Annotated in this window: 102 protein-coding genes and 8 pseudogenes (2 of these 110 cut by a window edge); 76 read left to right on the forward strand and 34 right to left on the reverse strand. The window is 63.5% G+C overall.

Translation table 11 applies throughout. The features are described from left to right. A protein-coding gene (locus U9J23_RS24665; protein ID WP_024103582.1) for a GntR family transcriptional regulator crosses the window boundary here: on the reverse strand, window positions 1-442 show its 5' portion. The gene continues 245 nt to the left of window position 1, outside the view; 442 of the gene's 687 nt are visible here — the first part of the coding sequence; its start codon is at window positions 440-442; the stop codon falls past the left edge of the window. A gap of 420 nt (window positions 443-862) precedes the next feature. Between U9J23_RS24665 and U9J23_RS24670 the strand changes: the two genes are divergently transcribed. The 6 genes and pseudogenes from U9J23_RS24670 to U9J23_RS24695 all read left to right on the forward strand — a co-directional run. Then, on the forward strand, window positions 863-1,834 hold the full coding sequence (locus U9J23_RS24670) for a thiolase family protein (RefSeq protein ID WP_226949936.1): 972 nt from the start codon (window positions 863-865) through the stop codon (window positions 1,832-1,834). A gap of 1 nt (window position 1,835) precedes the next feature. Continuing rightward, window positions 1,836-2,273, forward strand: coding sequence for a Zn-ribbon domain-containing OB-fold protein (locus U9J23_RS24675; RefSeq protein WP_226949937.1), 438 nt, complete (start codon window positions 1,836-1,838; stop codon window positions 2,271-2,273). After that, entirely contained in the window at window positions 2,273-3,169 is an 897-nt protein-coding gene (locus tag U9J23_RS24680; RefSeq protein WP_106201782.1) for an SMP-30/gluconolactonase/LRE family protein, read from the forward strand. The genes U9J23_RS24675 and U9J23_RS24680 overlap by 1 nt, the downstream gene beginning before the upstream one ends. After that, window positions 3,166-3,906 (forward strand): carboxymuconolactone decarboxylase family protein, encoded by a 741-nt coding sequence (locus U9J23_RS24685; protein ID WP_106201783.1) that lies wholly within the window; start codon window positions 3,166-3,168, stop codon window positions 3,904-3,906. The genes U9J23_RS24680 and U9J23_RS24685 overlap by 4 nt, the downstream gene beginning before the upstream one ends. 180 nt (window positions 3,907-4,086) lie before the next feature. Beyond that, window positions 4,087-5,241 carry an acyl-CoA dehydrogenase family protein gene (locus tag U9J23_RS24690; protein ID WP_326603090.1) on the forward strand — a complete coding sequence of 385 codons (1,155 nt, stop codon included), beginning with the start codon at window positions 4,087-4,089 and terminating at the stop codon, window positions 5,239-5,241. A 1,084-nt stretch (window positions 5,242-6,325) separates the two neighbouring features. Continuing rightward, window positions 6,326-6,672 (forward strand): annotated as a pseudogene (locus tag U9J23_RS24695) (transposase); the annotation flags it as partial. A gap of 20 nt (window positions 6,673-6,692) precedes the next feature. On the opposite strand, the pseudogene U9J23_RS24700 reads toward U9J23_RS24695, so the two are convergent. Continuing rightward, window positions 6,693-7,912, reverse strand: a pseudogene (locus U9J23_RS24700) (IS110 family transposase). A 249-nt stretch (window positions 7,913-8,161) separates the two neighbouring features. Here U9J23_RS24700 and U9J23_RS24705 point away from each other — a divergent pair. The 8 genes and pseudogenes from U9J23_RS24705 to U9J23_RS24740 form a co-directional block, all read left to right on the forward strand. Continuing rightward, window positions 8,162-8,620: pseudogene (locus U9J23_RS24705) on the forward strand (IS5 family transposase); the annotation flags it as partial. Between the two features lie 31 nt (window positions 8,621-8,651). Continuing rightward, window positions 8,652-8,891: a hypothetical protein gene (locus tag U9J23_RS24710; protein WP_145964758.1), complete on the forward strand. Its 240-nt coding sequence runs from the start codon at window positions 8,652-8,654 to the stop codon at window positions 8,889-8,891. Window positions 8,892-9,112: 221 nt separating this feature from the next. Further along, a pseudogene (locus tag U9J23_RS24715) lies at window positions 9,113-9,274 on the forward strand (S-(hydroxymethyl)mycothiol dehydrogenase); the annotation flags it as partial. Window positions 9,275-9,342: 68 nt separating this feature from the next. After that, window positions 9,343-9,750, forward strand: a pseudogene (locus tag U9J23_RS24720) (MBL fold metallo-hydrolase); the annotation flags it as partial. Between the two features lie 25 nt (window positions 9,751-9,775). Then, entirely contained in the window at window positions 9,776-10,441 is a 666-nt protein-coding gene (locus tag U9J23_RS24725) for an MBL fold metallo-hydrolase (RefSeq protein WP_272269838.1), read from the forward strand. A 728-nt stretch (window positions 10,442-11,169) separates the two neighbouring features. Then, window positions 11,170-11,484 carry a WhiB family transcriptional regulator gene (locus U9J23_RS24730; RefSeq protein WP_106201915.1) on the forward strand — a complete coding sequence of 105 codons (315 nt, stop codon included), beginning with the start codon at window positions 11,170-11,172 and terminating at the stop codon, window positions 11,482-11,484. A 1,162-nt stretch (window positions 11,485-12,646) separates the two neighbouring features. After that, on the forward strand, window positions 12,647-13,861 hold the full coding sequence (locus tag U9J23_RS24735; RefSeq protein ID WP_106201787.1) for a cytochrome P450: 1,215 nt from the start codon (window positions 12,647-12,649) through the stop codon (window positions 13,859-13,861). Between the two features lie 97 nt (window positions 13,862-13,958). Then, complete coding sequence (locus tag U9J23_RS24740) at window positions 13,959-14,999, forward strand: NADH:ubiquinone reductase (Na(+)-transporting) subunit F (RefSeq protein WP_272269840.1); 1,041 nt, start codon at window positions 13,959-13,961, stop codon at window positions 14,997-14,999. Window positions 15,000-15,603: 604 nt separating this feature from the next. On the opposite strand, the gene U9J23_RS24745 is transcribed toward U9J23_RS24740, so the two are convergent. Next, the gene (locus U9J23_RS24745; protein ID WP_271048048.1) at window positions 15,604-15,786 is read right to left on the reverse strand and encodes a hypothetical protein; all 183 of its coding nucleotides are present in this window, start codon (window positions 15,784-15,786) and stop codon (window positions 15,604-15,606) included. Between the two features lie 513 nt (window positions 15,787-16,299). Then, window positions 16,300-17,394 (reverse strand): VOC family protein, encoded by a 1,095-nt coding sequence (locus U9J23_RS24750; protein WP_272269860.1) that lies wholly within the window; start codon window positions 17,392-17,394, stop codon window positions 16,300-16,302. A 221-nt stretch (window positions 17,395-17,615) separates the two neighbouring features. On the opposite strand from U9J23_RS24750, the gene U9J23_RS24755 reads away from it, so the two are divergent. From U9J23_RS24755 to U9J23_RS24775, 5 genes are all read left to right on the forward strand, one after another. Further along, complete coding sequence (locus U9J23_RS24755; protein WP_106201790.1) at window positions 17,616-18,494, forward strand: acetaldehyde dehydrogenase (acetylating); 879 nt, start codon at window positions 17,616-17,618, stop codon at window positions 18,492-18,494. Next, window positions 18,491-19,546, forward strand: a complete 1,056-nt coding sequence (dmpG, locus tag U9J23_RS24760) for a 4-hydroxy-2-oxovalerate aldolase (RefSeq protein ID WP_106201791.1) — start codon at window positions 18,491-18,493, stop codon at window positions 19,544-19,546. Before U9J23_RS24755 ends, dmpG begins: the two co-directional genes overlap by 4 nt. Before the next feature lie 14 nt (window positions 19,547-19,560). After that, complete coding sequence (locus tag U9J23_RS24765; protein ID WP_033098446.1) at window positions 19,561-21,039, forward strand: aldehyde dehydrogenase; 1,479 nt, start codon at window positions 19,561-19,563, stop codon at window positions 21,037-21,039. Between the two features lie 87 nt (window positions 21,040-21,126). Then, complete coding sequence (locus U9J23_RS24770) at window positions 21,127-21,879, forward strand: SDR family oxidoreductase (RefSeq protein ID WP_106201792.1); 753 nt, start codon at window positions 21,127-21,129, stop codon at window positions 21,877-21,879. 25 nt (window positions 21,880-21,904) lie between these two features. Next, a complete protein-coding gene (locus U9J23_RS24775; RefSeq protein ID WP_106201793.1) occupies window positions 21,905-22,330 on the forward strand; it encodes a tautomerase family protein in 426 nt (141 codons plus the stop codon). Between the two features lie 67 nt (window positions 22,331-22,397). Here U9J23_RS24775 and nphA read toward each other — a convergent pair whose 3' ends face one another. Next, window positions 22,398-22,925 (reverse strand): NADH-dependent flavin reductase, encoded by a 528-nt coding sequence (gene nphA, locus U9J23_RS24780; RefSeq protein WP_272269862.1) that lies wholly within the window; start codon window positions 22,923-22,925, stop codon window positions 22,398-22,400. Window positions 22,926-22,953: 28 nt separating this feature from the next. Continuing rightward, window positions 22,954-24,459 carry a 4-hydroxyphenylacetate 3-hydroxylase family protein gene (locus U9J23_RS24785; RefSeq protein ID WP_272269863.1) on the reverse strand — a complete coding sequence of 502 codons (1,506 nt, stop codon included), beginning with the start codon at window positions 24,457-24,459 and terminating at the stop codon, window positions 22,954-22,956. A 208-nt stretch (window positions 24,460-24,667) separates the two neighbouring features. Between U9J23_RS24785 and U9J23_RS24790 the strand changes: the two genes are divergently transcribed. Both U9J23_RS24790 and U9J23_RS24795 read left to right on the forward strand, forming a co-directional pair. Beyond that, window positions 24,668-25,666 (forward strand): AraC family transcriptional regulator, encoded by a 999-nt coding sequence (locus tag U9J23_RS24790; RefSeq protein WP_326603100.1) that lies wholly within the window; start codon window positions 24,668-24,670, stop codon window positions 25,664-25,666. 366 nt (window positions 25,667-26,032) lie between these two features. Next, the gene (locus tag U9J23_RS24795) at window positions 26,033-27,058 is read left to right on the forward strand and encodes an AraC family transcriptional regulator (RefSeq protein ID WP_106201917.1); all 1,026 of its coding nucleotides are present in this window, start codon (window positions 26,033-26,035) and stop codon (window positions 27,056-27,058) included. 416 nt (window positions 27,059-27,474) lie between these two features. On the opposite strand, the gene U9J23_RS24800 is transcribed toward U9J23_RS24795, so the two are convergent. From U9J23_RS24800 to U9J23_RS24815, 4 genes are read right to left on the reverse strand one after another with little or no spacing between them, the layout of a single operon-like run. After that, on the reverse strand, window positions 27,475-27,672 hold the full coding sequence (locus U9J23_RS24800) for a tautomerase family protein (protein WP_106201918.1): 198 nt from the start codon (window positions 27,670-27,672) through the stop codon (window positions 27,475-27,477). Window positions 27,673-27,674: 2 nt separating this feature from the next. Further along, the gene (locus U9J23_RS24805; protein ID WP_106201796.1) at window positions 27,675-28,463 is read right to left on the reverse strand and encodes a 2-keto-4-pentenoate hydratase; all 789 of its coding nucleotides are present in this window, start codon (window positions 28,461-28,463) and stop codon (window positions 27,675-27,677) included. Then, window positions 28,460-29,254, reverse strand: coding sequence for a 2-keto-4-pentenoate hydratase (locus U9J23_RS24810; RefSeq protein WP_024102200.1), 795 nt, complete (start codon window positions 29,252-29,254; stop codon window positions 28,460-28,462). Before U9J23_RS24810 ends, U9J23_RS24805 begins: the two co-directional genes overlap by 4 nt. Window positions 29,255-29,289: 35 nt before the next feature. Further along, window positions 29,290-30,114 carry an IclR family transcriptional regulator gene (locus U9J23_RS24815; RefSeq protein ID WP_106201919.1) on the reverse strand — a complete coding sequence of 275 codons (825 nt, stop codon included), beginning with the start codon at window positions 30,112-30,114 and terminating at the stop codon, window positions 29,290-29,292. Between the two features lie 624 nt (window positions 30,115-30,738). Here U9J23_RS24815 and U9J23_RS24820 point away from each other — a divergent pair. From U9J23_RS24820 to U9J23_RS24830, 3 genes are all read left to right on the forward strand, one after another. After that, on the forward strand, window positions 30,739-31,227 hold the full coding sequence (locus tag U9J23_RS24820; RefSeq protein ID WP_145964760.1) for a hypothetical protein: 489 nt from the start codon (window positions 30,739-30,741) through the stop codon (window positions 31,225-31,227). A gap of 26 nt (window positions 31,228-31,253) precedes the next feature. Beyond that, window positions 31,254-31,409 (forward strand): transcriptional regulator, encoded by a 156-nt coding sequence (locus tag U9J23_RS24825; RefSeq protein WP_326603309.1) that lies wholly within the window; start codon window positions 31,254-31,256, stop codon window positions 31,407-31,409. Between the two features lie 337 nt (window positions 31,410-31,746). Then, window positions 31,747-32,997: an IS256 family transposase gene (locus U9J23_RS24830; RefSeq protein ID WP_106201760.1), complete on the forward strand. Its 1,251-nt coding sequence runs from the start codon at window positions 31,747-31,749 to the stop codon at window positions 32,995-32,997. Here U9J23_RS24830 and U9J23_RS24835 read toward each other — a convergent pair. Continuing rightward, complete coding sequence (locus tag U9J23_RS24835; protein ID WP_326603108.1) at window positions 32,990-33,550, reverse strand: ClbS/DfsB family four-helix bundle protein; 561 nt, start codon at window positions 33,548-33,550, stop codon at window positions 32,990-32,992. The two genes, U9J23_RS24830 and U9J23_RS24835, sit on opposite strands and share 8 nt — an antisense overlap. 73 nt (window positions 33,551-33,623) lie before the next feature. On the opposite strand from U9J23_RS24835, the gene U9J23_RS24840 reads away from it, so the two are divergent. Then, window positions 33,624-34,190, forward strand: a complete 567-nt coding sequence (locus U9J23_RS24840; RefSeq protein WP_106201798.1) for a signal peptidase II — start codon at window positions 33,624-33,626, stop codon at window positions 34,188-34,190. Window positions 34,191-34,327: 137 nt separating this feature from the next. Here the strand turns inward: U9J23_RS24840 and U9J23_RS24845 are convergent, their stop codons facing one another. Then, window positions 34,328-34,678 (reverse strand): S41 family peptidase, encoded by a 351-nt coding sequence (locus U9J23_RS24845; RefSeq protein WP_326603111.1) that lies wholly within the window; start codon window positions 34,676-34,678, stop codon window positions 34,328-34,330. On the opposite strand from U9J23_RS24845, the gene U9J23_RS24850 reads away from it, so the two are divergent. Further along, window positions 34,672-36,288 (forward strand): IS1634 family transposase, encoded by a 1,617-nt coding sequence (locus tag U9J23_RS24850; protein ID WP_272268806.1) that lies wholly within the window; start codon window positions 34,672-34,674, stop codon window positions 36,286-36,288. The two genes, U9J23_RS24845 and U9J23_RS24850, sit on opposite strands and share 7 nt — an antisense overlap. Here U9J23_RS24850 and U9J23_RS27800 read toward each other — a convergent pair. After that, window positions 36,172-36,849 (reverse strand): S41 family peptidase, encoded by a 678-nt coding sequence (locus U9J23_RS27800; protein WP_106201800.1) that lies wholly within the window; start codon window positions 36,847-36,849, stop codon window positions 36,172-36,174. The genes U9J23_RS24850 and U9J23_RS27800 overlap by 117 nt on opposite strands. Window positions 36,850-37,224: 375 nt before the next feature. After that, window positions 37,225-37,746, reverse strand: coding sequence for an FBP domain-containing protein (locus tag U9J23_RS24855; RefSeq protein WP_106201801.1), 522 nt, complete (start codon window positions 37,744-37,746; stop codon window positions 37,225-37,227). A gap of 34 nt (window positions 37,747-37,780) precedes the next feature. Between U9J23_RS24855 and U9J23_RS24860 the strand changes: the two genes are divergently transcribed. Continuing rightward, on the forward strand, window positions 37,781-38,401 hold the full coding sequence (locus tag U9J23_RS24860) for a TetR/AcrR family transcriptional regulator (protein WP_106201802.1): 621 nt from the start codon (window positions 37,781-37,783) through the stop codon (window positions 38,399-38,401). Between the two features lie 565 nt (window positions 38,402-38,966). Here U9J23_RS24860 and U9J23_RS24865 read toward each other — a convergent pair. Then, window positions 38,967-40,019 (reverse strand): 2,3-butanediol dehydrogenase, encoded by a 1,053-nt coding sequence (locus U9J23_RS24865; RefSeq protein ID WP_272268808.1) that lies wholly within the window; start codon window positions 40,017-40,019, stop codon window positions 38,967-38,969. Window positions 40,020-41,098: 1,079 nt separating this feature from the next. Here U9J23_RS24865 and U9J23_RS24870 point away from each other — a divergent pair. From U9J23_RS24870 to istB, 9 genes are all read left to right on the forward strand, one after another. Then, window positions 41,099-41,866 carry an acetoin reductase gene (locus tag U9J23_RS24870; RefSeq protein ID WP_106201804.1) on the forward strand — a complete coding sequence of 256 codons (768 nt, stop codon included), beginning with the start codon at window positions 41,099-41,101 and terminating at the stop codon, window positions 41,864-41,866. 207 nt (window positions 41,867-42,073) lie between these two features. Next, on the forward strand, window positions 42,074-43,270 hold the full coding sequence (locus U9J23_RS24875; RefSeq protein WP_080678506.1) for a GAF domain-containing protein: 1,197 nt from the start codon (window positions 42,074-42,076) through the stop codon (window positions 43,268-43,270). Window positions 43,271-44,541: 1,271 nt separating this feature from the next. Beyond that, a complete protein-coding gene (locus tag U9J23_RS24880) occupies window positions 44,542-45,507 on the forward strand; it encodes a thiamine pyrophosphate-dependent dehydrogenase E1 component subunit alpha (protein WP_272268896.1) in 966 nt (321 codons plus the stop codon). Window positions 45,508-45,526: 19 nt separating this feature from the next. After that, the gene (locus U9J23_RS24885) at window positions 45,527-46,552 is read left to right on the forward strand and encodes an alpha-ketoacid dehydrogenase subunit beta (RefSeq protein ID WP_085470724.1); all 1,026 of its coding nucleotides are present in this window, start codon (window positions 45,527-45,529) and stop codon (window positions 46,550-46,552) included. A 1-nt stretch (window position 46,553) separates the two neighbouring features. Beyond that, the gene (locus U9J23_RS24890; RefSeq protein ID WP_106201805.1) at window positions 46,554-48,110 is read left to right on the forward strand and encodes a 2-oxo acid dehydrogenase subunit E2; all 1,557 of its coding nucleotides are present in this window, start codon (window positions 46,554-46,556) and stop codon (window positions 48,108-48,110) included. 10 nt (window positions 48,111-48,120) lie between these two features. After that, window positions 48,121-49,521, forward strand: coding sequence for a dihydrolipoyl dehydrogenase (lpdA, locus tag U9J23_RS24895; protein ID WP_272268816.1), 1,401 nt, complete (start codon window positions 48,121-48,123; stop codon window positions 49,519-49,521). Window positions 49,522-49,582: 61 nt separating this feature from the next. Beyond that, window positions 49,583-50,698, forward strand: a complete 1,116-nt coding sequence (gene lipA, locus U9J23_RS24900; RefSeq protein ID WP_145709065.1) for a lipoyl synthase — start codon at window positions 49,583-49,585, stop codon at window positions 50,696-50,698. Between the two features lie 687 nt (window positions 50,699-51,385). Continuing rightward, window positions 51,386-52,927 carry an IS21 family transposase gene (gene istA / locus U9J23_RS24905; RefSeq protein WP_272268817.1) on the forward strand — a complete coding sequence of 514 codons (1,542 nt, stop codon included), beginning with the start codon at window positions 51,386-51,388 and terminating at the stop codon, window positions 52,925-52,927. 66 nt (window positions 52,928-52,993) lie between these two features. Beyond that, window positions 52,994-53,758: an IS21-like element helper ATPase IstB gene (istB, locus tag U9J23_RS24910; RefSeq protein ID WP_326603115.1), complete on the forward strand. Its 765-nt coding sequence runs from the start codon at window positions 52,994-52,996 to the stop codon at window positions 53,756-53,758. A gap of 92 nt (window positions 53,759-53,850) precedes the next feature. On the opposite strand, the pseudogene U9J23_RS27805 reads toward istB, so the two are convergent. Further along, window positions 53,851-54,015 (reverse strand): annotated as a pseudogene (locus U9J23_RS27805) (IS701 family transposase); the annotation flags it as partial. A gap of 214 nt (window positions 54,016-54,229) precedes the next feature. Next, window positions 54,230-54,433, reverse strand: a complete 204-nt coding sequence (locus U9J23_RS24920) for a hypothetical protein (protein WP_272268822.1) — start codon at window positions 54,431-54,433, stop codon at window positions 54,230-54,232. Between the two features lie 132 nt (window positions 54,434-54,565). Here U9J23_RS24920 and U9J23_RS24925 point away from each other — a divergent pair. The 4 genes and pseudogenes from U9J23_RS24925 (at window position 54,566) to U9J23_RS24940 (ending at window position 61,041) form a co-directional block, all read left to right on the forward strand. Further along, window positions 54,566-55,915, forward strand: a pseudogene (locus U9J23_RS24925) (ISL3 family transposase). Window positions 55,916-56,659: 744 nt separating this feature from the next. Beyond that, complete coding sequence (locus tag U9J23_RS24930) at window positions 56,660-58,297, forward strand: sigma-54-dependent Fis family transcriptional regulator (protein ID WP_085470713.1); 1,638 nt, start codon at window positions 56,660-56,662, stop codon at window positions 58,295-58,297. Between the two features lie 96 nt (window positions 58,298-58,393). Next, window positions 58,394-59,893 (forward strand): aldehyde dehydrogenase family protein, encoded by a 1,500-nt coding sequence (locus U9J23_RS24935; protein ID WP_085470712.1) that lies wholly within the window; start codon window positions 58,394-58,396, stop codon window positions 59,891-59,893. Window positions 59,894-59,928: 35 nt separating this feature from the next. After that, entirely contained in the window at window positions 59,929-61,041 is a 1,113-nt protein-coding gene (locus U9J23_RS24940; RefSeq protein WP_024100298.1) for an NDMA-dependent alcohol dehydrogenase, read from the forward strand. Window positions 61,042-61,184: 143 nt separating this feature from the next. On the opposite strand, the gene U9J23_RS24945 is transcribed toward U9J23_RS24940, so the two are convergent. Beyond that, on the reverse strand, window positions 61,185-61,892 hold the full coding sequence (locus U9J23_RS24945) for a siderophore-interacting protein (protein ID WP_085470711.1): 708 nt from the start codon (window positions 61,890-61,892) through the stop codon (window positions 61,185-61,187). A gap of 477 nt (window positions 61,893-62,369) precedes the next feature. On the opposite strand from U9J23_RS24945, the gene U9J23_RS24950 reads away from it, so the two are divergent. Genes U9J23_RS24950 through U9J23_RS24965 form a run of 4 tightly spaced genes read left to right on the forward strand, consistent with a single transcriptional unit; the run spans window position 62,370 to window position 65,995 of the window. Next, a complete protein-coding gene (locus tag U9J23_RS24950; protein WP_106201810.1) occupies window positions 62,370-63,380 on the forward strand; it encodes an ABC transporter substrate-binding protein in 1,011 nt (336 codons plus the stop codon). Next, window positions 63,377-64,492 (forward strand): FecCD family ABC transporter permease, encoded by a 1,116-nt coding sequence (locus U9J23_RS24955; protein ID WP_085470709.1) that lies wholly within the window; start codon window positions 63,377-63,379, stop codon window positions 64,490-64,492. The genes U9J23_RS24950 and U9J23_RS24955 overlap by 4 nt, the downstream gene beginning before the upstream one ends. After that, entirely contained in the window at window positions 64,489-65,268 is a 780-nt protein-coding gene (locus tag U9J23_RS24960) for an ABC transporter ATP-binding protein (protein ID WP_272268824.1), read from the forward strand. The genes U9J23_RS24955 and U9J23_RS24960 overlap by 4 nt, the downstream gene beginning before the upstream one ends. Next, a complete protein-coding gene (locus U9J23_RS24965; RefSeq protein ID WP_085470707.1) occupies window positions 65,261-65,995 on the forward strand; it encodes a (2Fe-2S)-binding protein in 735 nt (244 codons plus the stop codon). The genes U9J23_RS24960 and U9J23_RS24965 overlap by 8 nt, the downstream gene beginning before the upstream one ends. A 50-nt stretch (window positions 65,996-66,045) precedes the next feature. Here the strand turns inward: U9J23_RS24965 and U9J23_RS24970 are convergent, their stop codons facing one another. From U9J23_RS24970 to U9J23_RS25005, 8 genes are all read right to left on the reverse strand, one after another. Next, entirely contained in the window at window positions 66,046-66,864 is an 819-nt protein-coding gene (locus tag U9J23_RS24970; protein WP_085470706.1) for a sugar phosphate isomerase/epimerase family protein, read from the reverse strand. Beyond that, on the reverse strand, window positions 66,861-68,585 hold the full coding sequence (locus U9J23_RS24975) for an FAD-dependent oxidoreductase (protein ID WP_106201812.1): 1,725 nt from the start codon (window positions 68,583-68,585) through the stop codon (window positions 66,861-66,863). The genes U9J23_RS24970 and U9J23_RS24975 overlap by 4 nt, the downstream gene beginning before the upstream one ends. Next, on the reverse strand, window positions 68,582-69,673 hold the full coding sequence (locus U9J23_RS24980; RefSeq protein WP_272268825.1) for a Gfo/Idh/MocA family protein: 1,092 nt from the start codon (window positions 69,671-69,673) through the stop codon (window positions 68,582-68,584). The genes U9J23_RS24975 and U9J23_RS24980 overlap by 4 nt, the downstream gene beginning before the upstream one ends. Next, window positions 69,673-70,512 (reverse strand): aldo/keto reductase, encoded by an 840-nt coding sequence (locus tag U9J23_RS24985; protein WP_272268826.1) that lies wholly within the window; start codon window positions 70,510-70,512, stop codon window positions 69,673-69,675. Before U9J23_RS24985 ends, U9J23_RS24980 begins: the two co-directional genes overlap by 1 nt. Next, window positions 70,509-72,458: an FAD-dependent oxidoreductase gene (locus U9J23_RS24990; RefSeq protein WP_272268827.1), complete on the reverse strand. Its 1,950-nt coding sequence runs from the start codon at window positions 72,456-72,458 to the stop codon at window positions 70,509-70,511. The genes U9J23_RS24985 and U9J23_RS24990 overlap by 4 nt, the downstream gene beginning before the upstream one ends. Next, window positions 72,455-73,366, reverse strand: a complete 912-nt coding sequence (locus U9J23_RS24995; RefSeq protein WP_085470702.1) for a shikimate dehydrogenase — start codon at window positions 73,364-73,366, stop codon at window positions 72,455-72,457. Before U9J23_RS24995 ends, U9J23_RS24990 begins: the two co-directional genes overlap by 4 nt. Window positions 73,367-73,427: 61 nt before the next feature. Next, window positions 73,428-74,792 carry an MFS transporter gene (locus U9J23_RS25000; RefSeq protein ID WP_085470701.1) on the reverse strand — a complete coding sequence of 455 codons (1,365 nt, stop codon included), beginning with the start codon at window positions 74,790-74,792 and terminating at the stop codon, window positions 73,428-73,430. A gap of 140 nt (window positions 74,793-74,932) precedes the next feature. Next, window positions 74,933-75,832: a LysR family transcriptional regulator gene (locus tag U9J23_RS25005; protein WP_064257555.1), complete on the reverse strand. Its 900-nt coding sequence runs from the start codon at window positions 75,830-75,832 to the stop codon at window positions 74,933-74,935. A gap of 132 nt (window positions 75,833-75,964) precedes the next feature. Between U9J23_RS25005 and U9J23_RS25010 the strand changes: the two genes are divergently transcribed. From U9J23_RS25010 to U9J23_RS25030, 5 genes and pseudogenes are all read left to right on the forward strand, one after another. Further along, a complete protein-coding gene (locus U9J23_RS25010) occupies window positions 75,965-76,657 on the forward strand; it encodes an SDR family NAD(P)-dependent oxidoreductase (protein ID WP_064257554.1) in 693 nt (230 codons plus the stop codon). 435 nt (window positions 76,658-77,092) lie between these two features. After that, entirely contained in the window at window positions 77,093-77,482 is a 390-nt protein-coding gene (locus tag U9J23_RS25015; RefSeq protein WP_272268828.1) for a YidH family protein, read from the forward strand. Beyond that, window positions 77,479-77,790 carry a DUF202 domain-containing protein gene (locus tag U9J23_RS25020; protein WP_085470699.1) on the forward strand — a complete coding sequence of 104 codons (312 nt, stop codon included), beginning with the start codon at window positions 77,479-77,481 and terminating at the stop codon, window positions 77,788-77,790. The genes U9J23_RS25015 and U9J23_RS25020 overlap by 4 nt, the downstream gene beginning before the upstream one ends. 193 nt (window positions 77,791-77,983) lie before the next feature. Then, window positions 77,984-78,103 (forward strand): annotated as a pseudogene (locus U9J23_RS25025) (SDR family mycofactocin-dependent oxidoreductase); the annotation flags it as partial. Then, window positions 78,048-78,281, forward strand: coding sequence for a hypothetical protein (locus U9J23_RS25030; RefSeq protein WP_370684080.1), 234 nt, complete (start codon window positions 78,048-78,050; stop codon window positions 78,279-78,281). The pseudogene U9J23_RS25025 and the gene U9J23_RS25030, both read left to right, overlap by 56 nt. A 701-nt stretch (window positions 78,282-78,982) precedes the next feature. On the opposite strand, the gene U9J23_RS25035 is transcribed toward U9J23_RS25030, so the two are convergent. Further along, the gene (locus U9J23_RS25035; RefSeq protein WP_229583507.1) at window positions 78,983-79,711 is read right to left on the reverse strand and encodes a GntR family transcriptional regulator; all 729 of its coding nucleotides are present in this window, start codon (window positions 79,709-79,711) and stop codon (window positions 78,983-78,985) included. 347 nt (window positions 79,712-80,058) lie between these two features. Between U9J23_RS25035 and U9J23_RS25040 the strand changes: the two genes are divergently transcribed. From U9J23_RS25040 to U9J23_RS25100, 13 genes are all read left to right on the forward strand, one after another. Then, complete coding sequence (locus tag U9J23_RS25040) at window positions 80,059-80,583, forward strand: NADPH-dependent FMN reductase (protein WP_229583505.1); 525 nt, start codon at window positions 80,059-80,061, stop codon at window positions 80,581-80,583. A 6-nt stretch (window positions 80,584-80,589) separates the two neighbouring features. Further along, complete coding sequence (locus U9J23_RS25045) at window positions 80,590-81,159, forward strand: flavin reductase family protein (protein WP_272268829.1); 570 nt, start codon at window positions 80,590-80,592, stop codon at window positions 81,157-81,159. Further along, entirely contained in the window at window positions 81,156-82,424 is a 1,269-nt protein-coding gene (locus U9J23_RS25050; protein WP_229583503.1) for an amidohydrolase family protein, read from the forward strand. Before U9J23_RS25045 ends, U9J23_RS25050 begins: the two co-directional genes overlap by 4 nt. A 1-nt stretch (window position 82,425) precedes the next feature. Next, a complete protein-coding gene (locus tag U9J23_RS25055; protein WP_272268830.1) occupies window positions 82,426-83,499 on the forward strand; it encodes an ABC transporter permease in 1,074 nt (357 codons plus the stop codon). After that, window positions 83,496-84,377, forward strand: coding sequence for an ABC transporter permease (locus tag U9J23_RS25060; protein WP_272268831.1), 882 nt, complete (start codon window positions 83,496-83,498; stop codon window positions 84,375-84,377). The genes U9J23_RS25055 and U9J23_RS25060 overlap by 4 nt, the downstream gene beginning before the upstream one ends. Next, complete coding sequence (locus U9J23_RS25065; protein WP_272268832.1) at window positions 84,374-85,192, forward strand: ABC transporter ATP-binding protein; 819 nt, start codon at window positions 84,374-84,376, stop codon at window positions 85,190-85,192. Before U9J23_RS25060 ends, U9J23_RS25065 begins: the two co-directional genes overlap by 4 nt. Further along, window positions 85,192-86,172 (forward strand): ABC transporter ATP-binding protein, encoded by a 981-nt coding sequence (locus tag U9J23_RS25070; protein WP_272268833.1) that lies wholly within the window; start codon window positions 85,192-85,194, stop codon window positions 86,170-86,172. The genes U9J23_RS25065 and U9J23_RS25070 overlap by 1 nt, the downstream gene beginning before the upstream one ends. Window positions 86,173-86,252: 80 nt before the next feature. Further along, window positions 86,253-87,860 (forward strand): ABC transporter substrate-binding protein, encoded by a 1,608-nt coding sequence (locus U9J23_RS25075; protein ID WP_272268834.1) that lies wholly within the window; start codon window positions 86,253-86,255, stop codon window positions 87,858-87,860. Between the two features lie 87 nt (window positions 87,861-87,947). Then, window positions 87,948-89,009, forward strand: a complete 1,062-nt coding sequence (locus U9J23_RS25080; RefSeq protein ID WP_229583490.1) for an LLM class flavin-dependent oxidoreductase — start codon at window positions 87,948-87,950, stop codon at window positions 89,007-89,009. A 53-nt stretch (window positions 89,010-89,062) separates the two neighbouring features. Then, complete coding sequence (locus U9J23_RS25085) at window positions 89,063-90,391, forward strand: MFS transporter (protein WP_272268897.1); 1,329 nt, start codon at window positions 89,063-89,065, stop codon at window positions 90,389-90,391. Beyond that, window positions 90,363-91,358: an acetamidase/formamidase family protein gene (locus U9J23_RS25090; RefSeq protein ID WP_229583489.1), complete on the forward strand. Its 996-nt coding sequence runs from the start codon at window positions 90,363-90,365 to the stop codon at window positions 91,356-91,358. The genes U9J23_RS25085 and U9J23_RS25090 overlap by 29 nt, the downstream gene beginning before the upstream one ends. Beyond that, a complete protein-coding gene (locus tag U9J23_RS25095; protein ID WP_229583487.1) occupies window positions 91,355-92,899 on the forward strand; it encodes an amidase in 1,545 nt (514 codons plus the stop codon). Before U9J23_RS25090 ends, U9J23_RS25095 begins: the two co-directional genes overlap by 4 nt. Window positions 92,900-92,909: 10 nt before the next feature. After that, window positions 92,910-93,404: a hypothetical protein gene (locus U9J23_RS25100; protein ID WP_229583486.1), complete on the forward strand. Its 495-nt coding sequence runs from the start codon at window positions 92,910-92,912 to the stop codon at window positions 93,402-93,404. A 143-nt stretch (window positions 93,405-93,547) separates the two neighbouring features. Here U9J23_RS25100 and U9J23_RS25105 read toward each other — a convergent pair whose 3' ends face one another. Continuing rightward, complete coding sequence (locus tag U9J23_RS25105) at window positions 93,548-94,309, reverse strand: SDR family NAD(P)-dependent oxidoreductase (protein WP_272268835.1); 762 nt, start codon at window positions 94,307-94,309, stop codon at window positions 93,548-93,550. A gap of 158 nt (window positions 94,310-94,467) precedes the next feature. Between U9J23_RS25105 and U9J23_RS25110 the strand changes: the two genes are divergently transcribed. The 10 genes from U9J23_RS25110 to U9J23_RS25155 all read left to right on the forward strand — a co-directional run bounded on the left by U9J23_RS25110 (window position 94,468) and on the right by U9J23_RS25155 (window position 106,239). Further along, on the forward strand, window positions 94,468-95,358 hold the full coding sequence (locus U9J23_RS25110; RefSeq protein WP_265572831.1) for an NAD-dependent epimerase/dehydratase family protein: 891 nt from the start codon (window positions 94,468-94,470) through the stop codon (window positions 95,356-95,358). A gap of 111 nt (window positions 95,359-95,469) precedes the next feature. Next, the gene (locus U9J23_RS25115) at window positions 95,470-96,795 is read left to right on the forward strand and encodes an LLM class flavin-dependent oxidoreductase (protein WP_229583092.1); all 1,326 of its coding nucleotides are present in this window, start codon (window positions 95,470-95,472) and stop codon (window positions 96,793-96,795) included. A gap of 67 nt (window positions 96,796-96,862) precedes the next feature. Further along, window positions 96,863-97,792, forward strand: coding sequence for an ABC transporter permease (locus U9J23_RS25120; protein ID WP_272268836.1), 930 nt, complete (start codon window positions 96,863-96,865; stop codon window positions 97,790-97,792). Continuing rightward, window positions 97,789-98,748, forward strand: coding sequence for an ABC transporter permease (locus tag U9J23_RS25125; protein WP_326603120.1), 960 nt, complete (start codon window positions 97,789-97,791; stop codon window positions 98,746-98,748). The genes U9J23_RS25120 and U9J23_RS25125 overlap by 4 nt, the downstream gene beginning before the upstream one ends. A 2-nt stretch (window positions 98,749-98,750) precedes the next feature. Then, window positions 98,751-99,782 carry an ABC transporter ATP-binding protein gene (locus tag U9J23_RS25130; RefSeq protein WP_272268837.1) on the forward strand — a complete coding sequence of 344 codons (1,032 nt, stop codon included), beginning with the start codon at window positions 98,751-98,753 and terminating at the stop codon, window positions 99,780-99,782. After that, entirely contained in the window at window positions 99,775-100,758 is a 984-nt protein-coding gene (locus U9J23_RS25135; protein ID WP_326603123.1) for an ABC transporter ATP-binding protein, read from the forward strand. Before U9J23_RS25130 ends, U9J23_RS25135 begins: the two co-directional genes overlap by 8 nt. Further along, window positions 100,755-102,323: an ABC transporter substrate-binding protein gene (locus U9J23_RS25140; protein WP_272268839.1), complete on the forward strand. Its 1,569-nt coding sequence runs from the start codon at window positions 100,755-100,757 to the stop codon at window positions 102,321-102,323. The genes U9J23_RS25135 and U9J23_RS25140 overlap by 4 nt, the downstream gene beginning before the upstream one ends. Window positions 102,324-103,370: 1,047 nt before the next feature. Then, on the forward strand, window positions 103,371-104,351 hold the full coding sequence (locus tag U9J23_RS25145; RefSeq protein WP_442802295.1) for an ABC transporter substrate-binding protein: 981 nt from the start codon (window positions 103,371-103,373) through the stop codon (window positions 104,349-104,351). After that, window positions 104,348-105,463, forward strand: coding sequence for a FecCD family ABC transporter permease (locus U9J23_RS25150; protein ID WP_229583099.1), 1,116 nt, complete (start codon window positions 104,348-104,350; stop codon window positions 105,461-105,463). Before U9J23_RS25145 ends, U9J23_RS25150 begins: the two co-directional genes overlap by 4 nt. After that, window positions 105,460-106,239, forward strand: a complete 780-nt coding sequence (locus U9J23_RS25155) for an ABC transporter ATP-binding protein (RefSeq protein WP_272268841.1) — start codon at window positions 105,460-105,462, stop codon at window positions 106,237-106,239. Before U9J23_RS25150 ends, U9J23_RS25155 begins: the two co-directional genes overlap by 4 nt. 185 nt (window positions 106,240-106,424) lie before the next feature. Here U9J23_RS25155 and U9J23_RS25160 read toward each other — a convergent pair whose 3' ends face one another. The 6 genes from U9J23_RS25160 to U9J23_RS25190 all read right to left on the reverse strand — a co-directional run bounded on the left by U9J23_RS25160 (window position 106,425) and on the right by U9J23_RS25190 (window position 109,957). Then, the gene (locus tag U9J23_RS25160; RefSeq protein ID WP_229581069.1) at window positions 106,425-106,904 is read right to left on the reverse strand and encodes a carboxymuconolactone decarboxylase family protein; all 480 of its coding nucleotides are present in this window, start codon (window positions 106,902-106,904) and stop codon (window positions 106,425-106,427) included. Continuing rightward, a complete protein-coding gene (locus tag U9J23_RS25165) occupies window positions 106,901-107,236 on the reverse strand; it encodes a GNAT family N-acetyltransferase (RefSeq protein WP_120285133.1) in 336 nt (111 codons plus the stop codon). Before U9J23_RS25165 ends, U9J23_RS25160 begins: the two co-directional genes overlap by 4 nt. A gap of 858 nt (window positions 107,237-108,094) precedes the next feature. Further along, the gene (locus U9J23_RS25175; RefSeq protein WP_222430832.1) at window positions 108,095-108,373 is read right to left on the reverse strand and encodes a hypothetical protein; all 279 of its coding nucleotides are present in this window, start codon (window positions 108,371-108,373) and stop codon (window positions 108,095-108,097) included. Between the two features lie 284 nt (window positions 108,374-108,657). Then, window positions 108,658-109,014: a type II toxin-antitoxin system PemK/MazF family toxin gene (locus U9J23_RS25180; RefSeq protein ID WP_145709041.1), complete on the reverse strand. Its 357-nt coding sequence runs from the start codon at window positions 109,012-109,014 to the stop codon at window positions 108,658-108,660. Continuing rightward, window positions 109,011-109,226 (reverse strand): ribbon-helix-helix domain-containing protein, encoded by a 216-nt coding sequence (locus tag U9J23_RS25185; protein ID WP_145709042.1) that lies wholly within the window; start codon window positions 109,224-109,226, stop codon window positions 109,011-109,013. The genes U9J23_RS25180 and U9J23_RS25185 overlap by 4 nt, the downstream gene beginning before the upstream one ends. A 374-nt stretch (window positions 109,227-109,600) precedes the next feature. Further along, entirely contained in the window at window positions 109,601-109,957 is a 357-nt protein-coding gene (locus U9J23_RS25190; RefSeq protein ID WP_272268904.1) for a hypothetical protein, read from the reverse strand. Window positions 109,958-111,701: 1,744 nt separating this feature from the next. Between U9J23_RS25190 and dnaK the strand changes: the two genes are divergently transcribed. The 4 genes in view from dnaK to U9J23_RS25215 are tightly spaced (at most 8 nt apart) and all read left to right on the forward strand, a layout consistent with a single transcriptional unit that may run on beyond the window. After that, window positions 111,702-113,582 (forward strand): molecular chaperone DnaK, encoded by a 1,881-nt coding sequence (dnaK, locus tag U9J23_RS25200; protein ID WP_145709043.1) that lies wholly within the window; start codon window positions 111,702-111,704, stop codon window positions 113,580-113,582. A gap of 8 nt (window positions 113,583-113,590) precedes the next feature. Continuing rightward, complete coding sequence (locus U9J23_RS25205; protein WP_120285125.1) at window positions 113,591-114,115, forward strand: nucleotide exchange factor GrpE; 525 nt, start codon at window positions 113,591-113,593, stop codon at window positions 114,113-114,115. 5 nt (window positions 114,116-114,120) lie between these two features. After that, window positions 114,121-115,041, forward strand: coding sequence for a J domain-containing protein (locus U9J23_RS25210; RefSeq protein ID WP_272268842.1), 921 nt, complete (start codon window positions 114,121-114,123; stop codon window positions 115,039-115,041). Next, window positions 115,038-115,343, forward strand: partial view of a chaperone modulator CbpM gene (locus U9J23_RS25215; protein WP_145709045.1) — the 5' portion only. It continues 24 nt past the right edge of the window; the window shows 306 of its 330 coding nt (coding positions 1-306); it begins with the start codon at window positions 115,038-115,040; the stop codon falls past the right edge of the window. Before U9J23_RS25210 ends, U9J23_RS25215 begins: the two co-directional genes overlap by 4 nt.

The following is a 115,343-nucleotide window of genomic DNA, read 5'->3' on the forward strand; positions in this document are numbered from 1 at the left end:
GACGATGAAAGTCGCTGTTGAGACTTTGAACCAAGGCAGCGTCGTCTTCGTCGACGGCGACGATCAGGTCCTCGTGGATCCGCGCCAATTCGTTGACTTGCTCCCAGCTCAACCGAGTCGCGGCACGGCGCGCGAGTTCGGCCGACAGATGAGCTTGGACGCCGAAAACGTCCTCGATGTCGGACCGGCGCAGCTCGAGGACTCTGAATCCGCGCCGCGGTTCGAGCCTGAGGAACCCCTGACCGCGCAGGGCTTGAAGCCCTTCACGGACGGGGGTTTGACTGACTCCCATCTGCGCTGCGAGCGTCTCTGTCCGAATATACTGTCCGGCTTTGAATTTTCCGGTCATGATCTCTTCGCGAACGTACGCTTCGACCTCGGCGGACAGTTGCTTTCTGCCTCCTGATGACAAAGTGTCGGACCGCGGACTGACGGACTCCACCGACTTCCTCCTACAACCACTGCTGCACATCTCGGGCGGTTCGTGTCCAACGACTGAACACTGGTCGTATTATATACAAGACAGGCCGAGTTCCATGGGGTTGGGCACCGAATAGGCCAGAGAATCCCAGCACCAACACGGTTGAACCGAATTATTCTATAGAATATAGTTGGGGCAGGCGGTGCCGCCGATTCCTTCTCCCGTTGAACAAGACCACGGGCCCCTCAGAAAAGGACGTGACAGACAATGCCTCCCATCGACGCTCTGAGGGGGTCGACCGCCGTCGTCGGTGTCGGTACGACTCCCTTTGGTAAACTGCCTGGATATTCTGCCGACGATCTGGGTAATTGGGCTCTGCGCGAAGCGCTTCGAGACTCTGCGCTCACAGTCCGGGACATCGATGGACTCATCGTCAACAGAGTGAGTTCGTACGAGACGATTGCCTCCACCCTCGGTATTCAGCCGCAATGGATGGCCCAACTGCCGTCGGAAGGACGGATGAGCGGCACTTCGATCGAGATGGCCGCGATGGCGATCACGACCGGACTCTGCCGGCGTGTCGCACTGGTGTACGGAAACAACGGCCGCTCGGCCGGCGCAACGTACGGCGGCGTCGTAGGCGAGGCGTACGGCACTTCCGCCGACCTCACCGCCCCTTACGGCTTCACGTCGCCCGGCGCCTTCTACTCCATGATGTACCAGCGTCACAAGCACCTGTTCGGTACGACCGACGATCAGCTGGCCACGATCGCAACGACGTTCCGTCACAATGCGTCCTTGAACGAAAATGCCGTGATGAGAACGCCTCTCAGCCGCGAGGACTACCACAACTCACGGTACATCGTCGAACCCTTGCATGTGATGGACTACTGCTTGATCAACGACGGCGGTGTCGCGCTGATCATGTGTGCTGCCGACGAAGCTCGCGACTACCCGCAGCCACCCGCTTACCTGCTCGGATTCGCACAACAGGGCCAGTTGGTCGATTCCGACTTTCCCCCCGAGGACTTCTGGTGCGGTGCCACCGCCGCAGTCGGTGACCGCGCATATCGCATGGCCGACGTAAAGCGCGAGGACATAGACGCTTTGATGGTGTACGACAACTTCAGTCCGAACGTCCTCTTCGCACTCGAAGGCCTCGGATTCTGCGAACAGGGACAGGCGGGTGACTTCATTCAGGACGGACGGATCGGTATCGGAGGAGAACTTCCTCTCAATACGAGCGGCGGCCACCTCTCCGAGAGCTACATGCAGGGATGGGGATTGACCGTCGAAGCCGTACGTCAGATCAGAGGCACATGCGGCGACAGACAACTGGAACGTACATCACTGGTTCAGTACGTGTGCCCTTCTCCAGTCGTCTCATCAATCATCTACGGGTCGGAGAATTGAAATGCACAGCCAAAACGCATCTTTCACCACATCCTCTAGCTTGCTGACGCCCTATTTCGATGCACTCGATCGACACGAACTGACCACCACTCGGTGCACTTGCTGCGGAGTGGGACAGTTTCCTCCTCGGACAGCATGTTCCTTCTGCGGCACCTTCGACGCCTTTGAATGGCTGACCACCGCCGGGAAGGGCACTATCTGGACGTTCGGCGTGTTCCACAAGATGTACTTTCCGGACTTCGGTCCTGACCCGTACAACGTGGCGGTCATCGAACTCGACGAAGGCACCAAACTCATCAGCAACGTCGTCGATGTCGACAACTCGGAACTCGAGATCGGTATGCGGGTACGCGCAGTATTCGTCGACGCCGGCGACCACAGTGCGGTCCGATTCGAACTCGACCCCGATGCGCAGACCGCACACGAAAAGGAATCTTGATGTCCACTCAGGAGAAGTCCAAGTCCTCGTTGTCGCTGCCCGCCGGCGCCACATTGATCGCCGAGGGGATCGGATTCACCGAGGGCCCGGCAAAGATCAGCGATACGTCCGTGGCCGTCACCAGCATCAACCGCGGAAAGATCTACGAGGTCCCCCTCGATGGATCGGGTCCAATCGCGTTGTGCGAGACCGGAGGCGGTCCCAATGGAATCGCCCTTGGACAGGACGGCGAATTGTGGATCACCCAGAACGGTGGCACCGCAATGCCCTCCCGCTCATCACTTCATACCACCCCCTCACTGCAGCGATGGAAAAACGGGACACTGACCACCGAGTTGACGGACACCGTCACCGCCCCGAGCGACTGCGTCATCGGACCGGACGGACGCCTGTGGTTCACCGACACCGCGGAGCACGCCGTCGGTGAAGCGGTCAAGCCGGGCCGCCTGCACGCCTACGATCCGACAACTCGCCGCTGCGAGACGCAACTGGACGGCCTGATGTTCCCCAACGGACTGGCATTCGACGGCAACCGTGAACGACTGTATGTCGCCGAAACGGCAACGGACACCGTCCGCCGGTACAAAATCTCGTCGAGCGGCTGCGAACCCGACGGGTGGGCAGTGACGCTGGGCAACGGCAGGCCTGATGGCATGGCAATCGACAGTGCCGGATGGCTCTGGATCGCCGGCAGCTCGGGCGACAATGTCGTCGCCGTCGACAGCGACGGAGAAATTCGGCACGAACTCACCTTCGGAACACGGGTTCTTGTGACCAGCGTGTGTTTCGCCGGAGCCGACCTCGACACGTTGATCGTCACCATCGCCAAGGGCGGCAGCGTCGTGTCGCTTCCTGCAGTTCACCCTGGCCTTCCCCTCCCGGTCACGACACTGTGAGCGCCGACGAAATCCGCGCCAAGATCGAGCGGGTGTACGGAACGATCAGCGATCAATGGGAAACGCTGATAGAGCTCGACATCGAGTTCGCGGAGGCCTTCTCCGAGTACATCGAGGCCGCCTACGCGGCCGAATGCCTCGAACCGCACATCCGCGAGTTGCTGCTCCTGGCGCACGACGCATCGATGACCGTTCTCGAACCTCATGGCGTCCACCAGCGGATTCGCCGCGCACTGGAGCTCGGTGCGCGTCAGCGCGAGGTCCTCGACGTACTCGAGCTGCTGTCGATGATCTCCACGCACAGCCTCGCCGTCGGACTCCCCCTCGTGTTCGACTCCGACGACTACCGCGTGCCGGACTCCACTCGAGGCGGGTACTGGGACGCATTCGAGGTGCCCTTCCCAGGAGTTCACGGGATGATGGCCGAGCACACTCCGCGCTTGTTCTCCGCCTACCGCTCCATGGGCCGCGTGCTGTGGAGAAAAGACGGCCTCGCCCCCAAATGGCGGGAACTAGCCCTGGTCGTAGCCGACCTTTCCACGACCCACCTGTACAGCAGCGGCGCCAAACTGCACATCGACAACGCACGACACTACGGAGCAACCGACGCGGAAATCGTAGCCGCATTAGGGCTCACTGTGCCCTTCTCCGCCACCACCATCGAAGTCGGCTTGAGCGCGCTCACCGGCCTCCTGAGTCAGGACCGTTCACTGTCGAGCGACCTGTCTCCCGAATAACAAACGAACCGCTTCCCACAGCGAGTGGCCGACACCCTTTGGACGGTCCGCCCCCGGGTGAGGTCGTCAGGCGACAGAGAAGACGACACCGAACCCCGACCTCGGCACAACCCGAGCTCACCTCCGATCGGCCCATACGAATGCGTGGTGCTTCCAGCATCCGAACATGGAAGAAGTCCCATGAGCTACAACCTGAACGACGAAGAGGCATTTCTGGTCAAGACCGTCCGCGACTTCATCGATCGGGAGGTCAAGCCGTCGGTGCAGGAGGTCGAGCACGCCAACGAGTACCCCGAGAAGTGGATCGAGCAGATGAAGCAGATCGGCATCTACGGGCTCGCCGTGCCCGAGGAGTACGGCGGATCGCCGGTGTCGATGCCCTGCTACGTCCAGGTCACCGAGGAACTCGCCCGCGGATGGATGTCGCTCTCGGGTGCGATGGGCGGGCACACCGTCGTCGCCAAGCTGCTGACCCTGTTCGGCACCGAGGAGCAGAAGAGCAAGTATCTGCCCAAGCTCGCCACCGGTGAGATCCGCGCGACGATGGCGCTGACCGAGCCCGGCGGCGGCTCCGACCTGCAGGCGATGACCACGACCGCCAAGCGTGACGGCGACGAGCTGGTCATCAACGGTGCCAAGACGTGGATCACCAACGCCCGTCGGGCCGGCTTGATCGCCCTGCTGTGCAAGACCGATCCTACCGCGCAGCCGCGCCACAAGGGCATCTCCGTGGTGCTCGTCGAGCACGGCCCGGGCCTGACCGTCTCGCGCGACCTGCCCAAGCTGGGTTACAAGGGCGTCGAGTCGTGCGAACTGAGTTTCGACAACTACCGCATCTCCGCCGACGCGATCCTCGGCGGCGAGCCCGGCAAGGGCTTCGCCCACATGATGAAGGGCCTCGAGACCGGCCGCCTGCAGGTCGCCTCCCGCGCCCTCGGTGTCGCGACCGCCGCACTCGAGGATTCGCTCGCCTACGCGCAGCAGCGCGAGAGCTTCGGCCAGCCGATCTGGAAGCACCAGTCCATCGGCAACTACCTGGCGGAGATGGCCACCAAGCTCACCGCCGCGCGGCAGCTGGCGCGCTACGCGGCGGAGAAGTACGACAGCGGCGAGCGCTGCGACATGGAGGCCGGCATGGCCAAGCTGTACTGCTCGGAGATCGCGATGGAGATCGCCCTGAACGCGGTGCGTATCCACGGCGGCTACGGTTACTCCACCGAGTACGACGTCGAGCGCTACTTCCGCGACGCGCCGCTGATGATCGTCGGTGAGGGCACCAACGAGATCCAGCGCAACGTCATCGCCGGCCAGCTCGTAGCACGCGGCGGACTGTGACGACCGGCTCGAGCAACCGGGACTACTACACGAGCGGGTAACGCTGGCGACAGGACCTTCGGCGCTGCTACGCGTGACTCTGCAGGTGACTGGCGGCCACAGGGCTTGTGCTGGACCTGATCCGTCCGCGCGCCAGCGGCGCAAGCACTGGCCGACGCGTATCGATCAGCGGTAAGCGCGGCTTCATGAGAGCTTGGTCAGTCCCCGTCCACGTCAGCTCTGCCTGACCTGTGGCCGACGTGCCCCGTGGTCATGGAAGGTGCAGTCTCATGTGTGAACACCGCCCGTCGAAATCATAGATTCCCACCCGATAGGGAGATCATTGCTGGAGTCGATACGCTCTCCGACACACCCCATCGCAGTGCTCGGCATCATCGGTGTCCAACTTGGGGACCTTTAGGTCCCCGCAACCTTTGCAGGTTAGGCACAATCCGGTCGACGCCTACGCCACCGCGCAGCAGGCTCGATGCGGTGAATGATGTACCGCTTGGTCCACGATCCGAAGCGTCACGACGAGACTGTTTGCGTTGCCGTAGCAAAGATCTTCCTTACGCAAGGTCCCCGCACAAGCACGCTTATGGGGCGTTCCAGGTTGGAGCCTACGCAGCCACCGCCTACGTAGGCCATTTTCCCCGACCGGGGTCAGTCACTACGTGTAGGTGGTGGTACCCTAAAGCCCCAAATCCGATTGAATGTTGGTGTTGCAAAACAAAATTGAGTAGTATCGATGGCGACATTGGAGGTGGTCGCCGACGAGATCACCACACCTGTCGATGACTCGTCCCGCAAGCATCTACCGCAGATTACATTTCCACCCAGCGGTGTGCGTGCAGCGTGGGCGAGGCGGCGTGCCCCCATCTCCGGGCACGGGCAGACGCCGATACCCCCGCATCGGCTTGCCAGGGCCCTGCTTTGATGATCAAGGGATCGGCGAAGCAGGCCTTCCGTCTTATGCAGGGCGCAACCTGGGGCGAGCAGGCACCGAGGATTCGACCTCAAAGCTCACCACCTCACGGGGCTCTATCCCTATGGTTAAGAGCACGTCTCTTATGGCCGGATCTTCTGTACGGCATAATGCACTGCCGTGGTCGATGCGTTGTCTTCCCGGTTGGTGCCGGATGCGTTGTGGGAGATCGTCGAACCGCTACTACCTGGCTTCTCGCCCCGGCCACAGGGTGGCGGAGGGCAGCGATCGATGATCGGGCCGTGTTCACCGCTATCGTCTACGTGCTCACCAGCGGCTGTGCCTGGCGGCACCTGCCGCCGTCGTTCGGGGTCAGCGTTCCGACCGCGCACCGCCGCTTCACCGCCTGGGTTCGGGCCGGGGTGTTCGACGAACTGCACCGCCGGGTCCTCGATCGGCTCGGTGCCGGCGGGGACCTGGACTGGTCCGCCGCCATCCTCGACGCTGCGCACGTGCGGGCGAAAAAGACATCCCAGGGGCTCGAGAGTCAAGCAGCGGCCTTCGGGGCGTGATGCGACCAGGCGGCCGTTTCGTCGTAGCAGGTGCGGGTCTTGAGGCATCCGTGCAGAATGCCGACGAGCCGGTTGGCCAGCTGGCCGTAAGGCGGGACCGTGATCGAGACCGCGTGCGCGCTGTTTGTCGTAGTAGGCGCGGGCACCGGGGGAAGCTTGCAGGGCTGAAAGCGCCTGCCTGTTCAGCGCATCGACGAGTCGATCGTTGTGGACGAACCGGGCCACGACGACTCTCTTCTTTCCGGAGGCGCGGGTGATCGGACTGGTCGCGGCATAGTTTTTACGTGCCTTGGCGGTGGCGTAGCGGTTCCGGTCGTCGCCGAACTCGCCGAGTACCCGGGGACCGAGCAGAGGTCCCATCCCTGGCTGGGACAGGATGATCTCAGCGTCTTCGGTGCCGGCCAAAATGCGCGTCGACCTGCTTCTGCAATGCCGTGACCTCGTGATTGAGAGTGCCCAACACGGCGACAGCGGACCGGGTGGTGGCCGCATACGCGGCGGTGATCACCGCCGCCCGGCCCAGGTGCTCGGCGCGCAACGCGGCCTGGATCCGAGCTGCCTTGGTCTCGAGGTCACGGCGGCGAGCATTGCGCAGCGCCGCGGTGATCTGACCGCGTGTCAGTCGCGCCGCCGAGACAGGGTCGGGCGCCTTGCCCAGCAGCTCGAGGGCGTCGACTTCCGTCGAGGTCGTCGAACGCCTCCAACGCGGCCGGGAAATACTCCCGTAGCGCATGTCGCAGCCGTTGGGTGTGGCGGGTCCGTTCCCAGATCAAGGTCTTGTGCGCCCGGGCCACGACCTTGATCGCCTCGGCCTCGGGGCTGTCGCCGGCCACCGGCCGCAGCTGGTGTGAATCGGTGCGCACCATGTCGGCCAACATGTGCGCATCGGCGGCGTCGCTCTTGGCCCCCGAGACACTACTGCGTTCTCGGAACCGGGCCGCCTGCAACGGGTTCACCGCAAAAACCGTGTACCCGGCAGCCACCAACGCCGCCACCCAGGGACCGCGGTCGGTCTCGATGCCGATCGCCACTTCGGCCTCATCCACGTCACCGAGGTGCTCCCCGACCATCGCATGCAAGCGGGCGATCCCGGTCGCTCCCTCTGGCAGCTGGCCTTGCTCAGCCTGCGCCCGGCAGGGTTCATCAGCTCGACATCGTGATGGTCCTGAGCCCAATCGTCTCCGACAAACAGCAACATCAGCCCGTCTCCCGTCGTCGGTCCTCCGTCCGGCAGCGTGCGGAAGAACCATCAGCGACCTAATGAAGCAGTGCTCACGCCGGAGCGGGCACGACATCCCATCAGCGATTCTGTTCTCCCGGCGGACGGGCAGGGGCACGATCTTTTTTCAGGACTCCCAGGTGTCCAGGGGCTCTGAGTGCTCACCTGTCCGCCGCTACCGGTGACGAGTCTGCCGTACAACCGGACCCGCTGACTCTCATTAGGGGATCTCTGACCGGTCCCAGCCCGGTCGATCGAGGCAAGAACGGATCGAAGATCCACATCTGGTCCGACGCCGACGGTATTCCACTGGTCACCGCGGTGGCCTCGGCGAACACCCACGACAGTGTCATGCTGCAACCCATGGTCGCCGCGATTCCTGCGGTGCGCTCGCCTCGCGGGCCGCGCCGCCGCCGACCCGGTCCGGCCCGGGCGGACAAGGGTTACGACTACCCCGTACACCGTCGGTGGCTACGGGAACGGGGAATCGTCCCACGCATCGCCCGCCGCGGCGCTGACAGCAGCGAACGCTTGGGACGTTACCGGTGGAAGATCGAACGCACCTTGGCCTGGCTCACCGGCTACCGCCGGCTGACCATCCGCTACGAACGCCACGGCGAGCATTTCGCTGCTTTTCTTCAGCTCGCCGCGGCGTTGACCTGCTTCAAGAAACTCACCAAATGAGACATTCTCTTAAGACGGTTAAGGACGCCGCATGCGCACTCTCACGAAGGACGGTGTGATCGCCGCGACCGAGAACCTGCTCGTGCTCACCGGCATCCGCTACGGCATGACCTCGGCTTCGTCTTCCACGGCCACCCCTGCTTTTGATGTGCGGGGGTCGCAAACCGTGGGGATATTCGTGCACCGCAGCTCAAGAAACCGCGGAGCGCGGTCCGCGCACATGCCACTTGCATGCCGGCTGCTTCGTAGCCCCGCAGGGTCGCACAACTGAGGGCAACTCCTTAAGGAATCCCGAACGCTGCCCGGGAAACAGGCACACAGGTGGGTGGTTGGTCGTCCGGCCAGTTCAAGCTGTTCGTTCGGACAGTTCCCCGATTCTGTTGACTCTCCTACTGTGTTTTCCATCGTCCGAAAGGACGTATCGCGCCGCCTCCTACGGGAGTGCTCGATAACACTCTCGGCCGCTCGTCCAAATCACCGGAGGAATTCCGTATGTCGCAAACAGTCCGCGGAGTTGTCGCTCACTCGAAGGGAGCGCCCGTCGAGGTCGTGCCCACCGTGATCCCCGATGCCGGACCCGGTGAGGTCGTCGCGATCGCCGCGCGCGGTGTGTGCCATACCGACCTGCACCACCGCGAGGGCGGTATCAATGACGGCCAGGAGGCGTTCGAGACGATGCATCGTGGTGAGGTGCTCCGTTCGGGGGTGGTCCTGTGAGCACCTCGCCGGCCCTGCTCAACCCGGCCGACGACCTGCCGTAAAGATCACCTACCCGGGGCGTCGCACACGGCACGCTCGAGGACGGTGAATGGATCCGCGTGACCGGCACCGACATCCCGGCGATCGCCACGTCGGGTCACTCGCCGGGCTCGACCTGCCGGTACCTGCCGGAAGCGGGTGAGCTGTTCACCGGCGACACCCTGTTCACCGGCGGACCGGGCGCGACGAGCCGCTCGTTCTCGGACTTCCCGACCATCATCGGGTCGATCCGCAACACACTGTCCATCCTGCCCGCAGAGACGACGGTGCACACCCGTCGCGGCGACGGGGACGGCGACGGCGACGGCGACGGCGCCACGATCAGCACCGAGTCGCCGCACCTTGAGAAGCGCATCAAGCACGGCAACTGACAACCACAGCACTCGAAAAGAAGTCATGCATACCGTAGAAGACCACGCGGCACACGGATGGTTCCGTTTCGACCGCATTCCTGTCACCCGTAGCGCTGCCGCTTCCGATAGCACAGTGTTGTCGGCGCCTACCAACTGCTGGCTGCTGGGAGACGACCACGATGTGGTCGTCGTCGACGCCCCAGGCAATCCGGAAACGATCTTGACCGCGATCGGGGATCGCCGCGTAACCGCCGTGATCTGCACCCAGGGAGGCCGTGCGCATACAGCAGCCGCAGTCGATGTGGCGTGGGCACTGTGCGCACCATTGTTGCTGCACCCGGCCGATCACGCCCTCTGGGAAGCGACACACGGCCAGTCCCGATACTGGCGAATCGAGGACGGTCAACGCATTGCCGTCGCCGGTGAACAGCTACACGTAGTTCACACCCCGGCCGCGACTCCGGGCTCTGTGTCGCTGCACTTTCCGGCCTTGAAGACGTTGTTCACCGGCGACGTGCTCGGAGATAGCTGTGCGCCGTCCGGACTGCGTCTGACACCGCCTCTGGAATTGACGGTCCTGTCGGACTTACCACTCGACACGTGCGTCTATCCCGGTCACGGCGACAGCTTCCTGCTCGGTGAGACCTTCTCGCCGACTTATCACCGTGAACTCGACTCCACTCCACCTGAGGCGAATGCCCGACGCTGACGTCGATCCATCCCACACCATCGTTGCGGCCGTCCAACTTCGGCTGCGCTATCTCAAGATGTCCTTGCCGCTGCCCGTACTCCGGATCGAACAGCGTGCCTCGTAGGCCATTACGGCAACCACGAAGGTGGATCCGATCCATGGGACGAGCAACCATAAACACCCGGAACCGCCCGCCCCAAGGCGTAACACCGGTCGGTACGAGCCGACACCACGGGCACGGAAGAACCTCTCGTCCTCGGCATCAGCGGCATCACCCTGGTGATGATCATGCGCACCCCAGCTCCGGTACCGGATTCGCCTAAGGATTCCTGTCCACGGAAAGACCATCACCGACCGCGGCGACACCATCGCGATCCGCTACCGTAACGCCACCGACGACACCTACAACGTTCTCGACATCGGCCTCGCCGACGACCGTACGTTGTGGATCCGACGATACTGTCAGCACTGCCCGAGACCCTGCGGTACTCCCCGACGCCTTCGCCCACACCGGCAGGCTGCACGCCCTCGGCCTCTCCACTACCAACGGTGATCTGCCTTCCCTACGCGAAGACGTCAGGCGACACAAAGCCGAGGCAGGGGGTCTGACCACCACCGTCCACCCACCAGCAAGCAGCGTGCTTGCGACAGCATCAATTCGTGCCCATCCTTATCCCTGCCAGCTTGTTCCCGAAGCGCTCAGTCACCCCTGCTTCCACTAATCCGACCTCCTCGCGATGGCCTATATGTCTCCCACCGATCTGCACGCATCCAGCACAGCCAAGACCCACGCAGCGCCTACCGACCTCGAACCTTGGTGGCTCCATGCGGACTGCCGTTTCTTCGGAGCAGCGCTGTTCTTCGCTCCAGAGCATGAAACCCCTGCCCAGCGCATACGACGTGAACGGAACGCAAAGCGGATCTGCGGTCCCTGCCCCGTCCGCGCCCAATGCCTTGAGTGTGCATTGAGTATCGGTGAAACCTATGGGATATGGGGAGGAACAACCGAACGCGAACGTGCAGGCAGCCCGAACCGACGGAGGAAGAACAATCCTGGTTAAATCCTGTTGACGGCGCTCGGAAGTCGGACAGTTCCGACCACGCTGATACCGTCCCGACGGATATCCGCGATCTGGATCCGCTCGTCTTCGGGCAGACAGAGGGAACTGATCTCGCGGACGACGAGGCGGTCGAGTGGGGCGACGGTGGTGATCGATCTGCCGCCCCCCCTCGAGGGTATAGCCGCTGGCCCAACTCTCTGGCGGCAGGTCAGGCTCCAACCTGTCGAGCGACGGTGCGTACGCCATATCGGCGAGCACGCAGCTCAAGGAATCGTCGGGGTTTGGCAGACAGTGGGCGCCGGCCCGCGCCCTATTGACATATCGAGTCGACGACAACACAGCCTCCAGATGCGCAGTGCGTATTGCACACGATGGAGTGCGACCATTCTGGGACCAACTGCTCACTTTTCGACTGGCCCAACAACAAAGCTCAGGGATGCTCCCTGGAGCATCCCTGACACGTCTCATTTCCGGTGCAGCCGAAAACGTCCCGACGATTTACCCTTCCCGTTCGACTATCCCGAACAGTGTGATGCACAGCCGGTGATTCCGATCATCCTCGTGACATCAGACACAAACCGACGCGGTTCGGTGAAGTTGGGAAGCCGGATCCCGCGGGCTCATGCCCGACGTTATTCGTGTGCGCGCCGCCACCCGCCGGCCGCAACACCGCCTCTCACTCCGCCGCAGGTGACGAAGGAGAACGACGCATGAGTGACCGCCGCGACCGGTTCTATATCCCATCTCTGGCGCTCGCGAAACCACTGAGCCTCCAACCCTGGGAAACTGAGATCTTCTTTACGCGGTTTCTAAGCGTGGACGGGGACCCATAGTGAGATCCGAGCAGCTTGTCTGCGCTGCAACGAAGATCCGCGCCAGTGGAGTCCGAAAATCACCGAGGCCCCTGACGCACGACTCGACCGTGCAGCACTTCGTACCAGCTCTCTCGACGCTCTCGAGCGCAGCACACGCTAGCGATCAGGTCCCATCAGACATCCCAATAATCGGCACACCCAACTGACGTTTGTGGAGGCCAGCTCACACAGACATTCACAAGCGCTTCGCCGACCCGACGATCACCTCCGCCTGGTCAACCGAAGCACCTTACAGCCGCCTCAGTCCACCCCCTGGGCTCAAATCACCCGACATCAGAAGGAGCATAATGACTTCCACCCACAGCTTCATCGACGAAATCACCATCGAGGAGCTCGAGGCCGATCCATACCCGTTCTACGAGCGCCTCCGAAAAGAGGCGCCCATCGCCTACGTTCCCGCCCTCGGCATGTACATCGTCTCGACGAAAGAACTGTGCGCTGAGATCTCCAAAGACGACGCAAACTGGCCTGCGGTGATCTCCGCTGCCGGCGGCCGCACCTTCGGCCCTCAGGCATTGCTGAATACCAACGGAGACGAGCACCGCAACCTGAGGGACATGGTCGAACCGCACCTGCAGCCCTCAGCCGTCGACAAGTACATCGACGATCTCGTCCGACCGTTTGCGCGACAGCGCATCGCCGAGTTCGAGAACGACGGGCACGCGGATATCGTCGCGGCCTACTGCGAGCCGGTGAGTGTCCGCGCACTGGGCGACCTGCTCGGTCTCGGGGATGTCAGCACCGAAAAATTGCGCGAGTGGTTTCACAATCTGAGCGTGTCGTTCACCAATGCGGCAGTCGACGAAAACGGTGAGTTCGCCAACCCCGAAGGGTTCGCCCCCGGCGATCGCGCCAAAGCGGAAATCATCGCGCATGTCGACCCGAAGATCGACAAATGGATCGTCGAACCGGACCATTCAGCGATCTCGCACTGGCTGCACGACGGGATGCCGGAGGGCCAGACCCGCAGCCGCGACGTCATCTACCCCAACCTGTATGTCTTCCTGCTCGGAGCTATGCAGGAGCCCGGTCACGCCATGGCCACGACTTTGGCCGGACTGTTCAGCCGACCGGACCAGCTCGAACGTGTCATCGACGATCCGACTTTGATCCCCCGCGCCGCATCCGAGGGCATGCGCTGGGTTGCCCCGATCTGGTCTGCCGCGGTCAAGCGCGCCGCGAGAGAAGTTACCGTGGGCGGGGTCACGCTTCCTGAGGGTTCGATCGTGATGCTGTCGTACGGTTCGGCCAATCAGGACGAAAACGCGTACAACGCCCCTACAGAGTACGATCTCGATCGCGCCCTGGTGCCGAACATGACCTTCGGCGGCGGAAAACACGCATGCGCCGGAACCTATTTCGCCAATGCAGTCGTCCGAATCGGACTCGAAGAATTGCTCGAGGCAATTCCGAACATCGAACGAGACGAAACCCACGAGGTGGACTTTTGGGGATGGGGTTTCCGCGGCCCCAAGCAGCTGTTTGTCAAATGGGAAGTGTAATCGACCTCGACCTCACCCCTTCTGAATCATCTGCACAGATACGGCGAGCATCGGGCACACCCGAGGTTATCGATAATGACTTGGAGCGCTACCGGAAATGTCTGATAAATATTTGGTCCGTATAGAGGGAAAGAACACGGACATTGCCGTTGAAGAAACCCAATCCATTCTCGATGCTGCTCTGCGGGCCAACGAGTGGCTGCCCCACTCGTGCACTCAGGGAACCTGCGGGACATGCAAGCTCAAGGTGCTGCACGGTGAGGTCGACCACCGTCAAACTCCGGAGTACACCCTGACCGTCGAGGAAAGGGCGGAAGGACTGGCCCTGGGGTGTATGGCCACTCCCCGCTCGGACTTGACCGTCGAGCCGCTCGGCAACGTCAGCGATGACGGCGTGCCTCGTCATCCTCTACGCGACTATGAAGGCACCGTTGTCGTGTTGGACGACATCGCTGCCAACACGCGCAGACTGGTGATCGAGTTGGACACTCCGATGCAGTTCAACGCCGGTCAGTACGCCGAACTCATCGTTCCTGAGCACGCAGTGGCGCGGCAGTACTCGATGGCCAATCCTCCGACCGAGACTCGGCGGCTGGAATTTCACATCAAGCTCACCGCGGGCGGGTTGTCGACCGATGGGTGGATCTTCCGCTCAATGACGCTCGGGGAACGAGTCTCGCTGCGCGGCCCCCTCGGGCAGTTCAATCTCGTCGCGAAACAAGATGAACCGGCGATCTTGATCGGCGGTGGGACGGGGTTGGCTCCGCTGAAGGCGATCGTCCAACACGCCCTCGTCGAGGACCTCGTCCCAGAACTGTTCCTTTACCACGGCGGCCGCCGGCGGGAAGACCTCTACGATGTCGAATTCTTCCGCGATCTCGAACACCGATACCCGCATTTCCACTACCGCCCCGTTCTCAGCGAGGAGCAGTGGGAAGGGGCAACCGGGCTGGTCACCGATGTCGTGGTCAGCGACTTTTCCTCGTGCAAGGGGATGAGCGCATTCCTGTGCGGCCCACCCGCGATGGTCGATGCGGCGGTCAAGGCGCTCAAGCGCAGGCGTATGGCTCCTCGGTTGATCTTCCGCGAGGAGTTCGCCGTCACGCCGGCAACCAGCCCAGCGACGGCAGTGCTCTGACCTTCAGGATCCACCACGACAAAAGTCTGGGGCAGCGCGTATGTACTCGCTGCCCCAGACTTTGTTCGTTGCCACTCTATTCGCCCGGGGCGTAACCCGCAGATCTTGCGCAAAGCTGGACCCGAAGGCCGTTTGTAGCCCCGACCCCGTGAACCGCCGAGCGTGCAAGAACCCCAACGTTGCGCGACTTCAGTGACGCCGGCGGATGCACGGTCTTGCGCGGTTAGGCGTCACGGTATCCGGCTCGCGTCCTCGGATGTTCCGAGTCCCGATTTATCGAGCATGGCAAGTGGCGGGAAATATTGCCTTCAGCCCGAGTAATCCGAGGAGGCTGGCTCGCCCGGCAGCTCGCTCAGCGCGATGCTGCAGTTCGCCGACGGCATCGCCCCACCAGTCTTAACCACAGTGTTCACAGGCAAGCGCCCCTCCGGACCAGGGGCAGCCATGACCTCGGCCTTCGTCGCGCTCCTTGGTATTGCGACTGCCGACCTTTTCGCATTCCTACGCCTGCCCGCCACAGCTCGAAGCGATCACGAGCATCTCGTACCAGCCACAGTTCCACTGTGCACCAGAGCAATGCACCACCGATTTCGACAGTGTGTCTTCACAACTGATGCGGGATACCCACACGAGACATCCTCTCGAGGTCGAGAGCAGACTCGACAGCCTCGATGTCAACAGCCCCCATAGAGCGACCGGTCAGCGCTTGCAGCACTACCTCGAGATCGCGTGCGGTCACCGCTTCGGTCGTCGAATCCGATGCTCGATAACGAATAGGATATTCCATGACATCTCCTGACAGGATAGGGAGACAAGACATCTGGTAGCACTGCTCAACGGACCCAGCTGGGCTACGACAGTAGCCCTGCGAACTTCGCCATCAGCGCCAACAGCCTTCCCAGCGTGGAGTTGACGCTTAGGAAAGCAGCCTTCCCGGCAATCTTTCGGCGCTCCGTCGGTGGCCTCGGGCACCGGTATCAGCAGGTGATCGTTCCACACTCAATCCCCCCGACCAGCAGCGGACTTGACGCTCAATGCCGTCGTCCCGACCCGACACCGATTTCCTTCACAGCAGAGGAAAGACTCGACCGCCCCGGACCTCATTCGAGACCACCCGCCGATCGACCTCGCCCCTCAGTCCGTCGACTCGACTACACCAACGGAAGTTCTGTATGGGAAGCGCTCCTGTACACACAAAGGTCTCCGATGTGGAGAGTTGTTCGACTCACCGTCCACATCGGAGACCTCCGGCTCTCAACAACAATCACACGATCGCGGTCGAGCGGGTGCACGATCCCAATCAGGCAGGCGAACCAGAAACCGCCCGCGAGTGGTCGATGTCGTCCGGGATGGCCTGCTCGGCAGCAGCCACATCCGGATCCTCGATCGGCGCGCCGGGACCGAAGTGGGCGAACTTCTCGATGTGCTGATCCAGCGCGAGCGGATTGGGAGTGCCATACGTAAAGTACGTTTCCCACGGCAGCTGCGCACCGCCAACAGCGAGACCGGTATCGATGTCGGACATCTGCCAGGTCTTGGTCTCAGCGTCAGGATCGAGATGCAGATAGCCGGCTTCACCGAACAGCTCGATACGGTTTCCACCGGGCTCGAACACATACAGGAACTGACCCTGAGTGATGCCGTGCTTATCCGGACCAGCCTCGATTCGGATGTCATAGTCACGGAACATCTCGACCGCGTCGGCCAGGTGCTGTCCGGTGCCGTAGTAGAACGCCACGTGATGAAGCTTGCCGTTCCCACCGGTCATGTCGCGCATACAGGCAACTTCGTGACCGAGCAGATTCGAGCTCATCCACGCCCCGATCTCGACGTTGCCGTCGACGACACGTTCAGTGGTCCGGAACCCCAGGTGCCGCTCGAACGATTCCTTGAGCTCGGTGACATTCGACGCCATCAGGTTGAGGTGATCGATGCGCTTGACCGGAATACCCGACAGCGGCTTCTTGGAAGGACGCGAAAGGATCTTGCTCTGCAGTTCCGTCGGGGCGACGTACTTCTCGACCTCCCACAACAACTGCAGGTTGTGTCCATCCGGGGACTGGAACTCGAAGGTCTTGCCGTAGCCGAACTGGTCCTCGCTCCACTTACCGTCGACGTTGCCCTGCTTGAGCGATGCCACCCGACGTTCGAGTGCTTCCGGAGAGCTCGCGCGCAGCGCGGCGTGCCCCATTCCTGCCTCGGGTGCCTCGGTGACCTTCAAGCTCCACTGGTACGGATCCTCGTAGCCGCGGAGGTATACGGACTGCCCCTCCCGATGAGTGACATACATGCCGAGGAACTTGGTGAAGAAGTCGAGCGTCTCCTGCGGCTTGGGAGTGAACAGTTCGGCGCGGGCGAGATGCGCGATATCGAATCGAGCAGTGAGTTCGGTCATGGCTACTCCTGATCTGAGCTGTCCGGGCGAGCTGCACCGGCTGTGGTGGTGACCACGAGCTTGCGGCGATGCAAACCAGGCAGTCGTCGACATCCGGGATAACCGAACAGGGACGTGCTCGACCGCGCACATGTTCAGGACCACGGGATTTCCGCCTTCCGACCAGCAACCCCTTCCTAGCGTCGAGCCCATCACCCGAGAGTTCAGGGAAGGCCGCACAGATGAGTCGATTGAAAGCTGCGATCGTCGGATCCGGCAACATCGGAACAGACTTGATGTACAAGTTGCTGCGATCCGAGCACGTCGATCCCATGTACATGATCGGTATCGATCCGACCAGCGAGGGGCTCGAACGAGCCCGACAGGAAGGCCTCGAGGCCTCCGCAAAGGGAATCGACTGGCTGCTCAACCGGCCCGACCTTCCCGACGTGGTCTTCGAAGCGACATCAGCGAAAGTCCACGCCGCCGCTGCCCCGCGCTACGCCGAAGCCGGCATCCGCGCGATCGATCTGACACCTGCCTCAGTGGGCCCGTACGTGGTGCCGGCCGTGAACCTCAGCACGCACCTGGACGCGCCGAACGTGAACATGGTCAGTTGCGCCGGCCAGGCCACCATCCCGATCCTGTATGCCATCAACGAGGTCGCCGACGCGTCCTACGGCGAGATCGTCGCTGCCATCGCCTCGCACAGCGCCGGACCCGGCACCCGGCAGAACCTCAGCGAATTCAGCGAAAAAACCGGCAAGGCACTTGCCCAGGTCGCCGGAGCCGATCGAGCCAAGGCCATCTCGGTGATCAACCCAGCCGAACCACCGATGAACATGCGCGACACAGTCTACGCCAAAGTCCGCAACCCCGACCCGGCCGCGATCGAGCGCGCGGTGATCGACATGGTCGCCAAGGTCCGGCAGTACGTCCCCGGCTACACCCTGCGCCTGGTCGACGTCGACGGCGACCAGGTCACCGTCATGCTCGAGGTCGTCGGCGCCGGCGACTTCTTGCCCACCTACGCCGGAAATCTCGACATCATCACCGCCGCCGCCGTGCAGGTCGCCGACGTCATGGCCCAGCGCAACCTCGTCAAGGAAGCAATCCAGTGACCACCACCGCCACCACCGACACACCCCGCAAGGTCACCCTCGTCGACACCACGCTGCGTGACGGCATGTCGTCGGTCTCGCATCAGTTCACCACGCAGAACGTCGCCGATATCGCCCGCGGACTCGATCAGGCCGGCATCCCGACCATCGAGGTCGCCCACGGCATCGGCCTCGGCGCCTCGTCCATCCAGTACGGCTTCGCCGCCGCCACCGACCCCGAGTACGTGCGCGCCGCGGTCGACGCCGTCGACAACGCCGACATCGCCGCGCTCTACGTGCCAGGCATCGCCACCCTCGCCGAACTGCAAAGAGCGATCGACGCGGGCATCAAAACCGTCCGGGTAGCGGTGCACTGCACCGAAGCCGACTGCGGCCAGCAACCCATCGAATGGGCAAAAGAACAAGGCCTCAACGTCATGACGTTCCTGATGATGAGCCACAAACTCGACCCCGAGCCGCTCGCCGAGCAAGCCGCCAAGCTCGATTCCTACGGCGCCGACGTCGTCTACGTCGTCGACTCTGCCGGCGCCATGGTGCCGCAGCACGCCGGCGAGCGCGTCGCCGCGCTGCGGCAGGCGATCTCCGCCGACATCGGCTTCCACGCCCACAACAACCTCGGGGTCGGTATCGCCAACGCTCTGGCCGCCGCGGAGAACGGGGCGACATTCATCGACGGATCTCTGCGCGGGCTCGGCGCCAGCGCCGGCAACGCCCAGACCGAGGTATTGGCCGCCGCGTTCGAACGAGCCGGCTGGGACACCGGCGTCGACCTGTTCACACTCATCGACACCGCCGAGCACATCGTCGCGCCGCTGATGAAAGAACCCCAGATCGTCGACGAGACCGCGCTGATCCTCGGCTACGCCGGTGTCTACTCGACGTTCTTCCACCCCACCAAACGCGCCGCGAAGAAATTCGGTGTCTCCACCCGCGACATCCTGATCGAACTCGGCCGACGCGGTGTCATCGGCGGCCAGGAGGACATGATCATCGACGTCGCCTCCGAGCTCGCCGGCCGCACCTACGAACTCCCGGCCCGCGCCGGAGTCTGACACAGGAGACTGTCATGACCCACACCCACAACGCACCGTCGACCACACAGGTCCGTCATCTCATCGGCGGCGAATGGAAGCACGCATCGGACGGAGCAACTTTCGAATCGATCGATCCGCACGACGGGTCGCTACTCGGTGTCGTACCCAAGGGCACCGCCGAAGACGGACAAGCAGCGATCACCGCCGCCCGCCACGCCTTCGACAGCGGACCCTGGCCACAGATGTCGCCGAAGGAACGCGCAAAGATCCTGCACGCGGTCGCCGACAAGGTCGACGAGCACCGCGAAGAACTCGCCCAGCTCGAAACCCGCGACGGCGGTAAGGGCATCAACCAGTCCCTGCACGCCGAAATCCCGCGCGTGGCGCACAACCTGCGGTTCTTCGCCGACTACGCGTCGATGGCCGCCAACGAGGCCTACCCCGACGGGGATCTGCTGTCCTATGTGCTCTACCCGCCTGCCGGCGTGGTCTCGGCGATCAGCCCCTGGAACGCACCCCTGATGCTGGCCACCTGGAAGATCGCGCCCGCCCTGGCGTTCGGCAACACCGCAATCCTCAAACCGGCACCCCAAACCCCACTGACTGCACACCGCTTCGCCGAACTCGCACTCGAAGCCGGACTGCCCGACGGAGTACTCAACGTAGTACATGGCTTCGGTGGCGAAGCCGTCGCCGGCCCGCTGACCTCCGATCCGCGAGTCGACCGGATCACCTTCACCGGGTCGAGTGCCACAGGAGTCAAGATCCTGCAGGCAGCAGCACCCAACCACACGCCGGTCTCGGCCGAGATGGGCGGCAAGTCCGCAAACATCATCTTCGCCGACGCCGACCTCGACGTGGCCGTACCGATGTCGATCCGGGCGATCTTCGGCGGCAACGGACAGGTGTGCCTGGCCGGATCCCGACTGCTCGTGCAGAACAGCATCATGGACGAGTTCCTCGAGCGGTTCGTCGACGAGGCGAACAAGCTCAGCGTCGGCGATCCGAAGGATCCGTCGAACTTCATCGGCCCGCTCATCGAACAACGCCATCTCGACAAAGTCCACGGCTATGTCGAACTCGCGCAGCAGGAAGGCGGGAAAGTCGTCACCGGCGGCGCCCGTCTGACCGGCGACGCCCACGCCAAGGGCTTCTACTATCCCCCCACCGTCATCACTGGGCTGACCAACGACTCCCGAACCGCGCAAGAGGAGATCTTCGGGCCCGTCGAAACCGTCCTGGGTTTCGACACAGAAGACGAGGCACTGCGCATCGCCAACGACTCACGCTATGGCCTGGCCGGGATGCTGTTCACCCAGAACCTCGACCGCGCCCACCGGATGGCCGCGCGCTGGAAGGCCGGCACCGTATGGATCAACTGCTTCTTCGAACGCGACCTGCGTCTCCCCTTCGGAGGCGAAGGCGCCAGCGGCCTGGGACGTGAAGGCGGTCAGTACTCCCGCGACTTCTTCACCGAACCGCGCGCCGTGACCCTTCGGCTGCGCGGCTGATCCGGTCCTTCGACTCATTCACGTGGGCGGCCGGTGCAGTAGGTGCTGCACCGGCCGTCCCCGTTCCTCCCCGAGGAGTAATCACCCGTGACCTGCCCCAAGTTGTGTGTCGTCGTCGGCGCCACCGGTGCGATGGGCACCGAGTTCACCCGACGCCTGGTCCGTCGAGGCCTACGCGTGATCGCGGTCGCGCGCAACGCCGAAGACCTCAAAACCCTTGCAGCCGAAAACAGCCTGATCATCCCCTGTGTCGCCGACATCAGCGACGACAGTGCGATCGAGGCGATCTCCGCCTATGTCGACGCGCCGATCCGGATGGCCGTGTTCGCCGCGGGTCTGCCGGTACGTGGTTCCGCCGACACCATCAGCCCCGGCGATCTTGCTGTAGGGGCGAACATCAAGGTCGGCGGGCTGGTACGGCTGCTGCACGCGGTCCGCGGCCAGCTGGTCCCCGGATCGCGATTCGTCGCCGTCGCCGGATCGCTCGGTTTCGAACCCGGCCCGCTCGACGCCGCGCCGGGCACCGTCAACGCCGCAGTGTTCAATCTGATGCGCCAGCTCAGCGCCCTGTACGGACCGAAGGGCATCACCACACACACCATCGCGCCCGGCCCGGTCGACACGCCACGGCTCCGCAAATTCGTCGAAACCGAAGCCGCCGAGACCGGCCGCGATCTCGACACCATTTGGGAGCGCTACCGCGCCAAGACCACGCTCGGCCGGTTACCGACGCTGGACGAGCTCGGCTGGATCCTCGAGATGCTGCTCGCCCCCGAGGCGAGCGTGCTGCACGGCAGCGTCCTCAACGTCGACGCCGGCACACGCCACGGCGTCCAGTAGAGCACCACTCCCGAAAGGCCCTCTCATGCCTGTCGCACATTTCCATCTGCTCGACGGACGGTTCAGCGCCGAGCAGCGGCACCGTCTGCTTGTCGAGGCGAGCCACTGCTATTCGGAGGTTATCGACTCCCCGCTCGAACGAGTTCGGACCTTCATCGTCCGCTACACCGCCGATGATGTCGCGGTCGCCGGCGCGGTTGCCTCCGAGAGCAGCACGGCTGCACCGTACTTCACAGCCATCGTGCTGGCGGGTCGTCCCCGCGCACAGCGCGAGGAGCTCGCGGCCCGGTTCACCGACCTGATCGTCGATGTGCTCGGAGTGCCGCGTTCGGTCGTCCGTGGTCGGATCATCGAGGTGGACCCGGCGAACTGGTTCATCGGCGGCCACTCAGCAGCGGGGGTGCGCGCTGACGAAATTGCCGCTCGCGCGAGCAGCGGATCGTCCATCTGATCTACCCGATACCGCAAGGGGGTGGGATCGACCTTCGGCGATCCCACTCCCTGTCCGAGGGGTTTGCTCAGAACCCCCACGGGTCGTCGCGCAGCAACTCGAGCGAGCGGAAGCTACCGGTGTAGAAGACGAGCGGGTGTCCGTCGTCGTACCACAGTTGCTCCACTCGGCCCACGTGCAACGTGTGGTCACCGGCGGGATACGAGGCGTCCACCGAACAGGCCAGGTGCACCAGCGCGCCTTCGAGGAGAGGAACCTCCCGACGCCAGACGAATCGCACCAGATCGGGTTGATGGGCAGCTCCTGCGAAGTGCAGTGACAACGGCTCCTGATCTGTCGCCAGGATGGAAACACCGTACTTGCCGGTCTTGTTGATCCGCTCGTTCATCTTGGCTCGGTTCGCGATGGATATCAGAACAAGCGGGGGGTCGAGCGAAACGGAGGTGAATGCGTTGGCCGTCATACCGTGCACCGACGCGTCGTCCTCGCTTTCGGCGGTGGTGACGATGGTGACGCCGCTGGCGAATCGGCCGAGGGCCTTCCGCATCTGCAGGGGGGTGACCTCGATCTCGCCGTTCGGGGTGTTGTCGGTCATGGTCGTGCTCGTCATCGTCGCGTCCCGTTCAACCACGCACGATCTTCAGATCGTCATTGTTGATCAAGTCCGGACGTGTCCACCCGTCGACGTTGTACTCGGACATGCACTGCTCGGCGAAGCCCTTGAGCTCGGTATCCAGTCCCTGGGCCTGGTAGGCGAACAATGTCTGGAAGCGGACGGCCTCGTGGTCGCCACCGTAGTTGCGCTCGTACAGCTCGTGCCGACCTCCGAACTCGGTGCCCACGGCATCCCACAGCAGCTTGAGCAGCTGCACACGATCGATAGCGGTGATGCCGTTGGACCCGCGCACGTACTGGTCGAGGTAGGGCCGGATTTCGGGGTTACCCCAGTCGCTCGAATGCGAATTCAGGTAGATCAAGCTGCTACCGAGCGTCTGCTGGATGATCTCCTTGATCCGCGGATAGCCCACCCCCATGAACGTGCGATAGGCCAGACCGTAGTTCAGGTTCGGCTGCACAGCCCCGTTCACCCACTCATCGGGAGACTTGGCCATCGCATCCGACAAGCCCCAGAACATATCGCGCCAGTTGAGGATCTCGCCGATCTGCATCTGGACACCACGAAAATTGTTGGTACCTGTCGTCTCCACCGCCTTCAGAACACAGCCGGCGATGAAGTCGAGCTTGACCGCCAAGCGTGCACAACCATGGAACATGAACCGAGCCATGAACCCGGACTTCGTCACAAATCCGTTCGTGGTGTCCGCGTCATAGGCAAACACGTTCTCCCACGGAACCAGCACACGATCGAACACCATGATCGCGTCGTTCTCGTCGAAGCGGCTCGACAAGGGATTATCGAATGGGCTGCCCATCACTGCAGCGTTCATCTCGTAGGACGTCCGACAGAACAGCTTCAAGCCCGGCGAGTCCATCGGAACAGTGAAGATCAACCCGAACTTCTTGCTGCGCAGCGGAAGTCCATAATGGGCAATGAAATTGGCATTGGTGATCGCAGAGCCGGTCGCCACCACCTTGGCGCCGGAAACGATCACGCCGGCGTCGGTTTCCTCCACCACATGTACGCAGATGTCCGCGGTCTCGTCGGCAGGCTTATCACGGTCGATGGGCGGATTGACGATCGCGTGATTGAGATAGAGCACCCGCTCCTGCGCCTTCTTGTACCAGTCGAGTGCGTTCTGCCTGTACTCACCGTAGAAGTCCGCGTTGGCACCGAGGGTCCCGAGGAAAGAGGCCTTGTAGTCGGGCGACCGGCCCATCCACCCGTACACCTCACGTTGCCACGCGACAATCGCGTCGCGGGACAGAAGAAGATCGTCGGAATTGTGGGCGGTCTTGAAGAACGGGTGCGTGAATCCACCGTTACCCGTATCGGTCGGCACCGCCAGCACCCCCTGGGCTTCGGGGGTATGAAGCGCGTCGTACATCCGAGCGATCGAGCGAACCGAATTCCGGAAAGCCGGATGAGTCGTGACATCCGGGACACGTTCTCCGCGGAAATACACTTCGCGTCCATCCTTCAAGGACTCGATGTACTCCGCGCCGGTCATCGGCCGGACATCATTGGGGGTTCCGGTGGAGGTCTCGAGAATAGTTGGCGTCGTCACGTGCTCACTCCTGTTGTCGAGCTCAGACCGAGACGGTGTTCTCGGCCGATGCGAATCCAGGCGCCGCTCCGAGGCAATTCCGTACTCGACGGTCCGTACAGAGCCAGCTCCCTGTGACACGGAACACTAGATTCCGGAGGTACCGATAAACATGACTGAGCGCGAACGATGGAGTGACTCCACGCGCAAATCCACCAAACCCACTGTGGTATCTCTCGATACGCGAGGACTCGACTCCACGGAAGGCCGTAATCTGTGGGCGAACACCGTCGGCACCCTCTATTGCGAGTCGGACCTGGCATGGCCCAATCCACGCCAACCGTTCATCGCAGAATGGGGCGGTCACCCCATCGTAGAACTGCATGTCAGCACGATGCGCGCGGACGTCCACTCGGTCATCCGTTCGCCGGCGATGGTGCGCTCGGACGACGCGGGAGACTTCCTCGTGTTGGTGGTGACCGAAGGTAACGTCCGCGTCACCCAGAACGGACGCAGCGGGGTTCTCGAGCAGGGATCGTTCGCGTTACTGGACTGCGCCGCCCCGTTCGAATTCGAAGCCGAGTCGAATTTTCGTCAGGTAGTCATCGACACTCCCAGACCCCTACTCGAAGCGCGGTTACCCCAGCGAGCACTCGAGCAGGGAACCGGGCTGCCCATCAGTGGGATCTCGGGAACAGGCCGACTCGTGAGCAGGTTCCTCCTCGACGTCGCTGAACAGGACCGGACACTGCCGACGGGGTCAGCGGTCTCGATATCATCCGTCGCTCTCGACCTGCTGGTCACCGCCCTCACCGACAGCGCCACCGAGACTGACCCGACGAAGATCAGTCACGCGCGCGATCTGGCCGAAGTGCAGCGGATCGTCGAGCGACAGCTACACGATCCCGCATTATCACTATCCAGGGTCGCTGCAGAAGCGGGGATGTCTGTGCGACACATTCAGAACCTTTTCCGTGAGCAAGGCACGACCCCCCGCGCCTGGCTGTACCGCACACGGGTGGAGCGAGCACGTAAGTACCTCCTGAGCACTGATCTGACAGTCGCCGAAGTGAGTGAGCAATCAGGCTTTCGCGATGTGTCCCATTTCAGCCGCACATTCCGCGCCGCATACGGTTCCAGCCCTGGCCGTTATCGAACCGAACACCGCTGACCCACACAGGTGGCCCGATTCGCTCCGGGCCACCTCCGCGGCTCATGCCGACAGTCGAGCCGGTCCTGCGCCCTCTACCGCGAACTCTTCCGTCGAGACAGTTCGCGAGATCGACACCGATGCATGCCGACTACGCGGACGTAGGACACGGGTGCTTCGCGGCGAAGTCGAGCGTCATGGGGTTCCGGTCGGTGTCACTCCTTTAGGTGATCCAATCGGCCCAGGCGGAGCAGCGCGGGTCACGATCTACTCCGTTCGGGACGAGTGCGGACGTGGAACCTGTGGGCTTGACTCCGGGGAGCGAATACCTCCTACATTCGAAGCCGGTGTGATCTGCAACACTAGAATGTGGAGGTGAGCAGCGACATGACCGACAGTGCACAGAACAATGACTCCGATTGCACCGACAAGGCCAACCCCAAGGTCGTACTCAGCACACGCGATCTCGAATCGAGCGAGGTACGTTCGCGGTGGATAGACACACTCGACTCGACATACTGCGAACTCGACGTCGACTGGCCTGACATATCGGACTCGTTCGGGGCGGAACTGTCGGTGCGTCCCTTCGTCGACGTCACAGTCAGTGTCGTACGCGCAGACCCACACACAGTAATCCGCACCCCGAACATGATCTCGTCCGATCCCAACGACGACTACCTACTGTGCTTGATCACGAGCGGTACAGCGGTCATCGGTCAACACTCTCGGTCCGCAAAGCTCGAAAGCGGGGCGTTCGGAATCCTCGACTCATCGGCGCCGTTCATCGTCGACGCCCAGACCGAGTTCGAGCAGATTGTCGTCCGCGCCCCGCGCGCGGTGTTTGCGCCACATCTTCCCCTGGACGCCGTAGCGGAGATTACCGGAGAAGGTTTTTCCGGCCGCAGCGGCATCAGCCGATACGTCTCTCGCCTATTCGTCGACATGGCAACTGACGACTCCCTCCTTTCGCCCAACTCCTCAGCCTCCGTTGCCGCGTGCGCGATGGACCTACTCGTATCCGCCATCAGTGAACGCACAACTCCGTTCAACACCACCAAACGAGTTCACAACAAGGACCTTCGAGTCATACAGCAGGCAATGCAACGACACATGACAGACCCCGATTGCTCGATCAGCGACCTTGCAGCCGAACTGGGAATGTCCGTGCGGTACATCCACAAACTTTTCAGCGCAGCAGGCACGACACCACGCACATGGCTGAATCAACAGCGGCTCGAGCGAGCTCGCAAACTCTTGTTGAGCACCGACGCCACGATCTCTACCATCAGCGTCCGCGTAGGTTTCCGCGATGTCTCGCATTTCAGTCGAGCGTTCCGACGTCGCTTCGGGATCAGCCCACTGCACTTCCGCATGCAGCAACTCGGCACCAGCACCGGCAGCGACAACGGGTGACCAGACCGCCACGTTCTGACATAGAGCCCTCATCATGTACCCCAATAGCGATTGCCGCACTCCCGCAACGGAGTTCATCAACCACTGGTAAGCCCTTGAGCAATCTCGTCTACCCGGCGTGCTGGCGCGTCCGCAAATCGGACGCGCCGGCACCAGCGTTGAATCTCGTCGACTCCCTCGTAGATTTCCGACGATCTCGCCTGCGACGACCAACCGCAGCCATCTGCGACGTTGCTCGCCTGTCCCCGGTCAAGGGCATTGCCGGCGAGGACGTGTCGTCGTCATAGCGACTCCCCGAACGAGAAAAGGAACAGGGCGGTCCGTCCCAACCCCGATCTACTTGGCCCTTGCACTCATCGTCTTGTCCCGACTCGCTTGCATTGACACGAAAATCGTTCGGGATAATCAAGCGAAAGTCATTGAGCAGGAGATCGTTCTGCAATCGTCACATCACCGGCGGCAAAGTGAGTAGCCGGAACTTCACGCAGCACCACCCGAATATTGCTCAACGGCGCGTCCACGGCCCGCTGGGCGGCAACGGTGAGTTCATGTATCAGTGCGCGGAGCTGTTCGGGCGAACGCCCTGCGGAAATAGTCACGTCGATGAACGGCATCATCAGCCTCCTGACACATTTACGGTACCGAGATGAGTGAAGTGAGCAGCGATCCGCGCCCCGAGCCGGATCGGAACCGCATCCGTCATCCCCCCGGTGAGGATCACCCAGCCCGGCTCGATTGCCAGGCCACGCTCGGCGAGGGTGTTCGCCGCGAAAGCCAGTGCCTCCGCCGGATGGCCGTGCACAGCAGCTCCCGTCGCTGAGTCGACGATTTCTCCATCGACTTCGAGCAAGCAGGCTTCGAGACCGAGGTCCAGCGAATCCGGCCGCACACTGATGGGACCGGTGACGTACCGGCCGGACGAATTGTTGTCCGCGACAGCATCCATCATGGAGAACTTGTAACCCGAGAACCGGCTGTCGATGATTTCGATCGCACCGACCACATGGTCGACCGCCGCGAGCGCAGTCGCCGCCGAGACCCCTGGCCCTTCGAGCCGACGCCCCATGACGAACGCAATCTCCGGTTCGGCACGCGCGTGGATCATCTTCTCCCGAGGCACCGGCTCACCGATCGGAAGGATCATCGCGTCCGTCAACCACGCCGTCGACGGCGAGTCGACTCCCACCTGACGCTGCTTCGCCTTGGAGGTCACACCCAGTTTGACACCGGTGACCCTCTCCCCCCGCGAGATCCGCATCTGCAGCGCAATATCTTGAGCCTCATACGCCGCGGCCAGATCGAGACCGTCCCACTCTGCGAAGATCGACGTCTGCGCGACGCCGCTATCCTCCGCTCGTATAAGAACATCGGCCACTTTGGCCGGGCTCCATAGTTGCTCGGTCACTGTTCGTCCTTTCCGCCGAGCACGGCGGTGACGGTGCCGAGCCCACTGATAGTCGCAACGATGGAATCGCCGGGTGCGACAGGATACGCACCGGTCATCGAGCCGGGCAGCACCACATGCCCCGGCTCGAGGGTCACGCCGAGCGGACCCACCGTGTTGGCCAGCCACACCAGCGCACTGAGCGGTGACCCGAGAACTGCGCCACCGGCACCGGTTGCGACGAGCTCGCCGTTGATGTGCAGGTTACAGCCAGCCAGACGCAGATCCAGCTGGTCCAACGAGACCGGGCAACTGCCGAGTATGACCCCGCCGGATGAGGCGTTGTCGGCGATGGTGTCGAAAATTCCGATCTTCCAGTCCTTGATCCGCGAATCCACGATCTCCAGTGCAGGTAGGACGAAATCCACTGCCCGCGCTGCCTCTGCGGCAGTCACGCCTGGGCCGGCCAGTGGACGACCGAGGACGAATGCAATCTCCGGTTCGATACGCGGTTGCAGAAATGTGCCGCTGGCGATGGGATGGTGCTCCAGATGAAACATGCTCTGGGTGAGATGCCCGAAGTCGGGCTGGTCGACCCCCATCTGTCGCTGAATTGCTCGCGACGCGAGGCCTACCTTGTGTCCCTTGACGACATCGCCGGCCGATGTCCACTGCTCTACCTGCGCCTGCTGGATGCGGTATGCCACTTCTAGGGACGCGTCGGGATACTCGGGTGTCAGCGGGTCGATCGGCTCGGCGGTGCGATACGCGTCGAGCAGACGATCCGCTGCCTTCTGAACAGCAATATCCATAGTTCCTCGGTTGTGTCGTGCGGTTGATACAGATGTCAGGACGCTCGGGGACAGCTACCGACCGGCTCCAGCGATGGGTGGTTCCGGGATTCGAGTGGAACGACGTCCGCCGCCTCGGCAATAGAGCGAGTGATCTTGTTTGCGGCAGCGATCACAGCACGCTCGAGTTGAGCTCGCCGCGAAGCGAATCGGGTGGCCGGAACACTTATACTCACTGCAGCCACCACCGAACCCATGTCGTCACGAACCGGTGCGGCGACACAGTGCACCTCCGACACCGTCTCGCCCATGTCCACCGCGACACCAGTTGAGCGAGTCATTTCCAGAGCGTCGGCGAGGGCATGCGGACTCGTAGTCGTCGACGGTGTTAGTCGCCGTAATGGACGCGCTGTCAAGTACCGCTGCAATTCAGTCTTGTCGAGTTGCGCGAGCAGGACCTTGCCCACAGCTGTGGAGTGGGCATCGAGCCGGGTACCCACTCGAGCCCCCTGCACGGTGATGTTGTGCGTACCGATCACCTTGTCGACGTAGAGGACACTCCAGCGTTCCATGATGGCCAGGTGTGTCGTCTCTCCATAGTTCTCGACCAGCTCCTCCAACACAGGAGCGGAACAAGAACGTACGTCCACAGTGCTGCGGAGCGTTTCCCCGAGTTCGACGATGCGCCAGCCGAGCCGGTATCGGCCGCGATTCCGGCACTGCAACAACCCGGTGTCGACGAGACTGGCCAGCAAAGCATGAGCACTCGACCGGGGCACGTCGATGGCCGCTGCAACTTCCGAAACACCCCATTCCGGACGCTGAACTGTGAACAGATCGAGCACCGGACCAATCTTTTGCACTGTTTGCAGACCAGCCATGCCGACAGCCACCTTTCAAAGTTCAATCTGGATGACGGTTGAGCAACCCCGTCGCATCACTGTGAGGTGGAACACTAGGTGGCCGAGCAGAGAACGAACATGTCCTGAAGCGCACGAATGAATGACCCGAAGCGCACGAGCCACGATCTACGGCCCACCGAGCTACCTTCGATCCCCCGTGGCACTGATAGCACAGCAAGTGCGTATCTCCCGCGGGACTGATGGCCTACCGGCTCTCCCGACTCGACTGGACCGGCCCTCCCCGACCGAACGCAAGATCCATGGCTACGAACAGTTTGGTGATGACGCCGCAGACGCGGCGCACCGACTCGTCGTGTCCGCACCGTCATGCCGACCACACAGGAGCTACCGGCGCCCGACGAACATCGACGCACCCTGCAGGAGCAGTTGGCAGCAGAGCTTGTTGTGAAAAAAGTGGCCGTTGCGGTCCGTACTCGATGAGAGTCGCAACGCCCAGTTGGAGCACACACAGACCAGCGCCCGGAAGGTCACGAGCCACACGCCACACAACAGTGCGAAGCAAGCCACTACTTGCCAAACAGAAAAGTCGCAATGAACCTACTTTCCCGACCGGCAGGTAGCCCTCAGGAAGCAGGCACCATCGTGAACCATGAACGTGACGAAGCCCTTGACGCGTTGCGGGAAATCCACGCCCGCCGAAGCCAGATTCTCGCTACGACCCGACCGGCCCAACTGCCCCGGTCCTATCTGATCACCACCGCACTGGCGTTCACCGCGGTAGGTATCAGCACCGACCTGACCGTCCCGCTACGCCCGATCGTGCAACTGGCCGCCCTCCTGTGCCTGTTGGCGGCAGTAGCCACCCTCACCGGCGGCGCACCGGCCCGGCCGAACCGCACCGAAGTGCGCACCTCCCCGCAAGCAGCAACCGGAGTCGTCGTGCTGGCCGTCGGCGCTCTCGCCGGAGCAGGCGCCGTCCGGGCGGGCCTGCCCCTGGCCCGGATCACTCGGTGGATTGGCCGCCGCGATGACCTGGCTTACGTTGGCACCGCTGGCCCATCGACGCTCCATCCGGCCGGGACGTCCTGCATGAACCCCCCGTCGTGCAGCCGGACGGATTCAACGAGCTGATCCACGCTCCCCCGCGCCTGTCCCTGATGTCCCTGCTCGCACCTACCGAATGGACCGAATTCGTTTACCTACGCGACACTCTCCATCTCAGCGACTCCGCTCTGAGCAAACAGTTGACGCTCCTCCAGCACGCCGGCTATGTGCACGTCCAGTGGAACGCCACGGAGCCAGCCGCCCCGTGACAGCGGCGCTCACTCCCCTCGGGCGCCAAGCATTCACCGATCACGTCGCCGCCCTGCGCGCCTTGCTGGACCTTCACTGACACGAGCGTCAACATGGGGGACACCTGAACTCGAGACGGCTCGTCGTAGTCCGTATTCCCGGCGCGCTGTGCGACGTTCCTGGCATAGGCGATACGGACTGTTCGGGGGACGACTGCACCGCCGACTGATCACCGGACACCGTCGACAACGGTCAGAGAGCGCGAAGCCAACGCCGAATTCGGGGGACTGTCTGAATAACGGTGGATCCGGGTTGGCCTGACACGCCGAGCAGCGAGCTTGGCGGGAAGGATCGACCATGACGGAAACACTGGAGCCCATGGCGGACGAGGTGAACCAGCTGGAGTTGGCGCAGCAGCTGCTGGCCCAGGCCAAAGAGCAGGGCATAGAGCTGATGGGCCCGAACGGACTGCTCGGGCAGTTGACGAAGAACGTGCTCGAAACCGCCCTGGATGCGGAGATGACCGAGCACCTCGGCTACGAGAAGAACGACCCGGCCGGACGCGGCAGCGGCAACTCCCGCAACGGCACCAGATCGAAGACGGTGCTCACCGAGATCGGCCCGGTCGAGATCGACGTCCCGAGGGACACCGACTCGAGCTTCGAACCGAAGATCGTGCGCAAACGGCAACGGCGGCTGACCGGCATCGACGAGATCGTGCTTTCCCTCAGCGCGAAAGGGCTGACCACCGGAGAGATCTCGGCGCACTTTCAGGACATCTACGGAGCGTCGGTGTCGAAGGACACCATCTCCCGGATCACCGACAAGGTGCTCGAGGAAATGACCGAATGGCAGAACCGGCCCCTCGATCGGGTATATCCGGTGGTGTTCATCGACGCCATCCACGTCAAGATCCGCGACGGTCAGGTCACCAACCGACCGATCTACGTCGCGATCGGGGTGAGCGTCAATGGCGAACGCGACATCTTGGGGTTGTGGGCCGGCGACGGCGGGGAAGGCGCGAAGTTCTGGCTGGCGGTGCTCACCGAGATCAAGAACCGCGGAGTCGCTGATGTGTGCATCGTCGTCTGCGACGGGCTCAAGGGTCTGCCGGATGCGATCAATACGGTGTGGGAACTGGCGGTGGTGCAGACCTGCATCATTCACCTGATCCGCAACACTTTTCGGTTCGCACCACGTCAGCATTGGGACGAGATCTCCCGCGATCTCAAGCCGATCTATACCGCTCCGACCGAGGCCGCGGCCAAGGAACGGTTCGTCGAGTTCGCCACCAAATGGGGGCCGAAGTATCCGGCGATCGTGCGGTTGTGGGAGAACGCCTGGAGCGAGTTCGTGCCGTTCCTCGACTACGACATCGAGATCCGACGGGTGATCTGCTCGACGAACGCGATCGAGTCGATCAATGCCCGCTACCGGCGGGCGATCCGCGCCCGTGGGCATTTCCCGACCGAGCAGGCCGCGCTGAAGTGTCTCTATCTCGCGACGCGGGCTCTGGACCCCACCGGTCGGGGTAGGGCACGATGGGCGATGAGGTGGAAGCCTGCCCTCAATGCCTTCGCGATCACTTTCGAAGGACGCATCAACTAACCGATGCCAGGCCGGATCCACCGTTTATCGGACACTCCCGAATTCGGTTACGTGCGTTTGTATACGGTGAGAGAGTATTCAACGAGATCATACGTCCCATAGTCCATTTACCGTACCAGGGCGAGCCGTAGAGTTCCTCGTCGGAGTAACCCTCGACCAGTTCCATGATCTTTCTCTTTGCATCGGCGAGTCGAAGACGCAGACTCGCCCAGGACTCGTCCTGATGCTCGGCATAGTAGCGTTGCGCCAGTAGCCCGAGCTCGTTCCACTTGATTCCCTGAGCTGGAAATTCGTCGGGCAACCCAGCAGCGCGGCGTTGGTGCCAGGTCAAAACCTGTTCATTCCACCCGATCAGATACGCCACCAAATCGGCCGGGCTCATCGAAGTGCCCTTGACGTGCCCTTCGAGGACAGCCTCGCGCACCGACTCCGGCGGCACCCGGTCGAGGTCATCGCAGAGCCGGGAGAACGCCTTTTCGATCCCAGAAATGAGTTCACTTCTGGACGCAGGAACTACCACATCTTCCTTCTTTCTGTGCGGTCCGAAAGCCACACCGCCACTTCGATCTAGGAGCCGTACCAAACGGTAGTGCGCTGGGCGCAGACCGGATGGAAGCATCTGCAGTATGAGTTCCACGTCCCTGCCTACTGTTGTGAACGCGCGATCGAGGATCCGATACGCCGCTTCGATCGGTGTACTGGCCTCAGCTCTGGTGATGGTCGACCAGCTCACGAAGTGGTGGGCCGAGACGACGCTGATCGTGGGCGCAACCACGCCGGTGGTCGGCGAGTTCGTTCAATGGAAGCTGGTGTACAACCCCGGTGCAGCATTCGGACTGGGCAGTGAGTTCACGTGGGTTCTCACTATGATCGCGGCTATCGCCGTCGTCGGACTGTTGGTGTTGGCCCTGCGTGTACGCACTCCGAGCTGGGCGGTAGGCGTCGGTCTTCTTCTCGGAGGCGCCGTGACCCATCTCGGCGATCGGGTCGCACGAGAGCCCGGTTTCGCTCGCGGCCACGTCGTGGACTTCATCGACTACAACGGTTTGTTCGTCGGCAATGTCGCCGACATCGCCCTCGTCGTCGGGGCCGCCCTGTTGATGCTTCTCAGTGTGCTGGACGTGGAGTCCGTCCCTCGCGCCCCTATCACTGCTTCCGGCGACGTGCAGCTTCGATCAGGGAAACAACAATAAAGACCGAACCAGCTGCATCACCGGTGTACATTCGTCCTCTTGCCGTCACGGGACGATGCTCGTCACTCGGAGTGGTCGCGAAGAAACGTCGTGGCAGGTCTCTGCCGAACCGGATCCTGCACTGTGTTCCACCTCCATCAGTTGCACCCTCGGTCCTGCAGCCATGCCCGTGCAGTCTCTTCGGCATTCTCGGGTGAAGTGACGTAATCGGGCAGGATTGGTACCTCAGCGAGACTCATGCCATTGCGGTCGACGTACGGACTCTCGGTAAGCACGAGGAGCGCTCCATCGAAGAGGGGTCGCGCCGAATTCGCAGAGGTGTATCCCGCGCTGTTCGTCCCGAACGACCGAATGTTGTCGAGCCCTCGGAAGGCCCGAGTTAGGACATTACCGACGGGTAGATTGATGCTCGGCCCCGTGACCTGCATGTTCGCCGTTCCTGTCGGGTGGATTGGGGTACTAATCAGGTAGCGTCCCGGCCGTGACATACGTGCGGAAGGTGCGGACCGCGTCGGGAGCGGTCGCAGTTCAGGTCGCCCGCAAAAACCGTGGCCGGGTCGAGATCATCGAACACGTCGGGTCGGCGCACACCGATGCCGAGCTGAGTGTGCTGCTCGCCCGAGCCCGCCGCATCGTCGACGGCGAGCAGGGCGTACTCGACTTCGAGGTCTCCACCCGCATCGCCCGGGTCGACGAGGTCGCCGACTGGCGGTCCGAACCCGAGCGGACTGCCGCTGCGACGGTGGCGCCGGCCGGACGCACACTGGGCACGAGTTCGCGGTTGCTCTACGAGGTGCTCGGCGCCGTCTACGACCGACTCGGGTTCGACGAGGTGGGCGACACCGTGTTCCGAGATCTGGTCATCGCCCGGATCGTCGAACCCACCTCGAAAGCCGACTCCGCACGAGTCCTCGACGATCTCGGTGCAGATACAGTCTCGTACAAAACAATCCAACGGCACCTCGTCGAGTCGGTCACTCGCGACTACCGCAACATCGTCGCGACGCGATGCTTCGCCCGTGCCGCCGCCAGCGGGGACTTGTCCCTGATTTTGTACGACGTGACGACCCTGTACTTCGAAGCGGAGAAGGAAGACGACCTGCGCAAGGTCGGGTACTCGAAGGAGCGTCGCGTCGATCCCCAGATCGTGGTCGGCCTGCTCGTCGATCGCACCGGATTCCCATTGGAAATCGGCTGTTTCGAAGGCAACACCGCCGAGACCACCACCATCGTTCCGATCGTGCGCCAGTTCCAGCAGCGGCACGGCCTGGGCGACGCCGCGATGGTCGTCGCCGCCGATGCGGGCATGTTGTCAACAGCGAACCTGACCGATCTCGATGCTGCCGGCGTGAAGTTCATCGTCGGCTCCCGTGTCACCAAAGCACCCGGCGATCTCGCCTCGCATTTTCACTGGTACGGCGACCTGTTCACCGACGGCCAGATCATCGACACCATCACCCCACGTCACGGGCGCAGCACCGTCAACAACGTGCGTACCAGGGCCGAGCCCGTGTGGGACCCGACGACGCATCCGAACGGATGGCGAGCAGTCTGGCAGTACTCACGCAAACGTGCGGTGCGCGATGCGCAGACCCTCAACCTGCAGGAAGCTCGTGCCCGCGCTGTCATCGACGGCACCAAGCCCGCGAAGGCGACCCGGTTCGTCACCGTCACCACGAAGGGCCGGCGCCTGGATACTGCGAGTATCGAACGGGCCCGTTCCCTCGTCGGTTTGAAGGGGTATGTTTCGAATCTGCCTGTCGCTGTGATGGATTCACGTGACGTTATCGCGAAGTATCATGATCTGTGGCATGTGGAGCAGTCGTTCCGGATGTCGAAAACCGATCTGCGAGCTCGACCGATGTTCCATCGCACCCGCGATGCGATCAAGGCGCACTTGACCATCGTGTTCGCGGCGCTGGCCGTCGCCCGTGAGGTTCAGGACCACTCCGGCCTGGGGATCGGCAATGTCGTCAAGCAGCTACGGCCGTTGCGGACCTCCACGATCGTCATCAACGGGGCCACCGAGTCGTTCCCGCCGCAGATCCCAGCCGCTCAGCAGAAAATTCTCGCGGATCTCGGCTTCGCGGGGTACTAAAAATGTCCTAAGTCGGGACCGAATGTTGTCGAGCCCTCGGAAGGACGCGAGCACCACCTCGCCGCTCGATGCCGTCTCAGCGTCTTGGAGCACCGCGACAGGTTGATCCGCAATCTTCGTCACGACACCGACCGAAATGGCGGTTCTGCCGATTCCGGCACCGTCCTCATAGATAGTTACGGGCGTATCCGCCCCGGTGCGTGTGCGGAACGTCATGGCGGTACCGTTCGGCAGAAGCGGGGTCACACCCGAAAGCATCGGATACATCGTCCCGCCCGTGTTCCCCCGCAGGTCGATAATCCACCCGCAAGTCTGATCAGCGGCGTCGACGATGCCGCTCGCTGCGGTTCGCGCGTAGTGACGCTGCATCTCCTCCGAGACCGCACCCACGGCGGGAACTGTCACAGTGGTGATGCCATCCGCGGTCGTGACGGTGGGCGCAGAGAACTCGTCGAGAGCCGAGACGGACCACCGTTCGACTTCCGTCGGTTCGAGAAGGAAGGAGTGCTTGCCACCGGCCGCTTCAACTGCGGCCGCCAGGGGCGCATGTATCTCCCCCATACTCGTGGCGCCTTCGGCTTTCGCCTCGACTTCTGCGCGCTGCGCCGCCCATTCCGGTCCTGCTGCGTAGTAACCGTTTCTCCATGAGATCCGGCGCGATATCGGCGTAGCGTTGCGGTGACGGTTTCACCAAATACACACCGACTGCGGACCGCAGCGAATGCAACGCCCAAACGCCTGCAACTCCTGCCACCAGAGTCGAGACTCCGATCACGGACACGACCACTCCCACCCCAGCAGCCATCGACCGGATCAGCGACCTTCGTCGCCGGCGTGACTGTCGCGCGGGCACATCGGTGTCCGCGATAGAGTACGAATTCGCATCGATCCCAGTTCGGTTGACACTTCGGGCTCGGCCACGACGGTTTTCGGCCATCATCGGCCCGCCGAGGAAGCGCCGACAATACGGGTGAGGAAACCGTCGAGCCGACGACGTAGATTCTCGATTCGTGTCTCACTGAACAGTGAACGCTCCGGTTGCGGATCCGACAACGGCTTTGCGTTGCGCACATACAGCGAACAGTCGAAGTCCACGCAGATATAGGTACCGACGCTATTGGCTGCCTTTCCCGCAGGCCCGGCCTTCTGTGCGGTGAACAGCGCTGCTTCCCCACTACGCCGCATGGAGCGACACAGATTGCACATGACCCCGCGCGTACGGATCGGGTCGACAGCGGCGACGCGGAACTCGACTGCGACGAGTTCACTGCGATGGTCGGTGACCAGATATGCGCGATGAGATGCACGCGGATCGATCCATCCGTAGAAGTCCCGGTCGCTCCACTGCACCTCGTCGAAGTTGTTGGGGAACGACATCGACTTGGCCTTGTTGCGCGAGCTGTTGACAAGGCTGGACATGATCTCGGTCTTCGTCGGGTGCCTCACGGCGTCCTCCATCCTTTATGAAACGATCGTAGTATAAACTCGTGTCATGGGCCGCCCCAAGGACGATGCACGCCGACACGAGCTACTCACCGCATGCGTGCGCTATGCGCAAGAACGAGGACTGTTCGGATTGACCCTCCGCCCGCTCGCAGACGAAATCGGGACATCGACACGAAACCTTCTGCACCACTTCGAAAGCCGAGAGCATCTGATCTCGGAGATTGTCGACGAAGTACTCGCCGACCAACTCGAAACCTCTCGTGCACTGCTATCGCGCATACGACGTCAAAAAACGGCCGCCACGGCACCGCCCCGGAACGTGGTAGCCGACGTGATCGCAGACGGACTCGAGCTCTCCTGGGCGCACACCACGACCCCCCAGGGTCGCATCCAGATGGCGATGTTCTTCGAAATCTACACAGCAGCCATGCGTGACAATGACCTTCGAAACAGGTTCGTCGATCCTGTCATCACCGAATGGGTCACCCCGATGGCACAGGCCCTCGAGCAAGCGAGTGTCGTGAACGCCCTGTCATTGGCCCACCGCGTACTCGCTGTTCATCGAGGACTCCTACTCCAGGCCACAGCAACCGGTGCCACTCCGGAGATCGCAGCCGCTCACAAGGATGCTGTCCACTGCATCCGCAACGAAATCTGCACCGCCTGACAGAACAGTCCACTACAGCACAAGAATCACGGCTTGCATCGGTGCAGGTGCAGCATGATCCGATCGACGTAGCGGCCTTCATTCGAAAGGTCCACAACGTACGCGGCCAGTGGCGGTCCACTCCTCGGCTCCAGTCGATGCAGACCATCCTCGGCGCCCCGCGGTTCACCGGCTGCCCAGACCACCATGCAGATCATTACCGCCGCGACCGCACGGCACCACGGCGGCAAAAACTCTGCCGTAGCAACGACTCGCGGTGGCGTTCTTTGCGTAGCAGGTCCGAACGCATGTGCGGAATGGGGTCCGAGTGCCCCACCCCCACAACTTTCGGGCGGGGCGTCACTCCCTATCTGAGTCTGTCCGGGTGTCAGCGGCTGCGGTCGCCGACCGTCCCATGCTCGCCGGAGACTGCGTTCCAGCCGAACTACCGTTTCACGAGGGCCTACATCATCGGTTCAACCCGCGCCAGCTCGGCAAAACACACATCACAGATCGTTGACGAAGCCCGCGGATACCTCCGGGGCCATTCCCGGCTGTTCCTTCAATGCTCTCTGGACGGCGACTTCTACATATCATCGGAGGGGTCGACAAGAACTTTCATCTTCCGGCCCGCATGCAGTGCCTCGAATCCCTCGTTGATCACATCATCGATTCTGACTGTGGTGACCCACCCTGTGGTGTCGTAGACACCTTGCGCCATGAACGCAATAACGGCTTCGAAGTCGGTGGATGTGTAGCACAGCGAGCCCTGGATCCGAGATTCGTTCATTACCAGGTTCAGTAGCGGTACGTTCAACGGCTTTTCGTAGATGGCGACGCTGATGGTCGGTCGCCGTGCACCGACACTCGCAGTCGCAGCCTCGATTGCCGACTTCACACCCGCTGCGTCAAATGCGGCATCTGCTCCACGGCCGCCCGTGACGTCGGTGACGAACGCAGACACGTCAACCTGGGTCGGGTCAAGGGTATGGGCGCCCAACGCCTCGATTGCAGTGCGGCGAGTCGGCGACGGTTCCGCGACATACACCGACTCGAGCCCCATGCCTCGCAGCGCGAACCACAGTCCGATACCAATGGGCCCGGCGCCGAAGATTATCGCCGTGTCGCCGGGCCCGACGTCACCGAGTGCCGCAGCGTGATACGCCACTGCCATCGGCTCGACCAGTGCACCGAGTTCGAGTGAGACGTTGTCGGGCAGTCGATGCAACATATTGACCGGCACGATGGTGTACTCCGCCATACCGCCGTCGGACATCAGGCCATGGAAGCCGATCTGCTGACACACGTTGTACGTTCCGGCCCGACAGGGCGCACAGCGCCCGCATCGGTAGATCGGCTCGATCGCCACTCGGTCGCCTGGGACATAGCCGGTGACGCCCGCGCCGACCTCAAGGATGGTCCCGGCGAACTCATGGCCCATCGTCAGCGGCAGTTCCCGACCGGTCAGCGGATGCGGCTCGGTCGGGACGAAGATCGGGCCTGCATAGTATTCATGCAGGTCAGTACCACAAATTCCGTTGAAACCTACCTTCACCTTGACCGTGCCCGGTCCAGGTTGCGGTTCAGGAACGTCAGCGATTTCCAGTTTGTTGGGTCCGTAGTAGACAGCAGCTTTCATACCTCGAGTAGTAGTGACTCACGACACATTCTGAAAGAGTTGCAGCGCGTTGCAACCGATATCCAAGTTGTTACCCCGCGGGGGTGCATGAGGCTCGACAGAAGCCATGGACAAGTGCCGCGAATTTGAAGACACGTCGCGGCACTCGACGTGAAACCCGCGCGCCGCGCTGAAACCGTCTCATTACCAATGCCTCGACACGTCCGCTTGCATCGATCCCCTCACGGCCTTGCAGGAGATCGCCCCCGCGTGCTCCTCCAGTCCTCGCGTATCTGCACGTCTGTACCTGTGCAGACCGGCGCCTCGAGAACGAAGCGCAGAATCATCACCCCCACTGGGCTTTCCGATGATTGGATTCTGCAGTAACCTCGTACCCCGGGTCGGCGAATCCCTGTCACCGGCCCGAGAAATCACCGCCCCCCTCTGCGCGGTGGCCGCAGCCCTACCGCAGCATCCCCTGTGCTCGGTAGGGCTGCTTCGCTTCTTCACCAAGACCGTCTCTCGAGGTACGCACAACGAACTGACCTTCTCAGTAGGTGACCGAGCGATGTGTGCACGTGAACCCCACACGTCGAATCGGACAAGAGCGCCGAGTACGCCGAACCGCGATCAGGCAACCGGACGGTTCTCCCGAGTCACAGTCGACGCTCAGGCCGTTGGAGACGTCACGGCCCATTCCATTACTGGGCGACGATGGCTGCTCAACTGCCGCCGTACGGATGCAACGCTGTGCAACTCTGTACTCCTTCCCCCACCTCCGATAGGAATACTTGCACCATCGCGGAGACCTCAGGAGGACATCAGGAGGCATCGATGCACACAGCTGCACTATCGCCGGCGAAAGATGGCGGTGCCCGGCGACGCCGGCCGACACTCAGCGAGCCGGAAACCGCAGCGAGTGCATCTCAGGTACTGACGTTCACAGCTTCCCCTCGGCCATCTCCATCCTCGCCGAGCCACACTCACGGCGTGCGGCCGACAGGCACAGTGTCAGTCGGGCGGCACGTAACCACGGCTTCGAGAACGCTCCGCATGAGCAGCCGGATAAAGGCAACTGCCGAATCTCAGGAAGGACCAACATGACCGTCGCACTCGTCACAGGAGGCGGACAGGGAATCGGCCGCGGCATCGCACTGCGCCTAGCCCGGGACGGACACGATATTGCGCTCGTCGACGTGAACGAGGCCAACATGCAGTCGGTTGCCGCCGAGATTCGTGGGATCGGCAGAAAGGAAACCACATTCGTCGCCGATGTCAGCGACCGTAATGCCGTGTTTGCGGCAGTGAACCATGTGCACGAAACTCTCGGCAGTCTCGACGTTATGGTCAATAATGCTGGTATCGCGCAGGTTGCTCCGATCGCGGATGTTCGCCCTGCGGATCTGCAGAAGATCTGGGCGGTCAATGTTGATGGCGTACTGTGGGGGATCCAGGCTGCAGCGGAAAGATTCAAGTCGGAGGGGCGTAAAGGCAAGATCATCAACGCGTCCTCGATCGCTGGACATGATGGTTTCGCGATGCTCGGTGTCTATAGTGCAACGAAGTTTGCGGTTCGCGCCTTGACGCAGGCTGCAGCCAAAGAATATGCGGCGTACGGGATCACCGTGAACGCGTACTGCCCCGGAGTTGTCGGTACCGACATGTGGGTGACCATCGACGAGCGTTTCGCCGAACTGACCGGCGCTGCGAAGGGCGAGACCTACCAGAAATTTGTCGGCGGCATTGCGCTCGGAAGAGCCCAGACGCCGGAGGACGTAGCCGCGTTCGTATCGTATCTTGCCGGTCCTGATTCGGATTACATGACCGGTCAGGCACCTCTGATCGACGGTGGTCTAGTTTATCGCTGAGCAGCCTCCTTGTACCGATGTATACGATCGAGCACGATGACGCGACTCGCGAATGCCGAGCGCCCGCATGATCTACCCAGATCGGCACAATGAGGGAACGTTTCACACCATACGACCAGTAATCGTCCGTCCCATGACGTCTGAGCAGCCCACCGGTTCGACTACGGATCTGGAACACAACCTCCCCGGTGAGCTGGAGGTATATGTATGACCAGTTCGACTCATCAGCGACTCCTGGCTGTCGATTTCGGAACCGACCTCGCGCGGCATGCGCGAGTCCTGAATCGGGTACGCGACGCCGTACTTTCCGGACAGCAACCACCTATGCCGCCACGCGAAGTCGTCGCCCGGTCGTGGTCACGATTACAGACAGTGGGCGTCAGCCCCGCACGGTGTGAGGATATCGTCGTCGTAGAGTGCGCAGATCTCGAGTCTCGTCGCACACGAACGCCTCTTCGCGCGGTTCTTCCGGAACTTCGGAGCACGTTGACCACGGTGGCGGGCGAGGCAAATTTCGTCGTCGTACTTGCCGACGCTGACGGAGTCGTGTTGTGGCGGGAAGGTTCCCACTCCGTCTGCAGGCGAGCTGACGCTCTCGGTTTCGTAGAGGGTGCCCAATGGTCAGAACGCGTTGTCGGCACCAACTCCGTTGGCACTGCGTTGATCGAGAGAGCACCGGTACAACTGTTCTCGGCCGAACACTATGCACGGTCGCACAATGACTGGTCGTGTACCGGGTCACCGGTACACGATCCACGGACTGGTGACATACTCGGCGTGATCGATATCAGCGGTTCGGCAATGTCGATCCATCCCGCCACCATGGCTCTCGTGCAGACGGCGGTGAGATTGGTGGAGTCGATATTATGGCGTGAACACATCACCCAAATTGAGAAGCTCCGCGCGAAGGTGGCCCCAGTGCTTGCGACCGTCGGCGGGCCAGCACTCGTCTTGGACCGGCACGGTTGGGTTGTCGAGTCGGTCGGGATCGGTGTTCCTGAACGGTTGGCACCTCCGTGTGCGGAAAAACCCTTGCTGGTACCAGGTCTTGGTTTGTGCGTTCCCGAGCCACTCAGTGAGGGATGGTTAGTGCGCCGTAGGCAGGACGGACCGACGATCGAACTCGAACTCGATCTCGGTGCCCAACCCCGGGCTACGGTGCGCGGAGACGTGGATTGGACACGTGCCCTGTCACCGCGACATGCGCAGATTCTGCGGGTGCTCGCGAGCGCCGGACCTACGGGGATCGATGCCGCCACAATGAGCGAAGTCCTGTTCGGGGACCGTGATCACGTGGTCGCAGTCCGTGCCGAGATTTCTCGACTACGAAGGAGTCTGGGGCCGGTTCTGACCACTCACCCATACAGATTCGCGCAGGACGTCACGGTTCGAACCCTCGACTGAGCTCATCCTTCTCCTGCCCTGCAGTACGTCGACGTGCACGCATGCGCGCTTTGGTATTCACGCATCGTCGAACCCGCTTCGAAACTCTCGCTGCCGGCTGGACCTGAACGACCTCGGGTGACCCAGGAACGCAGCGAGTGCGCGGTCGGCAAGACCGTGTAGTTGTCATGGCCCCCGCGATCGGTAGCCTCGAAACTGTACCCGATCCCAACTCGGTCGATACGCGCTCGGTGACCGATCGGATCCGAGTCTCCCCACCTGAAGAGCACCTTGGCCTGGTTGTCGACTATCACCGCGGTCGCGTCCCGCACCCGCTCTGCCGTGGCCGTATAGACCACGCGAACCTGTTCTCACGGCGCTGCAGCCATCCAGTTCCCCACGACAACCAGATCGCCTAATTCCTTTGTCCAACAATTGCTTCTGCGTCTTCAGGTGCACGCCAGTGCACGCTACGACGAACAGACCACTACTCCCCATCACGTCCCGAGGATTACTGCACGACTTTGCGAACCCCTGGAGTTCGAACTCCTGGGATATCTCTGAGGCCTTCACAAAGCCCTAAGCTTGATTCCGACATCGTGGGTTCGGCCTGCAACCTCATGGACTCAGGCGGTCGTTCTCACGGAGGCGATCGTCTGGAGTCGGCCATCGACCGTTCCGCGTTCGAGCTGAATCCCCAGCTCGAACGGTCCCCTCCTCGTATCGAGACCGGACGAGAGGCGTTGGGGTCGATCACTTCTGCGGACCGACGTCATGCACCGAGCGGATCGCCGCTCGCCACTTCCCATGAGTCCCACCATACGCAGCGTATCCCTACCTCCACCCATGAAGTCGCCTGGACGGTGCCTCGGCCCGATCCACTCCACCTTCGATGGTTTCTGCGTCCGGAGACTGCTGGGATGCACAGACTGCACGCTGCTCGAACCTCGAGATTCGACCGATCGTAGAACGTGAATCCAGCCGAGAATCGGGTTCGTCGGGTGCGCACGTACCTCAGTCCGGGATTCGACGTCGACTTCGGCAGCCCCTTGTGATGTTCGGAATACCGAACATCACAAAGACCACGCACCTTCTGCGAAATGTTCGGGACGTGCCCGCTCATACCCGTCACCCCGGCCACGACTGCAATCAACTGCAATGTTGAGGGAACGCCACGTTCTCCTTACATTCGTGATCCGGGTAACACAAGCTGCTGCGCCAGAAGAGATCGCAGCCCCGTAATCGCGTGGGGTCCAGTGATAGTGGCCCGATGCTGGAGACAGAGGAGAACAATGACGCTGACGAAAAGTGCACTTTTGAGCGCGTACCGGAAGATGACCGAGATCCGAGCGTTCGAAGACCGGTTGCACGAGGAGAACGCTACGGGTGACATTCCTGGATTCATCCACCTGTACTCGGGCCAGGAGGCGATTGCTGTCGGGGTGTGCGAGAACCTGAACGACACCGACTACATTGGATCGACACACCGCGGCCACGGTCACTGCATTGCCAAGGGATGCGACCTCAACGGGATGATGGCCGAAATCTTCGGGAAGAACGACGGTTTGTGTCATGGAAAAGGTGGGTCGATGCACATTGCCGACCTCTCGGTCGGCATGCTCGGCGCAAACGCGATCGTCGGAGGCGCTCCCTCGCTCGCGATCGGCGCTGCGCTGAGCGCTAAGACCCTCGGCAATGGCGGCGTTGCGGCCTCGTTCACCGGAGACGGTGGATCCAATCAGGGAACCGTATTCGAGGCGATGAACATGGCGGTCGTGCTCGAGTTGCCGATCGTGTTCGTCATCGAGAACAACGGATTCGGTGAGGCCACCGGACGGGACTACGCGGTCGGTGCTCCGAGCATCGCGGGACGAGCAGCTTCGTTCGGAATGCCGTCGACCACAGTCGATGGTACCGACTTCTTCGAGGTCTACGACGCGACGTACGAGGCCGTCGAGCGCGCTCGTAGAGGAGGTGGACCGTCCACCATCGAGGCGACGGCACACCGCTGGCACGGTCACTTCGAGGGCGATGCGCAGCTGTACCGGACCGCCGACCAGGTCGCCGAGCTCCGCAAGAATCAGGATCCCTTGATGAAGTTCCGTGCGAAGGTCATCGGCAGGAAAGTCACCGCGAAAGAGCTCGATGCAATCGACGCCGAGGCTCGTGAACGGGTCGACGTCGCTGTTGCGAAGGCGCGAGCTGCCGAGTACCCGCCGCAGGAGAGCCTGCTGTCGGACGTTTACGTGTCGTACTGAGGGAGAGAACGAAATGACCATGTCGAAGACGACATATCGCGAAGCGATCAAAGCTGCACTCGCCCAGGAGATGCAACGGGATGCGACGGTCGTGCAGATCGGTGAGGATCTGCGCGGTGGTCAGGCCGGCACCAATCCGGAACTCGAATCGGGGAAGGTGGAGGCGTTCGGCGGTGTGCTGGGGGTGACGAAGGGTCTGTGGACCGAGTTCGGTTCCGACCGTGTCATCGACACCCCGATTACTGAGTCCGCGATCATCGGGATGGCAGCCGGTGCAGCTCTGACCGGGCTCCGCCCGGTGGCCGAGTTGATGTTCATGGACTTCTTTGGAGTTTGTTACGACGCGCTCTACAACCAGGCCGCGAAGTTTCGGTACATGTTCGGCGGCAAGGCCCGCACCCCCCTTGTCGTACGAGGGATGATCGGTGCCGGTTTCTCCGCCGCCGCCCAGCACTCACAATCACCGTACAACGTATTCGCCGCCGTTCCGGGCCTGAAGGTTGTCGCCCCATCGAACGCGTACGACGCCAAAGGTCTGCTGATCCAGTCGATTCGCGACGATGATCCGGTCGTGTTCTGTGAACACAAGACACTCTACGACGTCAAGGGCGAGGTTCCGGACGATCCGTACACGATCCCGTTCGGTGTCGCCAACTACACCCGCGAAGGCACAGACGTCACGATCATTGCCCTATCGGCGATGGTGAACGCTGCCAACACCGCCGCGGACAAGCTGGCCGCCGAGGGAGTTTCCGTCGAGGTCGTCGACCCCCGCACGGTGTCGCCACTCGACGAGGAAGGCATCCTAGAATCCGTCGACTCCACCGGCCGAGTAGTGATCGTCGACGAGTCCGCGGCGCGCTGCGGGTTCGGTCACGACGTCGCCGCGCTGATCGCAACGCGTGCGTTCGGATCACTGAAGGCACCGATCGAACTGGTCACCCCGCCGCACACCCCGGTGCCGTTCTCTCCCGTTCTCGAACAAGCGTGGCTGCCCGACGCCGCTCGGATCGAAGCTGCCGTCCGCAAGGTCGTGAGTGCTTGATATGAGTGAGATCAAACTGATCGAAGTTCCCAAGTGGGGCCTGTCCATGGAGGAAGGCACCGTAACTGAATGGCTGGTCGAGGAGGGAGCATCCTTTTCGAAGGGCGACCTGATCTGCGAGATCGAGACCAGCAAGATCGCCAACCAGCTGGAAGCACCGTTCAACGGCGTGCTTCGACGGATCGTCGCCAAGCCGGGTGAGACGTTGCCGGTCGGTGCGGTACTGGCGGTGTCTGCCGAGGCTGCAGTCTCCGACGCCGAGATCGAGGAGTTCCTCGCCGCTATCGGCGCAGACCAAGCGCCGACGCCGGCCGAGGCGGGCGGGTCGCCGGGCGGGCATCCCGCCCCCGCGCAACCGACGCTCGAGAGCAGCCCACCGTCTCCGGTGGCCCACGAATCGGTGCCTGTGACCGAGACGACCAACGCATCCCGTCAGCGTCAGCGTCCTGGTTCCACGATCGTTCCCGAGGCTTTGCAAGGACGGACGAACGGTGACGTGTTCGCGACTCCGCACGCCCGCCGGTTGGCAGACGATTTGTCGATCGACCTGGCCCGTGTGGCTGGGACCGGCCGGGAGGGCCGGATCTCCGTTGCCGACATCCACGACACGATTCGCGCAGCCGGCGGAACCGTTGCTCCTCCGGTGTCGCCCGTGCGGTCAGGTGTACCGGGACGATCGTTCGAGGACGACAGCACCGTCCCAGCCACCCCCGTGGCCCGCCGTCTGGCAGCGTCTCTCGGGATCAATCTGCACGATTGCCGTGCTACCGGTTCAAGGGGCAGGGTGTGTGAGTCCGACGTCCGCGAGGCAGAACGCCGATTCCGGCTGCAACCGGAAGTCGGTGCAGCTCCTGAACCCGCCGCAGAGGCGGAGTTCGAGACGATTCCGTTCACGACGATGCGTAAAGCAATCGGGCAGCGGTTGCAACAGTCGAAGCGCAACGCCCCGCACTTTCGGCTCACCACCGATCTACAGATCGATGATCTCCTTGCTCTGAGGAAAGAGATCAATGCGACCGTTCCGGCCGTCAAGCTGTCGGTCAACGATTTCATCGTCAAGGCGTGTGCTGCGGCGCTGCAGAAGGTGCCCGACGTCAACATTCAGTTCGATGAGGCAACACAGTCGGTGCTGCGCTATGCGCGCGCCGACATCTCGGTGGCTGTCGCATTGCCGTCGGGTCTGATCACCCCGATCGTGCGCAATGCCGACGGCAAGACTCTCGCCGAGATCTCCGGGGAGGTGCAATCGCTGGTGACCAAGGCCAAGACCGGGAAGCTGACTGCCGACGAGTTCCAAGGTGGCACCTTCACAGTGTCCAACCTAGGCATGTTCGATGTGCGGAAATTCGACGCGATCATCAACCCACCGCAGGGCGCCATCCTCGCGGTCGGTGCCGGCCAGGAGCGTCCCGTCGTCGTCGACGGCCAGGTCGTTGCCCGTACGATGCTCACCGTCACGCTCTCGTGTGATCATCGAGTGATCGACGGCGCGCTCGGCGCGGCCTTCCTGCGCGAACTCCGACGTTTCGTCGAGTCACCCGCGCTGATGCTGGTCTGAGAGGTACACCATGACAGAGAAATACGACGTCCTCGTCGTCGGCAGCGGACCGGGTGGTTATGTTGCGGCCATCCGCGCCGCGCAGCACGGTTTGCGCACCGCGATCGTCGAACGGGACCGGCTCGGAGGGATCTGCCTGAACTGGGGATGCATTCCCACCAAGGCCTTGCTGCACGGCGCCGATGTCGCCCACACGTTGGTGAATCTCCAGCCCCTCGGGTTCAGCACCGGTAGTGTGGAATTCGATATGGGACGCCTCGTCGAGTTCAGCAGGTCGGTGTCCGGACGACTGTCCGACGGTATCGGGTACCTGATGAAGAAGAACGACATCGATGTCGTCGAAGGAGCGGCGCGATTGCTCGACAAGGGCGTCGTCGCAGTGACGACAGCAGACGAGACGGTGTCCGAATACCGGGCCGACCACGTGATCCTGGCAACCGGAGCCCGGCCGCGTCCGGTTCCCGGCGTCATTCCCGACGGCGACCGCATCTGGACATACTTCGACGCTCTCGTCCCGACGGATCTGCCGAAATCATTGTTGGTCATCGGCTCTGGCGCAGTCGGCGTTGAATTCGCGAGCTTGTACAAGGATCTCGGCACCGACGTCACCCTCGTAGAGATGGCGCCGCAGATCATGCCGGTGGAGGACTTCGCTGTCGCAAGCCACGTACGGCGTCAGTTCGAGCAACGAGGTATCAAGATTCACACCGGCGCCTCGGTATCCGAACTGGCAGCCGGCCCGGATACTGTCACCGTTACCGTGCAGTCGACCGCCGGAACCGTCGATGAACTCACTGTGGACAGGGTGCTCGTCGCAGCCGGCATCCAGGGCAACGTCGAGGATCTCGGCCTCACAGAACTTGGCATCGAGGTCGAACACGGTTTCATCACCACCGATCAGTGGTGTCGCACCAGCGCATTCGGGGTATACGCGATCGGCGACGTGGCAGGCGCACCTTGCCTCGCCCACAAGGCCAGCCACGAGGCCGTGCTGTGCGTGGACAAGCTTGCAGGTGTGCAGCACGTCCGGCCGTTGGACCGGGACTACGTTCCGGGCTGTACGTACGCGAGGCCGCAGGTCGCCAGCCTCGGTCTCACCGAAGAGCAAGCGCGGGCGACCGGGCGTCGCCTGCAAGTCGGGCAATTCGATCTGCAAGCATCCGGAAAGGCACTCGCTATCGGTGAAGCCGACGGCTTCGTGAAAACGATCTTCGACGCCGACAGCGGTGAACTTCTCGGTGCCCATATGGTCGGCCCGGACGTCACCGAGCAGATTCAGGGCTTCGGTATCGCCCGAGCCCTGGAGGCGACTGCCGACGATCTCGCCGAAGTCGTCTTCGCACACCCGACACTGTCTGAAGCAATGCACGAATCGGTCCTGTCCGCGCTAGGCCGTCCGATCAACATGTAGTGGCTCTCGCCGAACCGTGGACTTTCGTGGGCCCGCGGTTCGGCGGGAACCTCACCCAGGAATGGAACGCCACGTGAATGCCACACCCGGAAGACCACTCGAGGCGTCGGCCCCGACAGGCCGCAAACTGCTCCGGCTGGAAGTCCGCAACGCTCAGACCCCCATCGAACGCAAACCGAACTGGATCAAGACCCGCGTCAGGATGGGCCCCGAATACACCGAACTCGAGAGCCTGGTCCAACGCCAAGGACTGCACACGGTGTGTGCCGAAGCCGGCTGTCCCAACATCTTCGAGTGCTGGGAAGACCGCGAAGCCACGTTCCTGATCGGGGGGCAGCAGTGCACGCGCCGTTGCGACTTCTGCCAGATCGAGACCGCCAAACCCACTGACCTCGACCGGGACGAGCCCCGCCGCGTTGCCGAGTCCGTGCGGACGATGGGACTCCGGTATTCCACCATCACCGGTGTCGCTCGCGACGACCTGCCCGACGGCGGAGCCTGGCTATACGCCGAAACCGTGCGACAAATCCACGCTTTCAGCCCCGGAAGCGGCGTCGAGAATCTCATCCCCGATTTTGGGGGCAAACCCCATCTCCTGGCCGAAGTGTTCGAATCTCGTCCCGAGGTGCTTGCCCACAACGTCGAGACCGTACCGCGGCTCTTCAAGCGTATCCGGCCCGCGTTTGACTACGATCGATCCCTCGGCGTGCTTACAGCGGCCCGCAAGTTCGGTCTGATCACCAAGTCGAACCTGATCCTCGGCCTGGGCGAGACCCCTCGCGAAGTGCAGCAGACGATGCTCGACCTACACGATGCCGGCTGTGACATCCTTACCATCACTCAGTACCTGCGACCCTCGCCGCGGCACCATCCAGTCGAGCGCTGGGTACAGCCCGAAGAATTTCTCGAACACTCCAGATTCGCAGAGGAAATCGGTTTCGCAGGTGTCCTGGCTGGACCCCTCGTCCGTTCCTCGTATCGTGCCGGACGCCTCTACGCCCAAGCCATGTCCCACCATCGCCGTGAGCTCGAGACTCCCCCATGCACCTCGGAGCAGCTCATCCGATCACAAACCCCACCCACGGAGTCCACCCTCGTCGACGACCACATCATTGAAGGCAGTCGTCGCCAATCGGCATCATCAACCCCTTTCGCCTTCAATACAGGAGTCCTTTGATGAACACGGTGGTAAGCAAATTGTTCGCTACCCCTATCTCGTGGTTGCTGGCCGTCCCAATCGTGTTGCTCGACCGCCTGATGTCTCCGGAAATGACCGAAGGACCGGTCTGTGATACACGCTCTGCGGCGCGGCACTGCACCGACCGCTACGAATCCACTTGACGACTCCTCACCTCACCGAACGATTCTCATCGGTTACGCGACCGAATCCGCAAGCACCGGAACTTCACAATCCTCTCCTTATTACTGCAACGACAGTTTGATGCCTGCGAGCGAAGTGACATCGCGCTCGCGCCTGATGGACGCGCCGCCATAACGACCGACGCCGGAGGCGTGCGGGCGAATGACGGATCGAATGGACAATTCGGTTGAACAGTTGCTGTATCTCGCTGACAGAGAAAGAATCTGAGATCTATACCGACCCTCGGTCGTGAACCCGGTGGGGCAACCCGGTTCGAGGCCGGTTGTGCAGTCCTTTTCCATACCGCGGTGCAAGTGTCAGCGGTCATGTAATTCCCCAGGTTGAGGGGTCGACCCGTCACGTAATTCCTCACCCGCCTGTCACGTAATTCCCCACCCTTGGGGCGTGTCGGCCGGGGTGTGGGTGCTGCTGCAGGTTCGCTTCTTCCCAAGGTCCACCGAGGGCCTGGGAAGGGGCCCGACGGTGGCAAGGAGAACGTGGACGATGACCGATCTGATGGAGTTGTTCCGGCATTGGCATGCCGGCCGCTCCCAGGTGCAGATCTCGACGGCCCTGGGACTCGACCGCAAAACCATCCGCAAGTACTTGGCGCCGGCGCTGGCGGCGGGGTTGAGCCCGGGCGACGGCGGGAAGTTCGACGAGAACCTGTGGCGCGAGTTGATCACGTCCTGGTTCCCGGAAGTGGTGGACCCGACGGCGCGGGCGGTGACCTGGCCGGCGATCGCCGCCCACCACGCCTGGATCGAGGGCCAACTCGACGAGTCGGTGACCGTGGCGACGATCGCTCAACGCCTGCGCGACGATCGCGGTGTTCCCGTTTCGGAATCGACCGTGCGGCGGTATATCGCAACACGATTCGCCGATCGTGTCGCGGCGTCGAAGGCAACCTTTCCTCGCGGTCCGGTCTCGCCGGGCGACGAGGGTCAGGTCGACTACGGCAAGTTGGGGATGTGGCGCGATCCGGCCACGGATCGGCGGGTGGCGGTGTGGGCGTTCGCGATGATCCTGGCGTGTTCACGGATGCTGTTCGTCCAACCGGTGCTGCGGATGGATCAAACCTCGTGGTGCGCTTCGCATGTGGCCGCGTTCGAGTTCTTCGGTGGCGTCCCGGCGCGGATGGTGTGCGACAACCTCAAAACCGGGGTGGACCGTCCCGATCTCTACGATCCGCAGATCAACCGGGCCTATGCCGAACTCGCCGACTTCTATCAGGTGCTCATCGATCCGGCCAGGGCCGGCAAACCCAAGGACAAACCACGCATCGAACGCCCGATGCCCTATATCCGGGACTCGTTCTTCCGGGGCCGCGAGTTCACCTCGCTGACGCAGATGCAGGCCGCCGCACTGGCATGGTGCACCGACGTCTACGGCCGGCATCAGCATCGCGGTCTCGGTGGTGCGCACCCGGCGGTGGTGTTCGACGCCGTCGAAAAGCACATCCTGACGCCGTTGCCGCCCAGGAGGTTCGAGCCGGTGGTCTACTCCACCGGCAAACTCGCCCCGGACTGTCACGTCAAGGCCGGCAAGGCGTTGTATTCGGCGCCGTGGCAGCTGATCGGCCGACGATTGCTGGTGCGCACCGCCGGGGATGTGGTGCAGATCTTCCACGACGAGCAGGTCGTGGCCACCCATGTGCGCCGCCTGTCCGGGAGAGCGACCAATCCCGAGCATTATCCGCCGGAGAAGACCGCGTTCACGTTGCAGACGGTGGTGTGGTGCCGGGTCCAGGCCGAGCAGATCGGACCCGGCGCGGTCGCGATCGTCGACGAGTTGTCCCAGGTCAACGCGATCCATCGACTGCGATCGATCCAGGGCATCATCCGGCTGCGGTCGCGTTACGACGATGCCCGCATCGATGCGGCCTGCGCCCGTGCCCTCGAGGTCGGTGATCCGCGTTATCGCACGGTCAAGGGCATCCTCGTCGCCGGCACCGAACACGACGGCCAGGACGTCGCCGATGCCGGGGTCACCGCGCCGGCGTTGTTGCGCGGGCCGGCCGCGTTCGACACCGAACGATCCGCTTGATCCGTTCATATCGCCAGAAATATTGAACTGCAATTACTTTCACTAGATGCTGTGAGGACACCTGTCATGACCATCCATGATCCCAGCCTGCGGGCTGCGTTGAAAACCTTGAAGCTGACCGGCATGCTCGACACCCTCGACGCGCGCCTGGCGCAAACCCGCGACGGGCAGCTCGGGCACCTCGAGTTCCTGCAGGTGCTCTGCGAGGACGAGATCGCCCGCCGCGAAACCGCCGCCTTGGCCCGGCGGGTGCGCCGGGCCAAGTTCGAGCAGCAGGCCACCTTCGAGGACTTCGACTTCACCGCCAACCCGAAGCTCCCGGCCGCGATGCTGCGGGACCTCGCCGCCCTGCGGTGGCTCGACGCCGGCGAGTCGGTGATCCTCTACGGACCCGTCGGCGTCGGCAAAACCCATGTGGCACAAGCGCTAGGGCATCATGTGGCCCGACGCGGCGGGGACGTGCGGTTCGTCAAGTGTTCCCGGATGCTCGCCGATCTGGCCGGTGGACACGCCGACCGCACCATCGGCCAACGGATGCGCGAATACACCCGGCCGCTGGTGTTGATCATCGACGACTTCGCGATGCGCGAGCACACCACCACCCAGTCCGATGATCTCTACGATCTGGTATCCGACCGGGCGATCGCCGGCAAGCCGTTGGTTCTGACGAGCAACCGGGCCCCGAAAGACTGGTATCCGCTGTTCCCGAATCCGGTCGTGGCCGAGTCCCTGCTCGATCGGTTGATCAACACCAGCCACCAGATCCTGATGGACGGCCCGCCCTACCGGCCACGCAAACGCCCCGGGAACCGCACCGCGGCCGCGAACTGAACCAACCCGGGCACCGGCCCGGCTACCCTCGACTCAGCACACCCGGACATGGGGAATTCCATGACGGAAACCCCTGGGGAATTACGCGACGGTCGACACAAGATCGTCAGGGAGACGATCGCGGCCATGGACGGGGTGATGTTCCGGTACCAGGGGGGTGTATCCCCGAACCTGGTAGTGGTCGAGACCAGTCTCGTTTTCGCGCTCCGGAAGCACTCCTCGATCGCCGAGCGACTGCCTGCCACTCGAACGAGCTCGACGAGTCCGTCAGCGGTCTTGACCTGAGGAAGAGCGGCCGGTGCCTGCTGTGCGGCGGGCGTAGGCGTCGATCGGATCGGACTTGCCGAACCGTCGCTGTGAGTTCCTACCTGAGCCTGAGGATGTCGCAAATCTTGACGTCGTGTGTCCTCAGGTACCGGCCCCGTATGAACTGGCGCCTCCGATGCCAACGAGTCGAACACTGTCCAGCGATCAGATGTAGCCGAGGAGTTGTTCGTCGCTGGTGGAGGTCGCAGGGACCGAGAAGTCACCGAGTCGGGTGCCGGTGATGCCGAGAACCGCGACGTAATGGATGTCGGAGTGCGTGTCGACTCCGGCAACGACAGCGCCGCCGCTGGCCGCGAACGGATCAGTTCGTGGACAAGTCCTGCGGCCGCCGACCACCTGCAGAGTCACACATCGACGACGAAGGCCTTCCATCATCGACGTCACCTGTTCCTACATCAATCCGGCTCTTCGCAGTTGGTAGGGGCAGGTGTCGACCGACCCCGTTGCCGTGTCGGTGATTGAAAAAGGGCCCGCGCCCTTGTGAGCTGGGTGTTCTCAGGCATCCAGGACAGCAAGGAACGCGGGCATGCTCCACGGTAGTTCGTTGCTGCTCGATCTCGACGGCGTCGTCGTCGAGTCGGTGCAGCGCACGGTCGAGGGCAGCCGGATCGTGCAGATCGCGACGGCACGCGAGTGGGTCGGGGTGTGCCCGCAGTGCGGGCAGAAGTCATCGCGTTCGAAGGGCTGGGTCACCACCAGACCGCGGGACGTGCAGCTCGGGCCCGACCGTCCGCTGTTGGTATGGAGGAAGCGGAAATGGCTGTGCACCGACACCAGCTGTGAACGGAAGGTGTTCACCGAGTCGACACCGGGGGTGCCACCCCGGGCGAAGGCGCTGCTGGCCGAGACGGTCCTCGACGGGGACCGATCGGTGGCGGCAGTTGCGGGCGACTACGGGTGCGCCTGGCACACCGTCCACGAACATCTCGTCGTGGTCGCCGACGCCGCCCTGGCCGGCGAGCCTGAGGCGGTGATGGTGCTCGGGATCGACGAGACCCGACGCGGGAAGACGAAATGGGAAACGGACCCGGACACCGGGAAACGGTCGTGGGTGGACCGGTGGGACACCGGACTGGTCGACCTGACCGGCGATCAAGGGTTGCTGGCGCAGGTCAACGGACGTACCTCGGCGGTGCTGGTCGACTGGTTCGACGCCCGCGACGAGGCGTGGAAGGCGCAGATCACCGACGTCGCGATCGATATGTCGTCGGTGTATGCGAAGGCGGTGCGCGAGGCGTTGCCGCATGCGGACCTGTGGTGGACCGGTTTCACCTGGTCAAGAAGGCGAACGAGATGGTCGATGCCGTCCGGCGCCGGGTTACTCAGGCGCAGCGGGGTCGGCGTGGCCGTAAGAGTGATGCCGAGTGGATCAATCGACGTCGGTTGTTGCGGGCCTCCGAACGGCTCACCATCGAACACCGATCGATCCTGTTCGAGAAGCTGACCGCTGCGGATCCACACGGAGACATCGCCGCGGCATGGATCGCCAAGAAATTACTGCGGGATGTGTTGCGCTGCACCGATCGTGGTGGTCTTCACCATGAGATTCGAGACAGACTGTATCGGTTCTACACGTTCTGCGCGGCGTGTCGGGTCCCGGAGATCGGAAAGTTGGCGGCGACGATCTCGGCGTGGCAGGAACCGATGATCTTGGCGATCACCACCGGGTTGTCGAATGCGCGTAGTGAGGGCTACAACCGGATCGTCAAGCATGTCGGTCGGATCGCGTTCGGGTTCAGGACCCCGGAGAATCAACGCCGCCGGGTACGGTGGGCCTGCACCCGCCGCTCCCGGCGGAGCATACCCAGCCGGCATCAATGCCACTGCTAACTGCGAAGAGCCAGGAATCACGAAGGCCGGCCGTGCAGCATTCGAGCAGCACCTCGCCACGCTGCAAGCGATTGTCGATTCGGGCCGCGATCCCCTTTCCGAGCAGCCAAGAGACACGCAATGATCCGAGTACGTCAGCTCGCCAAGCCACACGATCTCGACGACACACCTGGCTGTGCAGCAGCCCTACCGCGAGATCCAGGTTCGTGCGGCCGCTCAGCCAGGCACCGAATACCTCCCTCATTCAACGAATGCGATACCGGCGGAACGCAATTCAAGATCGGTTCGGAAGAATCGCCCAGTTGACCCCGAACGTCCAGCACTCCACTTATCGGACACCTGGGTCCGCAACGTGAACGAACACATCGCGATCGCGGCGGTCGGTGCGCCTTCCCCTCCTCGGCGAGTGAGGCACCGAAATGGCCACTGTTCCCCGCACCGCTCGCTTCAAGTGTTCAGAATCTGGACAGTTGCCGAAACCTGGGGTCGGCCACTATTACCTGCATCACATCTGCGTGGGTATGTTGGAGGGGCGGCGTGGGCCTCTTCCTTCTGCATCGGACCGGAGCATGGAGAGGACATGCGATGACGAGTGGGCGACGCCGACCGATTCGACCACACATCTATCGGTCGGGACGTCGGTCGGCGGACTCCCGGTGACGGTAATCAGCAGGATTTGCAGACTCGGTACCTCGCGCTGTCACCCGAACCGGTCGACCGGATGCAACTGGAAGGAGAAGGGCGATGCAGACCTTGCGCCCGGAGATCGAACTGTCCTGGAAGCGTTCGCAGCTCAGCGGTATCAATCCGGCACGAGTGCCCGAGCCCACCCTTCTCGACCCGTCGGATTCGGCAGGGCGGTTGTTACGGGCCGCCCGACCGGTGCTCGACGACCTCCGGGTACAACTGGCAGGTACGGAATGTGGAATCCTCCTCGTCGACCGTAACTGCTGTGTTGTCTCGCGGATGTTCGACTCGGACGCCATGAGATCCGCAATGGAGGATGTCGGGGTACTACCAGGCGTCGCACTGTCCGAAGAGACATATGGCACGAACGCGCTGGGAACCCCACTCGAAGTACGTCAAGGCCTCATCGTTCACGGCGACGAGCATTTCCTCGAACCGTTCAGGCAATTCAGTTGCTATGGTCACCCGATCGTGCATCCGGTCACGCGCAGAATCGAAGGCATCCTCGACATCACTTCGACCGAGAAGACGGCCAATCCCCTCTTCGTGCCTTTCCTCGCACGGGCCGTCCGGGACATCGAGGCACGTCTGCTCGAGGGGGCACGCGAATCGGATCGCCGCGTCGTCGACGCATTCCAGATCGCAGCCCGCCAACGCGGCGTAGCCGTGGCGGCAATGGGACAAGACGTCATGCTCACCAACAAGGCCGCCGTCGAACTACTCGAGCCGGCTGATCATGTGGCGCTGCGCGCACTTGTGGAGGACATGCCACCCGGAGGGTCGCGCACACTCGGCTTCGCGCTCACCAGCGGTGGATACACCGAGCTTCGCATCAGTCGTGTGGCCGGCACCGAAAGCGGTGCACTGTTCCTTCTCGATGTCGACGAGACCCGAGCGCCCGTACGTCGGCGGGCTACGTTGCAGGACGCGACCTCTCGGTTGCGATCCCGCCTGGCCGGATTGCGTTCCAGTACCGGCTCAATCGTGATCCTCGGTGAGGCAGGAAGCGGGCGGAGTTGGGCTGCACGAGAGTTTGCGGCGGATCCGATGTGGGCCATCGACGCCGCACACGTGGTGGCCGAAGGTGAGCGCAATTGGTCTGCGAGGCTGCTCGAGCACGTCGAGACAGGACCCACGTACGTCCTGATCGAACACGTCAACCTTGCCCCTGACTCGGTCGTCGCGCTGCTGGCGTCTCTCGCCTCACGCGTTGACGGACCGAGATTTGTGTTCACCGCCGATCCCGCCGACACCGTCCGCCCCGCTGTCCGGGACCTGTTCGCCCGTTGCGGCGCGCAAGTAACGGTGCCGGCTCTACGACAGCGGATCCGTGAACTGCCGGCGCTCGTCGCTGCGCTTTCAACCGAGCTCGGACGTTCGGAGATTCGTTTGGGGCCTAGTGCATTGGCAGCGCTGTCGGAACACACGTGGCCGGGCAATCTCGTCGAACTGCGCGCAGTCCTCAGCGCCATTTCCGACAAGGAAGGCGCGATGATCCGGGTCGAGGACCTGCCCGAACCGTATCGTGCACCCGCTCGGGTGGCTCGTCTGGGCGGCCGCGAACGCGCCGAGCGGGAAGCGATCATCGAAGCATTGCAGGAAAGCGGCGGTAACAAGGTGCATGCGTCCGCCCTCCTCGGCATCAGCCGCACAACGCTGTACAGCCGGATCCGGGCTCTCGACATCAAGATGTGACCGATTGCTGTCCAATGCTTGAACAGTTCCGCCACCTCTTCGGGAGGCACGATGAATGTGTTCCACATCATATGCATCACCCCAGGAGGTTGTGGCATGACAGTTGTTGCCGAGCAGTCGGTTTCAGCGAAAGTTCGTGATTTCCTTGCCGGTACCAAACTGCTGTACATCGACGGCCGTTTCGTCGATGCAGCGTCCGGTCGCACGTTCGTCACGTACGATCCCGCCACGGGCGAGCGTCTCGCCGACGTCGCCCACGGTGAAGCCGCCGACATCGACCGCGCCGTCCGAGCCGCACGCCGCGCATTCGACGAGGGACCGTGGGCCTCGATGAAGCCGAACGAACGTGAGCGTCTCATCTGGCGGGTCGGCGATCTGCTCACGGAGCGAGCTGCCGATTTCGGCCAGCTCGAGGCTCTCGACAACGGCAAATCCGCTGCGGTCGCATCGGCTGTCGACACCGCTTGGGCAGCCGACGTCTTCCGGTACTACGCCGGCTGGGCCACCAAGATCGAGGGCAGTACGGTCAACGTCTCCATGCCGTTTGCGCCGGGCGGTCAGTTTCACGCTTACACGCTGAGGGAGCCGGTCGGAGTCTGCGGGCTGATCGTACCGTGGAACTTCCCCCTGCTGATGGCGTCGTGGAAGCTCGCACCCGCGCTCGCAGCCGGCAACACTGTGATCCTCAAACCCGCCGAACAGACACCGCTGACCGCACTGATGCTCGCCGAAATCTTCGAGGAGGCAGGCTTCCCGCCCGGCGTGGTCAACGTGGTACCCGGCTTCGGTGACGCAGGGGCCGCGCTGTCAGCGCACGAAGACGTCGACAAAATCGCCTTCACGGGCTCCACCGAGGTCGGAAAGAAGATCGTCGACGCGGCCCGAGGCAACCTCAAGAAGGTCACCCTCGAACTCGGTGGCAAGAGCCCGAATATCGTCTTCGCCGACGCCGATTTCGATGCAGCTGTGCAAGGCTCACTCAACGCATGGTTGTTCAACCACGGCCAGTGTTGCGTCGCCGGCACACGCCTGTACGTCGAGAGCACCATTTTCGAGCGCTTCACCGACGCAGTCGCCGAGGCCGCGAGCAAAGTCAAGATCGGCCCGGGTCTCGACCCCACGACCGAGCTCGGTCCGCTCGTGTCGCAGGAACAACTCGACCGGGTCACCGGCTATCTGCGCGACGGGCTCGCGGACGGCGCGCGGGCCCTGACAGGTGGTCGGCGCTGGGGCGAGACCGGGTACTTCGTCGAGCCGACTGTGTTGGTCGACGTGAAGCCGGAGTTCAGTGTCGTGCGGGAGGAGATCTTCGGGCCGGTCGTGGCCGCGATGCCGTTCGATGCCGATGACGGCATCGTCACCGCCGCCAACAGCTCGATCTACGGCTTGGCTGCCGGCATCTGGACCCGTGACATCTCGAAGGCACACCGCACCGCGCGTCTTCTGAAGGCCGGATCGGTATGGATCAACCAGTACAACGGCTTCGATACGGCCATGCCGTTCGGTGGCTACAAGCAGTCCGGCTGGGGTCGCGAACTCGGTGGCGCCGCCATCGACCTCTACACCCAGACAAAAGCCGTCAACGTCGCGCTCTGACCCCGCCGCATCCCGCACTCACCAGGAGAGAACATATGAAGACCAAGGCTGCTGTTCTGCTCGAGGCCGGAAAGCCGTTCGAGATCATGGAACTCGATCTGGACGGCCCCGGGCCCGGCGAGGTACTCATCAAGTACACCGCGGCGGGACTGTGCCATTCCGACCTGCACCTGACCGACGGCGACCTCCCGCCGCGCTATCCCATCGTCGGCGGCCACGAGGGCTCGGGCATCATCGAGGAAGTCGGACCCGGTGTCACGAAGGTCAAGCCCGGCGATCATGTGGTGTGCAGTTTCATCCCCAACTGCGGAACCTGCCGATACTGTGCCACCGGCCGACAGAACCTGTGCGATATGGGCGCCACGATCCTGGAGGGATCGATGCCCGATGGAAGTTTCAGATTCCGCTCTGGTGAGCTGGAATTCGGTGCCATGTGCATGCTCGGTACATTTTCGGAGCGGGCCACGATATCTCAGCACTCGGTCGTCAAGGTGGACGACTGGCTGCCCCTCGAGACCGCGGTTCTCGTCGGCTGCGGCGTCCCCTCGGGATGGGGGACCGCTGTGTACGCCGGTGGTGCCCGGGCCGGTGACATCGTCGTCGTCTACGGCATCGGCGGTCTCGGTATCAACGCGGTGCAGGGTGCGGTGCAAGCCGGGGCACGGTACGTGGTCGTGGTCGATCCACTCCCCTTCAAGCGGGAAACCGCGCTGAAATTCGGGGCCACACATGCCTTCGCCACTGCAGAGGAAGCCGCGGCGAAGGTGAACGAACTGAGCTGGGGCCAAGGCGCAGACCAGGCGCTGATCCTGGTAGGTACGGTCGACGAAGAGGTGGTTGCGGCTGCGACCGCCGTGATCGGTAAGGGCGGCACCGTCGTCATTACCGGCTTGGCCGATCCGACCAAACTGACCGTGCACGTGTCCGGCGCCGATCTGACGCTGAACGAGAAGACGATCAAGGGGACACTGTTCGGGTCGGCCAACCCGCAATACGACATTGTCCGACTGTTGCGTATGTACGACCAGGGCGAGTTGAAGCTTGACGAACTCGTCACGACACGCTACTCACTCGAAGAAGTCAACAAGGGGTACGAGGACCTGCGCGCCGGTAAGAACATTCGCGGCGTCATCGTGCACGAGCAATAGCGGACCTGTCCCTGCAGTCACGTGTTGGATCCTCCGCCCTGGCACGCCGGTGATCACACTGGCGGGGCCGGGGAGGAGGTGGCTTCCCGGAAGCCGTGCTCATCTTCCCCCGGTGACGGGAGTTGGGCTACCTTCGGGGCCATCTACTTCCAGTACGCCTGATATTTCACGGCCGTCTTGGGCAGTCCGTGAGTGTGCTTGAGGGTCTTGACGATCGAGCGCGTGGTGTGGCCGTCACAGGCCACCCAGGCGAAGGCATCGTCCGGGCAGGTCATCTCCTGCGCTGCATCGCACAGCAGTCTGCCGTCGCCCACCCGCTGCAGCCAGGTGACCTGGTGGTGAGGCTTGCTGCGCACCGGCAAGTGTCGGTCCGACTCGTACTGCCACTCCAACCACACTCGTGCAGGAGTGTCGCCGATGGCGTCGAGCAGGGTGTTGATGGCGGGTAACGAAGCGGTGTCGCCGAAGACCACATACTCACTGGGGGTGGCCTGCGGCAGGGCGAAGCTGGAGCCGAGCACGGTTGCGTCGAGTATGTCGCCGACGGCCGCGCGTTCGGCCCACCGGCAGGCCGGACCGCCGTGCAGGGCGAATTCGATGAAGAACCGGTCGCCGGGCGGATCCTGGTCGACCAGCGTGTAGCCCCGGTGGTGCAGCTTGTCGCTGTGTTCATCGGGGATCCAGAGCCTGATCCATTGGGTCGGGTGCACCGGGTGATCGGCGAGCAGTCCGCCGCCGGTGAAGCCGAGACGGATGTACTTGTCGGTCACGTATTCGCTGGAGGTGACGGTGAGGCGGTAGTCGCGACCGCCCCAGGCCTTGACCATGACTCCGTTCAGACCCTTACCCATGATGGTAAGGGTAGCCTAACGACACATACCTTGCTCCGTCCACGGGTGACCCGGTCCGAGAACGCCCATGCACGCCGGGTCTATTCGGGCCCTCACCGATGTCGTCGTCGAACAGACGCGGCCCCGGACCGAAAGACGGCACCACCACGATGCATCGCCACTCACAGGCCGACTTCCAGTGCCACCGACCTGCAGCGTGAGCCCACGAAGTGGCCCACCCGAGCCGACAGCGTGCATAATGACGCGAACGTTGCTGACACCCAGAGCAGGGGAAGTCCGGTCGAAACCCGGCGCTGACCCGCAACGGTAGACCGTCGAGACCGGCGGTGAGCCCGAATACCTGCCTGGAGGTCCGCGACTCCGATACATCGCCGTGGTCTGCGAGACGGAGTCCAGCAGGGTAGTTTGTGCACCCTTCGGTGCCTGCTGCCGTGGTGGGTCCGGCTCCGGGACCACCCGAGCAGAGCACGAGGTCCCATGCTCGTCCACACCCCATCGGTCCGCCGCATCATCGCGCTCACCTCCATCGCATCCGCAGTACTGCTGTCGGCAGGATGCTCCCGTGGTACGACCACGGCAGAGGCCGAGGCCGCCGAATCGTTCCGTGAGCCGGTGACCATCACCAACTGCGAGCGCACCGCCACCTTCGACGCTCCCCCGCAGCGCATCATCTCGATGAACGACCACGTCACAGAAACATTGATTCAGATGGGTGTGGGCGACCGTATCGTCGGTATGGGCTACGGCGAACAACCCGATCCCCTGCCTGAGACTGCAGAACAGTTCCGCGCTATCCCGTCGCTCGCAAAGGAGTATCCGACCTCCGAACAGGTCCTCGATCTCGAACCCGATCTCATAGTTGGCGGCATGCGCAGCGCGTTCGACGACAAGAACGGCCTCGGACGTGACAGCCTCGAGGCCGCCGGGATCGCGACCTTCTTGTTCTCCGAATACTGTGGCCAAGGCTTCCCTGACATCAGTCTGCTCGAGAACGACTTCGCCCAACTCGGCGCGATTCTCGGAGTCGAGGAGTCGGCCACAGCACTGACCGAAGGAATCGTCGCTGGCCTCGACACGATCAGAGCATGCCTCGACGCCGCCGGGGCACAACCCGTCCGAACATTCTTCTACGATTCCGGCGAAGCCGAACCCCTGTCCGTCGGCGGGGTGGGCATCGGCAACCTGATCGGTGACTATGCAGGCATCGAGAACATCACCGCCGAGGGCCCCAAGCCCTACTTCGCGACCAGCTGGGAAGTCGTCGGTGAACGCCAACCCGAGGCGATCGTGGTCCTCGACTACGGATCCATCAGCGCTGCGGACAAGATCGCATTCCTGAGGAACCACCCCGTCATGGCGACCACACCGGCAGTCCGCAACGATCGTTTCGTCGTCGTTCCGCTCGATGACTTCTTCGAAAGCTCGCGTATGGTTGCCTCCGCCGACACCATCGCCCGAGCGCTTCATCCGGAAGCGTTCGCCGGATGAGCACAGTCACCGAGACCGCTTCACTCACACAGTCACCCACAGGCAGCGATTCGAGAAGAAGCGATCGTCGCAGATCGCTCGCAACGGTGTTGACGCTGCTCACAGCCGCTCTCGCTCTCGCTGTGGCCACGGCCGTGTCCTTGGGCACCATCACCATCCCGCTCGGCGACGTATGGGCCATCGTGGCCTACCGGATCTCTCCTGTTCCTCTCGACGCCATATGGGGTGATCGGTGGTGGAGTGCGACCCGCGAAGCGATCGTGTTCGAATCCCGCCTGCCCCGTGCCTTGACCGCTGCGGTCGTGGGCGCCGCACTTGCCGTCGCCGGCGCCGTCGCACAAGCCGTGACCCGCAACCCCCTCGCCGACCCGTACCTTCTCGGGGTGTCCTCGGGTGCCGGATTCGGAGTCGCCACCGTGACGGTCCTCGGGTTCGGCGCCGGCACCCTCGGGATCTTCACCCTGCCGTTCGCTGCGTTCGCCGGAGCCTTGCTCCCCCTCGCCGCGACGATCGTGGTGAGCCTTCGCGCGCATTCGGTGACCGCGATCGTTCTCGTCGGGGTCGCATTGTCGATGGTGTTCTCCTCCCTCGTCACCTTCGTACTGCTGGTGCTTGGTGACGTGCACCAACTCGGCACCGTGATGCAGTGGCTCGCTGGTGGTTTCGGCGACGCCAACTGGAGATCACTCATCGCGCCGACCCTGGTGCTCATCGTGACCGGAACCGCGATCATGCTGTGCAGCCGGCGGCTCAACCTGCTCCTCGCCGGGGACGACGGAGCCACCGCACTCGGGATGAACGTCCCACGTTTCCGGGTCCTGATCCTGCTTGCCGTGTCACTCCTGGCCGCCGCAGCCGTCGCGGTATCAGGCACGATCGGATTCGTGGGCCTGCTCGTTCCTCATCTGGCCGCTTATCTCGTCGGCCGCAACGCCGCACGTCTCGTCCCGACCGCGGGCCTTCTCGGTGCAGTCGCTCTCGTACTCGCCGACATCCTGGCGCGGTCGCTGAGCAACACAACCGAACTGCCGATCGGCGTCATCACCGGACTGGTCGGAGGACCGATCTTCATCGCCATGTTGTGGCGACGATACAGTCAGGACAGCCGTTGACCCGGCTACGTGCCTTCGGAGTGCAGGCCCGACTCGGGGAACGCACGGTCCTTCACGGTGCCGATCTCGACGTCGCACCCGGCGAGGTGCTCGCTTTGGTCGGCCCGAACGGCAGCGGCAAGACCACCCTGCTGCGTACCTGCTACCGCGCCCTGACAGTGACCGAAGGCGCGATCATGCTCGACGACAAAAACATTCATACCCTGCGCCGCCGTCGAGTGGCACGCATCATCGGGGTGAGCACACAAGAACCAGCTGCCTTCGGTGGTGTGACCGTCCGGGAATCCGTTCGACTGGGTCGTTCCGCCCGACGCGGATGGCTCGAACCCTTCCGCACCGAGGACGATGACGCGGTAGCCCGCGCACTCACCCAGGTCTCTCTCACTTCGCAGGCAGACCGTGACGTCACCGAGTTGTCGGGCGGTGAACGTCAGCGCGTATCGATAGCCCGTGCACTCGCCCAGGAACCACAGGTACTTCTCCTCGACGAACCGACCAATCACCTCGATCTACGTCACCAGCTCGGCATGCTCGAACTCCTCCGTACCCTCGCCGCCGACGGCCTCGCTGTGCTCGTCACCTTGCACGACCTACGCCTCGCGGCCGAGTACTGCGACCGAATCGCGGTACTCGACGCCGGACGGGTAGTCGATGCCGGCACACCCGAGCACGTCCTCACCCCCGACCTGCTCGAGACCGTCCTCGGTGTGCGCGGACGCATACGGACCGTCGGCGGCCGGCGGGTCCTCGATCTGTACGGACTCGTCGATGGCTGACACCGGTCTCGATTCGCAATCCCGCGACGGGGCGTACAGGTGCATCAGGCCTGTTCTCGGCGACTTCGCCCGCACCATCGATCTGTTCGGTGAGACGTTCTCCGGGGAACGGATGGCCGATCACGACTGGCTCGCCGAACGCCTCGCCGACACGGGCAGCCGATGGGGGTGCAGCGACCCGCGTATCAACGGCACCTTGTGGTGGTATTCGGCGAGTTCGACGATGGTCGCCGCGTCCGTCACCATGCTGTGCGCCGAGGGCATCGCCCCCGATCCCCAGCTGCACCAACTCGAGTGCACCCTGCACGACAACGGGTATCTCGGTGCCGTGCGATCCCGGCGGATTCTGCACGACACCGCTGTCTATGCAGAGGCGCTGGCCACCTCGTACGGGTCGGTGATCGATTCTCTCGCTGCGGTTTCCGGTGCGGCACCTCGTGCCCTGTGGGCAGTCGCCACCGACTCCGTTGCCAATCGTGCCCTTACCGCGGGCCACGCTCTGGGTAGAGTCGACGACGCGTGCACACTTGCTGCCACACTTGCGGTGCCGCCGATGCTCTCACCGAGATTCGTCGACATCGAAACCGAGTCCCGCACGGAGCGCTTCGTCCGACGTGGGTCGTGTTGCTTGATCTACCTCACGGACAACGACAAATGCGCGAGTTGCCCGCGACGGGCACCGGCCGATCGCCACGTGCACCTTCTCCGCCGTCTCACCGACACCTGAATCTGCGGAGGGACCGGGCCTGGTTTATCCGTCCCTGGCAAGTACCCGGCTCACACGGTCAGTTTCGGCGTGATCATCCTTCTGGTAGCGCTGACGATCGTGTCGAGCCATGCGTCGTCCCCCATTCTCTGTCGCAGCGGCTCGTTGGGTAGTTCGATGCTCACCGGGAGACCATCCGGTAGGGTCGCCCAGATTCCTCGCAGGTCGATTCCCCCTGTTCCCGGGACAAGTCGTTCCTCACGGGCTTGCCTGATCAGTTCGCCGTCGTCGTTCGGAACAGGATCGGAGCCATCGCACATTTGCGCATAGTGCAGCCATTCTCGGGGGATCGCGGCGAGGTCCTCGACGGTCGTACTCGAACGGTCCACATGCAGCGCATCGACAAGCACGCTGCGCGCCGGGCCGTCTGCCTGCGATACGATCTCGACAGCGGCCTTCGCGTCGGGAACCGCTGTCCACGGCATGAATTCGAGACTCGCGACGATCCCGTAGTGCCCGCACAGCTCGGCAAGCCGGGCGTAGGAGTCGGTCAGCCGGGCCCGGTCCCGGTCGTCGCCGCCGACGAGGACGGCTTTCGCGCCGAGCCGCGCCCCGGCCTCGAGCAGCGGCACGTAATGGCCAGGATCGAAATCGGCTCCGATCCGGATGATTTCGAGGTCGAACACCTCGATCGGGGAATCCGCCAGTCGGCGCACGAGTTCGTCGAGCGCGGTGGGATCCTCGTGCAGTGGGTAGGCGGGGGTGCCCGGCGCGGCCGGCAGCAGCCGCAGGCCGATGGTGTCGAATCCGTGGCGTTCGGCGAGGTCGATGTGCTGCAGCGGCGGGGTGTCCAGGACGGTGAGGGCGGCGAGTCCGAGGGGTGCGGTCATTGGGAGGCTCCTGTGGTCGAGGCGAGTCGGCGGCCGGTGAGATAGCCGAAGGTCATGGCGGGGCCGAGGTTGATACCACCGGAGGGGTAGTGACCGCCCATCACGCTTGCTTGGTCCACTCCTACGGCGTAGAGGCCGTCGATGGGTTCGTCGCCGGAGTCCAGAACGCGGGACTGTGAGTCGGTGACCAGGCCGGCGAACGTACCGAAGCTGCCGGGTACCACTTTCACGGCGTAGAACGGCCCCTTCTCGAGCGGAGCCAGCGACGGGTTGGGCCACGGATTGTCGGCGTCACCCGACCGGACGTTGAACACGGTCGAGCCGCGGCCGAACTCCGGATCCTGGCCGACCCGCGCGTTCTCGTTGAAGACGGTGACGGTCTTGTCGAGCCCGTCCGGGTCGACCCCGATCTTCTCGGCGAGTTCTCTGATCGTGGCGGCGCGGGTGAGGTATCCCGATCGTAGGTACGGCCAGGTGGGGATCGGGAACGGCTTGGCCATGCCGAGGGGGTAGTACTTCATGTAGCGCGCGTCGGCGATCAACCACGAGCAGACTTCCTTCCCTTCGGGGACCTGTTCGATCATGGCGAGTGTGTAGTCGTGGTAGCCGAGCGCTTCGTTGACGAATCGGTGGCCGTTCGCCAACACGCCGATGGCGCCGGGTTTTGCGCGGTCCATGATGTGCGGGAAGACTCCCTGCTTGCCGTTGCGGTATCGGACCAGGGAGACAGGGCAGTACGCGACCGGCGAGGCGAGTGTGCGGTCCAGCCGGCCGCCGACCGATTCGCCCAGCGAGATTCCGTCTCCGGTGGTGGTCGGCGGAGTGAGGGTCCAGTGCTCACGCCCGGTAGGTGTACGCGGGAACAACTCTCTGCGCCGATCGAGATCGTGCGTGAATCCACCGGTGGCGAGGACGACCCCCTTACGGGCGACGACGGTGTATGCCCCATCGGGGCCCGTAAGGCGCACTCCGCTCACCCGACCGTCGTCGGTGTCGAGCGCGGTGGCCTCAGTGGACACCCGGAACTCGACACCGGCGTCGAGCGCCGAGCGCAACAGGCGACCGACGAGCGCGGTGCCGTTGACCAGTTGCTGACCGCGCCGTTTGGTGACGAGGTCGAACATGTGCGTGCTGACGCGGCGCGCGCAGTGCGCGAATGCCTTCGGTGACCGTGTCGAGTGCAGAAATGCCTGCAGATCTGGGCCGGCCATGATGCCCATGCCGAGGAACGACGTCTCGTACAGCTGACGGCGCAGCAGTTTCGCGACGTCGGGACCGAGTGTGCGCAGGCTTACCGGCTTTGGTCCGACCGAGCGGTGGCCGGTACCGGCCCCGGGGGTATCGCCGTGGATGTCGGCGATACCGGCGCCGGGCACGAACTGCAGGGCCGTACGTGTCTCGAAGAACTCGACCATCTCGGGGGCGCCGTCGAGCAGTGCATCGACTTTGTCGGCGTCGAAATTCTCGCCGAGCCGGTGTTCGAGATACGTGCGCGGCAGGGCGCGGTCTTCGTCGATTCCGTCGGCGCGTGCGAACAGGGTGCGCGGGGTCCACATCCATCCGCCGGACCATGCGGTGGCTCCGCCACACACATCGGCCTTCTCGACCACCAGGACCGACGCGCCGCCGTGAGCGGCCGCGACCGCGGTGGACAATCCGCCCGCACCGGAACCGACGACGACGACATCGAATGTGGAGGTGGGTGTTTCAGAGGTGATCATCGGTTCACTTTCATGGCGGAATGTGCGGTGGCCTGCAGGTCGACGACGCGTCCGGTGCGGGACGACTCGTAGATGCCCGCAACGATCGCAAGGGAAGCGCGGGCATCACGCCCGGTGACGGCGGGCTCACGCCCGGTGAGGACGGCATCGGCGAAGTCCTGCACCTGCAGGGTGTGGAAGTCGGCGAGACCTGCATTGACGTCGGCGACGTCCAGGTTGGCGTGGACGTCGATCGAGAATGCAGTGCCGAGCGCGAGCTGTCCAGGCACGGTCCAGATCTCGTTGACGCCTTCGCGGCCCTCGGGGAACTCGAGGACACTGGCGATCGCGCCGGTGCCGCCTATGACGGTGACTCGGTTGCCGAGGTTGTAGTTCGCGCCGGTGGTCGCGGTGATCGTCGCGGTCGCCCCGGAGGTGAACGTGACCACGGCCGACGCGCTGTCCTCGGTCTCGATGTGCGCGCCGTGGGTGTGGGTGCGGATGTGGCCGCTCACCGAGACTGCCTCACCCATGAACCACTGCAGCATGTCGATCTGGTGCACGGCCTGGGTCATCAGCACACCCCCGCCATCGGTGTCCCACTGTCCGCGCCAGGCGTCCGCCGCGTAGTACTCGGACGGGCGGTGCAAGATCACCGACACCTCACCGAGGGTCGGTGTGCCGAGCGTGCCATCGTCGATCGCCTCGCGGATCCGGCGGGCAGCGGGCCAGAAACGGCGCTGGAACAGTACCCCGAACGTGATGCCGGCCCGGTCGGCAGCCTCGATCATCCGGTCGGCCGCAGCGACGTCCACTGCGATCGGCTTCTCGCACAGCACGTGGACGCCAGCCGCGGCGGCGGTGACGACGACCTGTTCGTGCACCGGGTGCGGCGTGCAGACAGTGCATGCGTCGATCTCCAGGGCTATCAACTCGTCGACAGTGCGGACAGCATTCGCGAGCCCGTACCTGGCGGCGAAGACCCGGGCCCGATCGAGGTCGAGGTCGGAGCAGCCGACCACCTCGACGCCGGGTACCTGCTGCAGGGCCCGCGCATGGTTGCCCGCGATCTTGCCGCAGCCGACGATGCCCACTCTCAGAGATGCCATCAGAAATGCTCCTCCGCTTCGACATCGCGGGCCGCATCCTCACCGCGATCGAGCCTGTCGAGCGCCGCAAGGTCGATGTCGGTCAGCGTGATGTTCACAGCTGCCAGGTTCTCGGCCTGGCGCACAGGATTCGCAGACCGGACGACCGGCACCACGCCCGCCGCGAGGTGCCAGGCCAACACGACCTGGGCAGCGGTCGCGCCGATCCGGGCGGCGATCTCGGTGACGACGGCAGAGCCCAGCACGTCACCGCGGCCGAGCGGGCTCCACGACTGCGTGAACACCCCGTGCGCGTCGTTTGCCTTCCGGACCTCGATCCGGGCCAGCGATGGGTCCATCTGGATCTGGTTGACGGCCGGCGCTTCTCCGGTGGCCGCGACCACCCGGTCGATGTGATGGCCGAGGAAGTTGGAGACGCCGACGTAGCGGACCAGACCTGCGTCGCGGCAGGCCAGCATTGCCTCGAAGGTCGCGCAGTACTGGTCGATCCGGGGCAGCGGCCAGTGAATCAGATACAGGTCGACACGGTCGAGCCCGAGATTCTCGAGGCTTCGCTCCAGCGCACCGCGCACGTCGCCGGACACCTGATCGTTGCCGCGAATCTTCGTGGTGACGAAGAGTTCGTCGCGGGGCAGACCTGATTCGGCCAGCGCCACACCGACGGCGTCCTCGTTCCCGTAGATGGACGCGGTGTCGATCAGCCGGTAGCCGGCCTCGATACCACTGAGCACCGACTTCGTCGCCTCCGCGCCCACCAGCGGCCAGGTGCCCAGCCCCATCGGTGGCAGCGCCGCGCGCACGGCGTCGCGGTGCGTCACTGTGGTGGTGTCGGTGGTCATGCGAGAACCTCCACGTGGGTGTGGGCAGTTGCAGTAATGCGCGCAGCGACGTCGGCGGCAGTGATATTGGCGGCGTGGATGGATCCGCCGTCTCCGCTCGCATCGCCCACACTGTGGACACCGAAGCGTGGGGTGAGCGCGCGGAGCGCAGGGAGCAGCTCGGTGCGCGGTTCGATGCCCTGGGAGACGAGCAGTTCGCCCGGCGCAGGCACTGTGTGCTCGCGACCGTTCGTGGAGATCACCGCACGATCAGCGTCGAGGCGAACGAGGATCGACGACAGGTGGGCGGTGAAATTCTCGGCCGCCGCCAGGCGTGGCAGCAGCACGATCTTGGCGCGGCGGCCGACATCGTGGGCGATGGTCTCCTGCGGGCCGATCATGACGACCTGCGTGCCCTTCTGCAGCAGGTCGTCGGCCACGGCCGCCGCTTCACGGTCGGCACCGAAGATGGTGACCGCCGCAGGTGCCGGATCCCCGGAGGCGAGAAACTCGCGCACGTCCCGCACGCGCCTTGTCTCTACCCCCGGCACATCCAGGGCGGGGCCGGTGCCGCCGGTCGCGAGGACGATCGCATCGAAGTCCTCGGCGGCCAGAGTGTGGGCGTCGACCTTGATGCCGGTGTGGCACACCACGTCCAGATCGGTGAGTTCGGCGAGATACCAGTCGACGATGCGGTGGTACTCGGGGTATTCGTGTAGGACCGAAGCCAGCGCGAAATCACCTCCGAGGGACCCTCGTTCGTCGTAGAGGTCGACGTGGTGGCCGGCCGCGGCGAGTTCGCGCGCCGCCGACAGGCCCGCCGGTCCGCCGCCGATCACCGCGACCCGCACGGGAGCGGGGGCGGGGCCGGCGGGTTGCTCGAGTTCACGGCCGACCCACGGGTTGACCGAGCACGGGACGGGACCGGCGGCCAGACTGTCGATGCAGTAGTTGCACGCGATGCACGGGCGGTAACGGGTGCCTGCCAGCGCACGATTCGGGAACTCCGGGTCGGCGTGCAGAGTGCGGGCCATGCTCACGAAATCGGCCTGACCGGAGGCGATGATGTGCTCGGCAACCTCAGGTGTGTTGATTCGTCCGGCGACACCGACCGGAAGGTCGAAGTCTCGTGTGTACGGCGCGGCGTGGGGTGCCAGGAGCCCTCGGGACCATTCGCCCGGTTGGATGATCCATTGGCCCGCTTCGTAGTTGCCCGCCGATACGTCGAGGAAGTCGAGGCGGTGGGTGTCGATCGCGTTGATGCGCTCGCGGGTGGTGGCTGTGTCGAGGCCACCGTCGACACCTTCGAACGCAGAGAACCGCAACCCAAGCGCCGCCCCGGGAGCCATCGCACGCACGGTGTCGATGACGCGGTTGACGAACAAGGTGGGTTCGGCCCACTTGTCGTTGCGCTTGTTGTAGGCGGGCGAGAGGAACTGGTGGATGAGATAACCGTGGCCGCCGTGCAGCGAGATCACGTCGACGCCGGCCTGTTCGCATCGCGCCGCGGCCTCGCCGAAGCATTCGATGATGTGCTCGATATCGGCGTCGTCGAGTTGCTCGGGCATCTCGCCGCCCACCACAGCACACGGAATTGGCGTGGGAGCGACAGGCACGAATCCGCTGACCACACCCTGCGCGGTGCGGCCACCGTGATTGAGTTCGACTCCGACGAGGGCACCATGGGCGTGCACCGCGTCGACCAACCGCGCGATACCGGGAATGCGGTCGTCGTCGTCGACACCCATCTGCCGGATGCGCCCTTTACCGTCCGCACGCACGTAACTGGCCTCGGTGAACACCAGCGCTGCTCCCCCAGCGGCGCGGCGTTCGAGGTAGGCGATGTACTCGTCGGTCATGCTGCCGTCGGGGGCGCAATAGTTGCGTTCCATCGGAGCCGAGACGAAGCGGTTGCGTAGCCGGACCGGGCCGAGGGCGAGGGGCTGGGCGTAGGCCGGGGCGCTCATCGGATGTCCTTCGTCGTCGTGGTCGCGGCAGCGAGGTCCCGTTGTGCGAGCAGTTCACCGAGGTGCTCACGCATGCGGTTCGCGTCCGGTGTGACGCCGGTGAGCAAGGCGAAGGTATCGGCGGCCTGGGCCACGAGCATCTGCCCGCCGTCGAGCACCGAACACCCAAGTACCGTTGCCGCAGAAAGCAATTCTGTCCTCAGGGGACGGTACACAATGTCGGCGACCCACTGGCGGGACCGCAGCTCGGCGGTATCGAACGGAGTTCCGGGGTGTCCGGTCATGCCGATCGGCGTCGCGTTCACCACCCCGCGACTCGTTCGCAAGGCTTCGGTGAGGTCTGCGGCAGCGATCGGCTCGACGGACACCGCGGGGAACGCGGTGGCTACGCGGGCACACACATCGGCAGCGCGGGCCGGGTCGACATCCGAGATCGTCAGGTCGTTCACGCCGGCTGCGCCGAGTGCGTATGCCACGGCGGAGCCTGCCCCACCCGCCCCGACGAGCAGCACCGAATCCAGCGCAGCACCTGGGAGCCCCCGCTGCAACGCTGCGAGGAATCCGCTGTGGTCAGTGTTGTGCCCGATCAACCGGCCGTCGCGGACCACGACGGTGTTGACGGCGCCGAGCAGGCGGGCATCGTCGGACAGTTCGTCGAGAGCCGGGATGACAAGCTGCTTGCAGGGATGAGTGATGTTCAGCCCGGTGTAACCCTCGTGCACGGCGGCGCGGACGAACTCGGCTGTGTGCTCGACCGGTACGGCCCGCGTGTCGAGGTCGAGCAGGTCGTAGCGGTAGTCGGTGACGCCGAGTTCGGCGGCTTCGTGTTCGTGGAGTGCGGGTGAGAGCGACGAGGCGATACCGGCACCGACGAGCCCGATGCGGTGCGAAGCAGTGGTGGACACGATGTGCTCCTATGTGAAAGAGATGCCTCGGTGCTCAGATCGAGCACCGAGGCGGGTCGATCGGTCAGGCGTCGGCGCGCACGAAGCCGTCCGTCGCGACCGCCCGTACCGGATGCTTGGGTTCTCCGAGTTCGTCGGTCGGCGTCCGGTATGTCTCGGGGCCGGTCAGCGCAGCGGCCGCGGCGAGCACCGCGAAGCCCATGCACATCGTCGCGACCGGAACCCAGTTCGCCGTGTCGCCGGCGGAGAGCATCTGGGCGACGGCGGGGGTGAACCCGGCGACGAGCAGACCGAGCATCAGGCTCACCGCCATGCCCGTGTAGCGGACCTTGGCCGGGAACTGCTCGGGGAAGTAGGCAGGGTAGATACCGTTGGGCATCGCATAGAAGAACCCGATGAGGATGATTCCGCTGGCGAACACCATGGGTGCGCTACCGGTTCCGATGGCGGCGAAGAACGCGAAGACCATGGCACCGGAACCGAGTGCTCCGAACACGAAGACCGGTTTGCGGCCGATGTGGTCGGCGAGGATGCCGAAGAGGGGCTGAGTGAGCACGGCAACGAAGTTGGCCGCGGCGATCGCCCACAGAATCGTCGAGCGCTCCATCCCTTGGACGTCGACCGCATAAGCGAGCGCGAAGACGTTGACGATGGTGTTGATCATCGCGAATGTGGCGCTGAGGGCAATGCGGATGACTGCGCGCCAGTGGGAGCGGAACATCTCTACGACCGGTAGTGCCGCTGTGTCCCCACTCTCCTGGATCTCCTCGAACACCTCGGGCTCGTCGAGCTTGCGGCGCAACCAGATCGCGATGACGGTGACACCGATGCTGAGCCAGAACGGCACCCGCCAGCCCCACGAGTAGAGCGCGTCGTCGGGCAGCGAGGCCACCGGGATGAACACCAGACTCGAAATGACGATGCCGAACATGATGCCGCTCATCGTGAACGAGGTGAAGAATGCGCGACGCCCGGCCGGGGCATGTTCCAGGGTGAGCGACGAGGAACCCGGGGATTCACCGCCGGCGGACAGCCCCTGCAGTAAGCGGAGCAGCACCAGGATCACGGGCGCGGCCATACCGATCTGATCGTAGGTGGGCAGACAGCCGATGACGAAGGTCGAGATGCCCATCATGAGCAGGCAGGCCAGCAGTGCATTGCGTCGGCCGAACTTGTCGCCCCAGTGCCCCCACAGCACCGCGCCGAGAGGACGGGCGACGTAGGCGACGCCGAGGGTGCTGATGGACAGCAGAGTCGCGGTGGCGCCGCCTCCGGGGAAGAAGATGTGCCCGAAGACCAGCGCCGCGGCCGATCCGTAGATGAAGAAGTCGTAGTACTCGAGCGTGCTACCCAGAAATCCTGAGATGGCGGCCCTGCGGGCATTGGCGGTCCGGTGCCCGTCGCGATCCGACGTGTGACTGTTCGTCATGGTTTTCCTTTCGTCCCGGAATCCGACGAACACTGAGGCGATCGTTGTTGTAACGACCCTCACACTCGTCGGGACGAACAGAGACTGTCACGCGCCACTATGTCGAGTCCAACACTGAAAAAGTCTTGTAAAAAGACCTTTTACGTCTCAATCGGGGTCGGCAGGATCTCCTCAGCGAGCCGAAGAGCGACGTCCAGCGCCGGAGAGACCCGTTTGGGCGACCAGCCCAGACCGTGCAGCATGTAGACCGGTTCGCCGGCGAGGGGCACGAACACCGTGCCCGGCGGGGCGATCGGCGCCATCCCCGAGGTCATGAGCGCCACGCCCACTCCCGTCGAAACGAGCAGCAGGATCATGTAGGGGTCGGTGATCTCTTGCACCACACGCGGACGGAAACCGGCGTCGAGACAAGCCCGCATCGTCACCTCCTGCAGCGACGATCCCGCCGAGATCGGAGTGGTGATGAAACCGTCGTCGGCGAGCTGCCGCAGGTCGATGGCGGTCTCACCGGCCAGTGGGTGATCCACCGGGAGAACCGCGCCGAACGGTTCGCGACGGATCAGTCGAGTGCTCACCCCCGCCGATTGCACCGGCAGGCCGACGAACGCGAGATCCAGCGCACCGCTTTCCAACTGTGCAACTGCATCGCGAGTCATGATGCGGCCGACCAGCGTGAGTTCGATATCGGGATATCGCTGCCGCAGCGCCCGGGTGAGCGGCGGGAGCGACAGGTGGTTGAGCACGCCCGTGAAACCGATCTTGATGCGCCCATATACACCTCCCGCCGACGCGCGGGTGGCCTGGCGGGCAGTCTCCACGCTCTCCAGAATGTGGTAGGCGTGCGGCAGAAAAGCATGACCACCCGCCGTGAGCGCCACACTGCGGGTGTTGCGCTCGAACAGGGGTACGCCGATGTCCTTCTCGAGTTTGCGTACGGTCTGACTCAAAGGGGACTGCGCCATCTGCAGACGCTGGGCCGCACGCCCGAAATGTAACTCCTCTGCGACCGCCACGAAAGCCTGCAACCAGCGGATCTCCACGACTCGTCTCCTTCCGCGGGTTGACGTGCACACCGCAGGCGTATATCAATTTCAAACACAGTATGAGCATAATTAAGCTCAATTTTTACATGATGCGTGCTCGATTCTCACACAATCCACCAGGAGAAACCGATGATCACCTACCCCGAGGGCGCACGAGCACTCGTAACCGGCGGTGCCAGTGGCATCGGCGCCGCGTGCGCGACACTCCTGTCCGACAGAGGCATTCACGTCATCACCGCCGACCTGACTCCAGACGCAGATGAGCACGTCGACGTCGGCGATCCCGAATCTGTCGCGCAACTTCGAACCAGAATCGGTCCCGTCGACATTCTCGTCAACAGCGCAGGAATCATCGGCCCGTCGACACCGGTCACCCGCACGGAGCTTGCAGACTGGCACCGCACCTTCCGCGTCAACGTGGACGGCACCTTTCTCACATGCCGCGCCTTCCTCCCCGACATGGTCGACACCGGATGGGGACGCATCGTGAACCTTGCCAGCATCGCGGCCAAGGACGGCAACCCCAATCAGAGCGCGTATTCCGCATCGAAAGCTGCCGTAGTCGCGCTGACGAAATCGCTCGGCAAAGAACTCGCCACCACGGGCGTCCTCGTCAACGTCGTAGCACCCGCCGCCGTCGAAAGTCCGATGAATACCGGCACCGACCCGGAAATCCTCGCGCGCTCGCAGAGCTTGACCCCGATGGGACGTATGGGCCGACCCGAGGAAATCGCCGAACTGGTCGCCTGGTTGTCGTCGAACGCTCTGAGTTTCTCCACCGGTGCCGTGTATGACGCAAGCGGTGGGCGTGCATCGTACTGACAAGCCGCGGCCGACATTGTTCATTCGGTCCGGCCGCTTCCTTCCAACGCTCCCGCTCGATCCCCCGACCCCGGTCGCAGATCCATCGGTACCACAACGATTTTCGTAATCGATGCCGAATTCACGGCTTCCTCCCCGAAGCTGCTTCTGCCGCCACGAGGCCCTCATCGTGCGACGCCGGGATCGCACGCATCCTCGACAGAACAATTCGGGCCACCGAACGCCGACCCGGAAACCGCCTTCGTAGCGTAGCCGGACCGACGCCTCGCTCGTCTCCTCACCCCTTCGATGACATCGAGATCCCGCCGCATACCCGGTGACCGCCCGCGCGACCGCCCGGTTCGGTAATCAAGGTAATGTAGTTTCGTCACGGAACTATCCGCAACGGATCCCCGAATACCTGGTCAGGGTATCGAATTCTCGCAGGACGACGACATGCGCAACGCTTCTCCGCAACGACGACCTCGTGCGGTGTACTCGGTCGGCACCGAACCGGATGTCCGGTTCTCTCTTGCCAACGAACGCACCGCACTGGCATGGGTTCGCACCGCTCTGGCCCTGATCGCCGGAGGGGTCACCTTGACGACAGTGGCCGGACTGACACCGTTCCCACTGGTCATCTACGGTCTGTCGCTCGTCGCGTGCGTCGCAGGGGGCCTGCTCGCGTTGCTGGCATTGCTGTCCTGGCGCCGCAATGAACGCGCGCTGAGGATGAATCTCCCACTGCCTGCCCCGCTCGCGCTTCCCTGGCTGGTCACAGCACTCGTCATCGTATCCGTAGGATTGACCGTGTTCGCCGTGACGGCACTCGCGCTCTCGCTATGACGAACGATCCCGGACTTCAGCCTCAACGCACCGCGTTGGCATGGCAACGCACCGGACTGGCGGTGGCGGTCACCTACACAATTCTCGTTCTTGCCATCATTCGACATCTCGCTGCTCCGCTCGCGATGGTCGTTCTACTCATCGGCACAGCGTTTCTCGGTGTCGTCGCTCGTCGCTTCCCAACGGGCCGAGACCGCACGGTCGAAGCACTGCAGGTCTGGCCCATGCTGGCTGCTACAACGACCTTCGTGGTGAGCGCCGCGGTCATCGGTTCGACGCTCGCCGCATGGTCGGCATTCGGGCGATAGCCCGACGCAGTCCAACTCCCACCGGCAAACACACTCCGAGTGAACGATGGTCATCCCAGCCGTGAGCATCCGACCTACCCATCATGGCCCGGTTGCACCGGGACCGGTGCATTCCGGTCAGCGGAACTGAGCGGCAAGTCCACCGGAAACCGGTACACCCTGCGTGGACGTCGAACGATACGGAAGGATTCGGGTGGCACTGCTCGAGAACAAGGTCGCGTTCGTCACCGGTGCTGCACGCGGCCAAGGGCGCAACCATGCCGTGCGCTTTGCGCAGCATCAGCTCTTCCCTGTCGATCGAACGGCCCCGATGGTCCGCCTCCTCGACGGTCACCTCCGCCTGGTCTTCCCCGCCGGCATCAACCGGGTGCGCAGCACCCACTTTCGGGGTCTCACGCTTCGGGCAAGTCCGCTCACTCGACGACGTCTACCGCTACTACGGCAACGACACCGACAACAACGTCACCGCCGCTCTCGACATCCTCCCCTGAACCTGCCTGGAGGCACGACGGGCCATCTTCACCGGCAGATAATGCCGGGACGGTCCGCATGCTCGCCGTAGTGCAGACAGACGACGACCGACTGCATCCACAGCGACGGCCTCTGCATCAGCATTCCGACGCAGAGGAAACACATCATCAGAGCGGTCAGCACGAGCGCATAAGCTCGGCTCACCGTTACCGGCAAGACTGTGGCTGCGCACATTGCAACACCGCAGTAAACGCGCCGCGCATCCGCCCTCGCTCGGTCTCCCACCCCGTGACGGGATACGTTGCACAGGGAGGCTTCGACCACGAGGGCGATCCGTGGGGGGATAATTCTTCAGTGGTCATCCTTAATGTAAGGCGCAAGCGGCCACGATGCTGAGGGGATGAAGCAAGCGCAGGACACTCGGGTGCTGATGTTCGAGGCTTTACGACAAACGCGCAGTGCGGTATCTGACCACCGTCCAGATCGCCGCGATCATTCAGTGGGCATGAGCCAGCGACCTTTTGAACCACGCCTATCCCACACGCCCCGGACCCCTCATGCATGCGCTGCCTATTTGTGTAGTCGTCCAGCCACTGCAGGACGCGCCTGGTCGCGACTTCCAGCGTGCACAAGGATGCGGCTCCCAAGCGAATGTTCCGGTAACTCGTGTAGAGCACTCGTATATCGGTAACAAAGTCCGTGGCACCGCGACGCCACCTGGTCACGTACCTGAACCGTGTGTCTTGGAGAGACCGAAGATCTCCTCCAGATCGGGATCCTCGCTTGCTGGGTCGAACACCAGTGATTTCTCCACTTCTTGGAGGTGGCGGAGCATAAGCTCTGCGGCCCGTGTCCCGTCGCCTGCCTCGATCGCGTCGGTGATGTGCACATGGTCGTCAGGCAGGCATGCAGCCGCGGTCGGAGCGTTGTAGAGAAGGATCGTCAGGCAGGTCAGCGCCGAGAGTTCCCGCATCGTGCGAGCCAGAGCACTGTTGCCCGCAAGGTCTGCTGCCAGATTATGGAACTCGCCGGCCAGACGAATGATCGAGTGCTTGTCGCAACGGGCGACGGCGTCGTACTCGGATTCGGTGTGTTTGCGGAGAAGTTGAATGCTCTCCGGGGTGGTGCGTTCGGCCAGGGCCCGCATGATGGCCGGCTCGATGACACGACGAGCTTCCAAAGTATCGGCCGATTGCTCGACTGTAGGTTCAGCGACCTGTGCGCCGCGGTTCGGCTGAACCTCGATCAATTGCTCGTGCTCGAATCGCGCGAGGACTTTGCGCACTTTGGCTCGACTGACGCCGAAGACTGCCGCCAATCGCTCTTCGGGGAGCCTGGTCCCCGGTCGCAGACGATGTTCGAGCACCGACTCGTACATTCGGGTGTAGATCTGATTCGCCTCGGCATCGCCGAACGGCGCGAAGTGCCCCTGACTGTCGCTGAACACCATGACTGGTCCTCTCCTGGAGTCGTGGTCCTTGCTGGTTTCGCCTGGTTGACAGAAGTCGAACTCTACGAGTGATGAATGCGGCTGCGGAACGCTGTGCCTTGTGATGTTGGGTCGATCTTTGCACCCGAACCGGCACTTCGCGGCGTGAAGCCACGATAGCTGCCTTGGATCAGTCTCGTCACCCGATTGTCGACGATCTTTCGGCGCATTGTGACCAATCGTTAACGCTCGTGCGATCAGAGTTCACATTTGCAGCCTCATTATCAATGTGCGGCCTGAGACGCTGCAGCCCTCCCGGGACACCCACCTCGGGCGACGGATTCGCGCAGAGCTACGAACGAGGGCCTATGAAAATCACTGTGCTGGTTGGGAATCCCAAGCCCATGTCACGCACCCTGCGAGTAGCACAAGGACTCGCCGAACGCGTGAGTACCCGAGTATCGGGTGACGTGTCGACCATCGACCTTGCCCACTACACCGACCGGGTCTTCACGTGGCCCGATGACACCATGACGGCGCTGACCACAGCCGTTGCCTCGAGCGACCTCGCCTTTATTGCGTCCCCGACTTACAAGGCGGCGTACACGGGCCTGCTCAAGTCCTTTCTCGACAGATACCCAGCAAACGGACTCAAAGGGGTGATGTCGATTCCCGTGATGACCGGCGCCGACGCCACCCATGCCCTCGCACCGGCGACGTCACTGACCCCCGTCCTGACCGAACTGGGCGCAGTAGTCCCCTGTGCAGGAATGTATTTCAAAACCCCAGAGTTCGCTCGAGTCGACGAGGTACTCGACCAATGGCTCACCGACAACTCAGCAGTGATCGACCTGATCATGGCGGCGACATCCTGCTCCGCGGCACGGAGATGACACGTCATGACACGAACTGACCTCCCCGCCGCGGATCCCACAGTGGCAAAGAGAAAACCGACTCACGTAGTCGCTCACTCGGACGACGTTCGGGCCGCCTTCAACGAAATCCCCACAGCGATAGCAGCACTCTGCTCAGTCGTCGACGGTGAACCCTGCGGCATGGTAGCCACCTCACTGACTGTCGGCGTCTCCTACAACCCACCCATGGTCGCCTTGTCAATTTTGAATACCTCGACCACCTGGCCGGCCCTGAAGGAGAGCCCCAGAATCGGCATCTCCATTCTCAGCGAAACCCAGGACCGTATCTGTCGCCAACTCGCCTCCAAGTCCGGGAACCGATTCGAAGACTTGGCCACCACTGCTTCGGCCCACGGCGCCCTGTTCCTCGACGACTCCCCCACCTGGCTCGACTGCACCATCGACACCGAAGTCCCCGCAGGGGACCACCATCTGATCCTTCTTCAGGTGCACGGAGTGAACGTCGTCCCCAAAACGGCACCTCTCCTCTACTACCGCTCGGCATTTCACCGGTTGAGCGCCTCCACCGACCTCACGCCCCAAGGAACGCAATGAAGTCGTTTGTCCTCCACAACACCTCACTGCAGGGGCGCACCGGACTATGGACGGTCACCGTCGACCGAGGCCGGGTCAGCACCATCACGCCGACTCCCACCGACACCATCCTCACACCCGATTCCCACACCTCTGTCCAGAGCGTCGATCTCGGTGGCCATCTCTTGTTGCCAGGGATGGTGGACATCCATATCCACCTCGACAAGGCCTACCAACTCGTACAACTCGAGGAACTGCCCTCCGGCCGCGACCAAGGCATCGACGCCGCACTCGCCCTGAGCGCACAGCTTCGCAACACCCTCACCCTCGACACCATCGCCCATAACGCCCGACGTGTCCTCGACACACTGATCAGCGGCGGCACCGTCGCCGCCCGCGTACACGTGGAAATCGGTCCGAACTCCGACCCGGCCACCGTGCGCATGCACCGCGACCTCGCCGACGAGTACCCCGAGCTACTCCTGCAACTGACCGCGTTCGCCCAATACGGAACCACCACCGACCCGAACGCGCTGCCACAGCTCGAACAGGCCCTCGACGACGGCTGCTCGGTTGTCGCCGGATGCCCCTACGCAGATGCCGACCCCATCCGGCACCTCGACCAGATGATCGCCCTGGCGAAGGACCGCAACCTCCCCCTCGATCTGCACCTCGACCTCAGCGACGACCCACGCGCACTACTCCTGGACGAAGTCGTCATGCGCGTCGAGAAAGCCGAACTCCAAGGCCAGGTTCTGGTCGGACATGTCACCACCTTGACCGCACTCAGTCCAGAGCGAGTTCGCGAACTCGCAACCGCCGCTGCCGGCGCAGGCATCGCCGTTGCCGCCATACCCAGCACCGACCTGTACCTCAGCGGACGAACCACCGACACCGCCCCCACCCGCGGCGTCACCCGCATCGTCGAGCTTCTCGACGCGCACGTCCCGGTCTGCCTGGCCAGCAACAACTACGAGAACGCCTTCACCCCCGTCACCATGCCCTCGCTGACCCACGCAGCATGGCTGGCCTCACTCACCAACCACATGGGCTCCACGACAGCACAGCTGAAGCTGCTCGACGCGATCAGCACCGTCCCCCGCGCTCTTCTCGGACCCGACGTTCCTGGCCTGGCCATCGGTGACGTGATCGGCGCCGCAGTCTTCGACACACCCTCCCCTGTCGACGTCGTACGCCGAGCCGCACGTCCCATCGCGCTGGTATCGGCACACCGCGGCCTTCGAGCCGTCGACCGCACCCCCGCAGAGTTCGCGGAAGGAGCCTGAAGTGGCCACAGCAGTAGCTTCCGCCCGGCGACCGTTGCGCCCGGCCGCCGCGGGCACAGTCTTCGGGTTCACCCGCGTGGCGCTGACCCGATTGACCGGTGCCATCATCGTGATCTTCGGGGTCGTCTCGATCACCTTCCTCCTGACCCGGGTGGTCTCCCCGGACCCGACAGGACTGTTCGTCTCCCCCACCGCCGACGCCGCAGAACGAGAAAACGTTCGCCAAGCCCTGGGCTTGAGCGACCCGATTCCGGTGCAGTTCGTCACCTTCATCGGCAACCTGCTGACAGGAGACCTCGGCACCTCATTCATGACCGGACAACCCGTCGCCCAGGACCTGCTCAGCCGTCTGCCCGCTACCGCCGAATTAGCGCTGTACGCGCTGCTTTTCGGAACATCGCTCGGTGTGATCGCCGGCGTGATCGCCGCGGTCAAAGAAAACTCCTGGTTCGACCACCTCGTGCGCACCGTCACCGTCGCCGGACTCGCCCTCCCCCAGTTCTGGCTCGGCCTGATGTTGCTGTGGATCTTCTTCGTCGTTCTCGGGATCGCCCCGGGTCCCACCGGCCGGCTGCCCGTCGGCGTCCTCCCACCCCCACACGTCACGGGCTTGTTCGTGATCGACGGTCTCCTCGCCGGCCAGTGGGCACTGGTCAGCACCGCCATCGCCCAGTTGGTTCTTCCGGTCCTCACCCTCGGCTACGGAGTCTTCGCACCGATCGCCCGAGGCGCCCGCTCCGCGATGATCGGTGCATTGAACGCCGACTACATGCGCACCGCCCATTCCCTCGGCATCGCTCGCGGACGCGCCTGGTTCGTCTACGCCCTCAAGAACGCCCTGCTTCCGGTGGTCACCATGCTCGCCGGTGTCGTCGGATGGGCCTTCTCCGGCGCGGTCCTGGTCGAAGGTGTCTTCGGCTGGCCCGGGATCGGCCAATACGCCCTCAATGCCATGCAGTCCTCGGACTTTCCCGCCGTGCAGGGCTTCGTCCTCTTCGCCGCGATTCTCTACGTCGTCATCTACCAACTTCTGGACCTCGCCTACTCCGCCATTGACCCGAGGATTCGGCCATGACTGTTGTTGACAAAGCCCCCGCGACCTACCAGAACATCCTGCCGAAAACGAAACTCTTCCAGTCCCTGAAAGGATCCCCGGGCGCCCTGAAGGCCGGCTGCGGCATCCTCACCGCATTTCTCCTCGTGGCCGTGGTCTCCCTGTTCTGGACCCCATATCCGCCGACCGCCACCGGAGTCGGAGCCCCGTTCTCCGCCCCGAGCGCCGAGCACTGGTTCGGCACCGACCGCGTCGGCGCCGACGTGCTCTCCCGCACCATGGCCGCCGCTCCCGTCGACGTGTTCATCACGGTCGCCGTCGTCGTCCTCGCCCTTACCATCGGCACGACCTGGGGAGCCCTCGCCGGCTTCTTCGGCGGCTGGTTCGACGCCACGACACTGCGTTGCCTGGAAATGATCCAGTCCTTCCCTTCCCTGCTGCTCGCGATGCTCGCCGTCGCCGTCGCCGGACCCGGCGTCTTCAACGTCATCCTCGTGGTCGCAGTGCTGCCCCTACCCGACTACGTCCGCCTCGCCCGCGCCGAAGTGCTGACCAAGAAGAACTGGCAATTCGCCGAAGCCGCCCGCATGGTCGGCAACTCTCCCCTGGTCGTCCTGTTCCGGCACCTGGTCCCCAACAGCATGCGACCGCTACTGGCCTTCGCCTCGATCAACGCCTCCTGGGTGACCGGCAGTATCGCCGCCCTGGGGTACGTCGGCCTCGGTATCGAACCCGGATCCACCGAATGGGGATCGATGATCTCGCGCGGACAGAACGCCATCGTCAGCGGCGCATGGTGGATCTCGTTCTTCCCCGGCGCAGCAATTCTGCTGCTGTCCATCGCCTTTCATCTGATCGGTGATGGCCTGTCCAGCTCCAACCGAGGAGAAAAGCGATGACCACCTCCACAAAGCAATCCGGTGACCTGCTGACAGTCGAGAACTATTCCGGGGGATTTCTCACCGACACCGGCGAACTCACACCGATCCTGCACGACGTCACCTTCAGCCTGCGGCAAGGCAACCTCACCGCGATCGTCGGAGAGACCGGAAGCGGCAAATCCCTGATTGCGCTGTCCATGCTCGGCCTGACTCCCGGGACCTTCCGCCGCACCACCGGTTCCATCCTCTTCGACGGACAAGACCTGGGCAGCATGACCGAACCGCAGTGGCGCCAGGTCCGAGGCTCCCAGATCGCGATGGTCTTCCAGGACGCCCGAGCTGCTCTCAACCCCGTATTGTCCGTCGGCCGCCAACTCATCGATGCCTGCCGCGCCAACCGCGGTGTCTCCGCACGCGAAGCACGCACCATCGCAACCGAAGCACTTCGCGACGTCCGAGTCCCCGAACCGGAACAGCGAATGCGCCAGTACCCGCACGAATTCTCCGGCGGCATGGCACAGCGCGTGATGCTCGCCCTCGCCCTGATCTGCCGGCCGCGACTGCTCGTCCTCGACGAACCCACCACCGGACTCGATGTCACCATCCAGGCCGACATCATGGAACTGATCGTCGAGATGACCCGCAGCCATGGTCTCACCGCGTGCTTGATCACCCACGATCTCGGCGTCGTCGCCGAAACCTGTGACGACGTGGTCGTCCTGTTCAACGGCCGCATCCGCGAAGTCGGCACCTGCTACCAGGTCCTCACCGACCCCACGGACCAATACACCCGGGGCCTGCTTCGGGCCAGTCGGTTCGAGGAGGCCGCCTGATGACCGGACCAATACTCAACGTCGTCGACCTGCACAAGGAATTCCGCGTCCGCCGACGCGGCCGAATGCGCACCCTCACCGCCGTCGATTCGGTCACCGTCGACATCCACCCCGGCGAAACCGTCGCCCTCGTCGGCGAAAGCGGATCCGGAAAATCCACTGCAGCACGCTGCATCGCCCGGCTGATCGAACCCACCCGAGGATCGGTCGTCCTCAACGGACACGACGTGCAGACCCTGCCTCGCAGAGCCCTCGCCCGCACCTACCGCGATGTGCAGATGGTCTTCCAGGACCCCAACTCGTCCCTCAATCCCCGTATGACCATCCGAGCGGTGCTGCACGAACCACTCCGCCTGCACACCGACCTCGATCGAGCCGCCCGCGACGCCCGCGCTGAGGAACTGCTGGTCTCCGTCGGTCTCACTCCCGCGCACCTGGACCGCTACCCCTCGCAACTCAGTGGCGGCCAACGCCAACGAGTGGGCATCGCACGAGCGTTGGCGGTCTCTCCGAAACTGCTGTTGCTCGACGAGCCCACCGCCTCCCTCGACGTCTCGGTCCGCGGGCAGATCCTCGATCTGCTCGCCCGCCTGCAGGATGAGCACGCCCTCGCGTACCTGTTCATCAGCCACGATCTCGACGTCGTGCGACGCATCGCCGACCGCGTGCTGGTGATGTACCTCGGCTCGATCGTCGAGTCCGGCCGCACCGAAGACATCTTCACCAGTCCCGCCCACCCCTACACCCGCGCGCTGCTGTCCGCCGCACCGGTGACCGTGCCGGGCCAGAAAACGGACCGCTTCCGCCTCCAAGGCGAGATCCCCAGCCCGTTCGACGTCGGCGCAGGATGCCGACTCGCCGGCCGCTGCCCCTACGTACAGCCCTCCTGCCGCGAGCAGCAACCCACCCTGTTGCCGCTGTCCACCACCCACACGGTGGCCTGCCCCGTCACCGCCGCCTCATCCCCGGAACACCAATGACGCGGTTCCACTCACGCCCCTCGCACACGAAAGGCCGACCAGTGAAACCCCTCTCTTCCCGCAAAAGACGCCGGATCGCCATGTCCGTCGCGGCGGCAAGCGCCGCCCTGCTCACCTTGACCGCCTGTGGCGGTGCCGCTGCCTCCCAAAGTGGCAATGCGCTCGCCGGTGGCATTGTCACCGCCTGGTCCGCCGACCTGACCACGCTCGACCCGGCCACCGCCTCATCAGCACAGGACTGGGAGGTCGCCACCAACGTCTATCAAGGCCTGCTGATGCCCGAATGGACCACCACCGACGACGGCTCACTGCTGTGGAGCGGACTCGACCTGGCGCCGGGTCTGGCGTCATCGTTCGAGATGGAAGGCTCCACCGCGACACTGCACTTGCGCGACGACGTGAAGTTCTACCCCTCCGGTAATCCCCTCACCGCCGAGGACGTCATCTTCTCCTTCGGCCGCATCTTCGAACTCGGCCGCACCGGCGACCTCAACAACGGTGGGCTCTACGGCATCGACCAGTTCGAAGTGCTCGACGACCACACCATTCGCGTGTCCTTCGAAGACCGGCAAGGAAACCCGGTCGCTGCCACCGCAACCCTGATGCAGACCTTCCGCATGCCCAACTACGGCATCATCGACTCGGTCGAAGCGCTCGAGCACGCCACCGACACCGATCCGACCGCAACGGAATGGTTGAAGAACAACGTCGCCGGCACCGGCCCCTACTACGTCGCCGACCGCACCCCCGGCCAGCAACTCATCCTCGCCGCCGTCCCCGACGGCATCATCGACCCTGGCTACGACTCCGTCACCGTCCGCGTGATCAACAACGGCAACATCGCCTCACTGCTGCGCGGCGGCGAAATCAACGTCGGTGTCTACGGACTCACCCAGCGTGACCTCAACGATCTCGAATCCGCAGGCCTGGTCATCGATCACGAGAAGACCCCCGAGTTCACCTACCTGCAGATGGCCACCGAAACCGGCCCCCTCGCCGACCCGACCGTCCGCCAGGCAATCGGATACGCGCTGCCCTACGAGCAGATCATCGACTCGGTCTACTTCGACCGCGCCAGCCGAGCCACCTCGTACGTCAACGAAGCAGCCCCCGGCTACGCCGAGACCTTCGCGCAGTACACCACCGATCTGGACACCGCCCGCAAGCTGATGGACGAAGCCGGCAACCCGTCGGTGAGCTTCCCGCTGCACTTCAACAACTCCGACCCCGAACTCGAAGACACCGCCATCCTCATCCAGGACAGCCTCGCGCAGATCGGTGTCGACGTCACCATCCGTCCGGAAACCCCCGCAGCGTTCCAGCAACTGATCACCCAGCGCGCCACCAGCGGCGAAGGCGCCCCCGATGCGCTGCTGGTCAAATGGAGCTCCTGGATCGACGATCCCAAGACCCCGGTCAGCTACGCGACCACCACCGGCGGCGTGAACAACTACTCCATGTGGTCCGATCCCCGCGTCGACGAGATCGCCGCCGCCAACCAGTTCGCCGACCTGACCGACGAACGCGCCGCCACCTACATCGAAGCCCAGGAGATCGTCGCCGACGCCGCGCCGCTGCTCCCCATTGCCCGCGTCGGACGCAGCGTCGCCCTGGCCGACGGCATGACCGGCGCATCCTTCGCGCCGGAGTTCGGATTGCGGTACTGGACCCTGCAGCCCGCCGAATGACTCCCCGGAGAGTGGGAGGTTCACCGCAGTGAACCTCCCACTCCCCACCCAGCGCCCCAAGGCGCACACCCACAGGAGGTTCCTGTCATGAAGTTCGGGATGTTTCTTCCCACCGGCAACAACGGCTGGATCATTTCCGAGAACTCGCCGCAGTACATGCCCACCTATGAACTCAACCGCAGCATCGTCAAACGCGCCGAGGACCTCGGATTCGAATACGGCCTGTCCATGGTCACCTTCCGTGGCTACGGCGGCAAGACCGAGCACTGGAACTACACCGCCGACACCATCTCACTCACCTCGGCGATCCTCGCCACCACCGAACGCATGAAACTGTTCGCCTCCATCGGCGTGCTGGCCCTGCACCCGGCAATGGTCGCGCGCATGGCCTCGACCATCGACGACGTCGCACCCGGCCGCTTCGGCATCAACATCACCACCGGCTGGCACCGCGCCGAGTACGCCCAGATGGGCATGTGGCCCGGAGACGAGTACTTCGGATACCGCTACGACTACGCCACCGAATACGCCACCATCCTCAAACAACTCTGGGAGACCGGCGAATCGAACTTCACCGGCAAGTACTTCGATCTCGATCACTGCCAACTCGGCCCCACCCCGGCACACAAAATCGAAATCGCCGCAGCCGGCGCCTCCCCGCGCGGACGACGCTTCGCCGCCGAGTTCGCCGACTACAACTTCACCACCGCCTACGACCGCGACAGCATCGCCGCCGCCAACGCCGAACTCCATGCCGCCGCCGCTGCCAGCGGACGTGACGTCAAAGTCCTGTCCACCCGAACCGTCATCCTCGACGACACCGACGAACTCGCCCTGCAGAAGATCGACTACTACAACGACGGCGCCGACCACCAAGCCCTCGCCAACCAGAAGGGCCACTACGCCGTCGACTCCACCGGAACGAGTTCCTCGGCGGCGGCAGCGACCATCCAGACCTACCAGGCGATCGACCCCGACTCACCCTCCGTGTTCGCGGGCTCCCCAACCACCATCGCAGCGAAGTTCAACGAACTCGCCGAGATCGGTGGCCTCGAGGCAGTCATGCTCAGCTTCGACGACTTCCGCGGCGGCCTCGACCGATTCGGTGAACAGGTGCTCCCGCTACTCGACTTCGACTTCCGAGCGTGAGGACCCGGCTACCACGACGCGGGCAGGCCCGAACCCTCGGACTTCTCACACTCGTGTTCCTGTTCGTTGCGGCAGACTCGGTCCTGCAGACGGTCCTGCCGGTCAGCATGACCGAAACCGGCGCGGCCTCGGTAGCCGTCATCGGGATCATGATCGCCATCCCCCAGGGCATCGGGTTCATCACCGCCCTGCCCGGCACCGCCTTCGGGGACGCACACGGTCGCGCCCGGGTCGTCGCGCTGCACGCCACCATCGCAGCCGTGGCCGCCGGTCTGCTCGCCGTCGCCGCATCAGGACGCTCAATGCTCTGGTGGATCGCACCCCTGCTGCTGTTCGGCCTGATGAGACTGACCGTGTGGATCTCCATTCTTGCCACGGTCAGCACCACCGGGGACCGATTGACCATGCAAGGACTCAACGGAGCCAGCCAACGACTCGCTGCCGCCGCCGCTGCGTTGATCTCAGCGGCAGTGATCGCCAGTCAAGGATGGGAAGGGGCGTACTTCGTCATCGGCGCCGCGTTCGTCCTCATGGTGCCCCTCGCCCTCGCCGTCCTTCCCCGCACGGCGACGCGAAGCGGGCCGCTGGTCACCCCCCGCGCCTCGTACGGCGTGGCAGTGTCGATAGTGCGACGCGACCGCGCGATTCGCGCCTCGGGCCTGGCAGCGATGTGCTGCATGACCGTGATGCTGGTCGGCAACTCGTTCTTCGCCTTGACCATGACCGTCGACACTGGCGATCTCGCCGCGTTCGTGGCCATTCTTCTGGTCACCCGGGACCTGTCGTCGGTGGTGATCGGCCTGACCTTCAAACAGGTCGTCAACAAGGTCGGCCTGTCGGGGACCGTCACCATCGCAGTGGGATGCGCAGCAACAAGCATGCTGATCCTCGCTGTCTCCGGCTCCACCATCATCGGCATCGTGGCAGCCGCCGTACTGCAGGGCACCAGCATCTGCCTGCTCATCGGATCAACGAACCTCCTCGCGGTGTACTCCTCCGGCGTACCCACCGCCGGCGCCGCACTGCGCATCACCGCATCGCAGATCGGACCGAGCATCGGCGCCCTGATCATGCCCATCGTGCTCGCCGGCGCTTTGGGGTTCGGAGGCAACGCGCTGCTGTACGCCCTCGCCACCACCACCATCGTCATCCTCGGCGCCATCGCGCTGCTCCAGATGCGCCCACCTCGAACAGCACCCACCGCCCCCATCGCGAACGACATCACGAAAGACGGTGACCACCATGAGCCACACCACCGCACCGATCCCACCCTCGCCCCTCACTCAGGCGTGTCTCGATCCCCACACCGGACCGATCCGGTCGGCGACCTACCTGCCTTCCACACCCGAGAACGTGATCTGGGGCCGGCTCCCAGCGCGTGATGACACGCCAGTCCTGACCGTCGACCCCGGCACCGAGGTCACCATCGACACGATCAGCCACGAAGGCATCCTCGAAGACCAAGGCCGCAACCCGGAAGCCTTCTTCGCCGCCCACGGGGTCGAGCACGTGCTCACCGATGCCGCAGCGCTGGCCGCCAGCGACACGCCACGCACCTTCGGCGTCGACGGCCCCCATGTCGTCACAGGCCCGATCGACATCCGCGGCGCTCGCGCCGGCGACGTACTGGCCATCACCGTCGTCGACACTCTCCCCCGCGTGCCCTACGGCATCATCTCCAACCGTCACGGCCGCGGCGCACTGCCCGGCGAATACCCACGCCACGGTGAGCTTCTCAGCGTCTTCGCCCACCTCGATCCCCTCGACCCCACCCGCGCAACCATGGCCTACGGCCCAGACGACACGCGCACCGTCAACTTCCCCATCGCCCCGTTCCTCGGCATCATGGGCGTAGCGACCGACACCGACCAGCGAGCTCACTCGGTGCCACCGGGCCCACACGGCGGCAACATCGACATCAACCTGCTCACCACCGGTGCCACCCTCTACCTCCCCGTCCAGGTACCCGGAGCACTCGCCTACATCGGAGACCCCCACTTCGCGCAAGGCGACGGCGAAGTCGCCCTCACCGCACTGGAAGCATCCCTGCGCGCCACGGTGCGATTCGACGTCATCACCCGCGAAGACGCGCTCACAACCTTCGGGAACCTCGTCGGCCCCCTCGCGGAAACCCGCGACTTCCTCGTTCCCACCGGCATGGACGAAGACCTCGACATCGCCACCCAGAACTGCGTCCGGGCAGCCATCGCTCTCCTGCAGGCCCGCTACGGCATGGACCCGTCCTACGCCTACGCCTACCTCTCGGCCGCCACCGACTTCGACATCTCCCAAGTCGTCGACCTCGTCAAAGGCGTGCACGCCCGAATCCGAAAGACCGACTTCACATGAGCGCGCACACCGAAGCTCTGATGGACGCATTCTGGGCCTACGAAAAGGCTTTGGGCACCAACGACCTGGAGACGATGGACACCCTGTTCGACGACTCCCCCGACACGCTGCGCGGCGACGCCACAGGACTGCTGGTAGGAATCGACGAAATCCGCCGCTTCCGCCTCATCCGACCGAGCGCACCCCAGCGCCGCATCCTCGACACCCACGTCCAACACGCCGGCGACAACCACGCACTGATCATCGCCGTCACCGAACTCGCCGGCGGCGGTCGCGGCCAGCAGACCCAACTCTGGCGCCGACGACCGGACAACTCCTGGGTCGTCACCGCAGCACACGTGAGCGTCCCCGCCCCTGCACTCGACACGAGAATCTGGCGAATCGTCGGCAACCCACTCACAGCCCCGGCCTCCAGCGGCCCCCTCGACGGACACTCGATCGCGGTCAAAGATCTCTACGCCGTCGAAGGATTCAGCATCGGCGCCGGCAACCCCCACCGGACCGCCAATGCTCCCGTCGAAACGACGAATGCCTGGGCAGTTGCCCGCCTCCTCGAGGCCGGCGCCTGCATTCGGGGCATCGCTCAGACCGACGAATACGCCTACAGCCTCGCCGGTTCCAACACCCATTACGGAACCCCACCGAACCCGAACGCTCCAGGCCGCATCAGCGGCGGCTCCTCCTCGGGATCCGCCACCGCCGTCGCACTCGGACACGCCTCGATAGGACTCGGCACCGACACCGGCGGATCCATTCGCATACCCGCCTCCTACCAGGGTCTGTTCGGCATCCGAACCACCCATGCCGCAATCTCGACCGACGGACTACTACCGCTCGCGCCGCGCTTCGACACCGTCGGATGGATGACACGCACCCCCCACCTTCTCCGCGACGTCGGCCATGTCCTCCTCCCCGACACACCGCAGAGCGCACGAGCGCGCGAAGTCGTGATGATCACCGACCTCCTCACCCTCGCCTCCCCCGAAGTAGCCGATGCGATCGAAAAATTCACCACGGCCTGGGGCGACGTCACCCGCGAACAATGGCCGTCCGCGGATCCGCACGCCTGGAAACAGGCATTCATCACCGCGCAGGCAGCACAGGCATGGGAATCGAACCGACAACACCTGACGAACCGAATGGACACCCTCGGACCGGACATCCGTGCACGCTTCGACCTCGCCTCACAAGTCACCGAAGCCCAAGCACACGCGGCGCACTACGAGGCCGACCGCCTGGGCGGCCTCATCCGCGACCTGGTCGGCGACAACATCGTCGTCATGCCGTCCGCTCCGACCGTGGCGCCCTTGCTCGGCGAGGATGTCAGCGCGGTGCGCGATGCCACGCTCTCATTGACCTGCGTCGCGGGTTTGGCCGGACTGCCTGTGGTAAGCCTGCCGCTGTCGACCGCGGACGATCTTCCGTGCGGCGTAGCGCTTGTCGGGCCGCAGGGCACAGATCGGGAACTACTGGACCTCGCTGTCACGCTCAGCGACACCGGTGTCCTCGTACACCGCTCACCCTGCCCGCCTCCCCGATGACGGAGACACGATGAAGACCTCCGCGTGCACACGACCCCGCGATCATCTGCGCTTGTTCCTCCCCACTCGGACACCCGGAGCCAGCGATGATTGGCACGAGATCACTGCTGGTGACAAGCCCGCGATCTGTGTCCAAGCACCAGACCTCGGGTATACGCAACAGTTGTATCTGCGCCATCGTGCAGCACTTCGGAGGGAAGGGCACGAACCCGACGACGTCTCGTTCATCGTGGACGTCGCGGTGCTGATCTCCGACTGTGCAAGAGAGGCACGCCGCGCGTGGCGAGAACGAGCGGACGACGATTCGTTCGGCCAGATGGGGCTTCGTTACATCGGTACCCCGGCAGGACTGAGGGGCCTTCTCGACGACATCTACTCTGCTCAGGTCGCCGACGGCGTTGCCCTGTCCGCGCTGGCGGGCTACAACACGATCGACGAGATTTTCAGTGCCGTGGATGCACGTGAAGTCATGCCCCTTCCTACCTGGCACGTCTCGAGCCGATGACCGATCGATCCACCAGGAGCCATGCGGTTGAAAGTGCACCGACAGCTGATCCCGGCGCCGTACCGGAAACGTGTAGACGCATCTATACAGCCCGAACCCCTCCAGGGCAGAGGAGTCCGGGCATGCGGCGACAATGTTCTCCTCTACCAGGAGGTGTAACCGCCGTCGACCACGACCACACTGCCGGTCATGAACGACGAACCCGGACCACAGAGAAATCCGATCGGTGCAGCGATCTCGGCCGGCTCTCCCAAGCGCCGGAGGGCATGCATCGCGGCCAGATCGTCGAGGCTGCCTTGCGGGCCGGGGCCGTCGGCGAACTGACGCTGCAACAGCGGTGTGTCCACAGCGCCGGGGCACACCACATTGACCCTGATGCCGTGCGGTGCGAGCTCGAGCGCGAGACTGCGTGACAAGCCGATGATTCCCGCCTTGCTCGCGGTGTATGCCGAAAAGCGTGCAGTGCCAACCAGGGATAGCTGTGACGCCACGTTGACCACTGCACCACCGCGCTGTCGAAGCAAGGGAAGAGCGGCCCTGCACAGCAGGTAGTAGGAGGTCAGATTCGTATCGACAACGCGATGCCACTCATCGGGGCTGGTCTCTTCCAGCGTTCCGACATACTCGATTCCCACCGCGTTCACCAGTGCATCGACACGGTCGACCGAACCCGCGAGCTCGGTGAAGATGTTCTCGACAGCCGCAGGGTCCCGTGCATCTGCCTGATATGCAGTGAGTTCGGGTCGGACGGCGTCCAGGTTGGAGATGTCTCGGTCGATCACCACAACCTTCCACCCTTGTGTCAGCAGTAACTCCACGGTCGCGCGACCGATTCCGGAGTTTCCTCCGGTGACGACAGCTGTCGAAGTATTGGCAGACAAGGGAACCGAAGCAGAAGGTGTCATGCCGTGAAGCATGCTCACCGATCGTCCCAACTAGGTCTCGCAGGTGTAAACAATTATTAAGGACTAATGTTCTATATCGGACTTGCGATTGTTCACAACTAGGGTCTCATATTGCCGCGCCAATTGATGTGGGAGCCAAGATGAGTACAAAGCCAGTGATGGTGACCGGCGCAGCCGGCCTGATCGGACATCGCATCTGCCAGATGCTGATCGAGCGCGGAACCCGCGTCATCGCAACAGATCTCCACCAACCGAACCATGCCGACTTCGACATCGAAATGTGCGATCTCGCCGACCTCGATGCCGTGGAGCGCCTCACGAGCCAGGGTCTCGACGCCATTATCCACTGCGGGGGCTTCTCCGGGCCCATGGTGGGCACCTCCACACCGTTCCGGCTCCTCGAGGTCAACGTCGGCGGAACCATCAATCTCCTCGAGCTCGGGCGCCGGCACGGCATCCGCCGATTCGTATTCGCCTCGAGCGGAACAGTCATGGGCTCCACCACCGGCGATCTCGTCGACGAGGAGAACACCCCACACCCCGCAAACCTGTACGCGGCGAGCAAAGCAGGATGCGAGCATCTCGTTACGTCCTACTCCGAGCACTTCACCGACGGTGCCGTGAGCCTACGACTGGCGTGGGTCTACGGCCCCCGCCGGACAACCGACTGTGTCATCCGGGACATGATCCTCGACGCACAGTCGAACCGACGAACCGAGCTTCCCTATGGCGACGGATTTCCCAGACAGTTCATGTACGTCGATGACGCCGCCGCCGCCATGATCGCCGCACTGGACGCGCCGGGCCGACCGCCGCGCACCGTATACAACGCCACCGGAGACGACTACTCCACGCTCGACGAGGTTGCAGCGATTGTCTCGAACATCGTTCCGGAAGCAGATATCTCACTGCAGCCTGGTACGGCTCCGCTCGACGTCATCCAGGCACGCTTCGACGTCAGTGCCATCGAGCAAGACCTAAAGTTCGTTCCCCAGGTTCCTTTGACAGAGGGGATCGCTCGTTACGCCGCGTGGTTGGCTCAGACTTAGCCGTTCTGTAACAATCAGAAACCTTATTGTCCCCGATCTCAGGGACACTTTGTCTGGAATACATACCGACAAAACGGTTTCGCGGGTTCTATCCACCTCAGAGAGGCCTACATGACCAGTCCGCGACAGATGCATCTGAACCTGTTCATCCAAGGCATCGGTCACCACGAAGCAGCTTGGCGGCATCCTGCCACCGACCCCTACAACATGCTCGACATCGGGTACTACCAGCGACTCGCTCAGCAAGCGGAACGCGCAAAGCTGGATTCGGTTTTCATCGCTGACGCCCTTGCCATCAATCCCAACATCGAATTCGGGCCGTTCAACAACTTCTTCGAACCCTTCACGATGCTTGCGGCCGTAGCGGCGGTGACCGAACGCATCGGCGTGATCGGCACCGCCTCCACCACCTACGGCGAGCCCTACGAAGTCGCCCGCAAGGTCGCATCACTCGACCTGGTCAGCAAAGGCCGAGCCGGATGGAACATCGTCACCTCCGCCAACCAGGACGCCGCGTTCAACTTCGGTCGCGAAACCCACCTCGAACACACCAAACGATACGAACGCGCCGACGAATTCCTCGAAGCCGTCACCGCCCTATGGGATTCCTGGGAACCCGACGCCCTGATCGCCGACCGCAACGCCGGTCGCTTCGTCGACCGAAGCAAGATCCACGCCGTCAACCACCACAGCCCCCAGTTCTCGGTCCGCGGCCCCATCGACATCCCCCGCTCGATGCAAGGACAACCCGTACGGGTCCAAGCCGGGTCCTCGGAAGAGGGACGCGAATTCGCGGCCAAGTTCGCCGAAGCCATCTACACCGCCCAGAACAACCTCGCCGACGCACAAGAGTTCTACTCGGACGTCAAAACCCGCATGCAGCAGTACGGCCGTCAACCTCACCAGGTCGCGATCCTGCCGGGCCTTGCCCCCATCGTCGGGCGAACCAAAGATGAAGCCATCGACAGGCAACGAGAACTCAACGAGCACATCATCCCCGAATACAGTCTCCACCAGCTCTCCCAATCGTGGAACACGGACCTGTTCCAATACGACCTGGACGGACCGGTCCCGCCCCTGCCCCCACGTGAGACCCTCAACGGCGGCAAGAGCCGGGCAGAAGTTTTCGCAGCCCTGGCTGAACGGGAACAACTGACCATTCGCCAACTGATCGACCGCATCGCCTTCGCCCGCGGACACGGCACCTTCGCCGGCACACCGACCGAGATCGCCGACCATATGGAAATGTGGTTCACCTCCGGCGCATGCGACGGATTCAACCTCCTCATGCCACTGCTACCGGATGACTTCACCACCTTCATCGACCTCGTCCTTCCCGAGCTTCAACGCCGCGGCCTCTTCCGAACCGACTACAGCGGAACAACACTGCGCTCACACCTCGGTCTCGACGAACCGATCAACCGCTTCGGCAACTGAGCATCCGCCCTCCTCGGTGACGTCGAGCCCGACGTCCCGACCCGAACCGGAAAGCGCGTACAGGGCCATGGCCAACTACCTCCTGCGGCAGCTCCTCCAGATCGTGCCGGTTCTGCTGATCGTCTCGTTCGTAGTCTTCTTCCTGGTCTACATAGCCGGCGACCCGGTCTCGATGATGATCTCGGACAACGCCACCCCTCAGCAGATCGCCGATCTCCGCGAATCACTGGGACTGAACCGACCCTTCTTCGTCCAGTACTTCGACTACTTGGTCACCGTGGCCCAAGGCGATTTCGGCCAGTCGAGGGTCTACCGCGAAAGCGCCCTCGACGTCGTCCTCGATAGATTGCCCAACACCCTCATGCTCGGCGCCTGCGCCATGCTGCTGGCAATCCTCGTCGCCATTCCGCTCGGCATCAAGTCCGCACGCCGCCAGAACTCTGCCCTCGACCTCGGCGCGTCCACCTTCTCGGTCTTCGCCAAAGCTGTACCGAACTTCTGGCTCGGCATCATGCTGATCCTCGTCTTCGGCGTCACCCTCAAGGTGCTCCCCGTCTCCGGCGCCGGCACCTGGAGTCACGTCGTTCTCCCAGCGATCACACTCGGAAGCGCCATCTGTGCCGAGCTGACACGACTCATCCGCTCACAGATGATCGAGGTCCTCAGCCAGGACTACATGCGCACCGCCCGCGCAAAGGGACTTCCCGAGTGGGCGGTGGTCTTCCGCCACGGATTCCGCAACTGCCTACCGGCCATCGTCACCATGACGGCCCTGCAAGCACCCGTTCTGATCGGCGGCGCAGTCATCACCGAAACCGTCTTCGCCTGGCCCGGCATCGGACAACTACTGGTGAACTCGGTAACCAAACTCGACATGACCGTCGTACAGGCAATTGTTCTGCTCACAGCACTCGCAGTCGTGCTCCTCACCCTCATCACGGACATCGCTGTCCGAGCCCTTGACCGCCGCGTTGCGTTCTCAGCGAGGACCCGATGACCCTCACCCCGTCCCCTCCCACACTGCAACAGCCCCCCGCACCCACCAGCGAGCCTCCCTCGACCGCGCCGCAGTCCCGCCGAACACGACGCCGCGGCCCAACAACAACTCGCCGCGTCGGGTGGCTCGGCGCCGGACTCCTAGGCCTCGTCGTCCTCACCGCCGTACTGGCACCGATTTTGGCACCGTACGACCCCACCGTTATGTCCGCCGGCGACCGGCTCCTGCCCCCGGTGTGGAGTGACGGTGGCTCGAGCACCTATCTCCTGGGCACCGACAACCTCGGCCGCGACATCCTCTCGCGTCTCATCTACGGAACCCAGCTGACCCTCCTCGTCAGCGGCATCGCGACGATCATCGCCGCCGTGCTCGGCACCGCACTGGGGCTATTGTGCGGCTACCGCGCCGGCAGCTGGATCGACGCGATCGTCATGCGCATCGTCGATGCAAGCATGGCGATCCCCAACATCCTGCTGGTTCTCGTCGTCGTCGGCGCCCTGGGAACAAGCGCAACAACACTCACCCTCATCCTGGGCATCACCGGCTGGATCCCGTTCACCCGGATGATCCGATCCGAGGTGCTGAGCCTGCGCGAACGTGACTACGTCCGGGCAGCCCATGCCATCGGCCTCCGAGACACCACGATCGTGTTCAAACACATCCTGCCCAACGTCGCCGCGACGATCATCGTGCTCGCCACCCTCGCATTCGGCGGAAACATCGTCCTGGAAGCATCGTTGAGTTTCCTCGGTCTCGGCATCCAACCCCCGCAGGTCACCTGGGGCTACATGCTCAACGAAGGACGCGATTACCTCGCCACCGCCTGGTGGATCTCGACGTTCCCGGGCATCGCCATCACCCTGACCGTCCTCGGTGTGCTCTTCACCGGCGACTGGCTCCGCGACGTCCTCGACCCACGCGGCAGCACCCGACGCACCGGCCGAAAGGAGGCCTGACCATGGACCGCACCGAACGCAGCGCACTACCGCCGGCCACCACCGAGACCCCGGCGCTCCACATTGACAATCTCAGCGTCGCGTTCAACGGCAATCCGCCGACCGTCGAAGACGTCACCTTGACCTTGATGCCCGGACACGTGCTTGCCGTCGTCGGCGAATCCGGTTGCGGCAAGAGCGTCACCTCGTTTGCGACCATGGGACTTCTCCCCGATAACGGCGAAATAGTCAGCGGCCGAGTCGAACTGTCAGGTCATGGCGATCTGACCACTCTCGGCAACAAGGAACTGCGCAAGATCCAAGGCGGTGAGATCGCCATGATCTTCCAAGAACCCATGACCTCTCTCAATCCGATGATGTCGGTCGGCAGCCAGGTCGCCGAGGCCATCCGAACGCACCGCGGAATTAGTCGCGCGGAAGCCAAAGAAGCCAGCATTTCGCTGCTCGACACCGTCGGCATCCGAAACGCAGCGCAGGTCTACACCTCCTACCCCCACGAACTCAGCGGAGGCATGCGCCAACGAGTCATGATCGCCATGGCCGTCTCCTGTCACCCCAAAGTGCTGATCGCCGACGAACCGACCACAGCACTCGACGTTTCCATCCAGGCACAGATTCTCGACCTGATCCGAAACCTCCAATCCCAGAACGGCATGGCCGTCCTCCTGATCACCCATGATCTCGGTGTCGTGGCCGAGATGGCGGACCGTGTGGCGGTCATGTACGCCGGGCAGGTCGTCGAAGAAACCGACGTGTTCACTCTGTTTCGTCAACCTCAGCATCCCTACACCCGCGCACTCCTGCACGCCCTGCCGAACCTCACCGGCCCACGTGACGACCTGCAAGTCATCCCGGGCAACGTTCCCAGCTCCGGCAACATGCCTGCCGGCTGTCGTTTCGCACCCCGATGCAACCAGGCGATACAGAAGTGCCACGACGAACCGCCCACGATCGTCACCCACACCGCAGGGTGGGCACGATGCTGGCTGCCCACCCCACAACTCGCACCGGTCGAGGTGGCCGCCCATGTCTGACCCCACACCGACACTTAACCCATCTCCCACATCTTCGAAGACACCCCATTCAGGCAGGCCCCTACTGCGAGTCAGCGGGCTGACAAAAAGCTTCGGCCTCCAGAAATCCCGCCGCCAACGCGATCCGAACACAGAACCCGACACACCTGCTGTCGACAATGTCTCATTCGACGTATGGCCCGGCGAAACACTCGGTCTGGTAGGCGAATCCGGATCGGGAAAGTCCACCACCGCCAACCTCATCCTCAGACTGCTCGAACCCACCTCAGGCGAGATCATCTTCAACGGGGAAGATATCCGCCGAGCAACACCCCGACGGATGCGGCACCTACGCAAAGACATTCAGGTCGTCTTCCAGGACCCCTTCGGCTCACTCAACCCCCGCATGCGCGTAGCCGACATCATCTCCGAACCGATTCGCACCCACAAGCTACTACCGAAGGACGCCCTCGAACCACGCGTCCGAGAACTACTCGAGATCGTGGGCCTCCACGGTGACCACCTGCACCGATACCCGCACGAATTCTCCGGTGGCCAACGACAACGAATTGCCATTGCCCGAGCACTTGCGTCCCGTCCACGCCTCATCGTGTGCGACGAAGCGGTATCCGCGCTCGACGTCTCGATCCAGGCGCAGATCCTCAACCTTCTCAAACAACTTCAACGCGAGTTCGATCTGACCTACCTGTTCATCGGGCACGGCCTGCCCGCGGTCCGTCACATCAGCGACCGAATAGCTGTGATGCACCGCGGCCGAATCGTCGAGATCGGCGACGCCGACCAAGTGATCACCGCACCCGAACACCCCTACACCCAAACCCTCCTAGCGGCCGTTCCCATCTCCTCACCCGAGATGCGCAAAACCCGCCGACCGACACCCGACTCGTCCGACGAGCCAGCAATACCGATTCCTCGACGGCACAACGCAGTGCCAGCTGCCCACGTACCCCCACCGAAAGCGAGACTCGCGCAATGACCCCACTCTCACGTCGACGTCCCCGCCGGACACATCTCGCTGCGGCAACGTTGCTGGTCACGGGGCTCGCAACAGCCGCCTGCTCGGCGCCCGGCGCCGGAGCCGACGCCTCCGAGGACAACTCCCTCGTGATCGCGATGGCCCAGGACATCGACACCGCCGACACTCACAACACCACTGCCATCTCGACCGAAGCAGTGATGGTGAACCTGCAGAGCTATCTGCTCAAGCGCGACGAACAAGGCACACCACAACCCCACCTTGCTACGTCGTTCGAAAGCACCGACGACTTCACCTGGCGCTTCGAACTCCGCGACGGCGTCACCTTCCACAACGGCGAACCGCTCACAGCCGACGACGTGAAGTTCACCCTCGAACGCGTCGCCCTCGACAACACCCTGATCCAACACACCAACTACAAGACCATCCAGGAGGTGCGGGTCATCGACGACACCACCTTCGACATCATCACCAACGTCCCCGACCCCGCCTTGCCCTACCGACTCGCCCGGGAAGGCGCAGGTATCTTCCCCCAGGACTACATCACCGAACAGGGATGGGACGCGTACGAGCAACACCCCATCGGTAGTGGACCGTACGAGTTCGTGGAGTGGGTGAAGGGAGACCACTTCACACTCCAGAGGTACGAGGACTACTTCGAGGGCGCAGATTCCGACTGGGAGACCGTGGAGTTCCGCACCGTATCCGAACCCTCGACCCGCATCGGCGAGCTCCTGGCAGGCTCGGTTGACATCGCCGACCAGATCCCCGTCGTGGACCGGGATCGAGTGGAGAGCAACGACGGAACCCACCTCGTCAGCTCCGACAGCACGACCGTCCGGATGCTCTACGTCAACCAGAACGATCAGTTCAAGACCTCTGATCCTCGCGTCGTACAGGCGATCGACTACGCCATCGACAACGAGCAGCTCTCCGAGATCTTCACCGGCGGGATGGCGACGCCGGTGCGAAGCCGAGTCGTCCCTGGCGCCTTCGGCCACGAACCGTCGCTGTACGACACCTACCGCTATGACCCGGCCAAGGCACGAGAGCTCCTGCAGGAGGCTGGCTACGGAGACGGTGAACTCGAAATCACCCTCACGTCCTCGCAGGGCCGCACCGCCGGCGATGCCGACACCGCACAAACTATCCAGGGAATGCTCGAAGCCGTTGGCATCAAGGTGAACATCGAGCTCCTCGAAGCCAGTACGTACGTCGACACGAGGACAACCGGCAAGAACAAGGAACTGCTCTTCACCGGCTGGAACAACACCCTGTTCGACGCCTCGCTCCCCCTCTCTCACTTCCGATCCACTTACGCGCCCAACAGCTTCGGGTACAACAACCCTGAGGTGGACCGACTCCTCGACGCAGCAGCAATCAACCTCAACGAAGAAGAACGAGCAACGCAGTATCAGCAAGTCCAGAAGATCGTCGCGGAGGAGATGCCCTACATCTACCTCTACCAGGACGTCGCCGTCTACGGAGCAAACGACTCGATTGCCTTCGAACCGAGGATGGACGACATGTACTACGTGCAGAACATCGAACTGTCAACGGACTAGGGCAGCGGATGTACCGCACCCTCACCGGGCCACCTTCCCTATCGCAGGGAAGGTGGCCCGCCACATTACGCACGGGTGATGTGGCGGCATCCGAGTGCTCGAAGCCTTCTGCCAGAACAGCGGCTCCATCGAACCTGGTACGAGGACTCTCGTCGCGGCACCCTCTGTTAGCAGTGGTGTACAGCCTGGTACCGAAGGTCAGTAGGAGGTGCAGTCATCGGTGCCGATGCGGTGAACGTAGATAAGATTCGTCGCTCCGGCCATATTCGGGTGCACGCCGACGACGATGACGACGAGATCACCGCGCCCATAGTGGTGAGTCACACCAGTGCGATGTCGACCTGACAGATCTTGTCGTCGGTGGTGTACACACCTACCGAGGAGAAAGCCTCGGGACCCCCGGTCAAGGCCAGCTGATTGCACCCCTCGGGCATTGGCGTGAAGGCCAACAGCGGTAGCGAAGCGACAGACGGGAGAGGCAACCGCATGCAGTACCCCTTGCCGTCCATCATCGCTACCTCATTACGGTGCACACGAATGTCCGGCCCACCTGCTTGCCCCGCAGCGGCAACGTGCCCTTACGAATCCATCGATAACCGCCTATCGATGGATTTGGTGCAGGTCCGCCTCGGCGCATCGGCGAACGGCCGGTGGTACCCGCCCCAGTGTTTCTCCGATCAGGGAGACCGACCTCAGCCTGAGACACGTGCCACCGCGTCTATTTTGACCCCGAACAAGGGTGGTCTCACATTCTCGAACCGGCCATGTGCATAATGACGCGAACGTTGCTGACACCCAACGCAGGGGAAGTCCGGTCGAAGTCCGGCGCTGACCCGCAACGGTAGACCGTCGATCTCGGCGGTGAGCCCGAATACCTGCCTGGGGGTCTGCGACTCCGATACATCGCCGTGGTCTGCGAGACGGAGTCCAGCAGGGCAGTTCGTGCACCCTTCGGTGCCTGCTGTCGTGGTGGGTCCCGGTTGGCAGACCACCCCGAGCAGAGCACGAGGTGTCATGTTCGTCCACCACCGCCCGTTCCGACGCCACATGATCGCGTTCACATCGATGGCGACCGCAGCTCTGGTGCTGGTCGGTTGTTCCCGTGGAACGGGCATGACGGAGGTCGAAGCCGCCGAATCGTTCGCCGAACCGGTGACCGTCACGAACTGCGAGCGCACTGCCACCTTCGATACCCCGCCGCAGCGCATCATTTCGATGAACGACCACGTCACCGAAACACTGATCCAGATGGGCGTCGGTGACCGCATTGTCGGTATGGGTTACGGCGAACAACTCGATCCTTTACCCGAGACCGTAGAGCAGTACCGCACCATCCCGTCGCTCGCACAGGAGTATCCCACCTCCGAACAGATCCTCGACCTCGAACCCGACCTCGTCGTCGGCGGTATGCGAAGCGCATTCGACGACAAGCAGGGCCGCGACCGCGACACCCTCAAGGCTGCCGGAATAGCGACCTTCCTGTTCTCCGAGTACTGCGGCCAAGGGTTTTCGGACCTCAAGCTGCTCGAGAACGACTTCACGCAGCTCGGAACGATCCTCGGCGTCGAGGAGGCGGCAGCGGAACTGACCGGGCGGATCACCTCCGGCCTCGAAGACAATCGAGCCCGCCTCGAAGCCGCCGGGGTGCAACCGATCCGAGCCTTCTTCTACGACTCCGGCGAAGCAGAACCCCTCTCCGTCGGCGGGGTCGGCATCGGAAATCTCATCGGTGAGTACGCGGGCCTCGAGAACATCACGGCCGACGGACCCAAGCCCTACTTCGCGACCAGTTGGGAAGTCGTCGGCGAACGCCGACCCGAAGCAATCGTGGTACTCGACTACGGATCCACCAGCGCCACCGACAAGATCGCGTTCCTGCAGAATCATCCCGTCATGGCGACCACCCCCGCCGTCCGAGACAACCGCTTCGTCGTCGTCCCACTCGACAACTTCTTCGAAAGCTCCCGCATGGTCAACTCCGTCGAAACCATCGCGCAAGCATTCCATCCAGAAGCCTTCGTCGAATGAGCACGGTCGCCGAAGCGTCTCTTCGTGTATCGCCGACCTCGGACGACAACGCGCAGAAGAGCAATCACCACCGGTCACTGGGAGCGGTACTGACGCTGCTCGCCACAACCCTCGTTCTCGTGATCGTCGTGGCGGTCTCGCTGGGCACGATCACCATTCCGCCCGGCGACGTGTGGGCCATCGTCGCCCACCGCATCTCCCCCGTCTCCCTCGAGGCGGTGTGGGGTCGTCCGTGGTGGAGCGCCACCCGGGAAGCGATCGTCTTCGAGTCCCGACTACCTCGCGCTCTGACCGCCGCAATCGTGGGCGCCGCGTTGGCCGTCGCGGGGGTTGTCGCGCAGGCAGTGACCCGCAATCCCCTTGCCGACCCCTACCTTCTCGGAGTGTCCTCGGGTGCCGGTTTCGGAGTCGCCACCGTCACCGTCCTCGGATTCGGTGCCGGCACCGTCGGAATCGTCACTCTGCCGGTCGCCGCCTTCCTCGGAGCCCTCATACCGCTTGCCGTCACCATCGTGGTGAGCATGCGGGCGAATTCGGTGACCGCGATCGTTCTCGTCGGGGTCGCATTGTCGATGGTGTTCTCCTCCCTCGTCACCTTCGTCCTGCTCGTCCTCGGCGACGTGCATCAGCTCGGCACCGTGATGCAATGGCTCGCAGGCGGCTTCGGCGACGCCCGATGGACGTCCCTGATCGCGCCCACCCTGGTTCTCCTTGTTGTCGGAACCGCTGTCGTACTGTGCAGTCGCCAACTCAATCTGCTACTCACCGGCGACGACGGAGCCACCGCGCTCGGCATGAACGTTCCGCGATTCCGGGTCTTGATCCTGCTCGCCGTGTCCCTACTCGCCGCCGCAGCCGTCGCAGTATCGGGCACGATCGGATTCGTAGGTCTGCTCGTCCCCCATCTGGCCGCTTTTCTCGTCGGCCGCAACGCGGCGCGCCTCGTCCCCACCGCCGCTCTACTCGGGGCGGTCGCGCTCGTACTCGCCGACATCCTCGCTCGATCTTTGAGCAACACCACCGAACTACCGATCGGGGTCATCACCGGACTCATTGGAGGACCGATCTTCATCGCCATGCTGTGGCGACGTTACCGTCAGGGCGGCCGATGACCCGGCTCCGCGCCTGCGGGGTGCAGGCGCGGCTCGGAGAGCGCACCGTTCTTCATGGCGCCGATCTCGAGGTCGTACCGGGCGAAGTCCTCGCGCTGGTCGGACCGAACGGCAGCGGTAAGACCACCCTGCTGCGCACCTGCTATCGCGCCCTGTCAGTGACGGACGGAGCGATCCTGCTCGACGACGAGAACATCCGCGACCTGCGCCGACGTCAGGTGGCACGCACCATTGGGGTCAGTACACAGGAACCCGTGGCCTTCGGTGGTGTCACCGTTCGTGAATCCGTGCGGCTCGGTCGCTCCGCCCGGCGCGGCTGGCTCGAGCCCTTCCGCATAGAAGACGAGGACGTGGTCGCGCGTGTACTCGATCAGGTCTCTCTGTCCTCGAATGCCGACCGTGACGTCACAGAGCTGTCCGGCGGCGAGCGTCAGCGCGTGTCGATCGCCCGTGCTCTCGCACAGGACCCGCAGGTACTGCTCCTCGATGAACCGACCAACCACCTCGACCTACGTCATCAACTCGGCGTACTCGAACTCCTACGCGCACTTGCTGCCGACGGCCTCGCGGTGCTCGTCACCCTGCACGACCTACGCCTCGCGGCCGAATACTGCGACCGCATAGCGGTACTCGACGCCGGCCAAGTGATCGATGCCGGCGTACCCGAGCACGTCCTGACCCCCGAACTACTCGACGCCGTCTTCGGTGTGCGCGGACGCATTCGCACCGATGAGGGGCGACGCACTCTCGATCTGTACGGACTCATTGAGGACTGACTGCGGCCCGAGAAATAGATCTTCGTCGGATTGATCATCCCGCGCGGCACCCGCAGCCGGGCCTGCTCGACCGGAAATGCGAGGTCGCTGCCGTTGCTGATCACCACTGCCGTGGCATCCGGTGGTGCCGTGCCGGTATCGGGATATTTATGCGCTTGGATGTCGAATGAAATTCCGGGTGTCAGCTAGGTGTCCGAGGTGCAGCGACGGACACGGTGCCGGCTGAGGATCGAGATGCGGTTGAACGCGTTCATCGCGATGGCCACCCACACGATCGCCGAGAGCTGGTCGTCGGTGAGGTGGGCGCGGGCGTCGGCGTAGTCGCGATCCTGGAGGTCGGGTGTCGGCAGAGTCGTCACCATTTCGGCGAGGGTCAGCGCGGCGCGCTCGCGGTCGGTGAACAGCTCGGTCTCCCGCCAGGCGGGCAGGACAGCGAGGCGCTGCGGTGATTCCCCACCGGCGAGGGCGTCGCGAGTGTGCACGTCGAGGCAGTAGGCGCAGCCGTTGATCTGGGAGATGCGGATGTTGACCAATTCGACGAGTGTGCGGTCGAGTCCCGCATGGGCGACTGCGTCGCGGACGGCGACCGCGACGGCGACCTGCGCGCGGTAGACGGGGCGGGTCTGCTTATCGATCGAGACGCGGGTGGGTGTGGCTGTGGTCATTGCCGGGCCTCCGGCCAGTCGACGAGATGGTCGTAGTTGTGGTGTGTACGCAGGTATTTCGCAACGTAGGGGCATACCGGGACGATGCGATCGCCGGCGGCAGCGACGTCGTCGAGCGCGAATTCCACGAGTCGGCCGGCAAGACCGAGTCCGCCGTAGGCAGGGTCGACCTCGGTATGGACGAACACTCGCCGGGAGTCGCTGCCGCTGCGGGTGCGGTATTGGGTGAAGCCGATGACGGTGTCGCCGTCGCGGAGTTCGTAGCGGTGCCGGTCGGGGGCGTGGGCGACGGTGATGTTCGCAAGGCGGGGGTCGGGAGCGTCGGTGCTCATCTCGTGCCCTTCCTGGAGAGAACGTATGCGACTCACTCTAACAGAAGTAATTGACTACGCAACTATCTAGTTGCAGGGCTGTCCACACCGAGATCGGGCGTGCCGGAGAGTCTCACGCCCCCCGGGGAGTGAATTCCGGCCCTACGGCAGCAAGCGCCCGCGCACCCCGGGCGCCCGGCAGGAAGCTGCGCAGAAACCGGGAGCCCGGAACTCGCAGACACGCAAGCGATTCAGCCCTGGGTGGCGACGCGCGCACATTGACCCCTTCCACTTAGATGGCAGTCAACAATTTCGGCGCTACGGTCCAATCGTTGCTCAGTCAACCACTTGCCCCGAGGAATTTCATGACCACCGCACTCGCCCCTGAGCGCAGGCAAAGGGGGAAGACTCCACCGAATCGGTCGAGCCGACCCGCTCCGGTCTTCCGCCGATCCGCCCAACGAGGACTCATGACCAAAACGTTCGAGCTGGCGAGCCGACTGACCATGAGTTTCTTTGTCGGTACTCCGAACGCCAGAGCGATCTCTTCGGCGTCCTGCTGGAGCAATCCTCTGTACAGGACTGAGAGCTGGCCCCGCTCGAGAATCTCGGTAAGCGCCCCGACCGGCATCCGGTCGTCATATTCCTCCCGAAAATGAACAACGAATCACTCGTCGGAGTGTGCTCGCCGCTCATCGACTCGTTGCAGCCATGTCGCATAAGAGCTGGGTGTCGGCTCTCCGGAGGCAGGATCGGTATCTTCGCTCGTGAACGATTCTGTGAAGCTGCCCGGGTCTGCATGCGCGAAGGGTGAAGTGCGGCCGAGCACGTAACCGATCTGCATCCGTACCGCGACCTCGATGCATTCGAGGCCGTCCATCACGAGCATGCGCAGTGCCGGTCCAAGTCGATGATCGACTGCGCATGGTGCAGGGCGGCGCCTGGTCTGTAACCGCTGAACACACGCATACGTGTACGACCATCGCCGCTCAGGTACGACTCGGACTTCCGAAACGGGTAGAGGTAGCCGGTGAGCCGGTAGCAGCCCACCGCCTGCAGAAGTGCAGCCGCACGGTCTCGATCGCCCACCTCGACTCCGCCGCTCGCCAACTGCTCGACCTGCTGCTCGAGAGATAGCCAGGGCTTCGTGCACTCCACCGTGAGGTTCCTATAACGGAAAATCAGCCCGCGCCTTGCGGCAACGGGCTGATCATGATGTCAATGATGCTAATACAAAGGTCGTTCGTAGCCACCCGTGGAGGCAGGCGTGACCGCGCATGATCGAACAGGCCGCTCTGCTGATCACCATTTGACAGTTGCCACATCGGAGCGATGTCCCGCGACGAACTTCTGGACACCTTCGACGACCTGACCACGATGCCGCGAAGGTGCAACGGGTGCGCGATCTGGTGAAACCCTCAGACCGACAGCAGGGACGCGATTCAGCGCAGATCGAGATGCAACCGCAGAGCTTCATCAAGCGCGGCAAGCGTTCTCGTCGAGAGCTTCCCGACCGGGTCTGAGTCGAGACGACGCACCGAGACCGAACGAACCTGCTCCGCTTGAGCCTTCGACTCACGCGGCATGCCCGATTCGTCAGGTTCGACGAGAACCTGAAACGCGAACGCATGCGCCGTGTTACTCGTCAACGGCACCACGGTGACCACCCCCCGGCCGAGTCGCTCAGCCGTCGCATTGGCGCGATCATTACTCACCACAACGGCGGGTCGACGCTTGGCCGCTTCACTCCCCTGCGCCGGATCAAGATCGACCCAGTGCACATGGCCCCGGCGGATCATTCGCTATCAGCCGAAGTGACGTCCCAGTCGTCATCCTCGGCACCACCTTCGACGAAAGCAGTCGCATAATCGCGCTCGAGTCCCACCTCCCGGAGCATCCGAAGCGCGGCGCGAATCCCAGCCGACCGGCCGCCCAAACCGTGGTCGCGAACGTACGCGTCGAGGACGCGAGCGTCTTCGTCCGGCAAACTGATGGTGAACCTCGTCGTCATACTCTAATCATACTTCAGTATGAACAGGCACCAAGAGCCGGAAACCACCGTCAGCATCGCAATCGGCCCCACCACGATGCGCACATGCCCCAGCATGTCGAACCAGTCCTCATGCAGCGAAAACTCACCGCACGGACGCCTAACACACACCCAGGCAAACCCGCCACGGGCGAGAATCTCTCGCGAAAGGGGCCGGATTGCCCCTGGCAGGCCCCGCTCAGGGACACTCATCACTTCGACAGGACGCCGATGGTCGGTCGTGACAGGAGCAGCGCGCGCAACTCGATCGGGCGTTCATCGCACGACCTGGTAGATCGGGCCGTCAAGGAGAGGCGCTGCCGCCGCCTCCAAGCACCCCGGCCGGCGGCACACGATCACCCTCCGCGCCACCGAGCACACATCAACGGCGGACGGATAACGCGACGGGAGCATCGACCCTCTACCCCCAGCAAAGGAGAGCCCGCCATGAACTTCGCACCGAACGGATCGCTGACCTCCGCGGCCCGCCCGTACGGCATATCCATCGGATCGTCCGCGCTACCCCCGCCGCCCGGGCCCGCGGCGACAACCGCGTCGGCACCGACGACCTGGAGGATCGTGCCCCAGGACGACGCCGAGGCGGACGGGCCGCCGACGCTGCCGTCGATCTCCTGCCCATCCGGCCTGCACAGAAAGGTAAAGTCCACACCGGGCAGGTCGTCATTCCTGTCCCGGATGACGTCGAAGACCACCGCGCAGAACCGACGGCACCACCGACAAGCTCGGACGTAAAATCCTGGAACAATTCGCTCCCAACAGACTCGACGAACAAACGCCCGAAATCGTGCAACAGCGAACCGCGACAAAGGATGGCACGTAATCGGCGGAGCCGATTCGGCCATCGCCGACCACGCCGACTCCGCGATAGCCGTCGCGAGCGGACAGATCGGTACCCGTGGGAAATACTCCCGGACCAATCCGTTTGCGTTCTCGTTCCTGCCACGCAACCACGGCAAGCCCGGATACGCGAAGTAGACGTCTTCGGCGAAAGATGGCCGAACAGATCATGGCACGCCATCTCCGTGCCCTGGCCCACGTCACAGCCCAGCGCGCACGGCCGAGAATGTGCTTCGAAGAACGAACCGACCGCCTCGACAAACCTTCGACGCAGCGCCCGCCCGGCAGAAGCAGCAGCGGGACACAACGGCTGCACCCCTCGACGAACATGTCGATCAAGGGATTGCCGACCATCCGACGATCACATTCCCCTCAAACGCCTGCCCTACAGCGGACTCGACCACAGCGAGACGCGCATCGACAGCCTGAGACGGGGTGATGATCCGGACCGAATCCGGCGCTCCTCGGCTCTCTGTCGGCGACGCCGCAGCGGACGTCAGATGCGAATCTTGGCAATCAACTTGCGGCACAACCACTTATCGGCCACCGTTGCACAGCGCCTAATAGATGATTTCGCGCGACACACATCCCCGGCGTGACCGAAAGTAAGCGCCTCATGGCGCGTGCGAGCGCCGAATCGCATCATAGCCACCGCGGTCATACTGAAAGATGTTGCGCTACAGTTCACAACCGCCCGCTGATGCCAATCGACCCAAACACCGTCCAGCAGCACCCATTACCGAATCTCACACTCGACTCACGTTTTGTTCTCTTCGTCCCATTCGCACACTCCTCTCCAATCAGCAGGGTTACGACCAATACTTGAACCCGCTGCGCCGGTTTCCACATTCCATGACGGCAGGCACCGTTCTGGGCGGATACTGAGAAAGTGCCCCGGACCGAGGTAGAGGCCAGGTACGTGCAGGACTCACGCAACCCTGACGCGGCAATCCTCCCTGCCGCCGAACCGCATCGGATGACACTGGGACTGCCCATACGCACAACCCCCAGGCATCCGCGGCAGCGGCACCACACGGGGATATTCTGGCCGGCCACCCATCAGGCAGGGAGGTGATGCCAGAGTCCAGCGGCGGGACTACCACGGTACGTCCGCACCGATCTGCCCCTCAAAAATAGTAACGTTCGCCAACTTCGCCGAAACTGAAAACGCCTTCGACGACCTCTCCGGCCAACATTTCGCAGTAGGCAAACTAGCCATCGTGCGCCGGGACATCGAGCCGGTCGAATAGGTCATCGGCACACTGAATCACCGCTGGGCCGCGTCGCGCGGCGCCGCGGGCGCGTCGACAGCTACACCAATAGGCTGGATCTTCGGATTACTCCACCGAGGCCGGCCGCCGCGCACAGGCCTCGATCTCACCTTCTACGCGCCGATCTTCGATGCCGTTGTCGGCGCTCTGTTCGGCCTGCTCATGCACGCATCACAGGGCAGGGCAGCCAGCGCGACTTCACCCCGTTCCCAGTCCTTACAACCATGTCCCTACACAACCACGGCACTCCGAAGTCCTCGCCGACGTCGAAGTCGCGGACCAAGCCGTCCGCCGACTCACCGGCCGGACCAATCGAAAGGAATGAATCATGGCAACTGCGGTAGGCATCGACTTAGGCACCACCAACTCGGTCATCGCAAGCTGGCAAGGCGGCGAACCAGTGGTGATCTCCAATGTCGAGGGTGCGCGGACGACGCCGTCGGTGGTGGCATTCACCGATAGCGGCGAGCGCCTGGTGGGTCAGCTGGCCCGACGACAGGCGATCCTGAACCCGAAGGGCACGATCTACTCGGCGAAACGCTTCATCGGACGTCATTACGACGAGATCTCCGAGGAGGCCAAAGCGGTCAGCTTCGACGTCGTACCGGGCGACAACGGTGAGGCACGATTCGACGTGCGAGGTAAGAAGTACGCACCAGAGGAGATCAGTGCCCTGGTGCTGCGCAAACTCGTCGACGACGCCAGCAAGTTCCTCGGCGAGAAGGTCAAGGAAGCGGTCATCACCGTTCCGGCCTACTTCAACGACGCGCAGCGCAACGCCACCAAGGACGCCGGCCGGATCGCCGGCCTCGAGGTCCTGCGGATCATCAATGAGCCGACCGCGGCGGCATTGGCGTACGGCATGGACAAACAGACCCACGAGACCGTACTGGTCTTCGACCTCGGCGGCGGCACCTTCGATGTGAGCCTGCTCGATGTCGGCGAGGGAGTAGTCGAGGTTCGCTCGACGGCCGGCGACTCCCACCTCGGCGGAGACGACTTCGACCGGCGCCTGGTGGATTACCTCGCCGACGAATTCCAGAGCGCGGAGAACATCGATCTGCGCAAGGATCCACAAGCGCTGCAACGACTCTTCGAGGCGGCAGAAAAGGCCAAGGTCGAGTTGTCCTCGGTAACTCAAGCCCAGGTCAACCTGCCCTTCGTCACCGCAGACGCGAACGGCCCCAAACACCTCACCACCACGATCATGCGATCGAAGTTCGAGGATCTGACGGCAGATCTGGTGGAACGCTGCCTCGGTCCGGTAAAGCAGGCAATGAGTGACGCCAAGATCACCGCCAACGACATCCACGAGGTGATCCTGGTCGGTGGTTCGACACGCATTCCGGCGGTACAGGCACTCGTTCGCCGGCTCACCGGCGGTAAGGACCCCCACATGGGCGTCAACCCGGACGAGGTCGTGGCGCTCGGTGCCGCAGTCCAGGCAGGCGTGCTCAAAGGTGAGGTCTCCGACGTGCTGTTGCTCGACGTCACCCCACTGTCCCTCGGCGTCGAGACGCAGGGCGGGGTAATGACCAAGATCATCGAGCGCAACACGACGATCCCCGCCCGGCGCAGTGAAGTGTTCTCCACAGCGGAAGACAATCAGTCCGCTGTGGACGTCGTAGTCCTGCAGGGCGAACGCGAACGCGCCGCCGATAACCGGGTGCTGGGCCGGTTCCGGCTGGAAGACATCCGACCTGCGCCACGCGGCGAGGCGCAGGTCGAAGTCACATTCGATATCGATGCCAATGGCATTCTCAACGTCACCGCCCGTGACAAAGACACCGGCAAGGAGCAGAGCATCACGATCAGCGAACAGGGCAACCTCGACCAGAGCGAGGTCGAGCGCATGCTCGCCGAGGCCGAACGGAACCGGCGTGAGGACGAGGAGCTGCGCAAGGCGGTCGACGCACGTAACGCCCTTGATTCGGTTGCCTACCAGGTGGAACGGCGACTCGCCGAATTGGGTGACAGTGCGCCACCGCACGAAAAAGCGCGTGCCGAGATGTTGATCGCCGACGCGAGGAAGGCTGTAAAAGACGGTGCTCCACCCTCGGAGGTAGAGCCACTGACCTCGGAGCTGCAGCAGTTGCTCTACGGGCTTGCAGCGGTTCAAAACGGCGGCGACGGATACCAGGCCGGCGGAAGAGACGCTGCGTCGTCGGATGACGACGACGTGATCGACGCCGAATTCGATCGGAGCTGAGGCACCCGATGGACAGATCTGCTGATCATTCGACGACCGAGCAGGCTACCGACCGTACTGACACCGACCAGACCGAGACGAGGCCTGATCACACCGATACTGAAGCCAAGCTGGCTCAACTCGAGGACCGCTGGCGCAGAGCCCTCGCAGATCTGGACAACCTGCGCAAGCGGTATGCCAAAGATCTCGACCGTGAACGCGCCGCGGAGACAGCGAGAGTATCGGCGGCGTGGCTGCCTGTCCTGGACAACTTGGAGCTCGCGCTGGCCCATGCGGATAGCGATCCTCAGGCCGTCGTCGAGGGTGTGAAGGCAATCCGGGACCAAGCGGTGCAGATACTGTCACGGCTCGGCTTCGAGCGCCACGACGAGGTCGGTGTGCCGTTCTCCCCGGAACTCCACGAAGTAGTCAGTGTGGTGACCCAACCCGACCTTCCCTCCGGAACCGTGATCGAGGTCTTGCGGCCAGGTTACGGAGAGAACGGACAGCAGTTGCGTCCCGCCACCGTGGTCGTCAGCCGACCTGAGGAGTGAGCGCCATGGCGCGTGACTACTACGAAGCGCTCGGGGTCCCGCGCAGCGCCGACACCGACGAAATCCAGCAGGCCTACCGCCGACTTGCCCGCAAATATCACCCCGACATCAACAAAGACCCCACTGCGGAAGACAAGTTCAAAGAGATCAATGAGGCCTACCAGGTGTTGTCCGACCCAGACACCCGGAAACGCTACGACCGATTCGGGGACGACTTCCGTCGGGTGCCCGAGGACTACGACGAACGGGTCCGGGCAAGCGCCGGCGGGTACGGCGGCGGAAGGTACAGCGGCGGGGGCCGGAGGGTGCACTTCGGACACGGCGCAGGCGGCGAGGGGAGCGTCGACTTCGAGGACCTCTTCGGACAGATGTTCGGCGGCGGTGGCGCGTACGGCCCGATTCCCGGCGCCGATCAGGAAGCGGAACTGGAACTGACCCTGGAAGAGGCGTACCGGGGCGGCAAACGCACTCTCCGTCTGGACGGACGGCGATACGACGTCAACATTCCGGTCGGTGTCCTCGACGGCCAAAGAATCCGGCTGGCCGGGCAAGGCGGCCGAGGCAACGGCGGCGCACCGCCTGGGGATCTGTACCTCGTGGTCCGGATCAAACCGCATTCCCGGTTCCGCGTACAGGGCCGGGACATCTACGTCGACCTGCCCGTCTCCCCCTGGGAAGCAGCCCTCGGCGCGACGGTCGCCGTTCCCACCCCCGGCGGCGAGGCGAAAGTCAAAGTCGTACCGGGCTCGTCCACAGGTAGGAAGCTGCGCCTGCGCGGAGAAGGCATGCCCAACCCGCGAGGCCCCAACGGCAACCTCTACGCCGAAATCAAGGTGATGGTGCCACCGAAACCGACAGCACGTGAACGCGAGCTGTTCGAACAGTTGGCCGCCGAATCGAACTTCGACCCGAGGAAACAGCCATGAGCACCCCGACCGCGGGCACCCAGTACATATTGGTTCGCCGTACCGGAATGTCGCTAGATGTCTTCGCCGAACGTACCGGGCTGCACCCCGACCTGGCACGAAAACTCGTGGCTCTCGGCCTGCTCGACGCACGCCGCGACCCCGGCGGCGAAATATTGTTCGAACCGTCAGCAGTGGCCCACGCTGCCCGCATCCAACGGCTGCGGACCGGTCTAGGCCTGAACTACTCGGCAATCGGGCTCGTGCTCGATCTGCTGGATCGAATCGAGAAACTCGAAGCAGCGTCCCACGGAAGGAAGACA

It is taken from the genome of Rhodococcus sp. PD04, from assembly GCF_035918275.1.
GTDB classification, from domain to species: Bacteria; Actinomycetota; Actinomycetes; order Mycobacteriales; family Mycobacteriaceae; genus Rhodococcus; species Rhodococcus rhodochrous.

Bases quoted from the DNA above. Each gene is read 5' to 3' on its own strand.
- U9J23_RS24675 (WP_226949937.1), top strand. From the start codon at position 1,836: ATGCACAGCCAAAACGCATCTTTCACCACATCCTCTAGCTTGCTGACG.
- U9J23_RS24680 (WP_106201782.1), top strand. From the start codon at position 2,273: ATGTCCACTCAGGAGAAGTCCAAGTCCTCGTTGTCGCTGCCCGCCGGC.
- U9J23_RS24690 (WP_326603090.1), top strand. From the start codon at position 4,087: ATGAGCTACAACCTGAACGACGAAGAGGCATTTCTGGTCAAGACCGTC.
- U9J23_RS24710 (WP_145964758.1), top strand. From the start codon at position 8,652: ATGCGCACTCTCACGAAGGACGGTGTGATCGCCGCGACCGAGAACCTG.
- U9J23_RS24725 (WP_272269838.1), top strand. From the start codon at position 9,776: ATGCATACCGTAGAAGACCACGCGGCACACGGATGGTTCCGTTTCGAC.
- U9J23_RS24730 (WP_106201915.1), top strand. From the start codon at position 11,170: ATGTCTCCCACCGATCTGCACGCATCCAGCACAGCCAAGACCCACGCA.
- U9J23_RS24735 (WP_106201787.1), top strand. From the start codon at position 12,647: ATGACTTCCACCCACAGCTTCATCGACGAAATCACCATCGAGGAGCTC.
- U9J23_RS24740 (WP_272269840.1), top strand. From the start codon at position 13,959: ATGTCTGATAAATATTTGGTCCGTATAGAGGGAAAGAACACGGACATT.
- U9J23_RS24745 (WP_271048048.1), bottom strand. From the start codon at position 15,786: ATGGAATATCCTATTCGTTATCGAGCATCGGATTCGACGACCGAAGCG.
- U9J23_RS24750 (WP_272269860.1), bottom strand. From the start codon at position 17,394: ATGACCGAACTCACTGCTCGATTCGATATCGCGCATCTCGCCCGCGCC.
- U9J23_RS24755 (WP_106201790.1), top strand. From the start codon at position 17,616: ATGAGTCGATTGAAAGCTGCGATCGTCGGATCCGGCAACATCGGAACA.
- U9J23_RS24765 (WP_033098446.1), top strand. From the start codon at position 19,561: ATGACCCACACCCACAACGCACCGTCGACCACACAGGTCCGTCATCTC.
- U9J23_RS24775 (WP_106201793.1), top strand. From the start codon at position 21,905: ATGCCTGTCGCACATTTCCATCTGCTCGACGGACGGTTCAGCGCCGAG.
- nphA (WP_272269862.1), bottom strand. From the start codon at position 22,925: ATGACCGACAACACCCCGAACGGCGAGATCGAGGTCACCCCCCTGCAG.
- U9J23_RS24785 (WP_272269863.1), bottom strand. From the start codon at position 24,459: ATGACCGGCGCGGAGTACATCGAGTCCTTGAAGGATGGACGCGAAGTG.
- U9J23_RS24790 (WP_326603100.1), top strand. From the start codon at position 24,668: ATGACTGAGCGCGAACGATGGAGTGACTCCACGCGCAAATCCACCAAA.
- U9J23_RS24795 (WP_106201917.1), top strand. From the start codon at position 26,033: ATGACCGACAGTGCACAGAACAATGACTCCGATTGCACCGACAAGGCC.
- U9J23_RS24800 (WP_106201918.1), bottom strand. From the start codon at position 27,672: ATGCCGTTCATCGACGTGACTATTTCCGCAGGGCGTTCGCCCGAACAG.
- U9J23_RS24810 (WP_024102200.1), bottom strand. From the start codon at position 29,254: ATGGATATTGCTGTTCAGAAGGCAGCGGATCGTCTGCTCGACGCGTAT.
- U9J23_RS24815 (WP_106201919.1), bottom strand. From the start codon at position 30,114: ATGGCTGGTCTGCAAACAGTGCAAAAGATTGGTCCGGTGCTCGATCTG.
- U9J23_RS24825 (WP_326603309.1), top strand. From the start codon at position 31,254: ATGTCCCTGCTCGCACCTACCGAATGGACCGAATTCGTTTACCTACGC.
- U9J23_RS24830 (WP_106201760.1), top strand. From the start codon at position 31,747: ATGACGGAAACACTGGAGCCCATGGCGGACGAGGTGAACCAGCTGGAG.
- U9J23_RS24840 (WP_106201798.1), top strand. From the start codon at position 33,624: ATGAGTTCCACGTCCCTGCCTACTGTTGTGAACGCGCGATCGAGGATC.
- U9J23_RS24845 (WP_326603111.1), bottom strand. From the start codon at position 34,678: ATGTCACGGCCGGGACGCTACCTGATTAGTACCCCAATCCACCCGACA.
- U9J23_RS27800 (WP_106201800.1), bottom strand. From the start codon at position 36,849: ATGGGGGAGATACATGCGCCCCTGGCGGCCGCAGTTGAAGCGGCCGGT.
- U9J23_RS24855 (WP_106201801.1), bottom strand. From the start codon at position 37,746: ATGGAGGACGCCGTGAGGCACCCGACGAAGACCGAGATCATGTCCAGC.
- U9J23_RS24860 (WP_106201802.1), top strand. From the start codon at position 37,781: ATGGGCCGCCCCAAGGACGATGCACGCCGACACGAGCTACTCACCGCA.
- U9J23_RS24865 (WP_272268808.1), bottom strand. From the start codon at position 40,019: ATGAAAGCTGCTGTCTACTACGGACCCAACAAACTGGAAATCGCTGAC.
- U9J23_RS24870 (WP_106201804.1), top strand. From the start codon at position 41,099: ATGACCGTCGCACTCGTCACAGGAGGCGGACAGGGAATCGGCCGCGGC.
- U9J23_RS24875 (WP_080678506.1), top strand. From the start codon at position 42,074: ATGACCAGTTCGACTCATCAGCGACTCCTGGCTGTCGATTTCGGAACC.
- U9J23_RS24880 (WP_272268896.1), top strand. From the start codon at position 44,542: ATGACGCTGACGAAAAGTGCACTTTTGAGCGCGTACCGGAAGATGACC.
- U9J23_RS24885 (WP_085470724.1), top strand. From the start codon at position 45,527: ATGTCGAAGACGACATATCGCGAAGCGATCAAAGCTGCACTCGCCCAG.
- U9J23_RS24890 (WP_106201805.1), top strand. From the start codon at position 46,554: ATGAGTGAGATCAAACTGATCGAAGTTCCCAAGTGGGGCCTGTCCATG.
- lpdA (WP_272268816.1), top strand. From the start codon at position 48,121: ATGACAGAGAAATACGACGTCCTCGTCGTCGGCAGCGGACCGGGTGGT.
- lipA (WP_145709065.1), top strand. From the start codon at position 49,583: ATGGAACGCCACGTGAATGCCACACCCGGAAGACCACTCGAGGCGTCG.
- istA (WP_272268817.1), top strand. From the start codon at position 51,386: ATGACCGATCTGATGGAGTTGTTCCGGCATTGGCATGCCGGCCGCTCC.
- istB (WP_326603115.1), top strand. From the start codon at position 52,994: ATGACCATCCATGATCCCAGCCTGCGGGCTGCGTTGAAAACCTTGAAG.
- U9J23_RS24930 (WP_085470713.1), top strand. From the start codon at position 56,660: ATGCAGACCTTGCGCCCGGAGATCGAACTGTCCTGGAAGCGTTCGCAG.
- U9J23_RS24935 (WP_085470712.1), top strand. From the start codon at position 58,394: ATGACAGTTGTTGCCGAGCAGTCGGTTTCAGCGAAAGTTCGTGATTTC.
- U9J23_RS24940 (WP_024100298.1), top strand. From the start codon at position 59,929: ATGAAGACCAAGGCTGCTGTTCTGCTCGAGGCCGGAAAGCCGTTCGAG.
- U9J23_RS24945 (WP_085470711.1), bottom strand. From the start codon at position 61,892: ATGGGTAAGGGTCTGAACGGAGTCATGGTCAAGGCCTGGGGCGGTCGC.
- U9J23_RS24950 (WP_106201810.1), top strand. From the start codon at position 62,370: ATGCTCGTCCACACCCCATCGGTCCGCCGCATCATCGCGCTCACCTCC.
- U9J23_RS24955 (WP_085470709.1), top strand. From the start codon at position 63,377: ATGAGCACAGTCACCGAGACCGCTTCACTCACACAGTCACCCACAGGC.
- U9J23_RS24965 (WP_085470707.1), top strand. From the start codon at position 65,261: ATGGCTGACACCGGTCTCGATTCGCAATCCCGCGACGGGGCGTACAGG.
- U9J23_RS24970 (WP_085470706.1), bottom strand. From the start codon at position 66,864: ATGACCGCACCCCTCGGACTCGCCGCCCTCACCGTCCTGGACACCCCG.
- U9J23_RS24975 (WP_106201812.1), bottom strand. From the start codon at position 68,585: ATGATCACCTCTGAAACACCCACCTCCACATTCGATGTCGTCGTCGTC.
- U9J23_RS24980 (WP_272268825.1), bottom strand. From the start codon at position 69,673: ATGGCATCTCTGAGAGTGGGCATCGTCGGCTGCGGCAAGATCGCGGGC.
- U9J23_RS24985 (WP_272268826.1), bottom strand. From the start codon at position 70,512: ATGACCACCGACACCACCACAGTGACGCACCGCGACGCCGTGCGCGCG.
- U9J23_RS24990 (WP_272268827.1), bottom strand. From the start codon at position 72,458: ATGAGCGCCCCGGCCTACGCCCAGCCCCTCGCCCTCGGCCCGGTCCGG.
- U9J23_RS25000 (WP_085470701.1), bottom strand. From the start codon at position 74,792: ATGACGAACAGTCACACGTCGGATCGCGACGGGCACCGGACCGCCAAT.
- U9J23_RS25010 (WP_064257554.1), top strand. From the start codon at position 75,965: ATGATCACCTACCCCGAGGGCGCACGAGCACTCGTAACCGGCGGTGCC.
- U9J23_RS25015 (WP_272268828.1), top strand. From the start codon at position 77,093: ATGCGCAACGCTTCTCCGCAACGACGACCTCGTGCGGTGTACTCGGTC.
- U9J23_RS25020 (WP_085470699.1), top strand. From the start codon at position 77,479: ATGACGAACGATCCCGGACTTCAGCCTCAACGCACCGCGTTGGCATGG.
- U9J23_RS25030 (WP_370684080.1), top strand. From the start codon at position 78,048: ATGCCGTGCGCTTTGCGCAGCATCAGCTCTTCCCTGTCGATCGAACGG.
- U9J23_RS25035 (WP_229583507.1), bottom strand. From the start codon at position 79,711: ATGGTGTTCAGCGACAGTCAGGGGCACTTCGCGCCGTTCGGCGATGCC.
- U9J23_RS25040 (WP_229583505.1), top strand. From the start codon at position 80,059: ATGAAAATCACTGTGCTGGTTGGGAATCCCAAGCCCATGTCACGCACC.
- U9J23_RS25045 (WP_272268829.1), top strand. From the start codon at position 80,590: ATGACACGAACTGACCTCCCCGCCGCGGATCCCACAGTGGCAAAGAGA.
- U9J23_RS25050 (WP_229583503.1), top strand. From the start codon at position 81,156: ATGAAGTCGTTTGTCCTCCACAACACCTCACTGCAGGGGCGCACCGGA.
- U9J23_RS25060 (WP_272268831.1), top strand. From the start codon at position 83,496: ATGACTGTTGTTGACAAAGCCCCCGCGACCTACCAGAACATCCTGCCG.
- U9J23_RS25065 (WP_272268832.1), top strand. From the start codon at position 84,374: ATGACCACCTCCACAAAGCAATCCGGTGACCTGCTGACAGTCGAGAAC.
- U9J23_RS25070 (WP_272268833.1), top strand. From the start codon at position 85,192: ATGACCGGACCAATACTCAACGTCGTCGACCTGCACAAGGAATTCCGC.
- U9J23_RS25075 (WP_272268834.1), top strand. From the start codon at position 86,253: ATGTCCGTCGCGGCGGCAAGCGCCGCCCTGCTCACCTTGACCGCCTGT.
- U9J23_RS25080 (WP_229583490.1), top strand. From the start codon at position 87,948: ATGAAGTTCGGGATGTTTCTTCCCACCGGCAACAACGGCTGGATCATT.
- U9J23_RS25095 (WP_229583487.1), top strand. From the start codon at position 91,355: ATGAGCGCGCACACCGAAGCTCTGATGGACGCATTCTGGGCCTACGAA.
- U9J23_RS25100 (WP_229583486.1), top strand. From the start codon at position 92,910: ATGAAGACCTCCGCGTGCACACGACCCCGCGATCATCTGCGCTTGTTC.
- U9J23_RS25105 (WP_272268835.1), bottom strand. From the start codon at position 94,309: ATGACACCTTCTGCTTCGGTTCCCTTGTCTGCCAATACTTCGACAGCT.
- U9J23_RS25110 (WP_265572831.1), top strand. From the start codon at position 94,468: ATGGTGACCGGCGCAGCCGGCCTGATCGGACATCGCATCTGCCAGATG.
- U9J23_RS25115 (WP_229583092.1), top strand. From the start codon at position 95,470: ATGACCAGTCCGCGACAGATGCATCTGAACCTGTTCATCCAAGGCATC.
- U9J23_RS25120 (WP_272268836.1), top strand. From the start codon at position 96,863: ATGGCCAACTACCTCCTGCGGCAGCTCCTCCAGATCGTGCCGGTTCTG.
- U9J23_RS25125 (WP_326603120.1), top strand. From the start codon at position 97,789: ATGACCCTCACCCCGTCCCCTCCCACACTGCAACAGCCCCCCGCACCC.
- U9J23_RS25130 (WP_272268837.1), top strand. From the start codon at position 98,751: ATGGACCGCACCGAACGCAGCGCACTACCGCCGGCCACCACCGAGACC.
- U9J23_RS25135 (WP_326603123.1), top strand. From the start codon at position 99,775: ATGTCTGACCCCACACCGACACTTAACCCATCTCCCACATCTTCGAAG.
- U9J23_RS25140 (WP_272268839.1), top strand. From the start codon at position 100,755: ATGACCCCACTCTCACGTCGACGTCCCCGCCGGACACATCTCGCTGCG.
- U9J23_RS25145 (WP_442802295.1), top strand. From the start codon at position 103,371: ATGATCGCGTTCACATCGATGGCGACCGCAGCTCTGGTGCTGGTCGGT.
- U9J23_RS25150 (WP_229583099.1), top strand. From the start codon at position 104,348: ATGAGCACGGTCGCCGAAGCGTCTCTTCGTGTATCGCCGACCTCGGAC.
- U9J23_RS25155 (WP_272268841.1), top strand. From the start codon at position 105,460: ATGACCCGGCTCCGCGCCTGCGGGGTGCAGGCGCGGCTCGGAGAGCGC.
- U9J23_RS25160 (WP_229581069.1), bottom strand. From the start codon at position 106,904: ATGACCACAGCCACACCCACCCGCGTCTCGATCGATAAGCAGACCCGC.
- U9J23_RS25165 (WP_120285133.1), bottom strand. From the start codon at position 107,236: ATGAGCACCGACGCTCCCGACCCCCGCCTTGCGAACATCACCGTCGCC.
- U9J23_RS25180 (WP_145709041.1), bottom strand. From the start codon at position 109,014: ATGATCCGCCGGGGCCATGTGCACTGGGTCGATCTTGATCCGGCGCAG.
- U9J23_RS25185 (WP_145709042.1), bottom strand. From the start codon at position 109,226: ATGACGACGAGGTTCACCATCAGTTTGCCGGACGAAGACGCTCGCGTC.
- dnaK (WP_145709043.1), top strand. From the start codon at position 111,702: ATGGCAACTGCGGTAGGCATCGACTTAGGCACCACCAACTCGGTCATC.
- U9J23_RS25205 (WP_120285125.1), top strand. From the start codon at position 113,591: ATGGACAGATCTGCTGATCATTCGACGACCGAGCAGGCTACCGACCGT.
- U9J23_RS25210 (WP_272268842.1), top strand. From the start codon at position 114,121: ATGGCGCGTGACTACTACGAAGCGCTCGGGGTCCCGCGCAGCGCCGAC.